The following is a 115,343-nucleotide window of genomic DNA, read 5'->3' on the forward strand; positions in this document are numbered from 1 at the left end:
GTTTTACCCGCTTTCGTCTCGGGAAACACTCCCTTTATCACTATTTTTCCGGAGCATTTTGTATAGCCCCTACTTTTGTGCTGCAAATTAACGGTACGTGTAAAAGTCTTTACAAAAAACAACGTCTAAATCCTGAGTCAAAGTTTCAAAGTCAAGAAGATGAAAAAAGTGAACGCATTAATCCTGGGGCTGATGGCCTTGCAGTTGCACGCTGTTGCGCAGGCGCCACAAGGAGGAAGGCCCGCAGGGGCCGGCCAGCAACGCCCGGGAGGAGCCAATATGCCACAGATCGGTCAGATATACGGTAAACTGGTAGACGGACAAACCAAAAAAGGCGTGGAATATGCCTCCGTGGCGCTGCTCCGGCAAAAAGATTCCAGCGTGGTAACCGGTATGCTGAGCAAGCCCAACGGTGACTTCAACCTGGAAAACCTGCCCTTCGGTCCCTTCCTGCTCCGTATCAATTTTATGGGTTATAATACCATTTATAAGAAAGTGAGCGTAACCCCGCAGGCCATGTCTCAAGACCTTGGCAACATCCGCATGGAACCCAACGCCAAAGCACTTGCGGAAGTGGAAGTAACCGGGCAGCGCAGCGCTTTCCAGATGAATATTGATAAAAAGGTGTTCAACGTAGACCGCAATCTTACCAGCGTGGGCGGTACGGCTACAGACGTGCTGAAAAGCGTTCCTTCCGTGAACGTGGACATAGACGGCAACGTACAGGTAAGGAACTCCTCTCCCACCATTTTTGTAGACGGCAAGCCCAGCACCCTGAGCCTTGACCAGATACCGGCAGATGCCATCGAGAGCGTGGAGCTGATCACCAACCCCTCCGCCAAATACGATGCGGAAGGCATGAGCGGCATCCTCAACATTGTGCTGAAAAAGAACAAAAAGGCCGGCTTTAACGGTATGGTGATGGGCGGCATTGGCACGGGAGACAAATACAACGCCGGCGGCAACATCAACGTACGCCAGGGCAAGGTGAACGTGTCCGCCAACTACAATTACAACTCCAACCGCAACTGGGGCAACGGCACTACAGACCGTACCAACTTTGCCGTACCCGGCGCTTCCGAGCTGAACTACATTAACCAGAACAGTGACAGCCGCAGCGGCGGCGTGTTCCAGTTTGGACGCATAGGGCTGGATTATTACCTGGACAACCGCAACACCATTTCACTCACACAGAACATAGTAGGCGGTACCTTCAAGAACAGGGAAACGCTGGGAAGCATTTACCTGGACGAGAACAAGGACATTACCCGGCGCAACACCCGGTACTCAGACAACAAGTTCGGCTTCAACAACTACACCACCACCCTGGGCTTCAAGCACCTGTTTGCGGAACCCAACAAGGAGCTGACGGCAGACGTGTCTATGAACAAAAGCAGCAACAACCGCAACGGCGGTTTCAGCACGCAGGGAGAAGACCTTTCCGGCAGCCCGGTAGGCGACCGTTTTGTACAGTCCAACTACAGCAAGGGCAATACAGACTTCTACACCTTCCAGGCAGATTATGTAGACCCCATCGGTAAAACCGGCAAGTTCGAGGCAGGTGTGAAAGGTACTTTCCGCAACTACAGCAGCATATACGATGTATTTGACGGCAATAACAACGGCAAGCAGCGGATAGACAGTCTTTCCAACGACTATAAATACAACGAACAGATCTATGCCGCGTACGTCAACTACTCCAACGCTATCAAGAACTTCGGGTACCAGGTGGGCCTGCGTGCGGAACAATACGTATACGCCGGGGAAATACCCAGCGAAGGCATGAAATTCAAGCCTACCAAGGCGGTACCCGGCCTGTTCCCCAGCCTGTACCTTTCCTACAAGCTGGAAAAGGAGCAAGAGCTGCAATTGAACTATTCCCGCAGGGTAAACCGCCCCAACTTCTTCCAGCTGATCCCCTACCGGGATTTCTCCGACCCGCTGAACCACCGGCAGGGTAATCCCAACCTGAAGCCGGAATACACCAACAGCCTGGAGTTTTCCTACATGAAAACCTGGAAGAACCACAACTTCCTCGGTTCATTGTACTACCGCAATACCAACAATCTCATCAGCACCATCAACGAGCCCATTCACGCCGGCACGGACACGCTGCTCACTACTTTTGTGAACGCCAACAAGAACTTCTCCTACGGAGCGGAGCTGACCATGAAGAACCAGATCATCAAGGGCTGGGACATCACTACCAACGTGAACCTTTACCAAACGGAGCTGCAGGTGCGCAACGCGAAAGAGAACTATACCAACCGCGGCTTCAGCTGGATGGCCAAGATCAATTCAGAAACCAAGCTGCCGGCCAACTTCACCTTCCAGGTAACGGCCAACTACCAGGCCCCGGCCATTACGCTGCCCGCGGGCAGTGGCGGCGGCCGTGGCGGAGGCGGTGGTTTTATGATGATACCCACGTCTGCCCAGGGCACCATCAGGGGCCTCAGCTCTGTAGACCTGGCGCTGCGGAAAGACTTCCTGAAAAGCAAGGCCCTTACCGCCACCCTGTCTCTCAGCGACGTGTTCAACACCCGCGAGTTCGGCATGGACCAGGAGTCTCCCTACTTCTTCCAAGACATGGTGCGCAAGCGGGAATCAAGAATATTACGCCTCAATCTTAGCTACCGTTTCGGTAAATTTGATGCCCAGCTCTTCAAACGCCGGAACAACCGCAGCGGTGGAGATAACATGCAGATGGATACAGGCGGAGGATTTTAATAGTTTTAGTTATCAGTTATATAGCGTAAAGGCCGACCGGATTACTCTGGTTGGCCTTTTCTGTTAAAATACCCACATGTGGGTATTCCGCTGCTTGCCGCGGATATGTACTTTTGCCCCGAAATGCAGGTCCCTGATACCGTCTGAGCAATGTTTGTTTTAATCATACTTTTTTTGAGGCCCTATTACCTTTTTTATCAACTAAAATATTATTTATGCGGATCAACCCCATGGCCGGCATTGTTATGCTGATGCTGATGCCTTTATTCGTGAACGCCCATCTTCCCCTTGCAGACACCACCGCCCCAGGCAACCCACAGAAACTGCCTGATTTCAAGAACGCCTACGGCATAGCGCAGGAACTCGCCAACGTGTACCGGCCGGGAGATACTACAGGTATTATCAACATCCTTGCTGGGCTTGCGTGGTATGCAGCCGTACAGAAACCGGAAGACCTGCCTGAAAAAATAAAAGCTTCCGAATACGGGGTGCTGGGCAGGAAAGTGGAGGCCCTGCTCAACAACATCGTCAACCCGGACATCATTTTCTCCTGGACGCAGGATGACTTCAACAGGCGTTACATAGGGGATGCTGCCCATAAATCTCCTTTGTTCGCGGCAATGCAGCAGTTCTGGAACGCGAAGAAAAGCACCGATTCCTGCAACGCGAAAATGAAAGATAAGAAACTGGAGAAAGACGCCACCGAATTGCACACCCAGGATATGAACGTCAAGCTGGCCACAAAAAAGACCTTCCTGGAATCTGCCAGGAAAGACCTGGCACTGATGACGGATTCCCTCCGGATCTCAAGCCATGCGCAAATCATCCATGACAACATCCAGGATAGTACTGCCTTCGCTCAATCCCTGGATTCCCTCACCCGTAAATCCGCTGCGGATACCAGGGCCTATAAAGATCTGGAAGAGGCCGCGGCAGGCTTTGCCCAGCAGCAAACAACAGCCATGGCGGCGGTAAGGAAGCTCCTGGAAGAACCACAATACAAGGCGCTCAAGGCAAAAGAGTTTGCGCCCAAATTTACAGGCATTAGCTTCTCCACAGAAGATGCAAAAAAACTGGATGCGAAACTGAGCACCATTAACATCGAGGCCATCAAATACGAACAATACATTGTCAACAGCGAGCAAAGCGGCCTGGCCCCGCTCTCTTTCAAAATGCCTTCGCAGGCAGACATGATAGAAGCGCTCGCCATTTACCTGGCCAAGAGAGTAAAGCAGGAAACGGTGCTCTGGTTTTTTGAGACACTTCGTAAAAGTGCCGAAGCCAACGAGCTGATCAGGGAAGGCTTCCCGGAAACGGTGAAACTGCTTGAAGGCGGCGCCATTTATGAAACGCCGAATATGGGCTCTGCCTGGCGGTATGCATTGTCTAAAGATTTTATTTCCTTTCCGCAGCACGCCTTTGAAAGCAAATGGCTGCAAAAATATGTTCCGGAAGGCGGGCAAACCATCCTGAACGACCTCCGCACCGGCGTTACCATTGCCCGGCTGCTGCAGCAGCAATACAGCTACTATGACATTGTCCGCTACCTGTACATGGAAATGTCTGCCCTCCCCGCCGGCCAGCCTTCCATGAGCAAACACATTATTGACCTACTATACGGCCTGCAGCATGAGCTGTTCCTGATAGACAGGAAAGACTCCACCTCCAGGGGCCTCACCTTCGAAGATTTTGACCGCATGAACGACAGCGCTTTTGTGATGATGCTGGAGCTGGTAGACCTCCGTTATGGAAAATGCGTGGCCGGCCTTACCGGCTGGAACAGTGCAGAACGGAACCTCACCGTAAGGGACGTGCAATTGCTCAAAACATGGATCGGTAAAATACAGTTTACCATCAGGCAGATACGGCAAGCCAGGGAAGAATTGAACAGGGCCATTGCAACACAGGGCAACACGGCAGACCCTGGCAATTTTACTTTTACGCACTACTCCGTATGGAAGTTTTTTGAAGAGCTGATGAAGAACGCATTGCCAGACAGCTCTATTACCGCTCCCGGCATATCGGTTTACCGTACATCTCTCCGGTACCTTGCACAGGCCCAGGAAGTATACGAGCTGTTGGAGAAAAAGAACTACAGCGGGGCCATTGGCAGCACATTTAACATACTGGATGCCCTGATGGAAGCCGCCACCAAAGGGCCTGCCAGCGCCAAACTATTATCGGCCGCGTTTGATGGTACAAAGAACGATGTTCCCAAAAGCCTTCGCAGCAGCTATGAAAAGTTTGCAGCAGATTATAATTCCCTGTTGTCCAAAAACGGGCTTTCCGGTTTGATTAACCTTGTCAAGACTGGAACAAAAGACACGGACACGCTGCATTTTCTTGAAAACGGTAAAGTGCTGGTAGACAAGATTGCACAGCTAGGCATAAAAGATACGCTCTTTGCCAGCAGAGACGCCCTCAAGGCATATATTTTTTCCGCCATGATGCGCTCCGGCCACCTTACAAAAAAAGCAGACAGCACCATCAGTGCCTTTTCTCAGAACCTCATGCGCCAATACCGGCAGGAATATTATGATGTAAGGCAGACAGCGCTGCGCATGGCCAGCTTTCTGAATGACGTATCGCTGGCCGGTGACAGCAAGCAGCTGGCCCGCGTCATAGAATCTTACGCCATGCCGCCCGGCTCTTACAAGCGGAAGAGGAACGTATGGTACTCGCTTGATCTCAATGCCTTTGTAGGGCCATACGCCGGGGCGGAGTTACCTGCCACTACCTTCAATCAAAAAGCCACCGGCGTCAAAGGCGGCGGCGTATGGGGCCTGAGCGCTCCCATTGGCATTTCCTGGAGCCGCACTATCGGTAAGAAGACGAACGAGGAAACCATTTCCAAAACCGGTCATCTAAAAAACAAACGTTCCGGCTGGTACGTTCCATCCAAACATACCTTCAGTTTCACGTTAAGTGTGATAGATATAGGCGCCGTAGTCAGCTACCGGTTTACCAATACGGAATCCGTACGGCCGCAGGAATTCAAGTGGGACCAGCTGGTGAGCCCGGGCATACACGCCGGGTGGGGCATTCCCGGCACGCCGCTGGTGATTAATACCGGGTTCATGTTCACGCCGCAGCTGAGAAGAGTGGAAGACATAACGGCGGAAACGCCTACGGAAAGACAGTTCAACACTTTCCGCTTTTACGGCGGCCTCTTCTTCGATATTCCCATGTTCAACCTGTGGGAAAAGAAAAGTATAACAAGGTGGTAAACTCACGCATATCAATGAAAAAGGGCTGGCCGTAAACAACCGGCCAGCCCTTTTTTAATATTCTTCATCCTCATCCCTTCTTCCCCGTCAGCATCGGCACAAAGGAAAAATCATCAAACACCTCCCGCTCAAACTCGTCTTCCCCTGTTTTGGTGATCCGCAACATTCGCTGCACGTCCTGCCCGCCCACGGGTATCACCATCTTTCCGCCAATTTTCAGCTGCTGCAGCAGTTTTTCCGGCACCTGGGGCGCGGCGGCCGTTACCAGTATCTTGTCAAACGGGGCAAAAGTGGGCAGGCCTTCATACCCGTCTCCGTAAAAGAAACGCAAAGTAGGGTACTTTGCCTTGAAGGGAAACTGTTTTACGAGATCAAACAGTTTTTTCTGCCTTTCAATAGTGTACACATTCGCCTTCAGCTCTCCCAGTACACATGCCTGGTAGGCGCTGCCGGTGCCAATTTCAAGGATTTTCTCAAAGGGTTTGACTTCCAACAACTGGGTCTGATATGCTACCGTATACGGCTGCGATATGGTCTGGCCTTCACCAATCGGAAATGCCCTGTCTTCATAAGCGATCCCTTCAAAGGCCGTGTCCAGGAAATAATGCCGGGGAATGTTGTTGATGGCTGCCAGTACATTTTCGTCTGTAATACCTTTCTGCCTGATGTTGTCTACCAATTGTTTGCGTAATCCTTTTTGCTTATAATTATCTTCGTACCGCCTCATGGGCGCAAAATTAACTATTACCAACGATTTTCAAAGTTGTTACATGGCATTTTACGACCTGTCCAAAGAAGCCCGCGCCGCGCTGGTGCAACAAATGGAAGCTGCTATCGGCAAAGCCCTGCAATCAGGCCGCCTGGCCCCTTTAACGGCGTATGCCGCCGATGAGGATACCTACATCCGCAAAAACGCTTACCAGGCCCTGGGCCGCCTTTATGCCACCCAGCCCCAGCGGGTGCTGGCGGCTATTGACCACTTGCTGAAAGAAACAGACCCTAAAGTGCGGCAGACGGCCGTAAACGCCGCCGGGGAAATAGGGCGCAGCAATTTTGAGGCGGTACGCGCCGTGATGGATAGCGGCTTGCTGGATGAGCACCACATGGTGCGCAATGCGGTGATAGGCTCCGTGAAGAAAATGGGCGAAAAGAACCCCCAACCCGTGCTGGCCTGGGCAAAGGGTTACCTGCAGCACCCTGACAAGGAGATACGCCGGGAAATATGCCATGGTATAGAACTCAGGGGAAGGACCCACCCGCAAGACATTCTGCCCCTGCTGGCAGCGCTCCAGCACGATAAAACGGCCCGCGTGCGCAATACCCTGGTACATGTGCTGGGGCAGATCTCCTACAAAAAAGGCTGCCTGGAAACCGTAGTGGCGGCCCTTAAAACCTGGGAAAACCAGGCCCTGGTGAAAGATGCGCTGGTAGAAATCATTGACGTGCACGAGCGGTACAAAGACTTTGCGGTAAAAACGCAGGCCGAAGCGGAGGAATATATAACAAAATCATTCTGAATGAATCCGGCATGATATTGGTTTTCTCCTTATTTTACACTCCCGATTATACATTAGTGCCCTGTAAACAGTATATTGACTATGGACGTAAATATTCTCAGCAAAGTAGAACAATGGCTGGATGGCGGCTTTGACGCAGAAACCGTTGCAGCCGTCCGGAAACTCCAGCAGGAAAACCCGGAAGAATTAACCGACGCATTTTACCGCAGCCTCGAATTTGGCACCGGCGGCCTCAGGGGCGTAATGGGCCCCGGCACCAACCGGATGAACAAATACACCGTAGGCATGGCCACACAGGGCTTTGCCAACTACCTGAAAAAATCCTTCACAGGGGAGATCAGGATGGCTATTGCGCATGACAGCCGCAACAACAGCCGCTTTTTTGCCGAAGTAACCGCCAACGTAATGGCCGCCAACGGCATCAAGGTGTTTTTGTTTGAAAGCCTGCGGCCCACGCCGGAGCTCTCTTTCGCCATCCGCCACCTGAAATGCCAGGCAGGCGTGGTAGTGACGGCCTCCCACAACCCCCGCGAGTACAATGGCTACAAAGCCTACTGGAACGACGGGGCGCAGCTGGTGCCTCCGCACGATAAGAACGTGATACAGGAAGTGGAAAAGATCTCCGGCATCGGTGAAGTGAAGTGGACGGGCTGGGAAGAGAACATCACCCTCATTGGCAAGGACATAGATGAGGCCTACCTGCAAATGCTCAAAGGCCTCAGCGTATACCCGGAAGTAGTGGCCGCCCAGCATGACCTCAAGATCGTATACACGCCCATTCACGGCACCGGCATTACCCTGGTACCGGAAATACTGAAACGCTTCGGCTTCACCAATGTACATATTGTGGAAGAACAGGCCCAGCCAGACGGCAATTTCCCCACCGTGGTATACCCGAACCCGGAAGAGTCCGAAGCCATGAGCATAGGCCTGAAAAAGGCCGCCGCCCTGGATGCGGACATCCTGCTGGGTACAGACCCCGACTCAGACCGTGTAGGCATTGCCGTGAAAGACCACACCGGCAAATGGATACTCCTCAACGGGAACCAGACGGCCGTGCTGCTCTTCAATTACATCATTGAAGCGCGCAAAAGCAAAGGCCTCACCCAGCCGAACGACTACATCTGCAAAACCGTAGTAACTTCAGACCTGATAGACGTGTTTGCGGCCAATAACAACATCCGCTGCTACAACACCCTCACCGGCTTCAAGTGGATAGCAGACCTCATACGCCGCAAGGAAGCAGAAGAGAACTTCATCTGCGGAGGCGAAGAGTCTTACGGTTACATGATCGGCGACAATGTGCGTGACAAGGACGCCATCGCTTCCGTGGCCATGATCTGTGAAATGGCCGCTTACGCCAAAAACCAGGGCAAGTCACTGTTTGAGCAGCTCATAGACATTTACCTGCAGTACGGTTTCTATAAAGAGTCCCTCATTTCCATCACCAAAAAGGGCATGAAAGGCGCGGAAGAAATTGCGGCCATGATGACGGCTTACCGCCAGCAGCCGCCTTCCACCATCAACGGCTCTCCCGTGGTGAAAATATTTGACTACCAGTTACAGCACGTTACCACGCTGGCTACCGGTGAAAAAATGCCGATAGACCTGCCCAAATCCAACGTGCTGCAGTTCCTGCTGGCAGACGGCAGCCGCATTTCAGCGCGCCCCTCCGGCACGGAGCCGAAGATCAAATTCTATTTCAGCGTGCATGAGCCGCTGGATAGCGTGGCCGATGTGGAAAGAGTGGAACAATTGCTGGATAATAAAGTCAGCAATATTATTCACGATATGAAACTTGGATGATCATACTTCGCGTAAAAAAATTGCACACAGGCGGGTTCACTTATACCTTATGCCTGTGTGCAATTTTATTTTGGGCAAATGCTGCACGGGCGCAAAACACTGCAAGAACCGGTTTCTTTGATGTGCCTGATACCGTTATGCCCGCCCGAGTATGGACGCTGGCCGTTGGCTCCGCAGCCGCCTACACCGGTTCCCTGCTGGTGCTGAACCGGTACTGGTACAGGGATTATCCCAAGCGGAGCCTGCATACCATCAATGATTTTGGCGAATGGCTGCAGATGGACAAGTTCGGCCATGTGTACAGCGCCTACCTTTTTTCCAAGTACAGCCGCGAAATATGGCGCTGGAGCGGCCTGCCACGCAAAAAGCAAATATGGACAGGCGGCCTCAGCGGCTTTGCTTTCCAGTCTGTGATAGAGTTTCTTGACGCGCATTCCGCGCAATGGGGCTGGTCATGGGGAGATATGGGCGCCAATGCCCTGGGCGCAGGCATCATGATCAGCCAGGAGCTGGCCTGGAACGAACAGCGCTTCCAGCTAAAATTCTCGTCTACCCCCATTCACTACAGAGACCCCGTTCTCCGCGCCCGCGCCATTGACCAGTTTGGCGCCCGCCTGGTGGAGCGCACGCTGAAAGATTACAACTCGCAAACTTACTGGCTCTCCATGAACCTTTCCAGCATTCTGCAGGAAAAGAACATGCCCCGCTGGCTCAATGTCGCCATAGGGTATGGCGTGGAAGGACTATACGCGGCGCGGGGAAATACCTGGAAAGACGGCGAGGGCGTGCAATACAACTACTCCCACATCCGCCGCACCCGCCGGGTGTTCCTCTCGCCCGATGTGGATTTCACAAAAATACCCACGCGGCACAAAGGGGTAAAGATCCTCTTCCAGGTGCTGAACGTGATCAAAGTACCCGCCCCTGCGCTGGAAGTGAATGGTGCAGGGCAGTTGAAGTTGCATGCATTGAAATTCTGACGGCGCTGTTACACCAGGTAAGCAGAGCGGATCTCCTCCCCGTCTACATCCACCATCACCATATCCTGCAGCGTGGTGGAAAGGCTATAGCCCACGAAGTCTACAGAAAGCGGGAATGATTTATGGCGGCGGTCTACCAGTACGGCCGTCTGTATCTTTTTAGGAAGGTATTGCAGGAAGGGTTTCAGCGCGTACAGCATGGTACGGCCGGAATTGGCCACGTCATCTATCAGTATGACCACCTTGCCGTTAAAGTCTGCCTGTTTTGAAATAGTCACTTCTTTAGGCGCCTGTTTATCCAGCCTGATTTCCAGCACTTCTATGTTGAAAGGGGCAATGCGCCGCAGGTGCGCGGCAATTTTGTTGGTGAGAATGGAGCCGCGGTCCCAGATGCCTACCAGTATTACGGCAGGTTCGTCATAGTTGTGCTCATATATTTCATACGCAATCCGTTCTATCTTCTTTTCTATTGCCTCTTGCGTCAGGATAACGTTCTTATTTTTCATATTGCGGTTTTGTGCAGCCAAAAATACATAAATTGCGATAACAACCGGTCAAATCAAGGATATGCAAATTGTCAGTCAGTTACTTTTCCTCATTGCCCTGGGCGTGGCAATATATATCTTTTCACGCAGGGCGCTGGGCATCAGGCGGAATATATTGCTGGGAAGGGACGTGCAGCTCAATGATCAGCCTGCGCTGCGCTGGAAGAACTTGCTGCTGCTGGCCTTCGGCCAGAAAAAGATGTTCCGCAACCCGCTGGTGGCCGTACTGCACTTTTTCGTATATGCGGGCTTCATCATCATCAACATTGAGATACTGGAAATCATTATCGACGGCATAGCCGGCACCCACCGTATTTTTGCGCCTTACATGGGCGCACTGTACGGCGTGCTGATAGGATGCTTCGAGATACTGGCCGTGCTGGTGGCCGGCGCCTGCCTCATTTTCCTCATACGCCGCAACCTGCTGAAGCTGAAACGCTTCATCAGCAAAGACCTTGACGGATGGCCGCGCTCAGACGCCAACTACATCCTGCTCACCGAAATTGTGCTCATGCTGCTGTTCCTCACCATGAACACGGCAGATCAGGTGCTGCAAAGCCGCGGCGCGGAACACTACTACGCTACCGGCCCTTTCTGGATCACCAGTCATTTCACCCCGCTCCTCTCCAGCCTGTCAGACAGCGCGCTGATGACGGTTGAGCGCAGCGCCTGGTGGCTGCACATTCTGGGTGTGCTGGCCTTCCTGAACTATCTTCCTTTTTCCAAACACCTGCACATTATACTGGCCTTCCCCAACGCGTATTATACAGACCTGCGGCCCAAAGGCAAAATGGAGAACATGCCCGCCATCCAGCAGGAAGTATTGTACGCCATGCAGCCGGAGCTGGCCGCCAATGCGCCCGCGTCTGATAAGGTGCCTAAATTCGGCGCCAAAGACGTGCAGGACCTTACCTGGAAAAACCTGCTGGATGCATATGCCTGTACGGAATGCGGCCGCTGCTCTGCCGCCTGCCCTGCTACGCAAACCGGCAAAGCCCTTTCTCCCCGGCTCATTATGATGAAAACGCGTGACAGGCTGGAGGAAGTGGGCAAACAAAAGAACGGGGAAGCAGACGGCAAAAGCCTGCTGCGCGATTATATAACGGAGGAAGAGCTGCGGGCCTGCACCAGCTGCGCCGCCTGCGTGGAAGAATGCCCGGTGAGCATCAATCCCCTGCACATTATTTTGCAGATGCGCCGCCACCTGGTCATGGAAGAATCCAGCGCGCCGGCGGAGTGGAACATGATGTTCTCCAACATTGAGAACAACATGGCCCCCTGGAAGTTCAGCCCTGACGACCGTGACGCCTGGATTCACTAAACCGAAAAAAGAATGGTATGCAGATAAAAACGATGGCCGAATATTTTGCCAACGGCGAAACGCCCGAAGTGCTCTTCTGGGTAGGATGCGCCGGCAGCTTTGATCAGCGTGCGCAGAAAATTACCCGCGCTTTTGCAGAGATACTGGAGCGGACAGGTACCCGGTTTGCCGTGCTGGGCAAGGAAGAAGCCTGCACCGGAGATCCCGCCCGCCGCGCCGGCAACGAGTTCCTGTTCCAGATGATGGCGTACAACAACATACAGGTGCTCAACAACTACGGCGTCAAAAAAATTGTGACCGCCTGCCCCCACTGCTTCAACACCCTTCGTAACGAATACCCTGAGCTGGGCGGCCACTATGAAGTCATCCATCATGCTACCTTTCTGCAGCAGCTGATAGACGAAGGCCGCATCAAAATAAAGGAAGGCGGCAGCTTTAAAGGCAAAAAGATCACCTACCACGACTCCTGCTACCTGGGCCGCGCCAACAACATCTATGAAGCGCCGCGCGCCGTACTGGAAACGCTCGATGCAGACCTGGTGGAAATGAAACGCTGCCGGAGCAAAGGCCTCTGCTGCGGCGCCGGCGGCGGGCAAATGTTCAAAGAAGAGGAAAAAGGAACCACCCGCGTGAACTTCGAAAGAGGCCGTGAAGCAGTAGCCACCGGCGCCTCCGTTATTGCCGCCAACTGCCCTTTCTGCATGACCATGCTTACAGACGGCGTGAAAGAAGCCGGCAAGGAAGAAACCGTGAAAGTGCTGGATATTGCCGAAATAATTGCCGCAGACATGCAGCCGTAACCATCTTATCCAGACCGGCCCTGTATTGACGGGCGGCAGTGCCCGTATCTGATAATTCCTGTAACTTTGCAGTATGAACACCGATATCACACATATATTACCCGCTGATTTTTCACCCTCCTCCAGGGTGTGGATATACCAGAGCAACCGCCCTTTCGGGGAAAGGGAAGCTGAAGAAATTGAAGAGCAATTGCACCAGTTCACCACGCAGTGGAACTCCCATGGCGTACCGGTAAAAGGCTGGGGCCGCCTGCTGTTTGACCAGGTGATAGTGCTGATGGCTGACGAAACCGAATCCGAGGTAAGCGGCTGCAGCACAGACAGTTCCGTACGCATCATCAAAAGCCTGGAACGGCAGTACAATGTAAACCTGTTTGACCGGCTGCTGCTGGGCTTCCTGGTGAAAGACAAACTGCAGTTGCTGCCGCTGGCGCAGGTAAGCTACGCGCTGGACAAGGGGTACATTTCCAAAGACACCCTGTACCTTAACAACACCGTACAAACCAAAAGCGAGCTGGAAAACCACTGGCTGATACCGCTGAAAGAAAGCTGGCTGATGCAGAAATTGGGACAGACGGCATAACATGATATTTAATTATAATAGAAAGCGGCAATGAGGCCGCTTTTTTTTCGCCTGTCCCCATTTGAATAATGCAGACAGTTTGTATATTTGTCCGCCCTCCGGGGATTTTTTTGCGGGAATAGCTCATTTGGTAGAGCATCAGCTTCCCAAGCTGAGGGTGGCCGGTTCGAGCCCGGTTTCCCGCTCAACAAACAAAGCCCTTCAGCCTGAACGCTGAAGGGCTTTTTCATGTTCTGTTGCTACAACTTGAAGAAGATCCCCTTCCTGTACAACCAGTAACACAAATACCACTCCAACACCAGCGTACACAATGCCGTCAGCACCTGCTGGTACCCCTGCGGCAGCCAGCCCGTAACGCCTTTCACAAATATGCCCACGGTACCGTTCAGCCACTGTATGCCCAGGGTTTCAAAGAAGATGTAAATAAAAATAGAGTTCATGCCCACTACCACCGCCACCCAGGTATACCGCCGGTGGTCTTTGATGTCTATCCACCGGTAGAGCGCGGCCAGTATCAGCACTACCCAGCCCAGCGATGCCAGTACAAAACCGCCGGTGCTGATCCTTTTGATGATGGGTGAAGTGCCCGCCCAGTCGAGGCCGTAGCCGAGGGCCAGCGCAGCCAGGCCTGCTATGGCCAGTACTTTTATTTTGGGATAGGGCCCCATCAGCAGCTTGCCTGCGCTCACGCCCAATATGGTATGCGCAGCCGTGGGCACGCAGTTAAAGGCGACCCACCCGTCCGGGTTGATCTTTCCCATCAGCAGCGTATCTACATAGGCGCCGAAGTTGCGGCCCTGAGTAAAAGGCTGGTCAAAACCGGGTAGCAGCACCAGCTGGTACAGTGCATCGTTCAGGATGATCATCAGCAGCGCGGCGGCTACCTGTGTCCGGAAAGAGCGGTGAATGAGGAAATAAGCCACCATTGTGGTGAATGAAAGCTGGGTGAGCACGTTCCATAGTTCCCATACCAGCTTTCCCTGGTACACGCAATGCAGCCCCGTGCCCAATAAAAACAATTTGAGACTGCGCAGCGCAATATGCCTGAAGTTGCTGCTTTCAGGCATACCTTTGCTGCGTTTGCGTTCCACGGCAATGTACATGGCGGCGCCGGCCATGAACATAAAGGCGGGCTGCACCAGGTCCCAGAACCGGAGGCCATGCCAGGGGTGATGGAAAAACTGGCTAACAAAGGCTTTCCAGCCCTGCCCCCACTCCAGCTCATATAAAGCTTCATACAAACGGCAGCTCTCGCCGGCCAGCAGCAGCATAATAATGCCGCGCATCACATCCAGCGAGAGTAACCTGCCTTCCTGCTTGGGTAGCATCATAACGGCTATTCGAACTTGATTTGCAGGGCCGGCTTGCCTGCTTCAGGCACGCGGCCCAGGGTGGCAGACCAGTCGTTCTTGGTGGCCATGATGCCCAGGCGGAACGCTTGCGTGGTGGCCAGGTTCTTGATCTTGGAGCGTACCAGCCGCATTTCGAACTTCATCAGCCCGCCGCTTTCTGCTATGGTGCCTACGGTATAAAATTCCGTGGCGCCGGAAGGTTCAAAGGAAAAGGCGTTTTGCGCGCCCTTGTGGTTGAAGGCGTCCAGCCAGTCTCCCAGTATGGTGCCTTCCAGCAGCACGTCATAACCCGCGTCTGCAATTTCCATCTGGTAGCCGGTGCCGGGGTTGTTGTCCGTGTCCAGGTAAATATCGTAGATGTCCCCGTTAGACTGTTTGCTGCTCACCTCTAGGTAGAGATAGATGTACTGTGCATCGTAATCTACCTTCAAGCGGCGGAAGTGTTTTTCTGCCGCGCCGGTCACGGATTCGTACTGCGTTACGTTATCCCAGTCCGCCAGCGAGTTGTCGTTCAGCTTTACGGGAGATGTTTTGGCGATGTAGATCACCGTGGCGCCTTCATACTCCCGCCCGTCTTGCGTTTTGGCATACAGTACCGGTACATACTTGCCTTTGCCGGGATAGGTGTGCACCGGGCTTTTTTCCGTAGATGATTCACCGTCACCAAAGTCCCAGCGGTAGGATGCGGCGCCAGTGGTCTCGTTGTTGAACGTAACGGTACGGTCTTCAATGCTCACCTGGTAAAAAATGTCAGGCGCCGGTGCGGCCTCCTCTTTCTTGCAGCCGGCGGCTATGCAGGCCAGCAGCAGGTATTGCAGAATATATTTGGATATTTTCATGTTGTACGGCTTGAAATGAAACGATCAGGGATTTTGCTCACAGAGTTTATTTGTCTGCACCTCATCTATCGGGATGAAATAGATCACGCGACTGGCATCCGGTTGTACCGTCATATTAGCATAACCGGCGGGCTGCGCGGCCAGGTTGATGTCTGACTCTTTCAGTCCCGGCAGGTGATAACCCCAATAGCGGCGGTTCAGCTCCCGCTTGTTGCGGTACACGTCAAAGTTGCGGTGCCCTTCAAAGGCCAGCTCTATTCTCCGTTCCTTCAGCACTACATCCAGCGCGGTTTTACCCGCGGGCACCTGGCGGTTGTACAGGGCGCCCTGCAAACCGCGGTTCTGGCGTACCATGTCTACATTGTCCAGTGCGCCGCCGGCATCACCCGCTTTCGCGAGGGCCTCCGCCTTATTAAGGTACATCTCCGCCAGGCGGAACATAATGGGTGAGCTCAACGTAGGACTACCGCCCTGGAAAGAGAACTTGGAGATATAATAGATCTCGATGCCGTTCTTCTTCTGCACTGTGCCGCCGCCATCCTTCAATGGTACAATATAAGACCAGCGCACATCTTCCATATGTGCCGCCATGGTATCTCTCAGGGACTGTGAAGCAAATTCTTCCCCCCAGCCGGAGTTACCGTCTGAATACAGCATGGAGGCAATGGAACCGGCCTTTCCGTAGTCATCTGCCGCTGTCAAAGCCACGCAGAAAATAGTTTCCTTGCCGGCCGTGGCGTTGGCAAACAGTTGCGGGAAAGAAGCAGCCGTTTCCAGCGTGAAGCGGCCGGAGCTGATCACCTTGTCTGCATAGTACACGGTGCTGTCATTCGTTTCTTTATACAAGTATGCTCTTGACAGCAGCGCCCACGCCGCTTCTTTGGACGCAAACTGCACGCCGCGCGGCTGGTTCATCAGCTCTGCGCCCTTGATAGCGTCTGCCACTACGGAAGCATACACTTCCCTTACAGTAGCCCGCGCTTTTTGAGACGGATCACTCACAGCGGTGCGTAATATAACGCCCGGCGCATCCGGGTTTTGCGTGTAGGGCCGCGCGTAGAAGCGCACCAGGTTGAAGTGGCAGAACGCCCGCAGGAAGTAACACTCCCCTATCAGCTGGCGCACATCTTCTGACGGGTTCTGTATCTTTTCCGCAGACTCTATCACCGTATTCACGTCATTGATGATCTTGTAGGAAATGTACCAGAAGTAGCGGCTGTTGGTCTGCGTGGCCGTATGATCAAGCGAAAAGCTGTAGTACAGCGGGTCTGTGGTGGTCTGGCCGCATACAATATCATCTCCCGCAAAATCACTCATCTGGAAGTACTGGCGCAGGTACATGTTATTACCGTCTGTAGTGCCGTTGAAAGACACATGGTCTTTGAACAGTGCATAAGCCCCGTTCAGCGCCTGCTTCAGGCCGTTCACCGTACCGGTGAGCGTGCCGGTGTTCAGCGCGTCGCTGGGGTTCACATCTTTCAGGCAGCCTGTTAAAGAAAGTGATACTGCCAATATGCTGAGGATAAGTTTCGTTCTCATGATCTTTCAGTTTTTTGCTAGAACCGGATGTTGATATTAAACAGGTACTGGCGGTTGTTCGGATACTTGAAGTCAGACAGGCCGGGCATCACAAAGCTTCCCGCCGTAATGGTGGTGGCGGGGTCCTGCCCCAGGAAGCGGGTGAAGGTATACACATTGTCTGCCGTCAGCGAGAGCGTTACCGCGTCAAGCCCGATGCGGCTGCTCCATTCCGTTGGCAGCGACCATGCCAGCGCAATGTTGCGGATGGCGAAGAAGCTGCCGTCTTTCAGGAAACGGGTAGATGTTTCCGTGGCATTGGCGGAGTTCTGCGGGCTGGGCTCCGTGGCCACATCTCCCGGCTTCGTCCAGGTGTTGTACCCCTTGGGCAGTACGATCTGGTTATAGTAAGGTTCCAGCCCGTCGTTCATCACAAAGCGCAAGGCATTGCTGAACACTTTGTTGCCGGAAAGGAAATAGGCGTTCACGCTGAGCGAGAAATTGCGGTACTTCCAGAAAGAGGTGATGCCGCCTTGCATCCTGGGCAGCGCGGAGCCTACTTCCTGGTAGGTAGCGCGGGCATATTCTGAAGTAGCCTCACGGGAAATCTCCTTCCCGTCCGCATCCCGGTTGATCACCTCCCATTGCGGCGCACCGGTTTCGGGGTTCACGCCCAGCCATTTGGGCATGTAGAACTCGTACAGGTTGCCGCCGTTGCGGTATATCTGGGATATGCTCCAGGTGGGCTGGGTACGGGTGATATCACTGGGCAGGTGTTGCAGCTTGTTGGAGTTGAAGTTGATGTTAAAGTCTGTGCTCCATTCAAAATTGCGGGTCTTAATGTTCACCGTGTTAAGCGTTACCTCCACGCCTTTGTTCACAATTTCACCGGCGTTTTCCCAGCGCTGTTCAAAGCCTACGGACAGTGGCTGTGATACCTGCAGCAGCAGGTTTTTGGTGACGTTGTTGTATACATCCAGCGTAAGGTTGACACGCTGCCACAGGCCCAGCTCAAGGCCGGCGTTCACCTGGTGCTTGCTTTCCCAGGTGAGGTTGGGGCTGGGCAATTGCGAAGGCGTAGCGGCAGAAGAGCCGTTGTACTGGCTGCTGAGGGAATAGAGGCCCAGGTAACGGGAGGAGCCGATGTCTTGCGTACCGGTAACACCGTAGCTGGCGCGGAGCTTCAGGTTGTTGACAACAGGATGGTTTTGCAGGAAAGGTTCATTGCTCAGGAGCCATGCTGCGGATACCGCCGGAAACGAGCCATAGCGGTTGCTGGCCGGGAAAGCGGTAGAACCGTCTATGCGATAGGAACCGGTGAGAAAATACCTGTCCCGGTATCCATAGCTGACCTGTGAAATAAATGACTGGATGATGGCCGCATCGTTAAACCCGCTCACCAGCTGGTTGCTGGCTACCACGTTCAGCACAGACAGGCCTTCCGGCAATCCCCTGCCGGAGGCGCCTACCACTTCCGTTTTACTGTTCTCAATGGCAATGCCCGCCAGGCCGTTAATGGAATGGTCTCCCTTGCGGAAGCTGAACTTCAGCAGGTCATTGGAAATAATGCCGTAGCCCAGCGTACCCAGCTCATTGAGAAAACCGGTGCCGTTGTACTGGCCGGCCACTACGGGAGCGTAGTAGTCCGTGCCTTTGTTATAGTTCACCGCTGCGCGGTTGGTGCTGGAAAAAGACAGCCAGTCCGTGATCTTCACCTCCAGGTTCAGGTCATAGTTGGCGCTGAAGCTCTTGTAGCTGTGGTTGGAGTTGCGGATGGTGTGCATGGGGTTGGTCTTGTCTCTTGACCACCAGCGGAAGGGCGAGTTGCCGTCTACATAGACCGGCTGGCCGGTACTGTCGTACGGGTTGTCCCAGGGCATGTTCAGGTAGGCGTAAAACACGTCTTCATAGTTGAAGCTCTTGCCGGTAGCGGCGCTGAGGTTCACGTTATTGGTAACGCTCACGTTTTTGGAAAAGTGATGCGTGGAGTTGCCGCGCAGGTTGAGGCGCTGGAAGCCTGTATTCCGGAACGTGCCTTTTTCATTATAGTAAGAAATACTGGTGTAGTATTCGTTTTTCTCATTGCGGCCGCTGGCGGAAATGAACACATTGTTCACCGGCGCGGGTTTGAACAGGGTGGTCAGCCAGTTGTAGTCCTGGCCCCGCAGGCTGCGGGGGCGTTCTGCATAAAATTTGAGCAGGTCTACCTTGTAGGAATTGTCTGCAGCGCCTGGAATGTAGTCGCGGTAAAATTCCTTATGCCGTTCATACAACTGCGCGCCGTTCATGAGGTCCATTTTGCCGAAGTCAGGCGTACGCAGGCCTGACGTTACTTTGGCCTCAAAGCGGGTTTTGCCGGCGCTCCCTTTTTTGGTGGTCACAATGATCACCCCGGCGTTGGCCTGCGAGCCATACATGGCCGTGGCGCCCGCATCTTTCAGAATGGAGATGCTCTCCACGTCATTAGGATCAAAGCTACCGCCTATGATACCATCCACCACATATAAGGGGCTTTGAGACGCATTGACGGAGCTGACGCCGCGCAGCCTGATCTCCGCCGCGCTGCCCGGCACGCCGGAGCTGTTCACCACCTGCAGGCCGGCTACCTTGCCTTGCAGCATGGAGCCTACATCGTTGGTGGTCACGTCTTTCAGCTTTTCTGAAGAAACGGTGCTCACCGCGCTGGTCAGCTCGCTTTTCTTTTTATTGCTATACCCTACCACCACTACTTCGCTCACGCTTTTGGTATCTTCCAGCAGGGTGATGTTCATGGCCCTGCCGCCGGCGGGAATGGCTGTTTCCTGCGTGGTGTAGCCTATGCTGCTGATCACCAGCACAGCGCCTGGCGGCACTTCCGTTAACCGGAACATGCCCTGCTCCGTGGTTTGCGTGCCCTTGCGCGTACCCCGCACCATCACCGTGGCGCCGGGCAGCGGCGTGCCATCTGCAGAAGCTACCCGGCCGGTAACCGTTACCAGGCTGTCTGCCACAGCGGCAGGCGCTGCAGCCGCTTCAGGCCGTTTCCTGATCACAAAACTGTTGCCTTCCAGCGCATAGGTAACCTGCTGGCCTTTGAGGCACAGCTCCAGCACCTCCTGCACAGGCGCGTCTTTTACCCGGATGGAAACAGGGCTTGCAGACTGCAGCACTCTTTCTGAATAGACAATGGAAACGCCGGTTTGTGTGATGATTTCCGTCAGCACCTTTTGCAAAGGCATCTTTTTTACGGACAATGTTACCTTCTGGGAGTAAGCCGTGGCGCTCACTTGCAAACAGGTAACCAGTACAAGGAATGTGGTCAGTTTCATAACCAGCATAATTTTGGTTGACAGCCCGCAGCGGGGGCGGGCAGCTACATTACAACTGAATTGCATACTTTTGTGGTGTTTGGTGATACCTTAAATGAACTATCAGCATAATTCTTTAAGCGTGCCAAATATCCGCCGGGAGTGTTGCCGCACTTCCGGTTTTTATTTGTGCACCCTTGGGCGGAAACGGGGCCAGACTGCAGTTCCGGGCCGCTTCCGGTAATTTTGGTTGTATATATGACTGCTGCGTCAGGGCAGCACAACTATCTTCTTTCCTTCTATCCTGAAATGATTGTAGCCGCTGGCTTCCAGCAGGTGGAGCACGTTAGACAGGTGCAGGTTGCGGGATATGCCCCCGCCGTACAGCTCGCTGCTGGGCGTTGCCTGGTAAACGATGTCTACATCGTACCAGCGTGCCACCTCGCGCAGAATAGCCGGCAGGGCCATGTTGTTGAACACAAAAAGCCCGTTCTTCCAAGCCATTACTTTTTTCACATCGGCCTGCTGTACGGTTACCCGGCGGCTTTGGCGGTCCAGCACCGCTTCCTGCTCAGGTTGCAGGAGGCGCACGTTCTCCCCCGCTTTTACCTTTACCGCGCCTTGCAGCAAGGTGGTGTTGATGGTGGCTTCATCTCCATAGGCCATTACGTCAAAGTGGGTGCCCAGCACCTGCACTTCCATGCCCTGCACCATCACTTTGAAAGGCTGCGCTGCATTTTGCGCCACTTCAAAGTATCCCTGGCCTTCCAGCTCCACGGTCCTTTCTTTGCCGGTGAAAGCGGTGGGGTAACGCAGAGATGAGGCGGAGTTGAGCCACACGCGGGTACCGTCAGGCAGCGTTACTTTGAACTGCCCGCCGCGGGGCGTGCTGAGCTTGTGGTATTGCAGGGCGGGTGTTGCCGCATCTTCGCCGTACAGCAACTGCCCGTTCTGCTGGGTGATGCGGGTATCCTGGCTGTTGATCACGCGGTGGCCGGCGCTGTCTAGCGTAAGGGTGGAGCCGTCTGCCAGCGTGAGGGTGGCCTTGTTGCCGCCCGGCGCCACATCTCCCGGCAGTTGCTGCGCTGTGGGCGGCGCCGGCGGCTGTGCGTCAGGGGGCAGCCACCAGCGGTAGGCCGCACCGGCCAGCAGCAGCACAATGGCGGCCGCGGCCGCCACCTTGCCAACGGTAAACAGGTTCCGGCGTTTGGCCGGCGGGCGTTGTACAATGCTATTGTAAACACTCTCGTAGTCTACCTCCGGCAACGGCGCAGATACCGGTATGTGCAGGCCGGCCTCTTCTACCAGCTGCTGCAGCGCTTCATCTTCAGACATCTCCGCAATGCGGGCAAACAACTCATCCAGCTCTTCCCTGGTGCAGGTTTTCTGCACATAGCGCTGCAACAGTGTTTTGATCCTTGACAAGTCTTGTGGCATAATTCAGGTTTTCGCTCCAACGTAAAGACGTTTGTGCAAAGCGGAAGGACCGCGGGGGAGGAAAATATTTTTTGGGGATTGATTTTCAAGGGGGTTAAGGCCGCACTTCCGACAGCAGCTGAAACAACACCGCCATCAGCACAGAGTGGCGGGCCAGGAAGAAACGGATATGTTTGAGTATTTCCACCAGCAGGTTTTTCACCCGGCTTTTTGACAGTCCCAGCTGCGCGGCAATTTCTTCATGGCTCAGTCCTTGTTGCCGGCTGAGCCGGTATACCTCCTGCTTCTGGGAAGACAGTTGGGCCAGCGCCTCGTTCACCAGCCGCTGGTACTCCTTGGCGTCCAGCAGTTCATCCGCCTCCTCCGGCTTGCCGGCCAGCGGGGCAGACATATTGCTCCATACCTGGTTGATCAGTTGCTGCTGCCGCGATACCTTCCGCAGATAGTCCACCGTTTTATTGCGGGCTATCATGAAGATGTAATTGCCTGCATGCTGAATATCGGGCAGTTGCTCCCGTCCGGTCCACAGGCGGAGAAAGGTTTCCTGCAATATATCTTCCGCATCCGTGGCGGAATGGGTCAGGTGATAGGCAAATCCGAAAACCTCCCGGCTATGGCGGGCATACAATTCCCGGAAGGCCTGTTCATCCCCTTCGCGCAGTTTTTTGATCAGCTCCTGCTCTGTCATTGCGCCAATTTTAGGCAATTTATGGCGCTAAAAAAAGCGGAATCTTTTAAAAGGCGGCGGGCGCAAACCTTCAGCGCTCATTTCTTCTTTTTTTTATACACCAGCCGCGCGCTTTGCAATTCCCTGCCCAGCTCGCGCAGCCCGTCCTCTATCTTCTTTTTCTGTTTGTCAGAGGCCTTGGCCAAGCCGGCTTTGTATTGGCGCATCAGGGATTCGTTCATGCCTACCCGCCTTGCAAAGGCGGTGATCTCCAGCATGCCGAAGTGGGCAAAAATGCTTTCAAGATCGTATTTGTAGACAAACTCCAGCTCGCCATTGTTGAGGCGGGGGTCATTGATTCCTTCTTCCTGATCCATTTCCAGGTAACCTTTGATGGCCTCCTGAAAATCTGTCTTTACCTTGGGAACGGTATTGGCATAACCTGTTATGCATGGAAAGTCATCTTCCGTATAGGCGCCAAAGCCGGTGGAAGAGGCTTCAATAATGACTGTGATCTTTCTCTTTTTCATAAATATCGTTTTAAGCTCCGGCCCTGGTTCTTTAATCCGGCCATTTTTATGATCTGCTGCAGGGTACCTGTCGGCACCTCTTTACTAACATGTTTACCTACGGCTACCCTGCCGCTTTTGTGAGGATGTACATAATAATGATGCTTGTTCGTCCGCTTTATATACCAACCGTCCCGCTCCAGCATCCGGTACAATTCTGAAAACTTCATTTTCCAGTGGTTAACAATTACAAACAATGGTTGCATACCCAAATATAACGTAAACGTTATAACCTCCAAAAAAATTTTATAACAAATATGTTATAATTCTACAAAACCGGGCCACACCCTACATTTCCCCTGTCATTCTGGCATTTTTTTGTATTTTTGCTTCCTTAAATTGTGACCGGACATGCTGGAAATTGCTGATAAAGTACATGATGAAAGCCGTCAGGGCGAGGCCATAGCCCCGCTGCAGGGAGATACCCGTACCTATTTAAAAAAGTTTTATATCGAAAGTTATGGTTGCCAGATGAATTTCAACGACAGTGAAATTGTGGCGTCCATTCTCAATAAAGAAGGTTTCGGGGCTACCCGCAATGCCGAAGAGGCTGACCTGGTATTGCTCAACACCTGCTCCATCCGTGAAAAGGCGGAGCAGACCGTGCGCAAGCGCCTTACGGAGTTCAAAAAGACCAAAAGAGACCGTCCCGGCTTCCTGGTGGGCGTACTGGGCTGCATGGCCGAGCGCCTGAAGGCCAAGTTCCTGGAAGAGGAAAAGCTGGTAGACCTGGTAGTGGGCCCGGATGCCTACCGCAGCCTGCCCGCCCTTATAGAAGAGGCAGAAACGGGCCAGAAGGCCATCAACGTGCTGCTCAGCCGCGAGGAGACTTATGGGGACATCAGCCCCGTTCGCCTCAACAGCAACGGCGTTACCGCTTTTGTGTCTATCATGCGCGGCTGCAACAACATGTGCGCCTTCTGCGTGGTGCCCTTCACCCGCGGCCGCGAAAGAAGCCGCGACCCGCGTTCCATCCTGGAAGAAGCTGCAGACCTCTTTGAAAGAGGCTACCGCGAAGTAACCCTGCTGGGCCAGAACGTAGACTCCTATTATTTTGTAGATGAGGCCGCCGGCGAAACCGTCACTTTTGCCATGCTGCTGGAGAAAGTGGCCGCCATCAGCCCCCTGCTGCGCGTACGCTTCAGCACATCGCACCCGAAAGACATTACAGACGAAGTACTGTTCGCCATAGCCCGCCATGAGAACATCTGCAACTATATCCACCTGCCGGTGCAAAGCGGCAGCAACCGCATCCTGCAGCTCATGAACCGCACCTACACCCGCGAGTGGTACATGAAAAAGGTAGACCGTATCAGGGAAATACTCCCCGGCTGCGGGCTTTCTACAGACGTCATCACAGGTTTCTGCACGGAAACGGAGGAAGACCATGCAGATACCCTGGCCATAATGGAGTACGCCCATTATGACCTCGCCTATATGTTCGCTTATTCAGAACGCCCCGGCACCCTGGCCGCCCGCCGCTACCAGGACGATGTACCGGAAGCCGTGAAGAAGCGGCGGCTGGCGGAAGTAGTGGCCCTGCACCGCCGCCATACCCTGGAAAGCATGCAGCAGGATGTGGGCAAAACATTTAAAGTATTGATTGAAGGCACTTCCAAACGTTCGGAAAACGACCTGTTTGGCCGCAACGACCAGAACAAGGTGGTGGTGTTCCCCCGCGGCAATTACCAGAAAGGGGAATACGTGATGGTGAAGGTGGAAGATTGTACCGCCGGCACCTTGCTGGGCAATGTGGTGGAAGGCCATTGATAAAACAAAGGAAGGAATTATGGACAATATTCAGAGCATCAAGAACCGCTTCGGCATTATCGGCAACTCGCAGGCATTGAACTATGCCCTGCAGGTGGCCGCGCAGGTGTCTAACACAGACCTGACGGTGCTGATTTCAGGTGAAAGCGGTGTGGGCAAGGAAGTATTCTCGCAGATCATTCATGCGCTCAGCGCCCGCAAACATAACCCCTTCATAGCCGTTAACTGCGGCGCCATCCCGGAGGGCACTATAGATTCCGAACTGTTCGGGCACGAAAAAGGTTCCTTTACCGGCGCGGTAGACAGCCGGAAAGGTTATTTCGAGACCGTGAACGGCGGCACCATTTTCCTGGACGAAATAGGCGAAATGCCCCTCGGCACACAAGCCCGCCTGCTGCGCGTGCTGGAAGCCGGGGAATACATCCGCGTAGGCTCTTCCAAGGTGCAGAAAACAGACGTGCGCGTAATTGCCGCCACCAACCGCGACCTGCTGGAGAGCACCCAGCAAGGCAAGTTCCGGGAAGACCTTTATTACCGGCTCAACACCGTGCCCATCCGCGTACCGGCGCTGCGTGACAGGAAAGAAGACATCCCCATGCTGTTCCGCAAGTTCTGCGTAGACTTTGCCGAACGGTACAAAACCACCTCCATCCAGCTGGACGAAGAGGCCCGTGAAATGCTGATCAATTACCCCTGGCCCGGCAACGTGCGCGAGCTGAAAAATATTGCAGAGCAAATTTCCGTACTGGCCACAGACAAGCTGGTAACTGCCACGGAACTGCGCCGCTTCCTGCCGGAGCAGCCGGTGGTAAACCGCCTGCCTGTACTGGCCCCCGCCCAGCACCAGGGCGGCAACGGAGATTTTGCCAGCGAAAGGGACATCCTGTACAAATTATTCTTTGACATGAAGAAGGACGTAACGGAACTGAAGAAGATGTTCTTCGACATTCTGCAGAACCCTTCCATGGCCAATACGCCTGCTTTCCAGGATGGCGGCATGATGCATAACTTCCAGCCCGCGGAAACGCCCGCGCAGCCGAACATCATTGCGCCCTCCCAGCCGTATATCATACAGGACAGCAGCAAAATAGACCATCATGAGGAAGTGGAAGAAACCCTCTCCATTGCCGACAAGGAAAAGGAACTGATCGAAAAGGCGCTGAAAAAGCACAAAGGCAAAAGGAAAGACGCCGCGCTCGATCTGGGGATTTCGGAACGGACTTTGTACAGAAAACTGAAGGAATACAATATCAATGAGTAAGCTCCCTATGTCAAAATACATTTTTCTGCTGGCCAGCGTAAGCCTTTGGCTGTTCTCGTCCGCCTGCTCCATCAAATATTCCGCCAGCGGCGCCAGTATAGACCCTGCTGCCAAAACCGTGCTGGTACGCTTTATTGAGAACCGGGCGCCGCAAAACAACCCGCAGCTCAGCCAACAGGTAACGGAAAAACTGCGCACCAAGATCCTGGCGCAAACCCGCCTTACCCAAACCAATGACCAGGGCGCTGACTACGAGTTCAAAGGCACCATTACCGGCTACTCCATTTCCAACGCCGCCGTTACGGATATAGACAAACCCGCTTCCGCCCGTTTGACCATTACCGTGAACATCACGTTCATCAAGCGTATTGGCGACAAGAAAGGGTTCACCAACCAGTCATTCTCCCGCTCTGCGGACTTTAACGCCAGCCAGACCATTAATGAAGCGGAACCGCGGCTGCTGGAAGAAATTGTGCCCAACCTGGTAGACGATATCTTTAACCGGGCCTTTGCCAACTGGTAGTAACGGGCTATTTGATTTATATATTATTTTCATATTTTAGCACCCATGACCGCTAACAGGATCATTCACCATATTTTTAACGAACCGGACCTCCGGCAGGTAGACCAGGCAAGCCTGGAGCAGCTGGTGGAAAAGTACCCGTATTTTGCGGCGGCACGGATGCTCCTGGCCAGGAAAGAATTTGCGGAAAACAAAGACCTGACGGCCTCCGCGCTGAAAAAAGCGCAATTGTACAGCAATACGCCCCAGCAGGTGCACCAGTTCGTGACCGCCCCGCTTCACGAAACGCCCGTTTCCCCTGTTGAAGTTGACAATGCGCCTGCGGAAGCAGCACTGTCCGCCGAAGACGAGGCTATCCTGGCTGAACTGGCGGCGGAAGACGCACGGAATGCGGCCGCGGCCCGGGCAACGGAGGTGGTGGAAGAAGAAGCAGCGGATGTTGCAACGGAGCAGGTGAAGGAAGAGCAGGTAGAAGAGCCTGTTGTAATAGAGGATGCTGAAGAAGTGGGGGTAAATAACGAAATAACAGAAGAAGAACAACAACAGGCGCCGGCGCCATCATATATACCAGACGCAGAAGACGAAGCCATAGCCGCCAAATATGACGAGTTCCTGTACGAGCAGGAAACACCGGCTGAAGCACCGGATGAAGTAGTGGCCGTTGATTATGAAGCCGAACAGGAAAAGGCCGAATTCGAGACCGCCCGCACACAGGCCGCACCAGACGAGATAGTAGCCGTTGACTATAAAGCCGAACAGGAAAAGGCCGAATTCGAGACCGCCCGTACACAGGCCGCACCAGACGAGATAGTAGCCATCGATTACGAGGCCGAACAGGAGAAAGCCGAATTTGAGGCCGCCCGCAACCTCACCGCGCCAGACGAGATCATAGCCATAGATTATAGCGCTATCCGCGAAGAAGAACATTATGAACCGGAACCGGAGGAAGAAGAGATCGTAGTGGAAACGGCCGCTTCCGCTGAAGGCGCGGGCCTCACCCTGCCCGCCGCCGCAGCACCCGTGGCCGATCAGCAGGAAGAGCCGGCAACAAATGAAGCGCCCGAAGCTGATCACCAGGAGGAGCCGCAAACTGAAGAGGCCCCCATCAGGATACACCCGATGGACACGCCCGCCGAAGAAACGGTGCTCACCTTCCAGCCGCTGTACACAGAAGATTATTTTGCTTATAAAAAGCTGAAAGACCCGAACTCTGCAGAAATGATGACCGACAAAGCCGCAGCAGAAATGAGAAGCTTTACCGACTGGCTCAGGGAACTGAAAGATTCCTTTGCCGGCAGGGCCACGAAAGACTGGTATCACCAGCAGTTGAACAGGCTGTATGAAGATGACGAGCCGGAAGTATCTGAAAGAGTGGAAAAAATGGCCATAGACTCCATTACGCTCAACGATGACATCGTGTCAGAAACCCTGGCCGAGATCTGGGTACGCCAGCACCAGCACGGGAAAGCCATTGCCGTATACCAAAAATTAAGTTTGCTTAATCCCGACAAAAACGCTTATTTTGCGCAAAAGATCAAAGATCTGCAATTACTAACAGACAACAATAAATAAAAATAACAACACACATGTTGATTTTCTTTGGAATATTGATCGTTTTAGCCTGCATTTTACTTGGCTTCTTCGTGCTGGTGCAAAATCCTAAAGGCGGCGGTCTTTCCGGTTCTTTCGGCGGTTTCGGTAACCAGGTAATGGGCGTTCGTCAAACCAATGACATCATGGAAAAAGGCACCTGGATACTCGCTGCTGTAATTGCAGTGCTCTGCCTCACCTCTGCCATGTTCATCGGCAAAGGCAGCGGCGGCAGCGTGCAGAAAGGTTCCAGCACCATTGAACAATCTGCCGGCCCGGCCGTTCCTGCTCCTGCCAACAGCACGCCTTTACCGGCTCCCCAGCAGCAGCAACAACAACCGGCCCAACAGCAGCCCGCTCCCGCGGCGCCTGCCAAACCGTAAATAATATTATTCATCATAATATTTATAAATACCTCGCCGTTAAAAGCGGGGTTTTTTATTGCAACAGCTCCGCATTTCTATGAAAAGAACCAAAGCCAAAAACACCAATTCCCCCTGGATACGCCGCATTGCCGTTGTAGCCGCCTGTTTGCTGGCGGGCGGCATGGTACTGGCCGCCTACCTGCTCATGGGCCCCAACACCAGATCTTTCGGGGATAAAAAATATTTCTACGTACCCACAGGCAGCAGCTACCAGGATGTATTGAAAGGGCTGCAGGAGCAAGACATTGTACGCTCTGTATCTACCTTCAACCTGGTGGCCCGCCGGCTGGACTACCCCACCCGCGTGAAAGCCGGGCGTTACGAGATCAAAAAAGGCATGGGCAACCTGGAAATAGTGAGAATATTGCGCTCCGGCCGCCAGTCTCCCGTAAAGCTGGTCATCAACAAACTCCGCCTGAAAGAAGATTTTATACGCCTGGTATCTACCAACCTGGAGGCAGACTCCGTGGCCATGAGGGCCATCCTGGAAGACCCGGTACACCTGCGCCAGTTCGGGCTTGACACCAATACCGTGATGTGCGCCATAGTGCCCAACACCTACGAGTTTTACTGGAACACCAGCGCCGGCAAGGTGTTTACCAAACTGGAAGACGCCTATGAAGCCTTCTGGAACGACGAGCGCCGGGCCAAAGCCTCCGCGCTGGGCCTGAAACCCACGGAAGTGACCACCCTGGCCTCCATTGTGGAAGAAGAAACCAACCGGCACGATGAGAAGCCTGCTATTGCCAGCGTATACCTCAACCGCCTGCGCAAGGGCATGAAGCTGGGCGCAGACCCCACCGTTAAATATGCCATGAAGAATTTTACCCTGCGCAGAATATGGGGCAGTTACCTGGAGTATGATTCTCCGTATAACACTTACCGTTATAGCGGCCTCCCGCCCGGCCCCATCTGCACACCCTCTTCCAAATCCATTGATGCGGTGCTGACGCCGGCAGATACCGAGTACCTCTATTTCTGCGCCAGGGCAGACGGCAGCGGCTATCATGCTTTTGCAGCTACCTACAAGGAACATCTTGAAAATGCGCGTGCCTATCAAAAGGCATTGAACGCAAGAGGGGTGAAATAATACATTCTTTGTATTTTTACAGCAGTCCAATAATCCCCTGATGGTTGATGTAGAAAAACTCGTTCTCGAATCAAAACCCGTACAATGGCTGGTGCATAAAAGTAAAAGCCTGGTGCTGCCGGGGTTTGAGGGGATTCCCCTGTACGATGTGATTGTGTTCTTCCTGAAGGAGACCGCGCGGGAAAGCCTCGTGGAGCGGGCCGCTGCTATATCTTTCAACTTCCTGCTGGCCATCCCTCCTTTTTTCATCTTCCTGTTCACGCTGGTGCCTTTTATTCCCCTGCAGAACATTGAGCCTACGTTGTATGACCTGGCAAAGGCCGTTACACCTAACGAGAACTCTTACCAGATTGTCAGGGAAATGATCCATGACTTCCTGTACACCCATCGTAACACCCTGCTGTCTTTCGCGTTTATACTCAGCTTCTATTATTCCTCCAACGGTGTAATGGGCATGCTGCGCTCGTTTGACAAGCTGCTGCCCGGCTTCAACCAGCGCCTCTGGTGGCAAACGCGGCTCACCGCGCTAAAGCTCACCATCATACTGGTTATACTCCTGCTGGCCACCGTAGCGCTCATCATCATGCAGGGCAATATTATGCGCTGGATATTTGAAGTGCTGGACCTCCGCGATTCCTTTTCTCAATTTGCACTGGTAGCCGCGCGCTGGGCATTGATAGTGCTGCTCTTTTTCGCCATCATTTCCGTGATCTACCGCTTTGGGCCCGCTACCAAAAAGAAATGGAAGTTCATTTCCGCCGGCGCTACTTTTGCTACTGTTTCCATGATCGTGGTAACGCTGGGCTTCTCTTTCTGGGTGACCAACTTTGCACAATACAACCAGATCTACGGCTCCATCGGCACTGTGCTTATTCTCATGCTGGTGGTATATTTCAACTCGTTCATATTGCTGATCGGCTTTGAGCTGAACACCAGCATCAGCACCATCCGCGAAATTGCGCGCGAGCGGGAAGCGGACGAAGAGCCTGAAATACAGGGACTTTCCTGACTTCATGTTAAAATCCTATCAGCTTAACGTTAAAGAAAATGGAAAACAGCCGTAACTGCTTTTTAATGCGTGTGAAATACCGTAATTTCATGTTCAACCTTTAAACTAACGCCCTATGAAAAAGCAATTTGTTTTACTACTTCTTGCTACCGTATGGCTCGCAGCATTCCGCTCTCCTGACGCGCTGGAAGTAGGCGCTAAAATGCCGAAGCCTGATGTAAAAATGAAAGACGTAACAGGCAAGGAAGTTTCTCTCAACGATGTTAAAAAAGCGAACGGCCTGCTGGTGATGTTCAGCTGCAACACCTGCCCTTACGTGCAGCGCAACCAGGACCGTACCCGCGAAATAGCGCAATACGCACTGAAACATAATATTGGTGTGATACTGGTCAATTCCAACGAAGCGGAACGCGCCGGCGGAGATTCTTTTGACGCCATGAAAGCCTACGCCAAAAAACAGAATTACCAGTGGTATTATGCGGTAGACAAGAATAACGAGCTGGCCGATGCTTTTGCGGCAGACCGTACGCCGGAGTGTTACCTGTTCAACAAGGAAGCAACGCTGGTGTATAAAGGCGCTATTGATGACAATCCCGGCAATGCCGCCGGTGTAAAAACCAAATACCTTCACAACGCCATGGATGCCATGCTGGCCGGCAGGGCGGTAGAAGTCACATCGTCCGCCTCCGTAGGCTGCGGCATTAAACGCAAGATGTAAAATTTATTGTCCAACGAGGAACACCGCGTTCCCGAATAACAGCTTGCCGTTTTCCCAGAAACTGCGGAAGAGCGGGTTGTCTGCCAGCAGCACAATGGAGCCGGCGCCCAGTTCCCTTACCCCGAACAGCAGCCCGTCTTTGAGCTTCCCTTTTGTTTGCGCGCCCACAAAACCGGTGAGATAATCATCTTTCTTCAGCACGCCCACGTTCCAGCCGCCGCTTTCGATGAACTCCAGCAACTGGTCGCTTTGTTTGAGGGTATAATAATAATCAGGGTAGCCGAAGGCCAGCGGGTGAGTTTTGTCCAGGTGTACTTTGTAGATGGCGCCGGGAATGATCTGTGTTACACTTTCCCTTTCCCGGTTGCCGTATGGTTTCAGGGCTTCGTAAGGGTCTTTCTTTTCATCTTCTTTTTTCTCCTTGTCTTTGTCCTCTCCGTCCTTCTTTATTTTAAAGCCCCATTCCGCCTGTGCCAGCTGGGTAACGGCCTCTTCCATGGCAATGAGCTTTCCGCCGTTGCTCACCCAGTCCCGGATGCGCTCCAGCACGGCTTTATCATTCAGCGCCGTGTAGTTGCCCGCGGGCAGTATGAGCACGTCTATATCTTTCCAGTTAACGCCGTACAGGCCGGAGGTATTCAGCACCGTTACCGGGTAGTCTATCTGCTGCTCAAAGAAATGCCATATTTCCCCCATGCTGAGGGAATACGCACCTTCCCCGGCCAGCACGGCCACTTTGGGTTTCTGTATCAGGCGCAACTTATCTGAACCGAAATCCGCCCCTTTCTCCACAAATCCGGTGGGCACTTTCACCAGGCTGATATCCATTTTCTGCGCCAGCGCGGGCAGCGCGTCCAGCGGGCCATTGCCGGCTTTGGTGATCACCAGCGTACCGGCCGGGTAGTTGATTTGGCCGATGGTGAAAGCTGTTTCCGTAAAACGCACCCTGATGTTGCGGTTGAGCAGCGCGGTCAGGAACTTCAGGTCTTTGAGGCTGTTCCACGGCGCCAGGTAGGCATATGTATTGCCGGCCGCGGGCGGGGCCGGTACGGGCTTTTCAAGACTGTCGTGCAAGGGTACGCCCAGCTTTTGTTTCAGCGCGTAAGCCGGCAGGCCGTAAGCGTAAGGCAGCGCCCAGGCGGTAATATCGTAGGTTACGGAATCCGTGAGGCGGGCCACGGGTTCAAACAGTACGCGTACCAGGTTGGAGCGGGGCTGGAAGGCGCTGATCACCAGGTCCTCCTTTTCTATGCTGAAAGATTCCGTTTTGCCTGTAAAGTAGTTGAAACCGCTGCTATTGGCATTGCCGCTGGCAAAACCCGCTACAATTTCATTTTTGCGCAGCAGCTCCGCCAGCGCCTGCAGTTTTTCGCGGTTACCGGCCGCTTTGACCACAAACGTTTTATAGTCGCCCACCGGCTGCTGGCGCGCCTGCCGGAAGTAGGCGGCAAATTCATTGACCAGCTTGCCGGCATTGGCGGCAGACACTTCAATGGTGGCAATGCCGGTGGTGAAGTGATGTTCAATCCGTTTCTTGAGGGTGAGCGTATCTCCCTGCCGGGTGAAGATGGCCAGGCCCGCGCGGCCGCTGCCCCCCTGCTCGTACGTCATACCGATGGCGCCGTTGTAGGTGGGGTACGTATCCCCGTAGCTGGGGTAAAAGAGGTCGAATTGCTCGCGGGTAAAGTACAGCCAGCCTTTTTCATCAAAGTAGGTGGCGTTGTGTTTGCCTATCTGCGTCTGGAAATCACGCTGCCAGGCCGTTACCGCGTCATGCAGCGGCTCGGCGGCGGGCGCAAAATAATACGGCGCGTCTACGCCCTGTTCATGAAAATCCACATGCACCTGCGGCATCCAGCGGTTGTACTGGATCACGCGCAGCCTGCTCTCCTGCTGGGTTTGCCATGCCCAATCCCGGTTCAGGTCAAAATAATAGTGATTGCTGCGCCCGCCCGGCCAGGGCTCGTAATGCTCCCGCGCATAAGGCGTAGCATCCGGCACTTTGCTGTGCACCGCGTTGTAGAAATTCACGTAACGCTCCCGCCCGTCAGGGTTCAGGCAGGGGTCTATGATCACCACGGCCTGCTGCAGCAGCTCCGTGCGTGCAGTGATGAGCGTGTAGAGGGTTTTCATGGCCGCTTCTGTAGATACGGCCTCATTGCCGTGCACGTTGTAGCTGAGCCAGATGATGGCCGGCTGCGCGCCGGCTTCCGTCTTGCCCGCCACCACGTCCAGGTTATGCTGGCGGATGGCCTCCAGCCGCTCCATGTTCTCCGGCGAGGCTACAATGGCCATCAGCAGCGGCCGGCCTTCGTAAGATTCCCCATAGGTTTCCAGCTTCACCGTTTTAACGGTGGCGGCTATGTGCCTGAAATATTCCACCACCTTGTAGTGCGGCGTAAAGCGCGTGCCCAGCTCATATTGCAGGAATTGGGAAGGCGCCGTCTGGGCGGCGGCCCGCGTACAGATCAACAGGAAAAACAGGCAAACCGGGAGCAAATACCTCATAACGTCGTGTATTCCTCTAAGATAAAGAAATGAAGGTTGCCCGCAAAAGCGCCCGCGTGATGAAATGCTGTTATTCCTTCCAATAAATCTTATTTTTAACCTCCAAACAAGTTGCCCATGCGTTTTCCGTTAATAGCCGTTCTGCTGCTGTACACCGGCGCTGCCCTGGCCCAGAGCAGCCCTTATGATTACCAGGTCACCAAATACATCACGCCAAAGCGGTACGCAGTAGTATCTGCCCACCCGCTGGCCAGCGAGGCTGGCGCGCTGGTGATGAAACAGGGCGGCAATGCGGTAGATGCGGCCATTGCCACACAGCTGGCCCTGGCCGTGGTATACCCAGAGGCCGGCAACCTTGGCGGCGGCGGCTTTTTGGTGGCGCGGTTGCGCAACGGGCAGTCACTTTCCATAGACTACCGGGAAATGGCGCCGCAGAAAGCCCACCGGGATATGTACCTGGACGCTAACGGCAACGCACAAACGCGCCTCAGCCTTGACGGCCACCTGGCCGCCGGCGTACCCGGCACCGTGGCCGGCCTGTTTGCCTCCCACAAGTACGCGAAGCTGCCCTTCGCCAAGCTGGTGGCGCCCGCCATCAAACTGGCCGAAGGCGGTTACGTGATCACAGAACGGGAGGCCGCCGGCCTTAACCGGCGCAAGGAAGATTTTGTACGCCTCAACACCATGCCCACCGCTTTTGTAAAAGACACGCCCTGGAAGGCCGGGGATACGCTGGTGCAGAAAGACCTGGCCCGCACCCTGCGCCTCATTGCGCAGAAAGGGGCAGCGGGTTTTTATGAAGGAGAAACGGCGGAGAAAATAGTAGCCGAAATGCGGCGCGGCGGCGGCATCATTTCCGCGGCAGATCTCAAGGGCTACCGTGCCAAATCACGCAAACCGCTGCAGTTCAAGTTCCGCGGCTATGATATACTCACCATGCCGCTGCCCAGCAGCGGCGGCGTGGGCATACAGCAAATGCTGGGCATGGTGGAAAGTTACCCGCTTGAAACATGGGGCTTCCACAGCGCGCAAAGCGTACAGGTGATGATAGAAGCGGAGCGCCGCGCGTATGCAGACCGCGCCAAATTCCTGGGAGACCCTGACTTTACCACTCCCCCGCTGGCCGCCATTACCACGCCCGCCTACCTTAAAAAACGCATGCAAACCTTCACGCCCGGCAAAGCCACGGTGAGTGATTCCGTAAAGGCCGGCCTTGTAGCGGAAAGCATGCAAACCACCCACCTCAGCGTGCTGGACGCGGAAGGCAACGCCGTATCAGTTACCACCACGCTTAACGGCGGCTACGGCAGCAAGGTAGTAGTAGGCGGCGCCGGCTTTTTGCTCAACAATGAAATGGACGATTTCTCCGTAAAGCCCGGCACGCCCAACATGTACGGCCTCATTGGCGCGGAGGCCAATGCCATTGCCCCGCGCAAACGCATGCTCAGCTCCATGACACCCTCTATTGTGCTCAAAAACAACCGCCCCGTGCTGATTGCCGGCACGCCCGGCGGCTCTACCATCATCACCTCCGTATTCCAGACCATTCTGAATGCCCTGGTGTTCAACCTGGATGCGCAAACCACCGTTAACGCGCCCAAGTTCCACCACCAGTGGCTGCCGGACGAAGTGAGAATAGAGCAGGATTTTCCGGACAGCACCCGCGCCGCGCTGGAGAAAATGGGTTATAAGTTCGTAAAAAGCGGCCCCTGGAGCCGCACAGAGGTGATCAAGATACACCCTGACGGTAGAATTGAGGCAGTAGGAGATAAACGGGGAGATGACAGTGCGGCGGGGGAATAACCGGCAAATGCATCCCCGGATGATTTTGTACATTCGCAACAGCACAAACCGCAAAATCTATGTACCTGGAGAGCTTTAAGCAACGGTTGCTCACTTACAAGGAGCTGGCGGAAAAAACCTTCGCGCAGCTGAATGACGAGCAGGTACACTGGCAACCCGCCGGTGAGCCCAACAATATTTACATCATCGTAAAACACATGAGCGGCAACATGCTGTCCCGCTTCACGGACTTTCTCACCACAGACGGAGAAAAACCCTGGCGCCAGCGGGATGCAGAGTTTGAGGACGACCCCGGCGCCACCAAAGCGCAGATGCTGGACATCTGGAACAAGGGATGGGATTGCCTGATGAACACCCTCAACACCCTGCAGGAAGCAGACCTCGGCAAAACCGTATACATCAGAACGGAACCGCACCTGGTGATAGACGCCCTGAACCGGCAGCTGGCCCACTACCCTTACCACGTAGGCCAGATCGTTTACCTGGGCAAAGTGATGAAAGCAGACAACTGGCAGAGCCTGTCCATTCCCAAAGGCGGCTCCCGGCAATTCAATGAGCAAAAAGCCTCCGGCAAATGAGATATTTTTTGACGATACCCGTATTGGCCCTGCTGCTGGCTGCCTGCGGCTCCAGCAAAACCAACGCCCTGCTGCAGCATAAAAAGTGGAAGGTGTACGATGTAACCGTTCCCGCCTCAGACCCTTACAATAATGTACAGGTAACACAGGCCAAAGACCTGAAAAGCGGGTATTACGCAGATGCTTACTACCAGTTCCTGGACAACGGGCTTTTTATTGCCACCATTGCCGGCCAGCCTGACAGCGGGCGTTACAAGCTGCTGAGCAACGGCCGCATTATTTCCATCACTTCCGCCAACGGCTCCCGCAGCGCAGAGCACCTGGTAGAAGTAACCGCCCTCACGGAAAACGAGTTTAACATGAAGGTGAAGTCAGGCGATTATCATTTTATTCTGCATACCCGCAAACAATAGCATGGTAAAGATCACAGACACCACGCCCGGCAGAACGGCCCAGGTAGACGGCAGGAACTGCCTCTATTTCTCCGGCTTCGCCTACCTGGGCATGCATGCCTCCCATACCTTCCGTGACCTGTTGGCCGTAGGCCAGGGCCGGTTTGGCAGCGTGTACCCTTCTTCCCGCATTTCCAACCTGCAGCTGCGGCTGTATGAAGAGCTGGAGCATGCGCTGGCCACGCAGCTGCACCAGCAGTCTGCCGCCTGCTTCTCTTCCGGCTACCTGGCCGCACAGGCCGCCATTACCTACGCCGCCACGCGCGGGCAGGTGCTCTTTGCCCCCGGCACGCACCCCGCCCTGCGGTACCCCGGCGCGGAAGTGCCCGCAGGAGACTGGGACAACTGGCTGGCCACCGTTACAGACATGGTGAACCTGGGAGCAGATGGCCAGTACGTGCTGGTAGCTGACGCCGTCAACCCGCTCACCGCCACCATCAACAATTTTTCACCGCTGGCCGGTCTGCAGAAAAAAGCCCTCGTACTGATAGACGATTCTCACGGCATTGGCCTGCTGGGCCCACAGGGAGAAGGCATTATACACCTCCTTCCGCCCAACCCCGCCGCGCATTACCTCATCACCGCCTCACTGGCAAAGGCCTACAGCCTGGAGGGCGGCCTGGTGGCAGGGCATGCCGCAGATGTGGCCGCCATCCGCCGCCTTCCCCTGTTCACCGCCAGCACGCCCATTATACCCGCCAACGCCTACACTTTTCTGCATGCCGGCAGCGCATTTGCCGCTGCCCGCAAAAAGCTGCGTGACAATATCACTGATTTCAAACGGCAAACCGCCGGCATATCCGCCATGCGCCACCCGCATGAGCTGCCCGTGTTCATCCTGGAAGACACGGCGGAAAGCGTATATACCTACCTGTTAGGCCGCGATACGTTTATTTCCTCTTTTGCCTATCCGGACCCGCTGGGCAAAAAGATCAACCGCGTTATCCTGTCCGCCCTGCACACCCGGCACGATGTGGAAGTGCTGGCCTCGCAGCTGGCGCAATTTTATGCAGTAACACCCTGATCCATTCAACACACTGCTTATGCTGAAAAAACTCGCTTTTACCCTGCTGCTGGCACTGGCCCTGCTGCCCGCCCGCTCACAAAACGCGTTGCTGTACAAGATCAGCAGCAACGGCCTGCAACAGCCCAGCTACCTGTACGGCACCATTCACCTCATTTGCCCGGAAGACCTCGTCATTTCCCCCGGCCTGAAAAGCGCCATGAATGCCGCGCGGGAGCTGTACCTGGAAATTGACATGGATGACCCTTCCATGATGGCCACCATGGGAGAAGCCCTGAAAACGCCCGAAGGGTATGACCTGGCGCAGCACTTCCAGCCCGGTGACTTTGACCGGCTGGCCGCTTTCATGAAAGACAGCATGCGGGCAGACATTGCCCCTTTCCGGAAAATGAAGCCGCTGGTAGTACAGATGATGATACTGCGGCGCGTGATCACCTGCCCGATGCCCGCCTCTTATGAGCAGCAGCTGGTACAAATGGCCACCGCGCAGAAAAAACCCGTGCAGGGGCTGGAAAAAGTGGAAGAGCAGGTAGCCATGTTCGACGCCATCCCGGACAGTACGGAGAGCCGCATGATCATGGAATACGTCAACAACTTCCAGCAGCAGCGCAATGCCTTCAACCGCCTGGTAGCCGCGTACAAGCGGCAAGACGTGGCGGCGCTGCACAATGAGCTGAAATCATCTCCCGAGCTGGCCGGTTTTGAAGACCTGCTGGTATATGACCGTAACCGCAACTGGGTACCCGTGATGGAAAAGGCCATGCGGCAGGGCACCGTGCTGGTAGCCTGCGGCGCCATGCACCTGGGCGGCAACCAGGGCCTGCTGGCGCTGCTGAAAGCGCGCGGGTACGCCGTAACGCCCGTGCCGTAACCCGTTGGTACCGCCAAACGCCCGGTTCATTATTCAAACACCCGTTTCATACCCGGAATGCGCTGGTTGGTGTAACGGATTTCCGCGCCCCTGCCCCTCGCAATAAGTTTGCAGTATCAAAACCGATACTATATGCAAACGCTTCGCACATCCCTTTTTACCGCTATACTCCTGGCCACCGCCGTTGCCGCGGGGGCACAGGAAAAAAAGGATACCGTTAAACAACTCAAGGCCGTAGACGTGACCGCCACCCGGCCCCCCATTACCATGCAGGGCGGCACGATGGTGATGAACGTAGGCCAGACCGCCACCGCCGCCGGCTCCAACGCCTGGGAAGTGCTGCAGAAGGCCCCCGGCGTGGTGGTAGATAATACCAATAACGTACAGCTCAACGGCAAGGCCGTCACCGTGTACATAGACGGGCGGCCCAGCCGCCTCACCGGGGACGATCTGAAAAACCTGCTGGCCTCCACCCCCGGCGGCAACATTGACAAAATTGAGCTGATGAGCAACCCCTCCACCAAATATGACGCGCAGGGCGCCACCATCATCAATATTAAAATGCTGAAGCCGAAAGACCTTGGTACCAACGGCACCCTTACCCTCAGCGGCGGCTTCGGGCGTTACCCGCGCACTACGGAAGGGTTCACCCTCAACCACCGCAGCAAGGGCGTAAGCCTCTACGGCGGGTATGACCATATGTACAGCAAGCAGTTCACCAGCACCGTCACAGACCGCCGCTTCCCCGGCGGGTACCTGCTCACGGACAATGACTATAACCGTGAAAACCGCCACAGCCATAACCTGAAGGCCGGCGCCGATTTCGACATCACCAAAAACACCTCCGCCGGCGTACTGGTAAAAGGCATGTTCTCCAGCCGCGGGCGCAACGGGGATAACCTCACCAGCCTGGCAGATTCCAACTTTGTACAACTGGCCAACGGCAACCTCTCCGTTGTAAACCCCAGCGTGAACGCCTGGTTCAAAACCGGCAACGCCAAAAAGAAGAACGAGCTCAGCATCAACGCGGATTACTTTTCTTACCATAAAGACTGGAACGACGCCTTTGCCGGCCAGTACTACAGCAAAGGCGGGCAGACCATCGGAGACGAAAGCCACCTGCGCAACGAGTCAGACTCCCGCATCAACCTCTACTCTTTCAGCGCAGACTACACCCAGGAGCTGCCATTCGCCAAACTGGAAGCCGGTATTAAAACCACTTTCACGGAAACGGACAATGAGCTGAACTGGGAGAACAGGAACAGCGGCAAATGGGAAAACGACCCCGGTAAAAGCAACCACTTCATTTATAAGGAGAATGTGAACGCCGCCTACCTGGGCCTCAGCAAAACCGTCAAAAAATACACGTTCAACGCCGTATTGCGGGCGGAGCATACCAACGCCAAAGGCAACAGCCTCACTATGGACCAGCGCTTCACCCGTGATTACGTACAGCTCTTCCCCAGCGCCAGCGTAAGTTATATGAAAGACATGCAGAACCAGTTCAGCCTCTCCTACCGCCGTAGCATCAACCGTTTCGGGTTCGAAATTGTCAATCCTTTCATTACTTACCGCAGCGCTTATTCCTACATGCAGGGCAACCCGGACATCAAACCCATGACCATGCAGTCTGTAGAAGCCCGCTGGAGCCACAAGTACCAGCTGTTCACCACGCTGGCCTTCACCCGCATCAAAGACAACCTGAGCGTGGTGGTGCGGCAAGACCCTGATACCAAGATACTGGTGCAGAGTTTCGAGAACCAGTCTAACATGAACGTAGGCTCCGCCACCGTGGTGTGGAGCAAGCCCGTAACGCCGAAGTTCCGCACCACGCTTACCGCCGTGGGCCTGTACCTCCACATCAACACCCTGCTGGATGGTGTGGAGTACAAAAAAGACAACCTCACCGCCATTCTCAACATGCAGAACAGCTACACCCTGCCCAAAGGTTTCACCGCGGAACTGAGCGGCGCCTTCCAGAGCCCCGTTGCCATGGGGTACGCCAGCCTGAGAAGCATGGGTTATGTAGACCTGGGGCTGAAAAAGACCATCATGAAAGGCAACGGCTCCCTCAAGCTGGGCGTGAATGACGTGTTCAACACCCGCCGGTTCCGCTTTGACGTACTGTACGGCAACGTGAACAACCAGAGCGAGCATAATATGGACACGCGGGTGGTGAACCTCACCTTCAACTACCGCTTCGGGAACAAGAACGTGAAACAGACCAAAGCCCGCAAAAATGCCATAGAAGCGGAAGCCGGCAGAACAAACACCACCACCATGTAAAAACACCGTTCCCCGGCGCATACCGGGGAACTTTCTTTATTTTCGCTATAACTGCAAAAACACAAGATGCTCAGAAAGATCCAGGATTTTATTGGCCGCGAGTGGAAGAAAATACTCATACTCATGATAGTGGCCGTTGCTTACCAGGTGTTTTCCTTTTCCTTTTTGTACAAGGTAGACCCTGACCTGGCCCGTGACTCCTACCAGAAGCTGGGCGGCTTTTTCAAGTATGCCGCCAAGGGCATCATTGAGTTCACCATTACCTATTACGTGCTGATCTGGCTGGCCTGGCTGCCCTTGCTGCAGAAGCGCAAGGTGAGCCGCTTCTTCCTGATCATTGTACTGGTGTTTGCAGTAAAAGCGGGGTATTCTCTCCTGTTCGAGTTCAAGAACGTGAACTTCAAGGTAGACCCCAGCCAGAAGGGCCTGTCAGAATTCATCCTGAACCATAAGATGGCTTTTTACCTGATCTCTATGGGCGTGGCCTACATGCTGACACTGCTGGTCTGCCTGGTGGTGGCCGTGATCATAGACTTCAACCACCGCAGCAAGCGCCAGAAAGAACTGGAAAAACAGAAGCTGGACGCAGAGCTGTCTGCTATCAAATACCAGATCAACCCGCATTTCCTCTTCAACTCCCTGAGCTTCATTTACAGCAAAACCGTTCCGCTGAGCGAGGAAGTTTCTAACGCCGTGCTGCTGCTGTCAGACATCATGCGGTACGCCCTTGGCAAGGAGGAAGACGCGGAAGGGAAAGTGGCGCTGGAAAAGGAGATCACCCATATGAAAAACGTGATCGAGATCAACCAGATGCGCTTCAACAACAAGCTGAGCATCCAGTACGCGGAGCAGCTGGACAATCCCAGGGCCCGCATCACCCCGCTGGTGCTGATCACGCTGGTAGAGAACGCGTTCAAGCACGGAGACCTGCTGGACCCCGCCAACCCGCTGGTGATCAGAACGGAGTCTGACGAGCGCCAGGTCCGTTTCTACATCCGCAACAAAAAGAAAGCCGGGCCCAGGGAACTGTCTACCAACATCGGCCTGAACAATGTAAAACAGCGGCTGCAGCTCATGTATGCAGACAAACACACTTTCAACATCACAGACAACGAACATTTCTATACCTCGGAACTCACTATAAATCTGTAAGCCATGATCAACTGCATTGTGATAGATGACGAACAACATGCCATTGACCTGCTGACGCACCACATCAGGCAAACACCTTTCCTCAACCTGCTGTACACCACTACAGACCCGCTGGAGGGCCTGCAACTGCTGCACCAGCACAAGGTAGACCTCATTTTCCTGGACGTGCAGATGCCCTCCATGACCGGTATAGACTTCATCAAGGCCATTAACGGCAAAAGCAAGGTGATACTGACCACCGCCTACAGCGAGTACGCCATGGAAGGGTTCGAGAACGAGGTGCTGGATTACCTGCTGAAGCCCATTTCGTTTGCCCGCTTCATCAAAGGCGCCCAGCGCGCCCTTTCCATGATACAGCCCACCGTGGCCACAGCGAAGGATGAAGACGATTTTATATTCGTTAAAACGGAGCAGAAAGGCAAGCTGATCAAGATCAATATCAAAGACATCCTGTTTATAGAAGGCCTCAAGAACTATGTGAAGATACACACCCGGCAGGGAGAAGGCATTATTGCCCTGCTGAACATGAAAGACCTGGAAGAGCGCCTGCCCGCCGCGGATTTTGCCCGTACGCACAAATCCTACCTGCTGGCAACAGGGTATATCAGGATGATAGAAGGAAATATGGTGCACCTGGAGCATACCGCCCACACCGTGCCCGTAGGAGATACTTACCGGGAGGGATTTATGAACCTGATGAAAGGGAAGATCATGACCAACAAGAAGTAAGGCGCACAAAGTGCGCCTTTTTTCAATAAAGAGTAACCTCCGGATCATTGATCAGCGATTCGTTGTACACTGTTCCGTGAGAAAGATAATAGCGAATGGTTTTGCCAGGTGAAAGGAAATAAAAATGATGATAAGCCCGTTACAAAAGGCGGGGGCGCCGGTGTGGCGCGTGAAACGCGGGCAAAACAGCCGGCAACCTGCAATATTTCAAACTTGTACAAATAATGATATTCAACAATATCACTCATATACAATTCTTATTGCTTCAAATACCATTTGAGCCGGTGAATATAAGACCAGGCGAAATTAACCATTATGACAAAACCGTGACAAAACAGACAAACTTGCCAACCTCCGGCCAAACCGCCCTTTCCTGCATGATCCCTAACGGTGCAGGTTACACTAAAACCCTGCGCCATCAGCGGCCCAGATTCAATTGGCAAACACTTTGCGAATCCCTATTTTTGCCAGATAAATCAGCGTTTCCCTGAAAAAAGTTCGCAAAATATTGACCATCGCCCTGCTGAGCGTGCTGGGACTGATACTGCTGGTCAGCATCCTCATCAACATTCCCGCCGTGCAGAACGTGCTGGTAGACCAGGTGACCAAGCGCCTGAGCCGCCAGCTGGCCACGCGGGTGGAGATCAGGCATGTGAACTTCAGGCTGTTCAACAGCATGCGCCTGGAAGGCACGCTGATAGAAGACCACAAGCATGATACCCTGCTGTATGCCGGCGCCCTGCAGGTGCGCATTACAGACTGGTTCTTCATACAGGAGAAACCCGTGCTCAAATTTGTAGGGCTGGAAGACGCGCAGGTAAACCTCATCCGCCCGAAATTCGACTCCCTCTGGAATTACCAGTTCATCATAGACGAGTTTGGCGGCTCCCCCTCCCCCCAGCCCAAAACAAAAAAGCAGACCGGCATTTCGCTCGACCTTAAAAAAGTAGACCTGAAACGCGTACGGTTCAACATTGTAGACGGCTGGATAGGGGAAGACATGCACGTGGCCGCCAACCGCATTTATCTGGACGCGGAGCGCCTTGACCTGCGGGCGCACGATGTGCTCATCAACGACCTCACGCTTGACAGGCCGGAGTTCATTGTACAAAGCTACGCCGCCACCCGCCCCAAAAGGCCCCAGGCCGCGCCGCTGCCTACGGTTACCCCACCCGCGCTGGATACGCTCACCCCCATTCCTCTCCGCTGGAATGAAGACAACTGGAAGCTGGTGGTCAAATCCCTCCGCATCCGCGAAGGCCTGCTGGGCGTAGACAACCTGCAGGATTCCATTCCCTCCACGGAAGGCCAGTTTGACCCGTCTCACATCCGCTTCGGCAACATCAACCTCTCCATTTCCAACAGCAGGCTGGTGAAAGACAGCATCTTTGCAGACCTCCGCCTCTCCACCCTGGAGCGCAGCGGGTTTGAGGTGAAAGACCTGCGGAGCAAATTCAAGATGTCTCCCCTAGAAATGGAGTTCAACGACCTTGACCTCATCACCAACAACAGCCACATCAGGGACTATTACACCATGCAATACGAAGACCTGAGCGACCTGAACGATTACGTGGACGCAGTGACCATGCGCGCCAATTTCCGCAATACCCGCCTCTCTTCAGATGATATTGCCTATTTTGCCCCGCCCCTCTCCACCTGGAAAACGGAGATATCCGTTAACGGCAAGGTATATGGCCCGGTAAGCAACCTGTCAGGAGACAGCCTTGACCTCAAAGGCGGCCACCACACCCGGCTCAAAGGCAGCCTGGACATGCGCGGCCTGCCGGATATTGACGAGACCTTCATAGATTTCTCCGCCCATGAGCTGATCACCAGCGGGCAGGATGTGCGCCAGTTCTTCCCCATGCTCAAAGACATTCCCAACGTGCGCACAGACCTCATTACCAGCCTGGCCTTCCAGGGCTCGTTCATCGGCTTCGTGAATGACTTTGTGGCCTACGGAAAGTTCCAGACCAACCTGGGCAACCTGGATTCGGACATCAACTTCAAGACCAGCAAAGACGTGCCCGTGTACTCCGGGCGCCTTACGGCAGACAATTTCCAGCTGGGCACCCTGCTGGACAACAATATTGTGAGCAACGCCACCTTCAAAGCCAATGTGAAAGGCGAAGGCTTCAACTTCCGGAACCTGAAGGCAACCATGCAGGCGGATGTGACCAGGATAGGCTTGTACGGCTACGAGTACCAGAACCTGAACGTGGAGGGAGATATGAACAAACGTTTCTTCAACGGTTCCCTGGCCGTGGCAGACCCCAACCTGGACATGGATTTTACCGGTACCATCGATTTCAACAGCCGGCTGCCCATCTTCAACTTCTATTCGGAAATACGCAACAGCGACCTGAAGGCCCTGCACCTCACGGAAGACTCCATCACCCTGCAGGCCAAGGCAGACCTCAATTTTGCCGGCAGCAACATAGATGACTTTGACGGTACCGCCCGCCTTTACGATGTGTCTTTGTTCAAGAATAAAAGTCGCGTGGAGTTTGACTCCCTCTCCATCATCACCTCCATGGAGAAAGACCAGAAAACCCTGCGCATCAAGGGTAATGAGGTGGATGGCTACGTACAGGGCTCTTACAGCTTCATGGAGCTGCCCAATGCGTTCAAGCTGTTCCTCAACAAATACTACCCCAGCTATTTCAAATCTCCCCCGGCTGCCAATGCCGGGCAGGATTTCACGTTCTCATTCAACTTCGGGGAGGTAGACAAGGTGCTGCGCGCCTTTACAAATGATATCAAAGGCCTGAACGGCACCCAGATATCAGGCGCGCTCAACACCCTCAGCGGCCAGGTGAACCTCAATGCCGCCGTGCCTTACGGCGCCTACAGCAGCTTTGGCGCGCGCAACCTGCTGCTGAAGGCGAACGGGGATTTCAACAAGATAAACGTCAGCACCAGCATAGAAGCCGTGTTGTACAACGACAGCACCATTTTCACCAATCCCCTGCTGCTGGCCAGCTCCGGGCGGGATACCTCTTTCCTCAAGCTGGACCTCAAGGCGGAAGACACCACCGACCTGGACGGTTTTTATGCCCGCCTCATTACCGTAGGAGACGGCGTGAAGATACATTTCCTCAACAGCAACTTTACCGTAAACGGCCGCCAGTGGAGCATGACGCCGGGCAATGAAGTATACTGGAGCGAGCACTTCCTCACCGTGCAGGACCTGCGCATTTCCCGGAACGACCAGAGCGTGACCATCCAGACCAACGAGTTCAATCCTGACGAGTCCCGCTTCATGATCACCCTCAAAGACCTTAACCTGGCAGACGTGATTCCCCGCGGTATTACAGACATCAGGGTGGAAGGCCTCGCCAACGGCAACATCAACGTAAACGATCCCTTCAACAATCTCACCGTAGACGCAGACATCAAGGCCAGCCAGCTCCGTATAGACAATGACTCCCTGGGCCTGCTGCAGCTGGCCGGAGATTACAGCCTGCGCCAGGGCCTCGTGAACTTCGACGTCAGGTCAGACAACGCGCTGGCCAACTTCCAGGCCAAAGGCAGCGTAGGCGTGAGTGACAGCAACCGTACCGTGAACGCCTCCGCAGACATGAACAACACCTCCATCAGCCTGCTTGACAAATACCTGGGCGAGTATGTGAGCAACCTCACCGGCGCCGCCACCGGCAAGCTGACCGTTACCGGCACCACAGACAAGCCCTCTTTCCGCGGCTCCGTGAAAGTGGAGAACATCGGCATGAAGGTGAACTACCTGGGCACGTACTACAAGATACCCTTGCTGCACGTGCATAATATGGACGATAACCTGATAGAGATGCACCCCTTCACCCTTATAGACAAGTTCAACAACACGGCGCGGGTGAACGGCTTTATCAGCCATCAGAACTTTTATGACATGAACTTCGAGTTTGACGTGCAGAGCCAGAAATTTCTCTTCCTCAACACCGGCGCGCAGGATAACGACCTGTATTACGGCGACGTGCTGGCCGCTGGCCGCGTATACTTCACCGGCAAGCTGAACGACCTGCAGCTGCGCGTGCTGGCCCGTCCGCTGCAGGGCACCCACTTCTACCTGCCCATTTCAGACAGCAAAGACATCGGCAAGCACGAGTTCATCAAGTTCAAACAATACGGGGTGATCAAGGAAGAGCCGAAGAAAAAAAGCGACGTGAAGCTGAACGTGAAGATGGACATTGTGGCCAACCCTGATGCGGAGATAGACGTGATACTGGACCCCACCACCAACGACGTGATCACCGCCAACGGCACCGGCAACCTCACCATCAACGTGAACCTCGACGGGGATTTCACCATGTTCGGCAACTACGTGATCAACGAAGGGAAATACAATTTTACATTTGAAAGAGTAGCCACCTGGAAGTTTGACATAGACAAAGGCAGCACCATTACCTGGAACGGAGACCCCGCGGAGGCCAAGGTGAACATCACCGCCAAATATTCCATGCCCAGGGTGAGCCTCTACAACCTCTCTACCGCCGCGCAGCTGGGCGGTACCGGCACCTCCTCAGACGCACTGAACCGCTCGGAACGGGTGGAGATACTGCTGTACCTCCGCAACTCCCTGATGCAGCCCAACATCACGTACGAGATCACGCTGCCGGACGTGGGCTCGCTTGCTTACGAGAGCGGCATTGCCTCCCGCCTGAAAGAGATCAACCAGGACCAGAACCAGGCCCTGTACCAGATCTCTTTCCTGCTGGCCACCGGCCAGTTCCAACCTCCGGACGGCGGCAGCGCCAACATTGGCGTTACCGGTAAAAACAGCGTGGGCCAGGCTTTGAGCGCACAAGCATCCGCCATTTTGAACAACTTCTCCAATACCTTCCTGAAAAACGCCGGCATCGGCTTCAACGTGAACTATACCGCCTACGCCCTGGGCGGCGGCTCTAGCAGTTCCTTTGACCGCAACCTGGTGAGCACCGGCATTACCAAAAACTTTTATAACAACCGCATCCGGGTATATGTAGGGGGAGACTATGACTGGGGCCGCGTATCCTCCACGGCCACCTCCCAGAATTTTGCAGGAGACTTCCGCGTAGAATACCTGCTTACGCCAGACGGCCGCGTGCGCATCAACGCCTTCAGCAAAACGGATTACGACGCTTACAACCTCAACAACCGCATCAGGAGCGGCGTGGGTATATCATATGTACGTGATTACAACCAGTTCAACGAGCTTTTCCGCGACCGCTTCCTTCGCAGGCGGCAGGACAGCTTGCGGCGCGCGGTGATGATGCGGCGGGATAGTACGAATACAAGCAGACCGGATAGTACGCATTAGATCGTTTTCATTCTCATAAAATGTGAAAACCGTGAAAAGCCCCTTTTCTCCTCAGCCTGCTGCTGATACTGAGCGGTGCTTCCACCACCGCCCAACGCGTGCACACCGGCGTTACTCTCATTACCGGCCTGGCCGGGCTACTACCGCCCCTCTTTATTCCGGATCACAAACATGTCAATCACCCCTTTTTTCTCCACCAGTTGCAACCCGTATTTTGCCAGTTCTATACGTAGTCCAGGTATATCCTGCACAGGCCCCGAAAACCGGATGTCAATTCTTCCCTTATACCCCGTTTCGTCAACTATCGGTAATTCAGCAGGCAGTACAGCATTCAACAGCGTGGTCAGATGAGCAAAAGTGACATTCAAAAGCGAAGGCAATGCTGCGTTGTGGTAGTGTATTTTCCGGGGGCCACCTTGTGTTTCATATATAGTAGCGCTATTACTGCGCTGCAGAGAAAGATATGTTATGTTCCTTTGTTCTACACTGCCGTATAACGGAGAATAGCGGTTGAGATCTTGTAACATATATTCATGCAACCGGGTAGTGTCTGCTATCGGTACAATGATATCGTATGAGTACAGGGCTTCCAGTGTGGAATCCTCTTGCACTTCCAATATCTGCCTTTTACGACTGTATCCACTAACCATGTGATGCATAATGGATTCATATAGCCGCAGCAGCGTGCGATTAGTGAAAGTAAGACGGTAAGCCGCATCCCCCGCCCTTTTTGAACGCTCCTTACCGGGAAGACCTACCTTTCCCCTGATGAGTATGGAATAACTAACCAATTGATCTGCCGGCATGTCTTTGCCACTAAACAAGGGAAGGTCATAGTCAAAATCTATCAGGTCTCTCTTTTCTTTCAAAACAATACTGCCTTCTTGAAGGAAACGGCTGATGCCGGCAGCATCAGTATTTGCACCTTCAGTAATCGCAACTACTGTCCGGTCCTTTCCTATCCATACATGCTGTGGCACCATTCTGTATGGAAATAACCGACCCCAAACGGTATCAGACGTTATCGACGGAAAACGAGGAAGGCGTTTACCCTGCATGTTTTTCCTTGCATACAGGGCTTGTATATCTTTGTGCGTATCAGTGGTAATCAGCACAATATTTATCTTTTTACCGAACTGCTGCTGCAACGATTCCATTTTAGGGAAAGCGGCTATGCAACTCGTACACCAGGTATTCCAGAAATCCAGTATAATCAGTTCAGCGTCTTTATTAACAGGTAATGCATTCCAGACCCGCTCCGGCACCTTCTCACCGATAGATAAGCCGGCCGGCGTTTGGGCGCAGGCATGCATTACGGGTAGCAAAAGGCTGCAGGCCGTCAGCCATTTGATCAAATGTTTCATATAATTTCTTTCAGACTTTAGCTTCAATTTGTCAGCGGGCATTTTGCGGCATCCCGGAAATACGGATTACATCTCTTGGAAAAGGCAGCGCATAACGCGGGTCGTTAGGAGGCAGTGTGATGATAGTACCATTGAGGTCTCTACGGAGCGAAATCTGGTGTTCGCGTTCCTTATTGAGGCGCTTGATATCCATCCACCTGAGATCTCTAAACAGCAATTCCTTTCTTCTTTCTGTCAGTATCATATCAACCGCCTCTTTACTGCTGCCGGCTTCAAGAGGATGCCATTCTTCCTGCTTCCAGCGTTTAACCATCAGCGTGTTCAGATCACTCATGGCAAGGTCTACCCTCCCTGATCTGGCATAGCACTCTGCCCTGGTGAGATACATTTCGTCTACGGCAATGCCTGTAAACATACCTCCGCCGGCGTAGTAACCACCGCGAAAACCATATGTGCCATCGGAATTCCTGGCAAAATACAGCTGCTTTCTCAGGTCATGTTCGTGATAGGAGGCATACAGCATCGTGTCTATTCTGCCATTGGTGTTATTGATCAGTGCCGGCATACCCATACGCACTTGGTACACTACTTCTTCATTAAATTGGGGCACCGGATATGGGCTGTTCCCGTTCAACTTGCTATAGTCCATCAAAGTATATTGAAGCTGCAAACTCGAATCCGCATACTTTGCGGCTTCTTCATAGCGGCGCATGGACAAGTACGTTCTGGCCAGCGCAGCATAAGCGGCCGCCTTTGCCGGGCGTAACACATGCTGTGGCAATGCCGGCAGCAAAGGGATTGATGATCGGAGATCTTCTATAATACGATTGTAACACGCCTGTACACTGGAGCGGACTGAGGTTTCGTTGAAGTTGCCGTTTAGCCGCAGCGGAATACCCGGATCCTTCAAAGCGGTTTGCTCATCATAGGCTACAGCGAAATTGACAAGAATCCTCCAATGGGTAAACGCCCTGAAGAACAAGGCTGTACCCTTCACATTGTCCCATGTCTGCCGGGTATTCTGGTCGTAGGCAATTTTTTCGATTTCCTCCAGCGCAATATTTGCGCGCATGATACCTTTGTAGGCTTGGTCCCAACCATTGGGGGTTGACTCGAATACCAGCTCCTCTCCCCATGTATACAGGTTCCGGTTCGCTTCGTTCAGGCCGCTCAGCAAGGTATAGGGACAGTAATAGTTATCTGCGCTACCCTCACCATATGCGCCGTACTGAAGGTTGAAAATATTGGAATTATCGTCCAGCAACGCTTGCAGATCGCTGATCTTTGACGGCACTACCAGTGCAATATCGGGTTTAGCATCCAGAAATTTTCGGCAGGACGTCATTATCGTTACATTCAAAAGGAAAAATGTAACTAAACGGATATAGCTGCTTTTAACTGACATAATACTCTTTTTAATGACTTAGAAATTTGCATTGACCCCAACGGAAAAATTCCTGCCGGCAGGCATAGCATACCAACCGATCACATCTGGGTCAAGCCCGCGTTTATTGGCCCTCCATAATACGCCCAGGTTGCTTGCATTCACAAATACTTTCAGGTCACTGAAAGGGCTTTCGTCCCGGGCACGCCACGTCCATGAAAGATTGACGAATTGCAACCTGGCTATTCCCCCTTTTTCCACCGTAGCTTCCGAAGCGGTATAGAACGACATAGCAGTGCTATTGACAGGATAGGTCATGGCCGGCACGTTTGTGCGACGCTCATCTTCTGGCTGCATCCACCGTTCTGAAAAATCTGCATGATTACGCCCTACGGAGAACAGCTGGTTATAATCCGTTGTCAATCGCCTGAAGGAGTAGTTCAGTTTATAACTGATAGCAAAAGATAATTCCAGGTTCTTCCAGCCTAACCGGTTCCGCAGGCTCCCGAACAGTTCTGGTACCGCAGAGCCGCTGTATGCAAACTCATCCGGCGTGTCCCTTAGGCCGGTTAATGCATTGTAATCAGTAGTTGGCTTTCCCTCGCTATCATACCCCTGCGGAGCTCCCTCGCTGTTCAATCCGGCCCAGCGGTAGCTGATTACCGGGAAGAGCTGCTTGCCCTCCTTCAGGTACATGGAGGTGCCATCGGAAACGCCATATGCGCTTGCGCTATAGCGTGTCACTTTGCTGGTATTATAGCTCAACAGTAAATCAGATTTCCAGTATGCCTGTCTTCCGGTGATATTACTGCTATGCAACTCAACGTCCAGGCCCCGGCCTTTCATATTTGCCACATTCCGTTTGATAGTAGCACCAACGCCGGCAGTGATGTCCATCAACCAGGGTCCAAACAGGTCTATCCCATTCTTGACATAAAACTCTATTGTGCCGGACAACCGCTTGTTAAATGCCTCGAAATCAATACCCGCATTCGCCATGAACACTTTCTCCCAGCTCAGGTCAGGGTTGCCGAACTGGGAAACGACTGCATAAGGGAAGTTGCTGACCTGTGCAGACCCGATGTGCCGCAAAGTAGTAACGGCAGACCGGCTGAGATCTACATTGCCGTTGTAACCAGCTGTAGCCCTCACTTTAAGCATAGACAGCCACCCGGCGGCATAGAAGGGTTCTGCAGAAACCAGCCAGCTAATGCCCATACTCCACAGCGGCACTCCTTTTTCATTGGAGTTAACCCCGAAAACATTCGATTGATCTTTCCTTACACTGGCAGAAAAGGTGTACCTGTTTCTCCAGGTGTAAGCCGCATTGCCGTACCATGAAAGAAAACGGAACAACTGCTCACCGAAAGCGGTATTATCGGCAATGAATATATTCGTGCCCAGCAGAAAATGTCTGTAAGGATTTACCAGGTCTACTTTAGCGGAGGTACCTAATTCTTCATCATAACCATATACCCTCCCACTGGCGGAGTGGGTAAGCACTTCGCGTACTTCAGCCCCGGCTACGGCATTCAGCTCATGGTCACCCTTCGAGATGCCGTAGTTCAGTTGCCCGCGGATATTGTGCGCTTGCACAACCTGCGTTGAACGGTCATAAACAGCACCCAAGGGCACAGGATATTTGACAGCACCCGTGTTGCGGTCCAGCTGCGTAAACTGGTTAATGTACATCCTTGTATCGTAACTGTTCATGCCCTGTACCCTCTTCACTTCCTGGTGCTGACGTTCATATTGATATTTCAGGTCTAGCTGAAGTTCGCGGAACAACCGGTATTGTAAGCCAGCCTGTGCCTGAACGTTCTGGATGTTAGTAGTGGCAGTCAGATATTGCTCATCCAGCAGGGGATAATAATGAAAATCCATTAGTCTGCCCCCACCCGCTGTATCTATATATTGTTCATTGTAATGTTTTACTACCGGCAGCGCGTTTCCCTGGTTGTCTGCAAGTCGTGTGTAAGGTTCCAGCCCGGAAGAATTGGTAAAGACAGCACCATATCCCTTCTTGCCGTTACGTGAAGTACTGTTGCTGTACGAAATACCGGTTGACGCGGTCAACCGGTCAGATAATTTGAAGGTATTGTTGGAACGGAGATTGAAGCGGTCATACACGGCGGAAAGCACATCTATGTTCCTGTCATGCCCGGCGGAAAGGAAATAGCCCGTCTTGGAGGTACCGCCCTGCATGTTGACGGCATACTGCTGGCTAATGCCGTTCCGATATACATACTTGTCAAAATCTCTACGCACATCGTAGGCGCGCAATTTGTTTATTTCATTATTTGCGTCATCTACGGATATCTGCCCCTTTTTTGCTTTTGACAGTAATTCCACCACCGGGGAAAGCACCGGATAATTCCGGGTATCTGCAATTTTTGAATCATAAAAGCCCTGTGCAAAAAGCATCTGTTCCACATCAATATAGTCAGAAGCAGTCATGGGCTGCGTATAGTAGATATCCGGCTTGCCCACTACTGTAAAATTCGTATTAAAGCCGACTCTTAACCGCTGGTTGTACTGCCCTTTTTTTGTGGCGATCACAATCACCCCATTACCAGCACGGGTGCCCCAGATGGAAGCTGCAGCAGCATCCTTCAGGAGCGTTACACTTTCGATCTCATTCGGGTTAATATTATTAATATCCCCTTCATAAGGGAAGTTGTCTACTATTATCAGCGGGCGCTTGTTGCCTTCGATAGTGGCAATTCCCCTGATTGTCAAAGCTGCCTGCGCCCTGTTGCTGGTATTGTTCATAGCGGCACGGTCAAACAGCAGGGCGTTGGTCATGCCATCCAGCCGTTCCAGGATGTTGGGGCCCAATTGCTCAGACAGATCTTTGTTGCTGATTGACGAAAATGAACCTGTAACCCTTTCTTTTGGGAGGATTTGATACCCTGTATTCACGGTTACTACAACGTCCTGCAATTTCATAATTGAAGGTTTAAGCAGAATCGTGAGTTCCGGTTTGTCAAGCACAGGCCTGTTAACAACAATCTCCGTTGTTTCATACCCAATGGAAGACACCACCAGCACATCTCCTTCTGCCACTTGAATTATAAAACGCCCGTCCCCATCACTCTTTGTTCCACCTCCTTGCTTTTTTACAATAATACTAGCTTCCGGCAGCGCCTTTCCTGCAGTATCCACAATACGCCCGCTCAAGGTATCATGCCCAGGTATATGGGACGCATACAGAAGCCGTCCTTCTTTTTCTACCGCCGGTGCTTTGCGAACAAAGAATATAGTTCTACCCTGAATGTCATATGAAACAGGTTTGCCCTTGACCAATACATCCAGGAAATCCGTCAAAGACATACGGCTCGCCGTAATCGAAAAAGTATGCTGCTGCCCGAAAGTGCTTTTATCGTACAGCGCTACATAACCGGTTTGTTCCTCCACAGACCTGAAAATCTGTCTTAGCGTCAGGCCTTTGCCAGACAGCGTAATGGTCTGAGCTGAACTGGATGCACGCACATGAAGAAGGGAAATGGTGAATAGAAGAGCGGTGATACGCATTACCTTCATGATTTTAGTGAAGCGCCCCCCCTGCTCCCATAGGCAAAAGGGTAGCCAAAAGCTTTTTTTTTGCATAAATTGCAAAAGGTTTGGTTGTAAATAAAATGGTTGTGAGCCGTTTATAGACCATCCAGACTTTGCCGGGAACGGGTCCAATCGTTCCCGGCTTTTTATTGATGGCTGTTTTTATACTAAAAAGACATAATCACCAGCTTTCTTCCTTCCTGCCGGTACCGGATACCAATATTTTCCAGGTACTTCAGCACCACACTTAACGGAACATCCCGGGACATTTTGCCGATCAGCTCCTTGTCAGGTACCTTGCCTTCAAACACCACTTCTATGTCATACCAGCGCTCCAGTTGCCGCATTACCTGCTCAAAGGTCAAACCACTGAAGTAAAAAAGTCCGTTCTTCCAGGCCAGCACGTTCTCCACATCAACGTTATCAACCACGCTGATCCGCGGTGCTGGAAGGTCTTCCGCAACCCGGGCTTGCTGACCGGGACTCAGCGTTACTGCATTCCTCCTGCCGGCTGTTTGCATTACTCTAACCCGGCCTTCCAGCAGTGTGGTATTAATACCGGACTCACCACCATACGCATTAACATTGAAGTGCGTCCCCAATACCTCTATCGTAGTGGTGGTATTAACAACTACCCTGAAAGGCCTACGTACGTCTCTTGCCACTTCGAAATATGCTTCACCTGTAATTCCTACCTCCCGTTGTTTGCCTGAAAATGCAGTAGGATACCGTATAGAGCTGGCGCTGTTGAGCCATACCGCTGAACCGTCGGGCAAGGTTACCCGGAATTGCCCGCCGCGGGGAGTGATAAGGGTATTGTATGAAATTTCAGATATGCCGCCTTGTACGTCGTACACCAACTGACCGCCTTGCTGGCATATGGTGGCCGGGCCCTGCTGTAGGACCTGCCGCCCGGTGCTATCAAGGGAAATCACCGATCCGTCCGCCAGAATCAGCCTCGCCTTGTTTCCCCCTGGCTGAAAGTCTTGTTCAACAGTAGCGGCAACACCCGGCGCCAGTGGCTGTGAATCGCGGCGAACCAGCCACCAGCTTCCCCCGGTTGTCAATAAGATCAGTATGGTCGCAGCCACCCACCAGGTACGGCGGATGGACCGGAAGCCTCGTTTCTCTTGTTGGTTGGTCGGGGTGGCAGCGTAGATCGCAGACAAGATAGAACTGCTCACTTGCTCATCCGGCCCTGCTTCTGTTACAGCCGCGGCAAACTGGTTTTCCAGCAACCCGGTTACAAAAGTTTCATGCTCCGGCATTGCAGCAAGCTGAAGGAACTCGTTACGCTCCGTTTCAGACACCACCTGGCGGATACATTTATCAAAAAGAAATGCAATGCGTGCCTGTGACATAAACAATCTTTATGCTATAGAAGCATTAACAGGCTGTTTTGGGGGGGAATCATTAAAAATATTCTCTAAAATTATCTAGAAAGAGGATAAAAATGAAGCCAAGATCGCTATGGGCGTGGAAATATGCCCGGATTTTCCGCATGGCTTCATCCAAATTGTACTTCACAGTTTCGGGAGACACCTGCAGTTGTTGCGCGGCCTGCTCTCTTCTCAACCCTTCCTGCCGTATAAGGATGAACGTTTCCCGTTGCCTACGTGGCAACCTGTCAATAGCCCGATTTAATAGAATTGCATATTCCTTATGGCTAACAAGTTCGTCTGTGCCCATGTGTGCCATGGCACTTTCAGGAAGTTCATCGTGCATCACCAGGCTTCTCTCCCTGGCAAGCTTTTTCAGGGCGCGATAGGCATCCCGCCGGGCAATAGTATAAAGATATGCTGGGAAATGGCTGATCTGCCTGAGGCGTTCTTTATGCAACCATACCTTCAGGAATACATCCTGCACTACTTCTTCCGCCAGCTGTATATCATTGGTGAGGCGCCATACCGTATTGTACAGGCGGCCTTTATAATGATCAAAAAGACTAGCAAATGCCTTCTTGTCACCTTCTGCCACGCGCAGCAGCATCTCATGTTCATTGTATGGTTGAGTGGCTGACAATAGTACTGATCCTCAGGAAAACGGGTGCAAATTATGGAAACAGCATCCTGCTAAGCTGATCCGGGGCTAATATAATACATTTCTCGTTTCTTTTTTACCTGTTCTGCCTTTATATGAACTGTCACCAGGGACTTGGCTGCTCCTTCCCGGTAATAATAAAATTCCTCAAATTACCATTCACCAGCATGCCCCACGCATTTGAGCAGCTATCATAACACTCAAATGCAGGCACCAGCCCAACATGCGTAAAACGGACTTCTGTTTTACCATCTTTAGCGGCCATCTCAAAAATAATGTCCGTGCCTTTCCATTCCTGTTTATCCTGCACAAAGTCCAGCTCAGCATCCGTTACATGCCAGACTATTTTTTCTCCCGGAATATGGGCTGTTATTTTTTGCCGGGAATAATGTACCCCGGTACGCGGTAGCTGAACTCGCTGCCTGCCTTGTCCGTCTCACCCTCAATTTCTCCAGACCACCAGCCGCGAACGTTGTTAATGGCGTTAAAAACCTCCTCCGGAGTTTTGTCTACTGAAAAAGATGTACTGAAACCTGCTATTTTCATGGCGATAGATTTTGCAACAAAATTAACGTCCGAATGCAACCTTGGCGGGGGGAGAAATGGACTTTATAACAGGCTGATCTGGACAAAATCGTAACTTTAAGAAGACACTCAAGACTACAAACATGCTTAACCCACGCATATCGCTCTATCTGATCTGCCTGCTTCCCCTGCTGGTGCTGCTAACAAGCAGCAACCAGGCAGACAACGCCACTTTCCTGAAAGCCTACGGCGGCACGCCCTACATGGGAACGGTGCAGGTAGACATCATCCGCCCCAACGGCACCTACGTCAAAACAGATTTCGGGGAGGCCAGCGCGCATTTTACCAGCGCTGATCATGGCAAGGTCAAGATGATCGTTTTTGGGGCTATCAGCAACAAAAAAGGGGATGCCGGATTTGCGGTTGACGGCGTCGCCTCCCGGAAGAGCTGGATATGCCAGTCGGACAGCGTACAGCTGAAGGTGGAAGAAAACGGTGTTATTACAGGAAGCGGGAAAGTTTACCCCCAGCAATTCAAATTCTCCGGAAAAATTGCGGATACCCGCCTGGAGCTGCTTACAGAAATAAAAACGCTGAAACCTTCTGACAATGGCCTGCCGGCGGGAACGAAGCTTACGTTCCGGTATGTGCTGCGGAGGGATATTGTTGCCAGTTCAAGTTCCTCCAGGCGCCGCTGCAAAAAGATTGAGTGGCGGCCGCAGTATGTCGGGAATTTTGATGGTACGGGGCAGACGGTGAGGGTGCCGGTTTGTGTGGATTGAGGGTTTAGTTTGAGACCACAAGTCTCATTAACCAGCCATTAACAAATAAAAGTCAATAATTGCCGTAAAATGAGGTTGTAATATGCAGCCACGATATGAAGAACGTTATCCCTGTATAACTGTGAAGGTGACTTATAAAAACCAACAATCCCGCACTGGGCGGGACTACTGTGAAAGTTTGCACTACGGAATAATCCTTATTGTGACTTGCTTCTTTGTAAAGATAACCATTTTACATTATGAAAAAAATCCTTGGTCTCGATGTCGGTACCAATTCCATTGGCTGGGCCGTCATCTCCCTAAACCAGTTTGGCCAGGCAGGCAACATCTTAGGCCTGGGCAGCCGCGTTATCCCTATGGATGGTGATGCCATGCAGAAATTTGAGTCTGGCGCTACGGTATCCAAAACAGCAGACCGCCGGATGGCCAGAATGGCCCGCCGGTTAAAGCAACGTTTTCGTCTCAGGAGAACCCGGTTAATAACCGCCTTGAAAACATTGGGATGGATGCCGGAAGACTTCCCCACACACTTTGAAGCAATTAAAGATTTTACCATGCGTCAGTATCTGCCATTTGACGCATCCATAATAGCAGAAGCGCAGGAAGCCTTTGGCAATAAAAACATCCCGGAAGATTGGATCGTTTATTACCTCCGTACAAAAGCGCTTAAACACCCCATCCCCCTCTCCGGCCTCGTCCGCATTATTTACATGATGAACCAGCGCAGAGGTTTCAGGAGTTCAAGAAAAGACGAAAAGGACGAAGAGCAGGATGAAATTAAATACCCTCTTTTTGAGAAATGGGTGCAAATACTGACCGTATCGCACATCACTGAAATTTCAGAAGAAAAGGGTATTAAAACCCTTAATGTAACTGCCGGAGATATCAACGGTCAAATAAAACGGCGGGCCATTCCTGACTGGGAGGGAAAGGAAATGGAGCTGGAAGTAACCAGGAAAACCACCAAGTCCGGTGAAATTACATATACATTTGCCATACCCGACCCCAATGATTGGGAGAAAAAGAAAGCAGCACTGGAAAAAAGCATTCTTGAATCCGGGCACCACCCTGGTGAGTACTTTTTTCATCGTCTTGCCGCTGACCCCAATTATCGTATCCGACAGAACATTATAGATAGATCGCTGTATGAACGGGAGTTTGAGGCCATCTGGAAAAAACAGGCCACATTCCATTCTGAGCTGAATGACACTTCCAAACTATCTGTAATCGCAAAGCTTCTATATAAAAATAATAACGCCAAACAGAAAGAACTGCTTGCCAATGATATATACTACCTGCTCTCAAGAGATATCATTTACTACCAGCGCCCGCTACGCTCCCAAAAACATAGTGTTGGCCACTGCAGCCTTGAAAAAAAAGCAAATGGCTATGGCATAAAAGTAGCGCCAAAGTCAAGCCCCGAATTTCAGGAGTTTCGTATCTGGCAAACAATACATAACCTGAAAGTGCTGGAATTAACCGTCGAAACAGAAGGCAAGCCGCTGTTAGACGTAGATACAACGGAACAGCACTTAACTGATGAAAAGAAGGGCTTGCTCTTTGCACTCTTTGACAGCCGCGAAAGCGTTTCTCATCATGCCATATTGAAAGAATTGGGTCTCAGCACCACCAGGTACCGGCTTAACTATCCATCAGACAGGGACTTCCAGGGCAATGAGACAAAAGCCGTTTTCCGGAAGGTCTTTAAAAAACACAACTATGAGGAGGGCAACTCGTTATTGGACAATGCAGATACCTTCTACCGCCTGTGGCATATCCTTTATTCATTAAACAGCCGAAAGGAAATCACCAGTGCCCTTTCCAATCCTAAACACGCATTGGGATTACCGGAACCAGTTATCGCCCACCTCTCGAAATTGCCTGACCTTCCCAAACAATATGCGGCCTTTTCCTCTAAGGCCATCCGGAAATTGCTGCCCCTGATGCGCTCCGGGCAATATTTTAACTGGGACAATATCCCATCTTCAATAAAAACCCGCATCGAACAAATAATAACGGGTGAATATGCCTTGGGAATCAGTGACGAAGCACGCGATAAGATAGCCAGCTTTAACTTGCATGAAATTTCTGACTTTAAAGGCCTTTCCGTTCCTAAAGCCTGTTATGTGGTTTATAACCGTCATTCGGAGCGTGAAAACAGTGGCAAGTACGAGACACCGGATGACATCAACGTTCCCCTGCTGATCCCTAACAACAGCTTGCGCAACCCGGTTGTTGAACAGATCATAAAAGAGTGCCTGAGCCTGGCAAAAGACGTTTGGGCGCAATACGGACAGCCATCTGAAATTCACATCGAGCTGGCCCGTGAACTGAAAAAGACGGCAGCAGAAAGGGAAAAAGCCGATAAAAAGAACCGTGAGAACGAAGCCGACAGGAAAAGGATCCTGGCCATATTACGGGAACTGCAGAACGCCAACCCTGATTCTCCCGCTGATGTTGAACGCATCAGGCTATGGGAAAACACCGGCAACGAAATAGCCCGCACTACCGCGGTCAGGTTTTCAAAAGAGCCTACAAGGAGCGAGATAGAACGCTATAAGCTTTGGGGAGAACAGAACCATATTTCTCCCTATACCGGAAAAGTAATTCCCCTTAGCAAACTTTTCACGGCTGAATACGAGATTGAGCACATCATACCCCGCTCCCGGTTCTTTGATGACTCGTTCCTCAACAAAACCATCTGTGAAACATGTGTGAATGACTATAAGGGGAACCGCACAGCCAGGCAATTGATCGAGACTGACGGGGGCCGTACCATCACCCACAAGGGGTCCACCTTTACATTGATGGATGCTACCTCATACTATGCACATTGTCAACAGACCTTCCAGGGCGGCAAATACAGGAACCTGATGAGGGAAGATATTCCCAGGGATTTTATCCAGCGCCAGATCAACGACACACGGTACATTACCCGGAAACTGGCAGAGTTGCTATACCCGGTTGCCAGGGAAAAAGAAGGAATTGTATTTACAATTGGCCAGATTACCAGTGAATTGAAAGACAAGTGGGGACTAAACCGGGTCTGGAAGGAAATATTATTGCCGCGGTTTGAAAGGCTGCAGCAGATTACCGGCGAGTCACTCATTCAATTTGACACAGCCCATAATAACATTCACTTCAACAAAGACTACAAGCGTGTTGATCACAGGCACCATGCTTTGGATGCGTTAATTATTGCCTGTACCACACGCCAGCACATACAATACCTCAATTCTCTGAACGCTACGGACGAAACAGGGAAATACAGGTACCTGGTCAAAACAAGGTACAGCGATTTTGTGTTGCCCTGGGAAAGCTTCACCAAAGAAGCCCGTGAAAAGTTGCAGCAGGTAATTGTTTCCCACAAAAACCGGAACCGCCTTTTAAGCAAGGCTGTGAACAAGTATACCAAATGGGTCCAAACACAGGAAGGAACGTGGAAAAAACAATTGGTCAAGCAAGAGAAGGGCGACCTCACGGCAATAAGAAAATCCATGTTCAAAGAGCCGCTCGGCAAAATTACTCTCAGGGAGTACAAAGACGTAACACTAAAACAGGCGCTTGATATCCAACTCAAGGCATTGCAAAGCTCCTCCCGGAACCTGGCTTCGCAGGTAGCGGACGCTTCGTTGCGTAAACAATTGAATGAATTACTAAAGAATTGCGCATATGACCTGAAAGAAACAGAAAAACACCTGAAGAAACATCCCCTGGTGGACAGTCAGGGTAGCACAATTTCCAAATTACAGGTTACTGTATTTAACAATTATGCTGCAAAACGGGTTGTACTGGATAACTCCTTTACTGCAGACAAAATCGGCAAAATCCCTTATGCAAAGAATTCCTGGCTCGCCAGCTTGCTGCTGCAACACCTGGAGGAATATCAGGGCGATCCGAATCTCGCCTTTAAAGGCGAAGCGCTTGATCTCCTCAACAGGAAAGCCGGCAAACCCATTCATAAAGTCACCATCTATGAAGAAATAGGCAAGAAAATAGATATGAACGGAAAGCTGCTGGAAGGAGATAAAGGGACTAACCTGTTTTTTGTAATATACGAGAATATTTCAACCGGCCAGAGGGTAATTACTGAAAAAAGCACTGTTCCACTGATGGAAGCAATTGAGCGGCTGGCCAACAAGTGGCCGATAGCAGAAACACTTGAGGGCCATCGCTCCATCATTCTGTCTCCCAACGACCTTGTGTATGTTCCTGAAGCAGGCGAAGACATAAACAACATCAACTGGGAAAATATAGGCCAGATACAACATCGGATATATAAAGTTGTCAGCTTTACCAAGCTTCAATGCTTTTTTGTACCACATCATATTGCCCGGCCGCTTGATGACAAAAACCAGGAGCTTGGGTCGAATAACAAATCTGAAAGGGCCTGGGACGGACAAATGATTAAAAGCATCTGTATTAAAGTACGTGTTGACAGATTGGGGAATATTATCGAAGCCAATGGAAGGGAAATAATCCGTCACAAACAGCCTAATCCATCACACCAACCGGAAATAACGCCAGAATAATGATCAAGCGTACCATCTATTTCGGGAATCCTGCCTATCTAAAAACACGGCAGGAGCAATTATTGGCAGAATTACCCGGTGACGAGGAAGTGAAACAAATTCCTATTGAGGACATAGGATTATTGGTGCTGGACAATCCTCAAATAACCATTACCCAAGCCCTCCTGGCCAAACTTCTGGAAAACAATGTAGCCCTGGTTACATGCGACCAGGCGCACCATCCGGCAGGCTTATTCTTTAATCTTGACGGCAACACCTTACAAAGCCAAAAATTCAAGGCACAGGTGGAAGCTTCTGTACCTCTTAAAAAACAGCTATGGCAGCAAACAGTCATGGCTAAGATTTCCAACCAAGCCATGCTCTTGCGTTCGCAGCGAGAGGACTATAAATACCTTGACACATTGGCCAAAAACGTCAAGAGTGGTGACGCAGAAAACGCCGAAGCCAAAGCCGCCAGCTACTATTGGAAAAAAGTGTTCCCGGATTTCCTGGAGTTTCGTCGCGACCGGGAGGGCAATCCTCCCAACAATCTCCTGAACTATGGATATGCTATTTTAAGGGCAATAGTGGCAAGGGGCCTGGTAGGTAGTGGCCTCCTCCCCACGCTCGGCATATTCCACCGCAATCAATACAATGCCTATTGCCTGGCGGATGATATTATGGAACCTTATCGCCCATTTGTCGACAAAGTAGTATGCGACATTATCCGGGCAAACGGTCGTTTCCTGGACTTGGGGTTAACCCTCAAAAAGCAACTTTTAAGCGTTCCAGCCATGGACGTGATAATAGACGGTCAAAAGAGCCCGCTTATGAATGCAGTGCAACGAACCACTTCATCCCTGGCCAAGTGTTTTGAAGGCAGTTCCCGGAAAATACTGTATCCTGAATTTACGTATTAATGTTTAACCGACTAAATGCCTATCGCGTTATGTGGGTACTTGTATTTTTCGACCTGCCCACAGAAACAAAAAAAGACCGGAAGATTTACGCCCAATTCAGAAAGAAAATCCTGGCAGACGGCTTCCAGATGTTTCAGTTCAGCATTTACCTGCGTCATTGCAGCAGCAAGGAAAATGCCGATGTGCACACAAAAAGGGTAAAAAAGATACTTCCCCCCAAGGGCCATGTTGGCATATTGACGATTACGGATAAACAATTTGGGATGATAGAAATATTCCACGGTAAAGAACCTGCTGTGGCAATGGCGCCTCCACAACAGCTGGAACTGTTCTAGTTGGAATAAAAAAACAGGGGAATGCCCTGTTTTTTTATTCCTGAAAATACATTTAAATCAGCCACAGGTCTTCACTTCAAGAGAATCTGTTGTGAAAGACCTAAGGTACTGAATAAATTGAAAGCAAGTCACAACGATAGTATTACAGGCGTTATATCGCCTGAAGTTGTGAAAGACCTAAGGTACTGAATAAATTGAAAGCAAGTCACAACTGAGAAATGAATAGGTCGTATCGAGACAGCGTTGTGAAAGACCTAAGGTACTGAATAAATTGAAAGCAAGTCACAACTGTTTTCATGGAATTGTACAGTTTTTAAGTGTTGTGAAAGACCTAAGGTACTGAATAAATTGAAAGCAAGTCACAACGTAATTCCTCTTGTTCCCAAAGCATATATTGTTGTGAAAGACCTAAGGTACTGAATAAATTGAAAGCAAGTCACAACCCATCCTCAGCAATGTTAACTACTTTATTGTTGTGAAAGACCTAAGGTACTGAATAAATTGAAAGCAAGTCACAACTTCCTGCTGTACAGCCGGTTCAGTTCCAGCGTTGTGAAAGACCTAAGGTACTGAATAAATTGAAAGCAAGTCACAACTGGTCTGCCTTGAACTGCTTCGCCCTCCGCGTTGTGAAAGACCTAAGGTACTGAATAAATTGAAAGCAAGTCACAACCCGGTTGCCTGCTCTACACTCCACGCATCAGTTGTGAAAGACCTAAGGTACTGAATAAATTGAAAGCAAGTCACAACTATTCTATGGGTGTATCCTGATACTGAGTAGTTGTGAAAGACCTAAGGTACTGAATAAATTGAAAGCAAGTCACAACCCTGGGTTTAGTAACAGGCGGCACAGGGCTGTTGTGAAAGACCTAAGGTACTGAATAAATTGAAAGCAAGTCACAACGGATTGAACAGCTTCATCTGTCATGGGATGGTTGTGAAAGACCTAAGGTACTGAATAAATTGAAAGCAAGTCACAACCCCATTTCCTCGGTAAGTGGCCGCTGGGCTGTTGTGAAAGACCTAAGGTACTGAATAAATTGAAAGCAAGTCACAACCATGAAATTTGTCTCTATAAATGAGTGATTGTTGTGAAAGACCTAAGGTACTGAATAAATTGAAAGCAAGTCACAACTTGGTCATAGTAGGCCATTTGGACCCGGATGTTGTGAAAGACCTAAGGTACTGAATAAATTGAAAGCAAGTCACAACATTGTACTGTGGGTGATCACAAAGCTGCTGGTTGTGAAAGACCTAAGGTACTGAATAAATTGAAAGCAAGTCACAACTATGCAGCCGGTTGTAGCAGTGCGGCAATGAGTTGTGAAAGACCTAAGGTACTGAATAAATTGAAAGCAAGTCACAACCAAGCGCCACTTGGGATATGCGCCATACGCGTTGTGAAAGACCTAAGGTACTGAATAAATTGAAAGCAAGTCACAACAATTTTTTTTATGGTAAAAAATTCTCTTAAGTTGTGAAAGACCTAAGGTACTGAATAAATTGAAAGCAAGTCACAACTGGAGCATGACCATGCGCCAGACCCGGGAGGTTGTGAAAGACCTAAGGTACTGAATAAATTGAAAGCAAGTCACAACCAACTGCTCATGGGCAGAGGGGGTGGTGTTGTTGTGAAAGACCTAAGGTACTGAATAAATTGAAAGCAAGTCACAACGGAATGGTACTTTGATAATTTTGTCCAGAGTTGTGAAAGACCTAAGGTACTGAATAAATTGAAAGCAAGTCACAACAAGAAAAGATTAGACCCTATTGACCCACAAGTTGTGAAAGACCTAAGGTACTGAATAAATTGAAAGCAAGTCACAACGGGCTGCTTTAAACTTGTCATTTCTTAATCGTTGTGAAAGACCTAAGGTACTGAATAAATTGAAAGCAAGTCACAACGTACAGACGTTCCAGGTTTTCCAGTTCATGTTGTGAAAGACCTAAGGTACTGAATAAATTGAAAGCAAGTCACAACTAACGTTGACATATTCTCCGGAACACTTGCGTTGTGAAAGACCTAAGGTACTGAATAAATTGAAAGCAAGTCACAACTCCAGCCATGTAGCCTTATCAAAATTGTGGGTTGTGAAAGACCTAAGGTACTGAATAAATTGAAAGCAAGTCACAACCCCGGTAGAATGTTGGTATGCCCCCTCCCTGTTGTGAAAGACCTAAGGTACTGAATAAATTGAAAGCAAGTCACAACCAATCTGCCTGCGGGGCCGAATTTGGTATAGTTGTGAAAGACCTAAGGTACTGAATAAATTGAAAGCAAGTCACAACTCCTGTTGAGCAGCTACCAATTTCTTCAGGGTTGTGAAAGACCTAAGGTACTGAATAAATTGAAAGCAAGTCACAACCTCTTTTAACACGTCTTCTACCCTCCGCTTGTTGTGAAAGACCTAAGGTACTGAATAAATTGAAAGCAAGTCACAACACAATTTTGAATGGGGAAGCATGGTGAATAGTTGTGAAAGACCTAAGGTACTGAATAAATTGAAAGCAAGTCACAACTGTCACTTCATATCTGTCTAAAAAGCCCATGTTGTGAAAGACCTAAGGTACTGAATAAATTGAAAGCAAGTCACAACTACCCTGTAGCTTCCAGGTCAGCCTGCACCGTTGTGAAAGACCTAAGGTACTGAATAAATTGAAAGCAAGTCACAACTGCCGGAATACTTCCAAGGGGCCTACTTCGGTTGTGAAAGACCTAAGGTACTGAATAAATTGAAAGCAAGTCACAACGCCGGAAATAGGCGGCAGTACAGAAGTGAGTTGTGAAAGGCCTAAGGTACTGAATAATTGAAAGCAAGTCACAACGGATTTTCGGCTAAATCCTGTCGCATCAGTTCCTCCACCCTGCGAGCCCAGGAACGGCCGTATCGGGTATGAAATTCATTGTATACGCCCGGTGGAATGGTAAGCGGGTATTGCTTTCTCTTCTCGAAACCCTTTTCCTCTGCTGACTTCCGGCCGGCGGTCGGCCTGGCGCCGCCTCTGTTGTCTTTTTTATTCATCATCTCCAATAATGTTGTTATCCTCCCATGCTAGGTAATCGCAATACCAGGCACGGCATTTTTCAATAATTTCCGGCAGTTGAAAATCTTCTGCCAGAGTAAGGTGTACAGCAAATGCATGCTATTCTATTTCGACCAAGCGACTGACATACTCGAATTTATGCAAGGGCGCCTCAAAAGAAGCTACCGCCGTTGTGGGAGACCTAAGGTACTGAATAAATTGAGCAACCTTCTCTCACAATCACCCGGCCTCTCCCCGACAGCTTTCTGCACAAGTTGATAAATATGATCGATCCGAAGGAACTTTATCCGCTTAACTCCGCACGCCGAAACGGTTTGCAGCGCCTTATCAGCAAAGAGGATTCCCTATTACAATCAATCTAGCTGCGTCCCCCCTAACTCCCCTTCCTAAACCCCAAGAAACGAAGCCAGCAAAGAATTCGGAATACGCTCCAAACCGCCGGAAACTCCTTATAAAACCAGTTATACTTTTCCGCACCTGTCAATCCCACGCCTTCAAGCCACCTTGCAGCCCGTTCCAACTGGTACTCTGGCAGTTTATACATGATCGATACGAGTACCGGATGATATTTGACAAGCCTTTCAATATGTGACAGATGTACCGCAATACAATCGGTCTCTTCCGCAGCTACAAACCGTTCCGCTATCGGGGCACCCACTCCCGGTGGATCAAAGGGTGCTATTACGCCATTCCCCTCCAAAAACCATATCGGCACATTCTTTCCATCCTGTTGAAGTTCTATACTTACCAACCCCATTGCAGCAAAAATGATATGGCTGCGGAACTCCGGATAGTCAAGAATGACTGCTCCCTTCTTAAAACGGATGACTTCACTATGCCCCCGCAACTTCGCCTGAAGCTCATTGGAGAACTCCAGCCCCAGGTCAGCGAAAAATTTAAACATTTCCTCAAACATTTTTTTGTACAGTTCTTCAGGAACATCTTCAGCAAAACCGTTATCTACTAAATGTTGCCATGATTTCATAATTGTTTTTTTTAAGGTTAGAATGATTAATTGGAGCGCATCGCTTGACATTAGCCCCTACTTCTTCCGAAAACCCCTCTTAATCCGGCTCAACGTAGCCTTATTAATCCCCAGGTAAGACGCCAGCGCTGCATCCGGCACGCGCCCCATAAACTTTGGGTACGCCTCAAACAACAGCTGGTACCGCTTCGCCGCAGGAAGGCCTACCCACTTCGTGCGCCGCATAGCTTGGCGGTAGTAGTATTCCGTCAGCCGCCGCCCTACCCTGTTAAAATCATCGTGCATGCCGTAGATAAACTGCAGCTCGTCCCAATGCAGGGCAATACAATCCGTATCTTCCAGGGCAATTAATTGTTCCTCACTGGGTTCCTGATCGTAGAAGCTGTCTACGCCAATAACAATATCATCTTCGCCCATAAACCAGCTCACCTGCTCTATTCCTTCAGTTACGCTGATAGCTTTGACGAGACCCGTGTGCGCAAAGAAGCAATAGTGGCACACTTCGTTATAGTCGAGTATAACAGCGCGTTTTTTGAACCGGACAACTTCGCAGCGCTTGCGGATGTTGTTCACCAGCTCATCACTCATACCGGGATGCAAATGATAGAACATTGAAAACATTTTGGCGAACATTTGTTCGGCCAGCTCATGAGGGATTTTTTCCGCCAGTCCTTCAGCGGCAAGGTGATTCCATGGTTTCATGATGGGATAGAGGGTTATGATTAACAAAACCTGCTTGTCTCAATAAACCGGAGTAGATTTTTTACCAAACAATTCCCATATCAAAAAGTTCATGCCCGCTCACAAACATCCTGGTGTACAAGGAAAATCAGACCTATATCCGGGTAGTTTGGAGGGAAGCCGGCCAATTTTTTGCAGGAGGGTCAAGACCTGGTTCTTACCTATATCACACCTATATTAGACCTATATTAGACCTATGTTAGACCTATATCACACCTATGTTAGACCTATGTTAGACCTATATCACACCTATATCAGAGGCTAAAAAAATCCACCACTTCCGCTTCCGTCAGCCCCGAAAACTCGCAAAACTCCGATACGGAAATATACTGTCCTGGCTTTTTATTGAAATGTTCACGCATCCTTTTCATGAAATCACGGGCGGAACGCGCGCTCTTCCCAAGAATTACCTGGATGTCCTTCGTGGTAACAATCCTTCTTTGCAATAGATTTTTATTCATAAACATTAAGATTTAACCGGCGAAAAGCGGCAAAAACAGGCAAAAACAGGCAAAATCGGCAACTCTGTTTTTTCCGCCGATGGAGCCCGCCTACCTTCGGGTTGTAATTACATCTACCACACTGATCACGTGGAAAAGCCCTACTGGCACGGCTATGTAAGTGCCTATTTTAAAAATTTCAAAAAACAATTTTATGTCTAAAAAGAAAACAAATAATCAAGACCCGCTGCTGCAACTGGTCGGCGCCACGCAAAACATGACCCTTTACAGGAAAAAGAATGGCGAATTCGGCTTCAGGAGAAAAGGCGGCATCTCTTCGGAAAGATTCTTCAACGATCCGGCCTTTGAAATGCTCCGGCTGAACACCGTGGATTTTGCCAAAGCGGGCAAGGCGGGCAAGCTTATCAAACAGGCTTTTGAGCCTATGACGCCGAAGCTGGCTAACAGCGATCTCTACACACGGCTGATGCGGCTCTGCAAAGCGGTGGTCAAATCTGACACTACGCATGAGCGGGGATACCGTAACCTGCTGGATGGTGACCTCACCCTGCTTGCCAAATTCGAGTTCATGACGCAGGGCGCTCTTGCAGACAAAATGCGGGTTCCGTTCACCCAGGCCATAGACCGGGCAGCAGGTACCGTCAGCATCAGTTTGCCGGAATTCATCCCTGCGGAAATGATCGCCTTCCCGGAAACGGCCACGCATTGCAGGTTGAAGCTGGGCGCTGCCGCACTGAATCTTGGTGAAGACAAGCACACGTTCTCCGCTGCCACGTCTGCAGACATACTGCAGGGCAAAGAACCGGTAGCAGCGGCCACGCTCACCGCGCAGATACCCGCCGGCACTACAGACCTTGTGCTGGCCGCGTTGGCCCTTGAGTACTTTAACCTGGAACACGGGGTCATGTACCCCGTCCGCGACAGCAACTTCACCCTCATGAGGTTGATAGCCGTGGATGTACCGGCATGATGTAACCATTTTTATCACTTTTAAATTTGATCAATTATGGAATTCATCAATCGGTTAACAGCACCTACCCCGCCCTTTTTCCAGAAAGTGCGGAACATTGGTCTCCTGCTCACCGCCATGGCTTCTGCGGTTTACGGATTGGAGATAACGCTCCCCGCTTTTGTCAGCGACATTGCCGCCGGCCTTGCTATTGCAGGCGCCGTAATGGCAAGCGTTGGCCAGGCGGCCGTCAAAAACGAGTAGTAAGGTACTGAGAGGAGAAACACCTGGCCCCTGCTTCGGCGGGGGCCTTTAGTTGGTTAAAGCCGTAAGTTTTTCATAGTCCCTTATTGAGCTGTTGGGGAAAGCCGGGTACCGCAAAACAATTGTGCTAAACTGATGGCAAATTTAGCAAACTGAGAGCCCCAGGCCAATATGTTGGTGTTGATATATGTCATTAATTTATACCCCTGATGACCGCCCCATCGGGCATGATATGCCCCAACCCAGGAAAATATTTTGTTAAAATTTCCCAAATCCCTTAAAACACAGCTTTTTAAAAATAAATTAGCATTGTAACCCTCTAGTAACTTGGAAAAATATTTTTCCCTCTTCCTACCCATGTTTCTCTTTTTGTGCAGCCTTCGTGGCTACGCACAAAACCACAACCGCATTACCGGCCAGGTACAAGACACCGCTAAAAAAGCCATTAAAAACGCCCATGTATTACTGACAGGAGACAACGATACCCTCACCACCGCCACCAATGAAGAAGGCCATTTTACCTTCACCAAAATAAAAGCCGCCTCATTCTCACTAAAGATCACCGCCGCCGGGCATCAGAGCTTTACCGGCCATTACGCCTTTAACGGGGAAAATTTGCTGCAGATAGGCCCCATTGCCCTGAAACCGGACGTGCACATGCTCAAGGAAGTGGTAGTAAAAGCCAAACCCAACCCCATACGGATAGCGCAGGATACCATTGAGTACAATGCCGCCGCCTACCAGGTGCTGGAAGGGGATAATGTGGCAGACCTGCTGAAGCAGCTGCCGGGCCTGGAGGTAGATGAGGGCTACAACGTGAAAACAATGGGCAAGGAAATGGTGAAGCTGCGCGTAAACGGCAAAGACTTCTTCACAAGCAATGTCAAGGATTTTATTGACAAGCTGCCCTCAGCCATTGTATCAAAGATACAGGTGATTGATGACTACGGCGACCTGGCTAACTTTACCGGCATCAAAACAGGCGAGCCCATTAAAATGCTGAACATTGTTACCAAGCCGGAAATGAACCACGGCGCCTTCGGCAATGCCAGCATCAGTGGTGGAACTAACGAGATGTTTGGCGGCGGCGGGCACGTCAACTTATGGAAAGATACCCGGCAAAGCAGCGCGGGGCTTAACTACAACACTGCAGACAACGGGGCGGGAACGGTACAGACAATGGGCGCCAACGTCTCTTACGCAGACGAGGTCAATGAAAACATGCGCTACCGCGTTCACTACAACCACGAGAATAACAGGAACGCCCATACCAGCGAGCAGACCATTGAAACCCTGAACCCGTTGGGCACTTTCTATAGCAAAACGGCCAGCAGCGGCAATGACCGGGACAACCGCCATGGCCTTGGTACCAACATCAATTATCACAGCAAAAAGTTCTTTCTGGATGGCGGCGTCAACGTGTCTTACAATAACAGCGAAAACAATAGCGCTTCGTTGAACAACCAGTGGGGCGTGATCAAACAGGATTTTGAGAATGTGAACCGGTCGGCTACCCGGTCACCTTCAATAAACGCCCGGCTGGGCTTTTCAAGGATCATGAAAGACAAGAAGAGCAACCTGTCCGGAGAATTCGGCGTTTCCAGCTCTTCCAGCCAGGCAGACCGCTACATCAATACCAACATGCGGTTCTATGATAAAACAACGGAGGTGCTGGAGAAAGATTCCGTGCTGAACAGGCACCTCATTACAGACAATACCAACCAGCGGTTCCACTTCAGGGTCAACTACAGCCTGGGCCTGAAAAGACCGAAAGATACCCTGGCCAGGCAAAGCCTGAACTTCACGTACGGCCTGTCTGCCGGCAAAAATTCCAGTACCGTACAAACGTACGTCATCAACCAGCAAGGCAGTAAACCCGTTTTTGTAGACTCCCTGAGCACGGATTATACCGCCCTGCTCATTAACCAGAGCGCCGGCCTGAGCTACGCCTATTCCAGCAAGCGGGCGCGCTACCATGTGGGGTTCAACGCCACTCCTTCCGCTATTACCAGCCATCACGTTCACCTGGGCCGGAAGATCAGGAACAACACCCTGAACTATGCGCCCACCATCCGGCTGAACCGGACCATTGGGGAAGGCGAGACCCTGTCATTTGATTATAGCGGCAGCAATCAAAACCCTACTATAGACCAGCTGCAACCCGTTCGAAACACCGAGAACCTGCAAAACATCGTGATCGGCAACCCTGACCTGAAGCCTTCTTTTTCCCACAACGTCAATTCCAGCTATAATTTTGCACGCCCCAAAACCGGCGTTTCGCTGCAGGCGGGTTTGAGTTTCAACACCACCCAAAACGAAATTGTGAACAACATGGTGCTGATACGGGACACGCTGAACAGTTACAAACAGGAAACACGGTTTGAGAACACTAACGGGAATTATGGCATGAGCGGCCATTATATGCTGAACATACCCATCCAGAAAAACAAGTACTCCATATCTTATTCCGGCAGCATCGGGGCTACCAACCGGGTGGTTTTTATTAATAATCACAAGCGGCACAGCAAGGGCGCCAATATATCCCAGCAATTGAGGGGAATGTTTACATCGAAAAAAATAACGGCGGATGCAAGGCTGGGTTACAACTATAACGGCAACAACAACGTGCTGAACCAGAACCCGATAGTTGATGTACTGGAACAGGCCAACGGCATGGTCTTTTTCCGCACGCATAACTATACGGCAGACCTCAACAGCACGCTCAGGGTGAAGCAGTTCCGGTTCGATACAAAGATCAATTACAGCCTCACCATGAACAACGGAGACGGGGTGACGGATAAATTCAACAACGTGCAGCGGCTTGTTCTGTCTTTCTCGGCCAGGGGCATTATAAAAAAGACCTGGCATGTAGGGGCAAACACTACCAAAACCTTCAATACCGGTTATGGGCTGGCCAACACCAACCCCTTTATTATCAATGCCAGTCTGAGCAAAAAATTCCTGAAAGACCAGCGGTTAAGCTTTAACCTCCAGGCCAACGACCTGTTGAACCAGCGGAATAACCTGGTGCGCTATATTTCCGGCAGCTCCATCGTAGACAGGCGCAGCAACCAGGCAACAAGGGTGTTAACCATTGGATTAAGTTATAATATCTCCCAATTTGGCGGTAAACACGTGTATGTTGAGCCGGATTAAGCCGGAATTTTTGTACTTTTCCGCCGCTAATATTGCAGCTCATGTCCCTATACCTCAAGGCAACCCCAGGCGTTGTGCTTACCTTTTTCATGCTTGCCATTGCGCTCCTGCTGAATATATCAGCACGTGCGCAGCTAAGAGCGGACTTCACCCCCACCAAAACCAGCGATTGCGAGAGCCTGATCACCAAATTCAACGACAATTCTACGGGCAACCCCGTTTCCTGGCAGTGGGACCTGGGTAACGGCGCCACCTCTACAGACAGAAGCCCCAGCGCTTCCTACCCGGCCCCCGGCACGTATACCGTAAAACTGACCGTGAAGAACGCCGCCGGCAATACCCACACGGCAGAAAAGACCGTTACCGTATGGGACAAGCCCAAACCTGATTTTACCGCCGGCCCGGCCCAGGGCTGTATACCTTTTAAAGTTGCTTTCACAGACAAGTCTAACCCGGTGAACGGCACCATCAGCGCCTATAGCTGGGATTTCGGGGATGGCACCACGGGTACCGGCAGCAGCCCCTCACATACCTATAACGATGTACTGTCTCCCACCGTCACCCTTACGGTCACCAACAGCAACGGCTGCACGGCGTCAAAGCAGATCAGCAACATTGTGGATGTATCGGCTGCCCTTACGGCCAATTTCAGCGTGTCTGACAAGTTCCTGTGTACCGCTCCCGGCGCGCTGACCATTACCAATGCTTCCACCGGCCCCGGCAACCTCACTTACGCCTGGGATTTTGGTGACGGCGGCACTTCCCCAGACGCCAACCCCGCCCCGCATACCTATACCACCAGGGGCATTTACAAGGTAAAGCTCACCATTACCAGTGATAAAGGCTGTACCGCTACCAAAACCTCTGAAGATATTAATGTGGCCAATTTCAAGACAGATTTTGTGCTGCCGGCCAGCGTGTGCGAAAACGGCTCCGCCAATTTCGCCCCGGCCAACAGTCCCCAGGCCAACGCCGTTACCTGGAGCGTTGACAAGGGGTACATCACTAATTACAATGCAACAGCCTATTACACACCTGCCGGCGCGGGGCCTGTAAAAGTGACCATGACGGCAGACTACGGCAAGTGCCGGGAAACCGTTACCAAAGACTACGAGGTGAAGCCTGCGCCACGGGCAAGTTTTGAGACCAGCCAGCAAGCCATCTGTGACGTTCCGGCCACGGTGCAATTCACAGATAAATCACAGGGCGCCACCAGCTGGAGCTGGAGCTTCGGCAACGGGCAAACGTCCAGCCAGCAGAACCCTTCGGTTACCTATAACAGCCTGGGGTATTTCAACATCAAGCTCACCGCCTCCAATGCATCCGGCTGCAGCAGTACGGCAGAACGTTATGTGAACGTGATAAAACCGGAGGTGCGGGCAACTGCCACGGTTGTGAGCGGTTGTGAAGGGCTGAACCCGACTTTTAACAGTTTTGTAAGTACCGGCGATGCCATTACCAGCTATGAATGGGATTTTGGGGACGGCAGTCCTAAATCAACAGACGCCACGCCATCTCACATCTACAACAAGGAAGGCACTTATACCGTAAGACTGACCTATACCACTACCAATGGTTGCAAAGGAACAGTGGGCTTATATTCTCCCATCCAGGTGTATAGAAAACCCAAGCCCGATTTCTCGTCACCACAAGCGCCCCAGGTTTGCGGCAACAACTGGGTGCAGTTCAACGGCACTACAGATGTGGGCGACTCCTGGACCTGGGACTTTGGCGATTACCGTTACGGCACCTCACAGCATGCGGCGCACAGCTACCGGGAACCCGGCACCTACACCGTAAAGCTCACCGTCTCCAACAACAGCTGCACCGAAACCGTTACCAAAACGGCCTACATCAAAGCAGTGAACCCTTTCCCGCGTTTTAACATGCAACCCATTAATTGTGAGCAACGCACGGAGATCAGTTTTGAAGAACGTTCGCTCGGCACCATCACCAGCTGGAAATGGAGCTGGGGAGACGGAAAGGAAAACACTTACACCACCAAAACCAGCCCCGTCAGCCACAAATACGACAGGACCGGCGCCTACAAGGTAAAGCTGACCGTTTCAGACGGGACCTGTACCAGCTCAGACTCGCTTGACATTACTGTGTACGCCCCGTCTCCGATTACCATTGCTACAGACAAAGCAACGCTCTGCGGCCACGAAACGCTCAAAGCCAGCGTAACGGCTATAGACAAGTCTATATATGACCTGTACTATTTCCGCTGGATGTCTTCAGATGGTACGCCCGCCAACTGGCAGTATTACGTGTATGACAACGCTACCTTCACCAACCTGCAACCCGGTAAAGACACCATCCGTTTTGTGGCATATAACCGGCAGGGATGTCCTGACAGCAGCAACAAGGTAGTGGTAGACGTACACGGGCCGGTAGCCAAATTTCTTGCTCCAAGCGTACAGGAATGCCGGGGTACGGAGCTTACGTTTACAGACCAGACAGACGTTTCAAAAGGGAAGCCCATCAAAACCTGGTCATGGGACTTTGGTGACGGCACGCCTGCAAAGGAATTTACCGCTCCGCCTTTCAACTATACTTACAACAAGGCCGGCTACTTCTATCCCAAACTGACAGTAACAGACCAGGACGGCTGCATCAGTACCGCTGCCGGCAGCTACCTGCAGGTGAACGGCCCCAACGCCGGCTTTACGCCCAGCGCCACGCTGATACGGCCCGGCGGCAGCGTATGGTTCTATAACAATACCACTGTAACCGGCGGCCAGGCTACGTACCGCTGGGATTTTGGAGACAATACTTCATCTGCACTCCACAGCCCCGGCAAAATCTATCCAGACAAAGGCGTGTACACGGTGAAGCTGCTGGTAAAGGACAACAATGGCTGTACAGACAGCGCCCAGAAACAGATCAAGGTATCCAGCGTTAGCGCGGCCTTTACCGTTACTACATCGTTCGTGAACAACAGCGGCTGCCCGCCGGTGATTGCCCGCTTTACCAACCGGTCTGTTAACCACACCAGCTCTTACTGGGATTTTGGTGACGGGAGTTTTTCCACCATCAGCAATCCTTCTCATACCTATACCTACGCCGGAAAATATAAAGTGAAGCTGAAGGTGGTGGGCGATGCAGATACGGAAGATGAATACGAAGAAGAAATAGAGGTGAAAGGCCCCTATGCCACCATCACTACATCCAGTAACGGCGGCTGCCTTACCAAAGAGATCGAGTTCAAGGTGGAGGCGCTGAACGCCGTGAACTTTGCCTGGGATTTTACAGACGGCATTGTAACGGAAACCACCGATGCCGTTATCAAACACACGTTTAAAACACCGGGTGTTTACAAACCGCGCCTCATCCTGTCAGACCAGGCGGGCTGCAAGGGCACGGCCTTTCTGCAAGACCCTATCGTGATAGATAAGCTGGACGTGCAACTGGCCACCGTACCGGAATTCATTTGTGATGAAGGATGGATCACCTTTGCGCCTAAATTCAACAGTTATTCCATTGACGAGCTGAAACAGGCGGCCGAATATAAATGGACATATAACCCCGGCATGCCCGCGGAAGATGCAGACACGGCCACTCCCCGCTTTTTCCTGGACAAGCCGCAAAGCTATGATTTCACGCTCACCACCACTACCGCTTACGGCTGTACGCAAACTGTGAGCAAAACCGTGCATGCGTACTCGGCCCCGGTGGTGGCTATCACCGCGCCCCTGCAAGCCTGCCAGGATGCGGAGGTAAGTTTCAGCGGAACGGTGAGCAAGGTGAACGATGTTACCTGGCGCTGGGATTTTGGCAATGGCCACACCGCGGACGCACAGCAGCCGGCCAACCAGGCATACAGCAACGCCGGGCCGGCTGAAGCCGTGCTCATTGTTACCAGCAAAGACGGCTGCGCTGACACGGCGCGTCACAACATCCGGATAATGCCTAAACCGGCCATCAATGCCGCAGCGGCGTCTGATGTAATATGCCTGGGCAACAGCACCACGCTGAGCGCAGGCGGCGGCGTCACCTATCAATGGTCTCCCGCCCTGGGCCTGAGCGATCCGCAGGCGCCAGACCCCGTGGCCGCGCCCGAAGCAAGCACAGCCTATACCGTAAAAGTGACGGATGCCAACGGCTGCAGCAATACGGATGATGTCAACATCCGCGTGGCGCAGCCCTTCTCCATACAGGCCACGCCAGATACCGCCATCTGCCTGGGGCACGTGCTGCCGTTACGGGTTTGGGGCGCAGATCATTATACATGGAAGGGAGAAGGCCTGGACGATGCTGACAGCCCCGCCCCACATGCCGCCATCAACACCCTGGGCAACCATACTTATGCAGTAACCGGTTATGACGCAGACGGCTGTTTTACACATAGTACTTCCCTGGTTGTAAGCGTACACCCTTCCCCCGTCATTGACGCCGGGCGAGACCGCACCACCATGGCAGGCGTGCCTGTAATACTGGGCGGCCCCGGCAGTCCGGATATTACCCGGTGGAGGTGGACGCCTGCCCAGTACCTGGATTGCGCCACCTGTCCTGCCCCAACGGCCCTGCCCAACCTGTCTACCCTTTACACGGTAGAAGTGGAGAACCGCTATGGCTGCAAGGCTGCGGATGAAGTGGCGGTAACGGTTGTGTGCGACAAGGGCGCCGTGTTCCTCCCTACCGCTTTCACTCCCAACCATGACGGGAAAAACGAGCGTTTCTACCCCAAAGGCCGCGGTATAAAAGAAGTGGCGTGGATGCGTATTTACGACCGCTGGGGCGCACTGGTATTTGAAAGGTCCCATTTCCAGATCAATACCGCCGCGGCAGGCTGGGACGGTAACTGGAAGGGCCGCGTAGCGCCGGTGGGCAGCTACGTGTACGCCATAGAAACAGTGTGCGAAAGCGGCGCTACCTTCCTGTTCAGGGGCACGGTGACGGTGATCTGGTAACTATGCCATGTTTGGACATTTTTGTAACTTGACATGGATCATCTGTTAAAACTGATTACCATGAAGAATAATTTCGACAGGGTCTTCAAAATGTCTTTCGCCGGCGTTTACCCGCATTACATTGAGAAAGCAGAGAAAAAAGGGCGGACAAAGGCAGAGGTAGACGAGATCATACACTGGCTGACAGGATATGATCAAAAAACATTGCAAAAGCACCTGGACGATAAAACGAATTTTGAGACCTTTTTCAGGCAGGCGAAAGTCAACCCGAATTCTTCCAAGATCACCGGCGTGATTTGCGGCTACCGCGTGGAGGAGATCGAAGACAAGCTCATCCAGCAAATACGTTATCTGGACAAGCTGATTGATGAGCTGGCAAAGGGCAAGGCCATGGAGAAGATCTTAAGAAAATAGACCCGGATGAAAACATTATTGCGCTTCCTTCCCTTCCTGCTGCTGCTGGCCGCGGGAACCACGTTACACGCCCGGCCTCCCCGCCCCAATATCCTCTTCGCCATCATGGACGATGCCACGTACCGGCACATGAGCGCCTACGGCTGCAGCTGGGTAAAAACGCCCAACTTTGACAGGGTGGCGCGCCAGGGGCTCTTATTTACCAGGGCGTATACGCCTAATGCCAAATGCGCCCCGTCCCGGTCTTGCATCATTACCGGCAGAAACCCCTGGCAACTGGAAGCCGCCGCCAACCACTGGTCTTACTTCCCGGCCAAATACAAAACGCTGGCCGAAGCACTGTCTGAAAATGGTTATGCCGTAGGGTACAGCGGGAAAGGTATTGCCCCGGTGGTGGCCAAAACGGCTGCCGGCGCTCCGCGGGAATTGCTGGTGAAAGCATATAACGGCGCCAAAACAACCCCGCCTACAGCCGGCATCAGCGTGATCGACTACGCTGCCAATTTTAATACCTTCCTTGACGGCGCCGGTAAACAACCCTTTTTCTTCTGGTATGGAGGCCTGGAACCGCACAGAGGGTATGAATACGGCTCCGGGATAACAAAGGGCAAAAAACAACTCAGCGACATCCCTACATCCGATTTGCTGGCCTCCTGGCCTGCATCAGATTCCGTAACAACGGATATGCTGGACTACGCTTTTGAAATAGAATACTTTGATGCGCAGCTGGGCAAAATGCTGGCCAGCCTTGAAAAGCGGGGAATGCTGGAGAACACCATGGTGATTGTTACATCAGACAACGGCATGGCTTTCCCCCGGGTGAAGGGGCAGGAATACGAATACTCCTCTCACCTTCCGCTGGCCGTGATGTGGCCAGGCGGCATCCCCCGCCCCGGCAGGGAGATCAACCACCTCATCAGCTTTATTGACTTTGCGCCCACCATCCTGGAGGTAGCCGGCATCCCGGCCGCCGGCACAGGTATGCAGCCGCTTACCGGCAGCAGCTTTGCCGGCTTGCTGCGCGCTGAGAATGACAGCCCCGCAGGCTACACGCCGCGTACCCACATCCTGATCGGGAAAGAGCGGCATGACGTGGGGCGGCCGCATGATGCGGGATACCCCATCAGGGGCATTGTAACAGATTCCCTGCTGTACCTCCATAATTTTGAGACCGCCCGATGGCCGGCCGGAAATCCTGAAACCGGCTACCTCAATTGCGACGGCGGCCCCACCAAAACAGTGGTTTTGCAAACCGTGTTCTCCACGGGAAGTGACGCCAGGTACTGGCAATGGTCTTTCGGGAAACGCCCGGCGGAAGAACTGTACAACATTGCCCGCGACCCGGAGTGCCTTCACAACCTGGCCGCCGACCCGCAACAGCACCAACCGCTGGCAGCCTTGAAAGAAACGCTTTTCTCCGGGTTGAAACAGCAGCATGACCCCAGGATGGAAGGCAATGGCGCCGTGTTTGACGCGTACCCTTATGCGGATAAAAGCGGCGTGGGGTTCTATGAAAGGTACATGAAAAAAGACCCGGCGCTGAAATGGAAATGGGTGAACGATTCGGACTTTCAGCGGTTGCCGGAGCACATAAAGAGATAAAAAGCGCTAGTATATCTTTTTACTTTTCCAGGCTACTACTTCTACGCCTTCGGAGTAATGCATTAAGTCTGGACTATTTGTCAGGCTTATGTCCCCGATCCTGTAGCCCAGATCCAATCGCTGCATGTCAACCTTTTTAATTCCCCATTCTCTGTGATGAATATCGTAACGATAAATTATACTGTTCTTTTCCAGATACAAGCAATATCGTTCTGTTAGCCAGTTATCTAACTCTTTCTTTTTAGTTGCCTGCTCTTTTACTTCGAATTCAGCATCCAGGTGGAAGTTCCTTTTGGCGTTGATTGATCTATATTTGTTACTCCCCCGTTGAATCTTTGACTTTTCATAAGGAAGTCCTGATAGAACCCTGGCAACAAATGCAGACAATTGTTTTTCAGCTTCAATGCTCAGAAAATAAACTCCCTTTTTATTATCGTTATTAATGTATGTCCTAACGTTAATTCCCGCAAATTCAGAAATGAATTTGATGGCCGGCAGACTTCTTGGCCTGATTTTCTGCATCGTAAATGCTACCAGAGAGACATAAACGTTCCCCTCAAAAGTATCAAGGTTCAATTCTCCGGGGACAAGCTTTCGTAATGCATCAAATGGAACCTTCCAATGTAAAAACAAGGCGTTGTTCCATTCCTGGTAGTACGTCCACTTCCCCACCGGAAAATCAAAAGGTCTGTGTTCAGTATCTGAAAGAATGCTGTCTATATCTTTCATTTTCGCAGCAATTCATATAATGATAGCTAAGACTCTATTTATTCATCACGATTTTTGTCTTTGCAATAAACCAAGGTACGGGCTCGCAGCCATTTTTTTCGTCGTTCAAATAGTCAAGAACTTGCTCGGATTTATCATCACTATCAAACAATCCGAAATCGTTCAATGTCAATTGGAACTTGTCCGAAAGTTCTTTGCCAATATCGTGGCAATGAAAAGTATGAAAACTTCCATCTGTCTCAATTCCAATGTAGTCGAACCCCAAAAACACTTCATTTTTGTCTTCCATGACAGAGTTTAAAAGTGTCACCCCAAGGCCGATTTTTTCCATATTCTCCGATTGTGGTTTAAACTCCTCCAGTATGCCCCTTCGTTCAGTTTCATCAAAATAAAGCGCCATTACCTTTATCTCATTTAGGTGAGTGAAGAACTTATTCCTGTATTCCAAGGCCGTCTGAAGGTCTGCAAACACATTTACCCACCCTAATTTTTTTTCTTTGTGCTTGCTGTCTACCCATGTTCTGATGGAATTTACCTGAATGTCAGAAAGTTGAAAATTCTCCTTGGCGTCCTGCACCTGTTTATCGTTATCAATAATCCAGCTATAAGCCCAGGTATCAACCAGATTGTCATTAATACACTCACTACAAGTATAAACAAGCCGATTTGCTCCAGACCCGCTTTTTTGAGTCTGTAGTTTTGTTAAGTAATAACCACCTAGGTAAAATTTCTTTTTATTATCCGGCATTGTTTTATAGTCCTTATTTCTTCTGCTGCGCCAAAAAGGTTATCAGCGAAGCCAGTTCCTCATAAGACAGCGAATTAGCCAGCCCCGCGGGCATCATGGAGTTCTTCATCTCCTTGCGGCTGATGATATCAGCCGTTTTCACCTCTGATACATTCCCGCCAATATCGCGCATCACCACCCTGGCAGCCGTTTCTTCCGTCACAAAACCCATATAGCTTTTATTACCCTTCGCGGTGATCATCACGGTGGCAAAACCCTGTGAAATGGAAGCGTTCGGTTTGAGGATGGATTCCGCTATCTGCTCCCGGTTCATGATGGAGCCTATCTGCCCCATAAAGGGGCCTTTCATTTTCTCGCCCTTGCTGATGCTGTGGCAGGCCACGCAACCCTGGCTGGCAAACAACAGCTTTCCTTTAGCCGGGTCTCCCTTCAGCTTATTGACAGCCAGCAGCACATCTTCAATAGACGACTTGCCTACCTGGCCTTTTTTATTCTTGATCTTCTCCAGGTCTACCGCAGGCTCTTTGGCAGCCACCGGCTCCGGTTGCTTCAACGGTGCAAAAGCGGCGATCTCCATCCGGAGGCGGGCATCCAGGTCACGGAAATATTGTTTTTTGGCGGGGCCTTGCTTCAGGGCCTCGGCTTTGAGGAACTTCTCGATGGCCGGAGAGCCTTCCCAGGTTACCGCTTTGTAGTATGGGCCATGAGAATCAGGCCGGGTACCCCACCACCAGGATGCATCATAAGCGGCTTCTTTCTTGTAGAGGCGGGCCAGTGTAGTCAGTATCTGGTTCTTTTGTTTTATCGTTTTAGCCTGCCGGTAAGCGGCCATTAACCCGTTCACCGCCTTCTGGTCATGCATATAACGCAGCGCCCATAAAGCGAGCGTTCCGTTTTCACCATTGATGGCCGCTACGGCGGCATCTACCGCATGGAGGCTTACGAGCGCCTGCACGGCCAGGTGAGGCAGTACAATAGCGGAATTAGGCGTAGCGTGCGGGCCTTCGGTGTCTTTAGCCGGCGCTGCAAAGGAAGCGGGCACTGCGGTTTTCAGCAAGGCAGCGGCGGCTTCCGGGCGGCCTAAACGCCCCAGCCCGATGATGGCCGCGGCCTGTATGCGCGGGGAAGCACTCTGCAGGCCTTCCAGGAAAGGCTGCTCAGGCACGTCTTTCACAATTCCCTTGCGGTCTGCCAGCGCGCGCAATGCATGTTCCTTCACGGCGGCGTCTTTTGTGAGCGCCGTCAGGGAAGGGATGCCTGCTGCGCCTGCAGCCTGTGCATAGGTGTAGATACCGGCTACGCGGGCATATAAAGGCAGCTGTGCGTCTGCAGCAATGGCCCATGCGGCGGAGGTGTCCGCCCGCGCCACCAGCTCCTGCGAAGCGTCCAGGCGGGCTACAGCGCTGGCGGATTGCAACAGTTGCGCCAGTTCTTCTATGGAAGCCCTGGCCACGTTGGGGTAAGCCTTGTACGTCCAGTTATTGGGCACGGCCCTGATCACATAGCCCTTTTTGGGGCTGCCGGAATAGCCTGCGCCATCCCAGGCGGAGAGGAAAAGCCGGCCGGAGCCGTCAACATCCAGGTCTGTGATCTGGGGAAGCTTCAGGAACTCTTCTTCCTGCTGCGTGAAGGTGGGGCCGTCTGGCGTTACACGGTGAAAATAGAGCATGCTCCGCCCCCAGTCTGCCATCATGGGAACATTATTATATTTTTCAGGCCAGGTGGGCTCTGCCATAAACAGGGCGCCCGTGCCGGAACCGCCGCCAACGTCTACGAGGGCGGGCAGTATTTCATCTGTGAAGTGTTTGAACAGTACGGGATAACCGTATTCGCCGGACTGGATATGGTGAGAGAACCGCACGTTCCATCCTCCGCCGTCATTGGTGTTTTCCCTGGTGAAGATATTCATGTACGGGTCTATGGCCACGTCATACACATTACGGGTGCCGTGCGTGAATACCTCCATTTCGGTGCCATCCGGGCGTACCCGTACAATACCGCCGCCCAGCATGGTCAGCTTTTTGCCGGAGCGGTCTGTAGCGTTGTGGAACCCGAAATCTCCCACGGCAATATAGATCCAGCCGTCAATGCCCATCCGGATACCATTGGTGGCGTGGTCTGTTCCCCGCTCCTGGATGTACCGGGTGTTGCTGAGGTTTTCAACAAGCGGCTGCGCAGGGCCGTCTGCCTTGCCGTCTCCGTCTTTATCTTCAAACAGCACCAGCGCCATGCCGGTAGCCTTGCCGGTTTCAGTGGAGAAGGTGGTATGCAGTACGTATACCTTGCTGCCTTGCACCAAAATGCCACGGGGATTGTCTACCACGGCAAACTCCGTATGCTCATCCATCTTGCCGTCATGATCCTTGTCTATAAGCCTCAGGATGCGGCCTTTGCCGGGGTCTTTACCCAGTGAGCCGATCATGTCCACGCCTACAAACACTTCGCCAGTGGGCGCTACCGCCAGGCAGGCGGGGCTGGGCGTTACATCAGGGCCGGAAAAGCGGGTGATGGTCAATTCCGGAGGTTCGTTGGACGTGCCGGAACTGCCTCCGAAGAAATGGCTTGCGCCAATGAATACCGTAAGGGAATAGATGAGCGGAAGCGTAAACTTAATCATGCACTGTTTTAATTTAAATGTGTACTTATCAAAAACAAAAAGAGCGGGTCAATATTAAAAAAAATAATTTTACCATGGAAGTATTTTGGGGCTATCAGGCCCCCTGGCGGAGGAGGGCTATCACCTTTTCTATCATCTCCGCCTGCTCCGCTGCATGGCCCGTTTCCGCCTCTATATTGATGTACCGCTTGTGCTTCCTGCCGTAATACACGCTCAGGGAGCCGTCATCCGCGGCCTTTTTAGCCTGGAGAACAACGTTGTAGCCGGCTGAGCGGAGCGCGCGGTAAAGCCTGCCGTCTGTGGTGAGGAAGAAGTTATCAGGGTCACGGTCATCACTTTTATGAACTTCGGCCGCATCCTTTTCAAATTCGCCGCCTTCCATGTAGCTGAGAACAGACAGGCCTCCATCTCCGTTATTATGAACGGCTATCAGCACCGCCGCATGCCGGGGCACCTTATTCAGTAAAAAATGGGCAAAACCATGAACGGCGTTGACGGCAGACTTTGTACTGTATTTGCCCTGCTCCGTGAGCGTGGCTTTAATGCCGGTTTTGGAGAACATCCGGTTGGGGTCGAACCGGAAGCTTTTCCCTCTCTGGGTGAAAACAATGTTCCGCTGGTGATTATTCTCAATGCTGATCAGCACACCGCCGGTTTTTCCCAGCACCGTGCCGGCGGCTTCCACGCCGGTGGTCTCATCATCGTGCAGGCTGATCATGACCACATCCTTGCTGCTGCCGTAAGCGGCTACTTTTACCATAACGGGCCTGGTACCCAACCTGTAGGAAAAAGTGCTTTCATGATTATCAGCAGCCAGCAGCATACCCAGCAAGGCCATCAACAGCAACATCTTTTGCATACGCTGTTTTACAGTTGATTCCTATAAATAGCGGCAAATGGCATTCCAGTTATTGCAGTGCGCCGGCAGCGGCTTCTGCGGCTACATTAACGGGCTTTCCGGTGAGCTTTATCACTTCCTGCAGTATCTCCTGGGAGGCATTGATCTCGTCTTTCTTGATGGAGATGCTTTCGATGTTAAACCCTACGGGCATGTTCTTTTTATCTGCATACTCCAGTATCTCTGACGCTACGTTCAGGCAGGTTTGAACAGAAGACTCCAGGATGTCTTTTGAATGTTTCAGGTCATTAAAAAGCCATTTGGGCACTTTGATGCCCAGCCACTCCATGAACTGCAGCGTTTTCAGAGAGCCGCAGGGAGCCAGCGTGAAGATGATGGGCGCGGGACGGTTTGTATTTTCAGAGCAATGATAGTAATAGTCAGACAGGAGGTTCTTGGTATCGCTCACGTTATATACGCACTGAGACACAAAAAAGCTGCAGCCTTGCTGCGCCTTGCGCAAAATGCGCAGGTGCTCGTCTCCCTTCTTCTCATGCCGCTCGGGTATGGCAATGCCGCCAATGAGCAGATCTGGAGACACCTGCTGCCGCAACGTGTATGCGTCGTTGAGGGAGAAGCCGGTTTTTTCCACCTGCTGGTGGGAAGAGGCGCCCACGAACACAGCATGCCCGATGTCATTATTATCTGTTAACCACTGGCCAAACTGCTGGCCGTTGAGGTTGGCAATGCTCTTGTAGATGATCTTTGGCACTGTGAGCCCGCCAAGGTACTGCCTGCTGTACTGCTCCGGCGGCACGGTGGGAATGAAAGCGAAGGTCCTTTCCTGCTCCGTCCTGGAAGATTCGTCCTGTATGTCATAAAGAATGAGCGCATCAATATTGCTCCTGGCAATGCGCTCAAACTGGCCTTTGGCTATTTCCGCTATCCTTTCGGGGGCAGTGGTTATTTTGGGCGGGGTCAGGCTGTAAAAGACCAGCCTCGAATTATTCAAATTGATTTTATTGGCCAGGTTAGGACTCATGACGGTATCGTTTTTCCATAAATTGAGCTGCAAGTTCTTCTAATTGGAACAAAAAAGCAAGCCTCCAGGGGATATGCCTGGAGGCTTGCGCCCAAAACGGGTTATAAGTTTTAGCGGTATTTGCCCACCACGGTCACTACAGACCTGGCTCCCAGCGCAATACCCTTTGCCGCATTGCCTTGTGTATGCCGCAGCTCATCTTTCTCTGAAGTAGTATAGACCGCTACCTCCGGGGAGGCCAGCTGCAGGCCGGAGAGGCTGATCTCTTCGTCTTTATTGGTCATATTGATCAGCACCGTCACAACCTCTTTGGTAGCCGGGTTCTTGTAGGCGGATACCATCAGGTTGGCGGCAGCGGTTTCCGGCGCGGTATTGTTCTGCAGAGCTGCGTCTACCCGTACCATGCCGGGGCGTACAAACCGGGAATAGTTGCCCAGGGCCCAGAGCATTTTGGAGGAGTGCACAGTTCCATCTTGCTGGGTAGCAGGCAGCTCTCCCATGGTGCCGTTTACGTCTGATACGTACACCAGGCCGTCTTTATAGTCTGAAGGGCTTACGGCCAGCCACCACTGCCAGGAGGTGGCGTTGCCGATCACAATGTCTGTATGGATGATGCGGGCTATATACAGCGCGGTATTCATACCCAGGTCACGCCCGCCGCCTTTGATGCCGTCTTCCTTGCCCAGTACGCAATACTCCGTTTGCCAGTAGTGCACCTGCGGGTTGATGGCGCTCATGCGGCTGGCCAGTTGCTGGCGGTGGCTGATAAGGGTAGGAACATCCGGCTGGGCAAAGTAGCTGTGGCTGGTCATGACCGGTTCCACTGAACGCAGCGCGCCAATGTAGCCTTTTCCGGAAGGGTTCCAAAAGTAGTTGAAGACATCACTTCTCTCCGGCGCCGTAGATACGGGGCCGTAGATGTAGTTGAGCGCGCCCGCTTCCCCGAAGGCGATCTTTGCGGAGAGGCTTTTGGCGGCCATTTGGGCATCCAGCGCCTTGATGAGAGTGAACGCTTCTTCATTGGTAGCGGGGGTACCCTCCTGCGTGGCTTTTCCGTTGTTGCCGGCCATCCAGTCCCACTGCGGTTCATTCAGCGGACTGATATACCCTACGGGAATCCCCGCGTCTGTATAATGTTTGGTCACATCCGCCAGGAAGCCGGCAAAGGCATCCATCTTGCCGGGCTGCAGGTTCAGCTTGCCTTTGTCCGCACCACCGGGAGCAAAGGCGTAGCCGTTCTTTGTCATATGCACAGGTGCGCTGATGGAGAAGAGCAGGAAGTTTTCCACGTTCCTGGCTTTGGCGGCGCGGGCAAACCACTGGTTGCCGGCCTGTTTAGACCAGTCGTAGCTGCCGTCCGGCAACTGGAAAGATTCTTCCCGGCGCCAGGGTGAGCTGATGTTGCTGCCTTCTCCCTGTTCAAAGCTGCCGGCGCCGATGTTGATGCGCCACATAGACAGACCAATGCCTTTAGGATTGCCCTGCGCGTCCATCTCCTTGCTGAAAAGCAGGTCAGCGATCTGGTTGCGTTTGTTCTCCGGCCAGTTTTTGCCGATGAACTTGATGCCCCAGCAGTCAGACGCGCCGAAGCTGTGCATCACCTGCTTTTCCGCGGCCAGGTTAATGGTGGCGGTGAGCGCGGTATTCTTTGCTGCGCAGGTATCCGTTCCGTTCACAAGGCAGGGATCTTTTGCCGGCACGCTGTTTTTGCCGCAGGCCAGGAGGGCCACCAGGCTAATGGTCGCAATATTCATCTGTATCATCTTTGGTTTTAAATTACGCTAATATCCGGCATTTTGCTCCAGCGCCGGGTTGCTGTTCATGGCGGCGGCAGGTATAGGCCACAGCTCATGCACCCCTTCCTTGAAATAGAAGCCCTTGTTCAACGGCTCCCGGTGGCCGGCGGTTTCTACAGGGTCTGTGTTTACCGTGGTGTTGTATTTCACAAAAGAACCTTCCGGCCCCAGGAGGCGGGCAATGAGCTTTTTACCGCCAACCGTGGCACGGCGGATATCGTCCCAACGGAAGGTGCCCTCCCCTGCCAGCTCCAGCCGGCGCTCCTGCCAGATGGCCTCTTTCAGCGCATCTCCCGTGAGGCCTGCCTTTGCATCCAGCTCTACACGTTCCCGCACTTTGTTGAGAGACAGCAGCGCCACATCAGGCTTGTTATTGAAAGCGGCCGCTTCCGCATGTATGAGCAGCAGCTCCGCGTACCGCATGATAATATGATTGTAGGGCCAGGGGTCTCCCACCCTTTTGGCCAGCGGGATGTAGAACTTCCTGTAGTAGCGGAAAGACGTATGCGCGGGCTTGCCGTTGATCAGATGTTTGGGGAAGATGCGGGCAGGCGTTTCATTGTCTACCTGCTCCCCGGCTTTCAGGATGGTAGCCGTTCTCCTGATGTCATCCCCTTCTGCTATGTAAGCGTTCTCCAGGTCGCTGGTGAGGCCAAACCAGCCCCAGCCGCCGTCTACAGAGGCGGCGCCGGTGAGCACACCGGGAATGGGGCCGCGGCTCAAAGGCGCAGCATTCACGTAGTTCACTTCAAACATGCTTTCCACACCGTTCACGTTCTCTGGTTCAAATATCCTGTTGAAGCGTGTTTCAAGGGAATATTTGTTGGAGGTGATCACTTGCTGCGCGGTAGTTTCCGCATTGGGATAATCTCCACTGAAAAGGTACGCCTTGGCCAGCAGCCCCAGGGCGGCGCCTTTTGTAGCGCGGCCTACATCCACACTGGTATACTGATCGCGCTCCGGTAATGCGGCGGCGGCTTCCTGCAGGTCTTGTATCACCTGTTTGTAAATATCTGCCACGGATGAACGGGGCTGGAACGTGGTAGCATCCGTGGGGTCAAAATTGTTGTTGATCACGTCTGCACCGAAGGCTTTTACCAGCTCAAAGTAAAAGTAGGCCCGCAGGAATTTCGCTTCGGCGGTATACTGGTCTTTCAGCGCCTGCGGCAAGGCGGTTACTTCCTGCATGCCCTTGATCATGTAGTTGCAGTTGCGGATGCCTTCATGCATGTTCTTGTAAAAGTTCTCGATGTAAGACACGAAGGGGTTTACACCGGTGAAGTCGCTCACGCCTACTTCAATGGGCCTGTCCTGGTAGTCATTGGCGGCCCAGCCGTTGTCTGTGGAAGATTCCATCTGCAGCCGGGGAAACCATACCTGGTTCCAGTCTCCCCCGTCTATATAAGCATAACAGGCGTTCATAGTGGCGCGCGCGTTCTCCTCATTATCCAGCGAGCCGGTTTGCGGGTTGATGCCTATCAGTTCTTTATCCAGGAACGATTTGCTGCAGGAGCCGGCGGCAAGCACCGTAAAGCCGGCCAGCAGTATCGCAAAATATCTTTTGATGGGTTGCATATGATTGTTCATTTATGCGCTTAAAAAATCAAAGTCCTACAGAAAGACCAAAGGTCACGGCCTTGCGCGTGGGCGCCTGAGACAGGTCAAAGCCTGGCGACAGCAAGCCGAAATCATTGTTGAATATTTCCGGGTTCAACCCCTTGTAAGAGGTGATGGTCCAGATATTCTGCAGGTTCACATAAGCCCGCAGCTTTTTCATCCTGATCTTTTCCGTCAGCCGGCTATTCAGCGTATAGCCCAGCTGGATATTGTTGAAGCGGAAGTAATTGCCTTTTTCTATGAACCAGGAGTTGGAAGATTTCAGGTTGTTATTGGCGTCTTGCGCATCGTTGATGAAGCGGGGATAGGCGTTGGTGCTGCCGTCTCCGTTCCATGCCTTGTTGATGGAACCTTTCAGCACATTGGAGACCAGGGAGCCCATTTCCAGCCACTTCTTGGCTACCCAGAACACTTCGTGCCCGAAACGGCCGAAGCCGCCAACCGCCAGGTCAAACCCTTTGTAACCCACGCGGATGTTCAGGCCCAGGTCAAGGTCAGGGTAAGCATTGCCGATCACCGTTTTGTCACTCTCATTGATCACCCCGTCTCCGTTGAGGTCAGCAAACCTGAAGTCTCCCGGCACGGCGTTGGGCTGTATCTTTTTGCCCTGTTTGTCTACATACGCATCCACTTCACCCGCGTTCTGGAACACACCTTCTACCTGGTAGCCGAAAAAGTTGCCCAGCTCGCCGCCGCCTTTGTCTACCTTGATGAGGTTGCCGCCCAGGTCTTCCCCCACGCGGTAAGGGCCTTGCGAGGTGGCCAGCAGCGGCACGTTGTTATTGGTGCCCAGCTCGTTCAGGTATACACGGTTGCGTGACATGTTCACACTAACATCGTACGTAAAATCTCCGTTAGCCAGTTTATCGCGGTAGCCTATGACGCCTTCCATCCCTTTCACTTCCATGGTGCCCAGGTTGTACCAGGCGCCGGAGCGGATGCCCAGGTCAGGGCGGCCGAAGTTGTCGAAATACAGCAGGTCTTTCGACTTGCGGTTGTAGCGTTCAAAGTTGACGTACAGCCTGTTTTGCAGCCAGTAGGATTCAAAGGCGATATTCACATCCTGCGTGGTTTCCCAGATGAGGTTGGGATTGCCCGGCCGGCTCAGCGCCAGTATGTTGCTCACAGAGCCGCCCATTACATAGTAGTTGTCTGCCCCGCCGTAGCTTACAATACGCCTGCTCAGCAGGTCAAGCCCCACGGACGGGTCGTTAAAGGAAGCGTTGCCCACCGTGCCGTAGCCGGCGCGTATTTTCAGGAATGACAACGGCTTGAAATTCTGCAGGAACTTTTCGCTGGAGGCAATCCACGAACCGGACACGGAGGGGAAGGTGCCCCACTTCTTGTTGGCAGGGAAGCGGGAAGAACCGTCTCTCCGCACCGCCAGCTCCACGAAATATTTATTGTTGAACTCGTAGTTCACACGGCCGAAGTAAGAAGCCCAGGTTTCATTGTACCGGATGCCTTCCCCCTGCACATAGTTGTTGGGGGAGGTGGGCAATATGGGCGTGCCCGCGTTGTTGGGGTTCCAGAGGCCCGGCTGGTCTACCGGAATGTATGCGCGCCCCACCGCATTGCTGGCCCCGCTTTCTTTGCGCGCTTCGTAGCCCACCAGCACGTTGAAGCGATGATCTGCCCCGATGCTGAAATAATAGTTGGCCGTATTGGTCAGCCGCCAGTCTACATTGTAACCTGAATAGGAATATGCACGGGAGGCGTAGAGGTAATTGTCTTTTGTTTGATTAGGATTGTTGGCCACGCTGTCATAATTCTGGTCACGAGAGCCGAAGAAGTTATTGTAGAACGGCGGACTGTAAGAACGGGCAAAACGGTTGCCCGTGTTGAGGCCCGCCTGCGTGCGCAGCGTCAGGTTCTTCACCGGCATGATGTCTACATGCACATCCCCTACCAGGCCCAGCGCGTAGTTGTTGTTATGCCGGCTGCGCTCCAGTACCGCTGCAGGGTTGGGATTGCGCTCAATAGACGATGCGGAGAACTGGCTGTACTCATTCTGCCCCGGCCGCGCATGATGTACCGGCAGAATAGGCTCCGTACGCATGGCCGTCATCATATCCCCGCCCAGGGCGGGCGCTGCAAACGTTCCACCGCCCAGGCCGGAGTTTTGCCATTCTTCAAAACGCGGGTAAATAGTGGTGCCGGCGGAGATGAACTTGCTGGGCTTGTAGTCCAGGTTCACGCGGGCCGTGGCACGTTGCGTATGGCCGTAATAGAACGGGCCTTCCGTACGGTAATAGCTGACGCTGGCATAGGTGGTCAGCTTTTCGCTGCCGCCGCTTACGCCCACGTTGGCGTTCACCACGTTGGTGGGCACTACCACTTCATCCCACCAGTCTGTATTGGTAGCCCATGAAGGCGTAGTGTAATTGGAGAAGCGTCGTTTCTGTATGTCCAGGTACTCCTGCGCGTCTGCCATGTTGGGTTTGGCGAAGAACTCCCGGCCGTAGTTCACATCAATATCCGTTTTTATAACGCCTGCCTTGCCTTTTTTGGTGGTGATCACGATTACGCCGCCGGAAGCGTCTGAGCCGTAAATGGCTGCGGCGGCGCCGTCTTTGAGGATGTCTATGTTCTCGATATCGTTCACGTTGATCATGTTCAGGTTGGCGCGGCCCAGGTTGATGCCGTCCATAATGATCAGCGGGTCAGAGCTGGTGTTGAGCGTGGTGAAGCCGCGGATGAGTATTTTCGGGAACCCGCCGCTGGTGTTGGTAACCTGCACTCCTGTTGCCTTGCCCTGCAGCAGGGTGCCCAGGTTGTAGCCCGTCTGGTTCTGTATTTCCTCCGCCTTTACGGAAGCGATAGAGGAAGAAACCGCCAGCTTTTTGCTTTTGCCGTAGCCCTTGTCTACCACCACTTCCACATCCTGCAGGCTGATGGCCTGACTGGCCAGTGTAACTGTCATGCTGGCCGCTGCGGGCACTTCCCTGGTTTCAAAGCCTACATAAGAAACGATCAGCACGGCGCCCTGCGGCACCTTGAGGGAAAAGCGCCCCTCCTGGTTGGTGCTGGTGGCCGCGCCGCCGTTCTTCTGCACCACAGTGGCGCCGGATAGCGGCGTGCCGTCAGCCATTTTAACAGTACCTGCCGCGGTGATGGTGTTTTGCGCCACCGCTTTGGCGGTACATATGAGCAGCGGAAGGAGACAGGTGAAAGCGGCCCGTAGCCATGAAGCTGTAACACGGGGCACTGATGCCGGCCATGCGCTGCAAATGCGGCAGGCAAAGAGCCGGTAGGTTTTTCTAATTCTGGTGGTGTTCATTGAACAAGTTTTTGTACAGTCCGTGGAAATAATTCTCGAAAAAAACGATACCCCAATTTCCCCCCGATTCTCTTTTTGGACAATGGACGTTCCAATTGAAAAAATGGACATATTTATGGCCCAACTACAAAACAGCCATGCGGATTGCGGTATGAAGACGGATTTATTATCTTGTAGACATGATGATAACCCGTATCAGCCTGGCGCTTGCCGCGCTCCTTGCCGGCGCCTCCTTACATGCCCAGACAGGCGCCGCCGGCTTGTCTAACGGCAAGGCCAACACGATAAAAACAACGGCTCAATGGGCCGCCCAGCGGCAGCAGGTACTGGCCCGCATGCAGCTGGCCATGGGCCCCCTGCCAGACCGCAGCCGCCCCGTGCCCCTGCAGGTAACCGTAACAGACAGCTTTCAGCAACGCAACCACATCCGTTACGAGATCACCTTCATGGCCGCCGACAACGAACCCTACCGGCTTTGTTATTTGTACCGCTGAAGAAAGGGAAACACGCCGCCATGCTGGCCCTGCACGGCACCAGTTCACTCGGCAAACGCGCCATTACCAGTGAAAATACCACCACTGCCAACCGGGCATATGCGGAAGAGCTGGCAGACAGGGGTTATGTTGTGATCGCACCTGACTACCCCAGCTTCGGGCACCTGAAAGATTATGACTTTGCGCATGACCGTTACGAATCAGGCACTATGAAGGCCATCTTCAACCATATCCGCTGCATTGACCTGCTGCAGGCAAGGGAAGACGTGGATACCGCTCGCATAGGCGTGATAGGCCATTCCCTGGGCGGCCATAACGCCATGTTCGCAGCCGCATTTGACGAACGCATCAAAGTGATAGTGGCCAGTTGCGGCTGGACGCTCTTCAGCTATTACAACATTGGTGAAGCCGCCTCCCAACGTTACGGCGGCCGCCTGGGCCCCTGGGCACAGACACGTTATATGCCCCTGCTGCGCGATAAATACGGTCTTGACCAGCAACGCATCCCCTTCGATTTTGATGAAATAATAGCCACCCTGGCGCCACGGCCTTTTTTCTCCAACTCCCCGGTGAACGACAGTAATTTTGACGTGAAAGGTGTAAAGGCAGGCATTGCGAATGCGACGCCGGTATATGGCCTCTTTAATGCTACGCAGCGTTTACAGGTCAGGTACCCCGATGCCGGGCACGATTTCCCCCCGGCCCAGCGGCTGGAGGCTTACCGGTTTATTGACGAGGCGCTGGGGCATACGCCGGAGAAACATGCCTTGCTGCGGTAGGGTGGCATGGCTTTCGCTTCTCTCTTCCCGTGGCTACGCTGTTCAACATAACACCCTCCTACCCGCGGGGCTTCCTTTACTTCCCCGGTTTTATTTCCGCCGAAGAAGAGGCCTTTCTGCTGAAAACCATACAGGGCCTTGAGCTGCATACCTTTACCTTCCAGGGCTACGCCGCCCGGCGGAAAACCGCCAGCTTCGGGTACGATTATTCTTTCGATAAAAAGGCCCTTACCATGGGGAAAGGCATCCCCTCCGCCTTTGATCATCTCATCCATAAAACGGCCGTACAGGCCAACCTTCCGCCCGCCGCGTTTGCGGAACTGCTGGTAACGGAATACCCGCCCGGCTCCGTGATCAACTGGCACCGGGACGCCCCCCCGTTTGACCTGGTGGCGGGCATCTCCCTCCAGGCCGACTGCACCTTCCGCTTCAGGCCTTACGAAAAAGAAAAACAACACCGGCGCGCCATTATTTCCCTTTCTGTGGAAAGACGTTCACTGTACATCATGCAAGGCCCTGCGCGGGAAGACTGGCAGCACAGCATTTCCCCCGTACAGAGCCGCCGGTATTCCATCACCTTACGCACCCTCAAAACATGAAGCATATGGCAAGGTATTTATCAATTCTCTGCGTTATGGCTGTTCTGCTGGCCGGGTGCTCCACCTCAAAGAGAGGCATCTTTGCCAAAAAGACCCCGCATGAGCAGTACGCCGCCCGTATTTTGGACGCGGGGCTGAAAGAAACGGCCCTGGGCAGCCTGTGGTTTGCCGCAGCTGAAAAGGCCCTGCTGAAGCCCCTTACCGTTTCGCTGCCTTACCAGGAAACAGGCTACTTTGCCGCAGACAGGCCGGATGCCGCAGGGTACATTTTTACCGCGCAGCAGGGAGAACAGCTGCATATAACCGTCAGTGTTAAACCGGCCGGCAACATACGCCTGTTTGCAGACCTGTGGCAGCCAGCCGCTGCCGGCGGCGCCCCTTCCCTGCTGGCCAGCGCGGATACCACCCATTTGCTGCAATATGAGGCAGAGCGGAACAGCAGCTTTGTGCTGCGCCTTCAGCCGGAACTGTTATCAGGCGTGGAATATACGATCAGCATCACTACCCGGCCATCTCTCGCCTTCCCGGTACCGGGGCAGGCAAACGGGCGGATAGGCAGCTTCTGGGGAGACGCGAGAGACAGGGGCGCACGCAGCCATGAAGGGGTTGACATTTTCGGCAAGTTCAGGATGCCGGTAGTAGCGGCGGCAGACGGTTTCGTTACAAGAACGGGAGAAAACAACCTGGGCGGGAAAGTAGTGTTCCTGCGGCCGGACAATAAAAACTACACCCTGTATTACGCGCACCTCGATTCGCAACTGGTCACCTCCGGGCAAAGGGTAGCCGCCGGTGATACAGTGGGGCTGATGGGCAATACCGGCAATGCCCGCAACACACCTACGCATCTTCATTTCGGAATATACACCGGCTCCGGCGCGGTAGATCCCCTGCCATTTATCAAAGCAGACCGGCAAAACGCCCCGGCCATCACCGCCTCCCTAAACCTGCTATCTGCTTATTGCAGAAACAGCGCGCAGGCTTCGCTGTACGACGCACCGTCCAATAGCGCCCGCGTTTCCAACAAACTGCCGGCCAACCAGGTAATGCGCATCCTGGCCGCGGCCGGGGGCTGGTATAAAGTATCATTGCCGGATAACCGGGAAGGATTTATTGAAAGCAGCCGTGTTACCACCAGGCCGTACAGGAAGCTGGTAACCGCCGCCGCCACGCCATTGCTGGACGCGCCCGACAGCACTGCGGCTGTAAAGAGTTCCATTGCCGCGGGAGAAACGCTGCAATTACTGGGCGGGCATAACGGGTATTACTTCACGGAGAATATGTCAGTTGCGGGTTGGGTGAAGATTTGACAGCTCAGTACAGCTGGTTTCGCAATATTCTTTTGATCATCTGAATAGTAGGGCGGCTGAGCTCACCTTTGTATTTCTGCAAAATGGCGCTTTCGCTCACGCCATCGTTCAGCTCGCTGATCACCCTGAGCCACTTGCCGAGGAATTCCGAGTTGGGCGTGCGGTACCTCATGAGCCGCCTTACGGTTTCAATGACGGCTTTGCTGACGGTGGCCTCATACAGCTCAAACACTTCATCGTTGCTGAGACCCAGCCTGATATCGTCCGCAATACGGGCATAGTCCTGCAGGTATTTTTCGTTGGCTTCCATCACCTGCAGCAAGGGGTTGCTGCTGAAGGTGACGGGAATATGTTTCTTACGCTGTTTCTGCAGGGATTGCAGGGCGTAGTTGCGGGCAATATTGTCACAGATCACCAGGTCGCTCCGGTTCAGGGCAAACCATTCGCCTTTCACCCGCTTGTGCTGGAAAACAATGTGCAGGCTTTCTTCCAGGTCAGTCATGTTCAGGGCGGCATACTGCCTGATCACGCGGAAAAGAATGGGCAGATGGGTATGATAAGCCGCCAGCCGCCGCTGCAGATCGCTTGTCTTACCTATCTTGTACAGGTTCTTTCCCGTGTTCAGGATGTATACACATTTGCCAACTTGTACTTGCTGCATGGGTTAATTTTCACAGTTGTTAAATGATAATGGCGCCATCAATTTACGACTATGATGGCGGTATACAAAGCGGAGGGGCGGATATTTTCTCCTCACTTCATAAACTTCCTCACTACCCTGTTCTTCCCGATCACAAACGCTGCATTAAAAAGGAACGGCATCCTGGCCATGGTTTTCAGCACCATCGTTTTCCTGCGCATGTCTGCGCCCGCCGCTTTATGCAATTCCTGCTCATACTGTTTCACAAAGGTTGCGCTGAAGTTGCCGGCTGCGAAACACCGCATTACCTGCGCTGCCGCCAGCTTGCCGCTCAGGATGGCATTGCCGATGCCGTCTCCGCTTACGGGATCGATAAGGGAGGCGGCGTCTCCGGCCAGCAGAAAATGGTCCCCGCTCATTACCACCCACCGGGAGCCCATGGGCAGGCCGCACCCCTGCAGCGCTCCTTCCGGTTGGGCATGCCGGAATTTTTCCCGGAGTATGGGAGACCGCTCAATAAAATCGTGGAAGACGGTTTTTACGTTGAGCTTCTCTTTCACCACGTTGTCAGACAAGATGGCCATACCGGCGTTTACAAGGCCGCCTTTGATGGGGAATGCCCAAAAGTATCCCGGCAGGTATTTACGGTCAAAATAGACTTCCGTGCAGGTATCTTCCATACCTGACACGCCGGTGTAGTAAGCCCTGACACCGGCCACATGGTGTTTTCTGTCTATCTGGCGGCCGGTCAGTTTTTTGGCGGAGATGCCGTTGATGCCGTCTGCGCCTACCAGCATGGTGCATTGATAACGTTGCCCGCTTTTGGTGCTCACGGTATACCCGCCCGGAGAGCCGGTGATATTTGTAACCCCGTCTCCTTCCAGCGTATGAATACCGGGCCTGTTGCGGATGCCGGCAAACAGGAAGTTGTCAAAACTTTCCCGCGTGGCGGTATAGGCCTCCAGGCTCCAGGAAAAATCAAGCCGCTTGTTGTTGTAGTAACATACCGTTTGGCGGGTGGGCAGCTTTTCAGTGAAAGCAGCAAGCCGGCCGGCAAACTGCGGGTCTATTTCGTGCAGGAACTTGATGGCCCTGCCGGGGATGGCGTCTCCGCAAACCTTGTCCCGCGGGAAAGTGTGCTTGTCTATAACGGCAATGCACAGCCCGGAGGCGGCGAGGGCCATGGCACAGGCGCAGCCGGAAGGGCCGGCGCCAACAATAATTACATCATAACGCGGGGTGCTTGCGGGGCCAGGTATAGGTTCCATCCATCTTGAATTAGGGGCACAACTTATATAAATTTCCTGAACTGTCAAATGGGAACGGGCAGCAAAAAGGCTTTGCATGTTGCATGCAAAGCCTTTAAATATCAATAGCGTATTCTTGCCTAGTCTTCCAACATCGTAATATCAACCGCCGGTTTGGGCAGGTCCATGGCCCTGATGCCGGCCTTGCAGGCATCTACCATTTCCTGCGTCATGTTGTAGCTATACTTTCCGTAGTCGTCGTAACTAAAATTGCCCACGTAGAAAAAGCCGTATTTGTCAAAAAAATCGGTGAGGTCAGTTTTGCTCACTTCACAGGCCGTTTTTACAAAATTGAGTTGAGACTCAGCAGGGTTGCGGCCCCGGTCGTCCCAACCTTCTTCCCGTGCGGACTGGCCAGCGGGCCTGGCCGCCGCGCCCTGTTGCCTGAAGGCCTCAAATAGGTCAGGATAAAAATCAGGATACCTGCCTGCGCCGGAAAAATAGAGGTGCAGCTGCCAGAAAGGGATCAGGCGGTTGAACACATCTTCATCCTGCAGGTAGCTGATCTTGCGGGCAATAATACTGTCCCGCGCTTTCTCGTAGTTTTGCTGTGCAGACACCCTGCTTTTGTTGCCGAAGGAAGTGGTGACATACAGGGAGAAAATGTTATTGCTTACTTCGCCCAGCCCTCCCCAGTTAAAATACGGCCGCACCTGGTGAACATGCCCCACTTCATGGCTGAAGCCCCAGCAGGGATCTCCCTTGATCACCCGCTCAGGGTCTGCCACCAGCGGCATGGCGTTGCCCGGTTGCGTACCCATGTAAGCCACACCGTCCCCGTCCCGGAACATGTAATAGTTATAGTTGACACGCGCCAGGATGTGGTTCTTCGGCACCTTATTGTATTTGATGAGGCCCAGGATGCGGTGCTGGCGGTACACCATGGAATCATAATTACTGATCAGCTCCACACCCCTGCCGTACGCGTATTTCTTACAGGCCTCCGCCGGGTAGGCCACCTGTATGTGCGCGCCTTTGGCATCTATCACCGGATATACGGCACTATCTATGAGCCGGTCCCAGTCTGCATTGGTATGTTTGGCAATATCGAAATAACCGTTTACGCGGCCGCCTACAAAATGCACTTTCACCGGTTTTTCTTTCTCCGGCGTGTCTGTATAATAATCAACATAGGCCAATCCATCGAAGCCCTTTACATAAATGATGTTGACACCATTTTTCAATCTGAATTGCTGTTTTACAATACTCCAGCCCGCGGGGTCTTCGGTGGGGTCAATACCTTCCGGGGCGCGGCGGTTCCAGTTGGGAATGAGCAGGTTCACCTTCTTCCCTTCGGGAATGTTTTCCGCCAGTATAACATGGCTCCCGGTGGGCAGGTAGATGCCGGTCATATTTTCATACCGGCTGTAGCCGTCACCGATCATCAATTCTTTTCCCAGCGTGGCAGGCGTGAGGCAAGCTTCATAGCTGGCCAGGCGGTAAGCAGTGCTGTACTGCCCGTTGAGCATGGCCAACGCGGCTTCCTTCAGCTGCGGCGTCTTGATCTTTTCAATGTCTTTTTTCTTGATGTTCTTCCTGAGGCCTGAGGCCAGGGGATCTTTGAACACGGCCAGGTCTTTTGCAGCATCGGCAATTTCCTGCGGGGATTGCGCGGTTGCCCTGCCCACCAGAGCAGTAAAAAACAGGGCCATCATAAATTTTGGCGTCATGGGTGCGGGTTGAGTTTACTTATCATACAATTTGTGGGAACAATATAATGAAAATCCAAAGATGACAAGCAGCTACCTGGCTGTAAAATGCGTTCTCCTGATGACTTCATCCAGCAGTCCCCCTTCCGGCAGTGTACCCCAGGTGATGCCTCTCCCTTCTGAAAGCCTCGCCTCACAAAACAGTTCCGCCATGGCCGGCGGCGCAATACGGAACAGCTCCACGGCCTGTATGGCCAATGCCATTTTTTCCACAATGGCGCGGGCGTTGTGTTCCAGCCCCTCAACGCGCGAAAGCAATTGCCGGAGCTGGTGCAGCTGCCTGTCAAGCCCGGTATGCAAGCCTTCCGCCTGTTCAAAATAATGGAAAAGCGCTTCCACGCTGCGCGGTTCCCGCTGCATGGCGCGCAGCACGTCCAGCGCCTGAATGTTGCCGGAGCCTTCCCATATGGCGTTCACCGGCACATCCCGGTAGAGCCGGGGCATGATGGATTCCTCCACGTACCCATTGCCGCCGATGCATTCCAGCGCCTCCCCCATGGCCAGCACTGCGCGCTTCGTATTCCAGAACTTGGCAACGGCGGTGGCTATACGGGTGAAGTGCAGCGCTTCTTCATCCGTGCGGGCATCGTCAAAACCCTTTGCCAGCCGGAAGGCCATTGCAATGGCGGCTTCAGATTCCAGGCAAAGGTCTGCCAGCACGTTTTGCATGAGCGGTTGTGATATAAGCGGTTTGCCGAAGGCGCTGCGGAAGGTGCAATGATGGATGGCTTCCGCTACTGCCCGTTGCAGCGTGGCGGCGGAGCCGATGGCACAATCCAGCCGCGTATGGCGCACCATTTCCATAATATTGGCAATGCCCCTGCCCTCTTCTCCTATGATGCGGCCCCAGGCGGCGTGGAACTCTACTTCCGCGGATGCATTGGAGCGGTTGCCCAGCTTGTTTTTCAGCCGCTGGAAATACAGCTTGTTCTTTTGCCCTTCCGGCGTGAACCTTGGCACCAGGAAGCAGCTCAGGCCTTTGGGAGCCTGCGCCAGTACCAGGAACGCGTCACTCATGGGCGCGCTGCAAAACCACTTTCTGCCCGTAATGGCGTAGGCCCCGCTGCCAAGGGGGCGCGCGGCGGTGATATTGGCCCGCACGTCACTGCCGCCTTGTGGCTCCGTCATGGCCATGCCGAAGGTGCAGCCTTTCTTTTCATAATAGGGAATATGGCGGGCATCATACTCATTGGAAAGCACGAGCGGCAGCCATTCTGCGGCTATGCCGGGCTCCAGCTGCAGGGAGGGTACCACCGCAAAGGTCATGGTGAGCGGGCAACTGCTGCCTTCGTCTATCTGCTGTTTGAGGTAAGACAGCACGCTGTGGGCCAGGTAGCTGCCCGTAGTCCAGGAAACGGCATGCACACCATGCTGCATGGCTGTTGCCATCATCTGGTGGTAGGCGGGGTGAAACTCCACCACGTCCAGCCGGTTACCGAAACGGTCATGCGTTTTCAGTACGGGCGTATGCTGGTTGGCCAGCGAGCCGGCTTCCTGCATGGCGGCGCTGCCCATGATGCTGCCGAAAGCTGCTGCCTGTTGGCTGAACTGCTCTCCACCATATGCAATTAGTGCCTGGCAGAGGGCTTCATTGGCGGTGAAAGAATTGTAATTCTCCAGAGGGGGCGGCTGATTGAGGGAGCAGGCAAAATCAAAATCTTCGGGAAGCATGACTGGCCGTTTTGGTGATAGTCAAATGTAGGCCATTTACCGCAAAGCCTCCTAACGCAAAACGGCTCCCGGTGAGGGGAGCCGTTTTGCATATGGTGCATGAGCTTTATTTTGCGTTGGAAGCGCCGTCTATCACATACTTTGCGCCTGAGATAAACTGGCTCTCGTCAGAGCCAAGGAACAACACCAGGCGGGCTATCTCAATTGGCTCTGCATAACGGCCCAGGGGAATACCGGCGGCCAGGGCCTTTTCCGTTTCGGCGGCATGACCGGGAGTATATCCTTCTTCAATGGACCGCATCATGCGGTTGTTGACGGGAGACGGGTGAATGGAGTTAACACGGATCTTGCGCGGTGCGGCTTCCAGCGCAGCCGTTCGCATAATGCCCACTGTAGCGTGCTTGCTGGTAACGTAGGCCACAAAATCTGCCGACCCGCCCAGCGCCGCGACAGATGAGGTGATGATCATGCTGGCCCCGTCTTTCATCTGGGGCAGCACATATTTGCAGCCCAGGAACACACCCTTCACATTCACCGCCATCACTTTGTCAAACACATCTTCCGGGAATTCTGTAATGGGTTTTACCACGCCTTCAATACCGGCGTTGTTAAAGAAAATATCGATCTTTCCGAACTGCTTTACCGTTTCTTCGGCATAACGTTTTACATCTTCAGCCCTGGTGACGTCTGCCGCCACATAGGCCGCATTGGGCCCCAGTTCTTCCGCCGCTTTCTTCAGGCTCGTTTCATCCAGGTCTACCAGCATTACCCTGGCGCCTTCATCTATAAAAAGTTTAGCTGTTGTTTGACCAATACTGCCAGCACCGCCCGTAATCAGGGCTACTTTATTTTCCAGCCTTTTCATAATACAAGTTTTTATGTGATTCAATGATCACAGGTACATGGATATAAACGGGATAACAAGCATGATCATGTTGAAGTATGCCAAAGGTAGCCCTTTGCCGATGTCTGAAACATGACAACTATCATCCAACAAGATGTTTAACGTTTTGTTTACTGTACGGGCAGGATTAACATATTACAGGTCTTTCAACCGCTCCCTGTTATTGTGCACCTTCATCACGGCGTTCACCACATCGTCCATATCCGCCTGCCCGGCCAGTAAGGAGCCGGAGCCGTGAAGCACTACCATCTCTTCACATACCCTGTCACAGTTGGGCAGCTGGCGCGTGGCCTCTTCCCAGGCTTTCAGGCGGGCGGCGGAATGCATCTTTTTGTAATCATCGAGGCGGAGAATGTGATCTACCCAGGCCTCGCGGTGAAGGCCGTTGGGGATGTACGGGCTCAGGGCAATACCTTCCGCGGCCAGCGCTTTGAGGAATTGCTGGCGCGAAGCATTGTTGAAATGTTCTTTTTTGTAAGACATGGCATAGTTGTAATAACTGCCGTTCTCCGTGCCGGGGTATCTTTTCTGCGGCGCCAGTCCCGCAAAGCCGCGAAGTTTTTCCGTGAGGTAGTCTGCATTGCGGTTACGGAGGCGGAAGCGTTCCTGAGCGGTGGGCAACTGTCCCAGCAGTACAGCCGCTTCAAACTCGTTCATGCGGTATTTGGGGCCAATGGTAACATGTTTGCCTTTCCTGTCTGTACCATGGTTGTGCACGGTGAAGCAGGCATCCATGAGCGCCGCATTACTGCCTATCACCGCGCCGCCTTCGCCGCAGGCAATCTGCTTGCTGGCCTGGAAACTAAAGCAGCCGAGGTGGCCTATGCTGCCCAGGGGACGGCCGCGGTGGGTGGCCAGTACGCCCTGGCAGGCGTCTTCAATCACTTTGAGCTTGTGTTTGGCGGCAATGGCCATGATGCTGTCCATATCAGCCGGCAGGCCCATCATGTGGACCGGCATAATGGCTTTGGTGGCGGGGGTTATTTTTCGCTCCACATCGGCGGGGTCCAGCTGGTAAGAATCCACGTCCAGGTCTGCCAGCACGGGCAGGGCCCTGCAGGTGAGAATGGCGGAGATGGTGCCGAAGTCTGTGTAAGGAGACGTGATCACCTCATCTCCCGGCCCAATGCCCAGGGCGGCTACGCTCACCGCCAGGGCCTGCGTGCCGGAGCCGGTGCCCACGCAGTATTTTGCGCCCAGCATGGCGGCAAACTGGCGTTCAAACGTAGCTACGTTACCGTTTTCGCGGGCCTGTATACGGCTCCATACGCCGCTCTGCGTGGTTTTGACCACTTCGTTCACCATGCGTTCATCTACATACGGCCACTTCGGCCATTTTTTGGCCGCCGCCCTTACGGGTTGACCGCCCAGCGCGGCCAGGGCGCCGGCTGGCTTAGAGCTGCTGGTTGCGGCCAGCAGCGGGGCGGGCAGCATGCCTGCAATAGATGCGGCGGTGAGCCTGCCCAGGAAGTGGCGGCGGTGGATGTGTTGAGCCATGGGAAATGTTTTTAGCCAGTGTATTTCGTTTTCAGAAAAAGCGTTTCCATGCAGTGACATGCAACTATATCAGCAACAACAATTTCCAGGAACCCTACAGCCCCAGGAACCTTTGCGCGTTCCGGCAACGGTACTGCTCCTTATCACCCTCCTCCGCGCGCAGCGAGTCTATCCGCAACAGACCGGTGTAATAGTCCAGCACCGGGAAGTGTGTGCCAAAGGCAAAACGCTCTTCTCCGAAGCGTTGGGCAAATTTGGCCAGGTGGCCAATATGCCGGCCGGAAGTATCGAAAAGCACATCTGTTTTTTTCAGCAATGCTTCTTCTTCCGCGGAAAGCGCTACGCCCGTGCTCAGGTTCAGCAACATGTACTTTGCGTCCGGCACGGCCTGCAGCAGGGGCAGATAATCTTTTATGGCCCATTCCGTGGCCAGGTCCATCCATGACCGCTGCCGCTCGTCTACCATGCGCATGGTGAGCGCAACAGGAATGTTGCTATCCCGCGCCATTTTCACCAGCTCCAGCAGTGCGGGCTCTGTAATCGAATAATCATGATAGTTAGGGAACACGCGGATGCCTTTCATGCCCAGCTTTTTCACGCATACCTCAAAATCATCTTTCCAGCCGCCGTAAATAGGATTAATGACGGCGAAGGGTATGAAGCGGTCTTTGTAAGCCTTTTTTGAATGAACCTCTTCGTACAGTTCTTCGTTGGCAGACTGTGTGTTCTTGTAAAAAATGCCGTTCAGGTTGGTAACAAGCGAAACGTCTGTACCGTACTCTTTCATCCTGGCCAGCAGGCCTTCGCAGGTATTGCCATGCAGCCGTTTGAACGGCCAGTGGCCCACCCAGGCGTTAACATCAATCAACATGGTAGCCTCCTTTTTTCAGGATGTTATTGTAGTTATCAAAAAATATCTTGCGTTTTTCGGCGTCTGTGAGGCGGGCGTCTATTAGCTTGCCTACAGACTGGTAATACATGTTGTCCGAGCCGAACAGCACGCGGTCAACACCCAGCTGCTGCACGGCAAATTCCACCATGTTGTTTTCGTTGTTGCTGCCGGAGGTATCTACATACACATTAGGACTGTGTTTAAGCGCCTTGCAGGCGTACTCCCAGTCAGGCCCGCCGCCGATGTGCGCAAACTGGAACATGGCTTCCGGGTAGCGGGCGGCAATGGATATAAAATCTTCCGGTCTTGATGCGTTCGGCTTCATGCGGCGGTCATACTTCATGCGGTAGCCCGCAATGCCCAGGGTGGTTTCCGCATGCATCAGCATGATCATTTTCAGGTCTATCAGTTTTTCCACGATGGGGTAAAACAGGGGGTCGCTGATCTTCACCTGGTAATACACCTTGACGCCTATCATGCCTTCACCGGTACAGCGTTTGATCTCTTCCAGCGATTCTTTCGGGTAAAGCGGGTTGAGCGTCAGCATGCCGGTGAGCTTGCCGGGGTACTGGCGCATGGCTTTCAGTATCACGTCATTGGCCGCCCTGAAGTCATCAGGCGTGGCAACGGGTTTGGTAACCGGCTTTGAAAGGAACATGCGCTGTATGCCCAGCCGCTCCATGAAGTCTACGTTCACCTCCGGCCCGTCTTTAGACAAGCCCAGGTGCACGTGCGCGTCCAGCTTGCGGTAGCTGAGCACCTGCTTCATACGGTCTGCGGGCGTTTTTTCCGCCACGGCTGGCGTATTTTCTGCCGCGGCGGCCAGGAGGCTGTTGCCGAGCAGCATGCCGGAGGCAGACGCCGCTACGTTGCGCATGAAGTTCCTCCGGTTAATGGTGTTTCGCATAATTGGTATTTACGGTTAAAACGGGAACAGTGCCGGCACCGCGTTGGCGCGGTGGGGTTGCTTCGGTCTGATGCTGCGCTGCAGCCACATTTGCGGGATTACCGGTTAAAAACGGTAACGTACCCGAAAGTAATAACAAAATATTATTTATGCAACAGGCCGGTGAGGAAACTATCCGGCGGGCATGGTTGCGGGCTCCGGAAGGCAACATATTATTTGTACAGCAGATGTACAGGAAACAAACCGGGCTTCGAGGTCGCACTCCGGGCAACTCACATTTTGTTAAACCGCAGATGCAGCACCCTCCCGTCGTTCACCTCAAAGCCTTCTATCTCCTTCTTTTCATTGCGCAGGATTACCAGGTGGCTCATCCACCAGAAATTGCTATGCAGGTGGTCTGGCCCGGCAAAGCGGAGCGGCATGTCAGTGTATTTGTTGCTGGTGAGCACCAGTTGGTTGTTCTTCACGGTGATGCCGTAGCTGTAGTCCAACTCCGGGCAATAGTAAGTGCCTTCATAAGCTTTCAGCTCCCGTTCCGAGGTGGGCGCGGTACTGTACTTCTGCAGCAGGGCGGTTTCCCCGGGCGCAAAAGTGACCAGCACCGTAGTATCTCCCGGTCTGGCGTTGAATGCGTATTGCTGTGCGGGATTGTCAAGAGAGCTGAAAGTGCCCCTGTCTCCTTTCAACAGCGCTGAGCGGCCAAATGCGTCTGCGTAAAGTTTGTTATTGGTGATGCGAAAGGCCATCCGCGTGCCTTCGTCAGAAATATAGCTGCCTTCAAACTGTTTCATGGCGGACGGGTTGCCCAGCACGGCCCCGCTGCTGTCTGGCCGGGCGGCGTTCTCTTTGGCGGCAGGCATTTTTTCCTGTACAAACAGCTGCATCACTTCTTCCGCCCTTGCGCCTGGGTTAAAATCTCCTACATTGGCCAGCACCACGCAGCCCAGCTTAAGATCGGGGTATACCAGCAGCGCCGTGCGGTAACCTGCATCCGCACCGTTGTGCGCAAAGCCGCGCCAGCCCTTGTACGTAAAGTTGCCGATGCCCAGCGCATAGTCTATCACTTTCCCGCTGTTCAGGCGGCCTTTTTCGGTAAGCTGCGCAATATCCTGCGCATCACCGGCTACCGGATCGTAGAAGTTCATGATCCATTTGGAAAGGTCTTCCACAGTAGTAAAAAGACTGGTGGCGCCGGTGTTGGAATAGCTCAGCACGCTGTTGGCAAACTGGTTGCCGTTCTTCCGCTGGTAGGAATAGGAACGGCCTTTTACGATCTCTGTATAGTCGTCATGAAAATGCGTGCTGTTCATTTTCAGCGGTTTGAAAATGGCGGAGTCTGTGAATTGCCGCAGTGTTTTTCCCGTTACGGATCTCACTATTTCCGCCAGCATGGTATAACCGCTGTTGCAGTAATTATAACGTTCTCCCGGTTTGGAATTGAGCGCCCGCTGGCGGCTCAATACCTTGATGATCTGCTCCTGCGTGATCACATCGTCCAGCCGCGTGCCGGCGGTAGCCAGCAGCTGCCACTGGTCGCGGATGCCGCTGGTATGATTGAGCAGGTGGCGGATGGTGATCTTCTCCCCCAGGTCAGGGAACCAGGGCAGGTACTGCCGTACATCATCGTCCAGGCGGAGCCTGCCCTGCCTGGCCAGCAACACGATGGCGTAGCCGGTGAACTGTTTGGATACGGAAGCCACATGAAAAATGGTAGCCGGCGAATTGGGCACGTTATATTCAAGGTTGGCCACGCCGTAACCTTTGCTGAAGATCAGCGAATCGTTCCTGATGATGCCTACGGCGCAACCGGGGCTATTCTCACTGTCCCAGCGCTGGAAAAGCTTGTCTATTTTTTGCTGCATGGAGTCAGGCAGGAACTGTGCCTGTGCATAGCCGGAGAAAAGGAATGCCAGCAGAAGGAGAAGGCAGGATCTCATGAGGGGTGAATTTTGATGCTGAGTGTAGTATTTCCCCGAATTTAATAATTATCCCCATGCCGCCGGGCGGGAAAAATTATTTCCAGCCAAAAACTTGTTTACTTAAACGTTTAAGCATATTTTTAATCCATGAAGAAAAAAACCTCGCTGAAAGATATTGCCCAGGAGGCCGGTGTGTCCACGGCGCTGGTTTCTTATGTATTGACCAACAAGGAAGAGAAAGCGAGGGTGGGCCAGGAAATGGCGAAAAAGATCCGGAAAATAGCCAGCAGGCTCAACTATCAGCCCAATCACATTGCCCGCAGCCTCAAAAGCGGCCGGTCAGACACCATCGGGCTGATAGTGGCAGACATTTCCAACCCTTTCTTCGGCAACATTGCCCGCACTATTGAAGACGAGGCCAAGCGGAACAACTACACCGTGATCTTCGGCAGCTCTGACGAGAACCTGGAGAAGTCAGGAGACCTCATCAACGTACTGCTGAACCGGCAGGTAGACGGGCTCATCCTCATCCCTACGGAAGGCTCCGAGCAGCAGATCAAACAATTGCAGAAGCAGCCGGTGCCTTTTGTACTGATAGACCGTTATTTTCCGCAGATACCCGTGAGCCAGATCGGCATCAATAATTACCAGGCTTCTTATAATGCCATTGCCCACCTCGTGAAAACGGGCCGGCAACGCATTGGCATGATAGCCTATAAAACCGCACTGTATCATATCAACGAGCGCAAACGCGGGTATACCGAAGCGCTGGCCCGCCACAGCCAGCAGCCCAGCCTGATGAAGCTGGCCCGCTATTCGCACATCCGCGAAGAAACACGCCAGGCCATTGACCAGTTGCTGCAGGGCCGCAAACCGGCAGACGCCGTGTTTTTTGCCACCAACAGCCTTGCCATAGAAGGCCTTAAATATATCAACGAACTGGGAGTACGGGTGCCGGAAGACCTGGCCGTTGTAAGCTTTGACGAAAGTGAGGCCTTTGACCTCTACTACTCCCCCATCACCTTCATCAGGCAGCCCATCCTGGAAATGGGGAACGCCGCCGTGCGCCTGCTGCTGGAACATATCAAAGACGGTGATAAACCGGCTGAGAATGTCTGCATAGATACAGAACTGGTGATCAGGCAATCCAGCAACCGCCCGAAAAAGAAATGACAGCTTGATGATTGCCTCGTAGAGAACGGCATGGTGCGGCAATTGCCGGCAAAAACACAACGGCTTGTCATTCCACATATGAAGATCCCGTGACGCGAACTGCTTAATCGATAAAGCAACATAATACCACAAATCATAAAAACGTATGAAAAAACTGTTCCTGATCTCTCTGGCGGCCTGTATCAGCTGCGCCGCCCTGGCCCAGAAAGGTTTCAACGGGCTGGAAATGAACATGGGCAACCTTCACCGCCTGTCCGATGCCAAAACCCGTTCCATCAGTCCTGAAAACTTCACCGGCGAGCCCGGCAAAGGCGGCATGGCCACCCTCGAACAGGGCAATGCCCGCAATGCCGCCCGCGAGCTGGGGCAGGGCTGGAAAGTAAATCCCTACATCCACATTGAGCCGGGCAAAACGTTCACGCTGGCCGAAATTGAAGGCCCCGGCGCCATCCAGCACATCTGGATGACCCCTACCGGCAACTGGCGTTATTCCATTCTCCGCTTTTACTGGGACGATGAAACCACTCCTTCCGTAGAAGTACCGGTAGGCGATTTCTTCGGCATGGGCTGGGGAGAATATGCGCAGATGAACTCACTGGCCGTTACCGTGAACCCCGGCAGCGCCTTCAACTGCTACTGGACCATGCCCTTCCGCAAAAAGTGCAAGATCACCATGGAGAATATCAACACAGAACGCATGACCTTGTACTACCAGGTAGACTATACATTGACAGAGGTACCGGAAGACGCCGGGTATTTCCATGCGCAGTTCCGCCGCAACAATCCCGTGAAAGGCTCCGAATTCACGATGGTAGACGGCATTAAAGGGAAGGGCCAGTACGTGGGCACTTACATGGCCTGGGGCGTAAACAACAACGGCTGGTGGGGTGAAGGCGAGATCAAGTTCTTTATGGACGGAGATAACAAGTTCCCCACCATTTGCGGCACCGGTACGGAAGACTACTTCTGCGGTTCCTACAATTTTGACAGGAAAGGCCAGTACCAGGAGTTCAGCACACCCTATACCGGCCTGCACCAGGTGATACGGCCGGACGGGCTGTACAAGTCACAGCAGCGCTTCGGCATGTACCGCTGGCATGTCATGGACCCCGTACGTTTTGAGAAAGAACTGAAAATTACGATACAGGACCTGGGCTGGCGCAGCGGCGGGCGTTACCTGCCGCAGCAGTCAGACATCAGCAGCGTAGTGTTCTGGTACCAGCGGGAGCCGCATGCACCTTTCCCCAAGCTGCCGGTTAAAGACCTGCTGGAAGTTAACTAACCTTCAATCTTTTTTATGGCGATGAACGAGACAGGATCACAACTCATAGGCAATACCCGCAGCGCGGAAGGGCAGCAAACCTTCCACGCCTTTGACCCGCAGCAGCAGCAAACCCTGCCGCAGCCTTTCCGGGAAGCCACCCACAATGAAATAGACCGCGCGGTGCAACTGGCCGCCGCCGCATTTACGCTATACAAAAAAGTGCCCGCAGCACAGCGGGCGGCCTTCCTGCAAGCCATTGCGGAAAACACCACCGTCCTGGGAGACGAGCTGGTGAACACCGCCTCCGCGGAAAGCGGCCTGCCGCTGGCCCGGCTGCAGGGAGAACGTGACCGTACCACCGGGCAGCTGCGTTTATTTGCCGGCCTGCTCACGGAAGGTTCCTGGGTAAACGCGCGTATAGACGCGGGCACGCCGGACGTTCGGCAGATGCAGATCCCATTGGGCGTGACCGGTATTTTCGGCGCCAGCAATTTTCCCCTCGCCTTTTCAGTAGCCGGGGGAGATACGGCCGCCGCACTGGCCGCCGGCTGCACCGTGGTATTCAAAGCCCATCCCGCACACCCGCATACCTCCCACCTGGTAGCCACGGCCATACTGGCGGCCGCCAACAGCACAGGCATGCCGGAAGGCGTGTTTTCCCTGCTGCACGGCGCTTCCATTGAAACAGGGCAGCAGCTGGCCAAACATCCGCAATTGTCTGCCATTGCCTTTACCGGCTCCTTCAGGGGCGGCAAGGCACTATATGACACGGCTACACGAAGACCGGTACCTATTCCCGTATTTGCGGAAATGGGCAGCGTGAACCCGGTGTTTTTCCTGCCCGGCATCTTGCAGGAAAAAGGGGAAGCGCTGGCCGCGCAGTTCCTCCAGTCGCTCACCATGGGCGTGGGGCAATTCTGTACCAATCCCGGTTTATTTATTACACCCGGCAGCGGCAGCACCTTTGTAGACACCCTGCAAAAAAGCATTGCCGCCATGCCCGCCGGCTGCATGTTAACACCCGGCATACTGGACGCTTACCAGAAAGGCATCAGCCAGCTGCAGCAGGCAGGCGCGCAGGTATTGGGCAAAGCGCCGGAAGCGGCCCACCAGGCCTCTCCTTACCTGCTGCAGATCAGCGCGCAGCAGGCGCTGGATAACCCGGCCCTTTGCCACGAAGTGTTCGGGCCCTCTTCCCTCCACATCCGCGCGGAAAATAAAGAAGACCTGTACCGGCTGGCGCGTGGGCTGGAAGGCCAGCTGACAGCTACCATACACGGCACGGAAGAAGACCTGCGGCAACATGCGGAGCTGGTAGACATACTGCGCGAAAAAGCCGGCAGGATACTCATCAACGGTTTTCCTACAGGCGTGGCCGTTAACCACGCCATGGTGCACGGCGGCCCCTGGCCCGCCACCACGCCCGCCGCGGGCACCTCTGTTGGCAGTGCGGCCATTTACCGCTTCTGCCGGCCGGTATGCTACCAGGACTTTCCTGCCTACCTGCTGCCGCCGGAGCTCCGGAACGAAAATCCGCTGGGCATATGGCGGCTGCTGAACGGCCGGTTTTCCAAAGATGCGCTGTAGCGCATGTACCATCCACCATCAAAAAACACTCAAACAATTTTATGGACCTGGGTTTAAAAGACAAGATCATTATTGTGACAGGAGGCGCCAAAGGCATTGGAGCAGCCATTTCAGCGGTGCTGGCGGCGGAAGGCGCCTTCCCCGTCATTATTGGCAGAAACGAAGCAGACAACCTGCAACACCTGGCCCATATTGAAAAAGCCGGCGGCAAAGGCTGGCAGGTAACAGCAGAGCTGACGGAACCGGAAGCCTGTAAAGAGGCCGTAGCCGCCGTTGCGGTAAAATTCGGGAGAATAGAGGGGCTGGTGAACAACGCCGGCATTAATGACGGCGTAGGGCTGGAAGGCGGCTCGTACGAAGCCTTCATGCAATCCCTCCACCGCAACCTCGTACATTACTACCTGGTAGCCCAGCACGCGCTGCCTTACCTGAAAAAAAGCAAAGGGCCTATTGTGAACATCAGCTCCAAAACGGCGGAAACCGGCCAGGGCAACACCTCCGCCTACGCCGCCGCCAACGGCGGGCGTAACGGCCTTACCCGGGAGTGGGCTGTAGAGCTGCTGCCCTTCAGCATCCGCGTGAACGCTATTGTAGTAGCGGAATCATGGACGCCGTTATACGAATCCTGGATCAATACGTTTGACAACAAGGAAGAAAAGCTGGCCGGCATCCTGGCCGGCATACCGCTGGAAAAACGCATGACCACCCCGGAAGAAATTGCGAACATGGCGGCGTTCCTGCTGTCTTCCCGCTCCAGCCATACCACCGGGCAGCTGATACATGTAGACGGCGGTTATGTACACCTGGACAGGGCCCTGTAATCATCCACTCAACATTCAAACACCATGCGCCAACAGATCATCAAAATACACCCGAAAGACAATGTATGGGTAGCCTTGCAGGACATTCCCGCCGGCACCACCGCAGCAGGCATTACCGCCCTGCGGGACGTGCCGGCCAAACACAAGCTCACCGGTGAGGCCATTGCCGAAGGCGGCCACGTGATCATGTACGGTGTGCTGGTTGGCATTGCCAACGAAAACCTGCCTGCCGGGGAACTGGTAACCACCAAAAACATCCGCCACGCCTCCGGCAGCTTTGCCGTAAAAGAAGAAAGGCATACACAATGGGACGTGCCCGATGTCAGCCGCTGGGCCAACCGCACGTTTATGGGCTATCACCGTACAGACGGCCGCGTGGGCACCGGCAACTACTGGGTGATCATTCCCATGGTATTTTGCGAGAACCGCAACGTGCAAACGCTGCATAAAGTGCTCGTAAAAGAACTGGGATATGCCAGGCACAACCCTTACGAAACCATGCTGCAGCAATTGCTCCGCAATACAGACAGCACCGGGCAGCCCACGGTAAAGAGCAGGGCTTTTCCCAATATAGACGGCATCAAGCTGCTCAGCCATACCCTGGGCTGCGGCGGCACCAAAGACGATGCGCGCACGCTCTGTGGATTGCTGGCCGGTTACATCACCCATCCCAACGTGGCCGGCGCCACCGTGCTGAGCCTGGGCTGCCAGAACGCGCAGCTGGACATGCTGAAAGAAGAGATCGAAAAACGGGCGCCGGGCTTTGACAGAACCGTGATCTGCCTGGAGCAGCAAAAGATAGGGTCAGAAAAGGCACTGATGGAACAGGCGCTGCAGCTCACCTTTGAAGGACTGGTTAAAGCCAACAAACAGCAACGCCAGCCTGCGCCCTTGAGCAAGCTGATCATAGGCATGGAATGCGGCGGGTCTGACGGGTTCTCCGGCATTTCCGCCAACCCTGCCGTGGGCCGTGTGTCAGATATGGTGGTGGCATTGGGCGGCTCCGTGATACTCTCTGAATTTCCTGAACTGTGCGGCGTGGAGCAGGAGCTGAGCGACCGTTGCATCAACACGGAACTGGCCGCGCGGTACACACAGCTCATGCGGGAATATGCCAGCAGGGCCGAAGCAGTAGGTTCCGGTTTTGACTCCAACCCTTCCGCCGGCAACATCCGTGACGGGTTGATCACAGACGCTATCAAATCTGCCGGCGCAGCCAAAAAAGGCGGCTCCTCCCCTGTTACCGATGTGATAGACTACCCCGGCCGCGTGCAGCACCCCGGCCTGGCGCTGCTTTGCACACCCGGCAGCGATGTAGAGTCTACCACGGCGGAAGTGGGCGCAGGCGCCAACGTGGTACTGTTCACCACCGGGCTGGGCACGCCCACGGGCAACCCGGTAACACCGGTGCTCAAGCTGAGCACCAACACCCGCCTGGCCAACAAAATGCAAGACATCATAGATCTTGACACCGGCACCATCATCAGCGGAGAAGAGTCTATTGACGAAGTGGCCGCCCGCATTATGGAACTGGTGATTGAAACGGCCAGCGGCAACTACACCGCCAAAGCGCAATTGCTGGAACAAGACGATTTTATACCATGGAAAAGAGGCGTATCCCTGTAAATTATCTTAATACCATAGTTATGAAAATGAAAATCATTGCGGGCTGCCTGCTGGCAGGCACCATTGGCTGTAATGAGGCGGCACAGAAAAAAGACGCCAAACCTTCCACCTTCGGGGAAGACGTGGCCTTTCTGCAAAAGCACCTGCAGAACGTGGTAGTGCTCAGCGGCGGAGACAGCGCGCGCGTAGTGGTAACGGGAGATTACCAGGCACGTGTAATGACCAGCACCGCCGGTGGTGACGCCGGCAAAAGCTTCGGCTGGATCAATTATGACCTGGTAGCCTCCGGCCAGCTCAACCCGCACATCAACGCCTTCGGCGGTGAAGAACGTTTCTGGCTGGGGCCTGAAGGCGGGCAGTATTCCCTTTTCTTCCCGCCCGGCAAACCTTTTGATTTCGACCACTGGCAAACGCCGGGGCTGATAGATACCGCGCATTACGTGATACAATCCTCCTCCCCCACCGCCGTTACCTATCAATATGCCGGCCGCCTCATCAACTATTCCGGCACTCCCTTCCAGCTCAACATCAACCGCACCATCCGCCTGCTTGACCAGCAGGCCGTAACCGCCAAACTGGGCTTTGCCCTGCCGGAAGGCCTCCGCTACGTGGCCTATGAAACGGAAAACGTGCTCACCAATGCGGGAGACAGCGCCTGGCAGGAACAAAGCGGCCTCATCAGCATCTGGCTGCTGGGCATGTTCAAACCCTCTGACCAGACCGCAGTAGTAGCCCCGTTCCGCCATTTGCCCGATGCCCGCGCGCATATCACTGACGATTACTTCGGCAAGATTGCGCCGGAACGCCTTTCCATCAAAGACAGCCTGCTGCTTTTCCGGGCAGACGGCAAGGCGCGCGGCAAGCTGGGGCTTTCCCCGCTGGTAGCCAAACCAGGCGCCGGCAGCATAGACCTGGAAAACAATACGCTCACGGTATTGCTGTACGATGTGGCGCCCGCGGGCCGCTACGTCAATTCCAAATGGGAGCTGCAGAAGGAACCGTTCAGGGGAGACGCCGTGAACTGTTATAACGACGGGCCGCTGGCAGACGGCTCGCAGATGGGGCCTTTCTACGAAGTAGAATCCTCTTCAGACGCGCGTGCGCTCCAGCCCGGCGAATCCATCAACTACCGGCAGGCCACCCTGCATTTTGAAGGCAGCAGGGATGCGCTGCAAGCACTGGCGCAGCTCTTATGGCAACTGCCGCTGCAAGACGTGCAACAATTCCTCCAAACCAAATAACGATACATGAACACCATTCTTCTTTATAAAACCGAAGGTGCGCTGCTGGTTCACCACCAGCATCAATACTACTCCTTCCTCACAGACTGGAACAGCTTTGTGAACAGGAAAAACCTCTATCAATGCGTCATGG

At 52.9% G+C, this 115,343-nt stretch carries 83 protein-coding genes, 1 tRNA gene and 2 CRISPR repeat arrays (1 of these 86 only partly in view); of the genes, 47 read left to right on the forward strand and 37 right to left on the reverse strand.

Annotated elements, in window-relative coordinates; genetic code table 11:
- The first annotated feature begins 159 nt into the window (after window positions 1-159).
- Window positions 160-2,727: a TonB-dependent receptor gene (locus ABDW36_RS15590; RefSeq protein WP_343702848.1), complete on the forward strand. Its 2,568-nt coding sequence runs from the start codon at window positions 160-162 to the stop codon at window positions 2,725-2,727.
- Window positions 2,728-2,942: 215 nt separating this feature from the next.
- Window positions 2,943-5,954 (forward strand): hypothetical protein, encoded by a 3,012-nt coding sequence (locus tag ABDW36_RS15595; protein WP_343702849.1) that lies wholly within the window; start codon window positions 2,943-2,945, stop codon window positions 5,952-5,954.
- A gap of 70 nt (window positions 5,955-6,024) precedes the next feature.
- Here ABDW36_RS15595 and ABDW36_RS15600 read toward each other — a convergent pair whose 3' ends face one another.
- A complete protein-coding gene (locus ABDW36_RS15600) occupies window positions 6,025-6,681 on the reverse strand; it encodes a protein-L-isoaspartate(D-aspartate) O-methyltransferase (protein WP_343702850.1) in 657 nt (218 codons plus the stop codon).
- A 43-nt stretch (window positions 6,682-6,724) separates the two neighbouring features.
- Here ABDW36_RS15600 and ABDW36_RS15605 point away from each other — a divergent pair, with 43 nt between their 5' ends.
- The 3 genes from ABDW36_RS15605 to ABDW36_RS15615 all read left to right on the forward strand — a co-directional run bounded on the left by ABDW36_RS15605 (window position 6,725) and on the right by ABDW36_RS15615 (window position 10,257).
- Window positions 6,725-7,471, forward strand: a complete 747-nt coding sequence (locus tag ABDW36_RS15605; RefSeq protein ID WP_343702851.1) for a HEAT repeat domain-containing protein — start codon at window positions 6,725-6,727, stop codon at window positions 7,469-7,471.
- Window positions 7,472-7,552: 81 nt separating this feature from the next.
- Window positions 7,553-9,277: a phospho-sugar mutase gene (locus ABDW36_RS15610; RefSeq protein WP_343702852.1), complete on the forward strand. Its 1,725-nt coding sequence runs from the start codon at window positions 7,553-7,555 to the stop codon at window positions 9,275-9,277.
- A 137-nt stretch (window positions 9,278-9,414) separates the two neighbouring features.
- Window positions 9,415-10,257, forward strand: coding sequence for a DUF2279 domain-containing protein (locus tag ABDW36_RS15615; RefSeq protein ID WP_343702853.1), 843 nt, complete (start codon window positions 9,415-9,417; stop codon window positions 10,255-10,257).
- Window positions 10,258-10,265: 8 nt separating this feature from the next.
- Here the strand turns inward: ABDW36_RS15615 and ABDW36_RS15620 are convergent, their stop codons facing one another.
- Complete coding sequence (locus ABDW36_RS15620) at window positions 10,266-10,763, reverse strand: phosphoribosyltransferase family protein (RefSeq protein WP_343702854.1); 498 nt, start codon at window positions 10,761-10,763, stop codon at window positions 10,266-10,268.
- Between the two features lie 61 nt (window positions 10,764-10,824).
- Between ABDW36_RS15620 and ABDW36_RS15625 the strand changes: the two genes are divergently transcribed.
- The 4 genes from ABDW36_RS15625 to ABDW36_RS15640 all read left to right on the forward strand — a co-directional run bounded on the left by ABDW36_RS15625 (window position 10,825) and on the right by ABDW36_RS15640 (window position 13,691).
- A complete protein-coding gene (locus tag ABDW36_RS15625; RefSeq protein ID WP_343702855.1) occupies window positions 10,825-12,123 on the forward strand; it encodes a (Fe-S)-binding protein in 1,299 nt (432 codons plus the stop codon).
- Between the two features lie 17 nt (window positions 12,124-12,140).
- Window positions 12,141-12,923: a (Fe-S)-binding protein gene (locus tag ABDW36_RS15630; RefSeq protein ID WP_343702856.1), complete on the forward strand. Its 783-nt coding sequence runs from the start codon at window positions 12,141-12,143 to the stop codon at window positions 12,921-12,923.
- Window positions 12,924-12,996: 73 nt separating this feature from the next.
- On the forward strand, window positions 12,997-13,506 hold the full coding sequence (locus ABDW36_RS15635; protein ID WP_343702857.1) for a hypothetical protein: 510 nt from the start codon (window positions 12,997-12,999) through the stop codon (window positions 13,504-13,506).
- Between the two features lie 112 nt (window positions 13,507-13,618).
- Window positions 13,619-13,691: transfer RNA gene (locus ABDW36_RS15640), tRNA-Gly, on the forward strand.
- A 54-nt stretch (window positions 13,692-13,745) separates the two neighbouring features.
- On the opposite strand, the gene ABDW36_RS15645 is transcribed toward ABDW36_RS15640, so the two are convergent.
- The 7 genes from ABDW36_RS15645 to ABDW36_RS15675 all read right to left on the reverse strand — a co-directional run bounded on the left by ABDW36_RS15645 (window position 13,746) and on the right by ABDW36_RS15675 (window position 23,136).
- On the reverse strand, window positions 13,746-14,837 hold the full coding sequence (locus tag ABDW36_RS15645) for a DUF5009 domain-containing protein (RefSeq protein WP_343702858.1): 1,092 nt from the start codon (window positions 14,835-14,837) through the stop codon (window positions 13,746-13,748).
- A gap of 5 nt (window positions 14,838-14,842) precedes the next feature.
- The gene (locus ABDW36_RS15650; RefSeq protein ID WP_343702859.1) at window positions 14,843-15,697 is read right to left on the reverse strand and encodes a PKD domain-containing protein; all 855 of its coding nucleotides are present in this window, start codon (window positions 15,695-15,697) and stop codon (window positions 14,843-14,845) included.
- A gap of 24 nt (window positions 15,698-15,721) precedes the next feature.
- Window positions 15,722-17,236 carry a RagB/SusD family nutrient uptake outer membrane protein gene (locus tag ABDW36_RS15655; protein WP_343702860.1) on the reverse strand — a complete coding sequence of 505 codons (1,515 nt, stop codon included), beginning with the start codon at window positions 17,234-17,236 and terminating at the stop codon, window positions 15,722-15,724.
- A gap of 17 nt (window positions 17,237-17,253) precedes the next feature.
- Window positions 17,254-20,523, reverse strand: coding sequence for a SusC/RagA family TonB-linked outer membrane protein (locus ABDW36_RS15660; protein WP_343702861.1), 3,270 nt, complete (start codon window positions 20,521-20,523; stop codon window positions 17,254-17,256).
- 249 nt (window positions 20,524-20,772) lie between these two features.
- On the reverse strand, window positions 20,773-21,939 hold the full coding sequence (locus tag ABDW36_RS15665; protein ID WP_343702862.1) for a FecR domain-containing protein: 1,167 nt from the start codon (window positions 21,937-21,939) through the stop codon (window positions 20,773-20,775).
- 94 nt (window positions 21,940-22,033) lie between these two features.
- Window positions 22,034-22,627, reverse strand: coding sequence for a sigma-70 family RNA polymerase sigma factor (locus ABDW36_RS15670; protein ID WP_343702863.1), 594 nt, complete (start codon window positions 22,625-22,627; stop codon window positions 22,034-22,036).
- 77 nt (window positions 22,628-22,704) lie between these two features.
- The gene (locus ABDW36_RS15675) at window positions 22,705-23,136 is read right to left on the reverse strand and encodes a hypothetical protein (RefSeq protein WP_343702864.1); all 432 of its coding nucleotides are present in this window, start codon (window positions 23,134-23,136) and stop codon (window positions 22,705-22,707) included.
- Between the two features lie 390 nt (window positions 23,137-23,526).
- Between ABDW36_RS15675 and miaB the strand changes: the two genes are divergently transcribed.
- From miaB to ABDW36_RS15715, 8 genes are all read left to right on the forward strand, one after another.
- A complete protein-coding gene (gene miaB, locus ABDW36_RS15680; protein ID WP_343702865.1) occupies window positions 23,527-24,945 on the forward strand; it encodes a tRNA (N6-isopentenyl adenosine(37)-C2)-methylthiotransferase MiaB in 1,419 nt (472 codons plus the stop codon).
- Window positions 24,946-24,964: 19 nt separating this feature from the next.
- Window positions 24,965-26,206, forward strand: coding sequence for a sigma-54 dependent transcriptional regulator (locus ABDW36_RS15685; RefSeq protein WP_343702866.1), 1,242 nt, complete (start codon window positions 24,965-24,967; stop codon window positions 26,204-26,206).
- Window positions 26,199-26,729 (forward strand): LPS assembly lipoprotein LptE, encoded by a 531-nt coding sequence (locus ABDW36_RS15690; RefSeq protein WP_119079891.1) that lies wholly within the window; start codon window positions 26,199-26,201, stop codon window positions 26,727-26,729. Before ABDW36_RS15685 ends, ABDW36_RS15690 begins: the two co-directional genes overlap by 8 nt.
- A gap of 45 nt (window positions 26,730-26,774) precedes the next feature.
- A complete protein-coding gene (locus ABDW36_RS15695; RefSeq protein ID WP_343702867.1) occupies window positions 26,775-28,301 on the forward strand; it encodes a hypothetical protein in 1,527 nt (508 codons plus the stop codon).
- A gap of 14 nt (window positions 28,302-28,315) precedes the next feature.
- Window positions 28,316-28,702 (forward strand): preprotein translocase subunit SecG, encoded by a 387-nt coding sequence (secG, locus tag ABDW36_RS15700; protein ID WP_343702868.1) that lies wholly within the window; start codon window positions 28,316-28,318, stop codon window positions 28,700-28,702.
- 79 nt (window positions 28,703-28,781) lie between these two features.
- On the forward strand, window positions 28,782-29,834 hold the full coding sequence (mltG, locus tag ABDW36_RS15705) for an endolytic transglycosylase MltG (protein WP_343702869.1): 1,053 nt from the start codon (window positions 28,782-28,784) through the stop codon (window positions 29,832-29,834).
- Window positions 29,835-29,874: 40 nt separating this feature from the next.
- Entirely contained in the window at window positions 29,875-30,843 is a 969-nt protein-coding gene (locus ABDW36_RS15710) for a YihY/virulence factor BrkB family protein (RefSeq protein ID WP_343702870.1), read from the forward strand.
- 115 nt (window positions 30,844-30,958) lie between these two features.
- Complete coding sequence (locus ABDW36_RS15715; protein WP_343702871.1) at window positions 30,959-31,561, forward strand: thioredoxin family protein; 603 nt, start codon at window positions 30,959-30,961, stop codon at window positions 31,559-31,561.
- A 3-nt stretch (window positions 31,562-31,564) separates the two neighbouring features.
- On the opposite strand, the gene ABDW36_RS15720 is transcribed toward ABDW36_RS15715, so the two are convergent.
- Window positions 31,565-34,069 carry a M14 metallopeptidase family protein gene (locus tag ABDW36_RS15720; RefSeq protein WP_343702872.1) on the reverse strand — a complete coding sequence of 835 codons (2,505 nt, stop codon included), beginning with the start codon at window positions 34,067-34,069 and terminating at the stop codon, window positions 31,565-31,567.
- A 117-nt stretch (window positions 34,070-34,186) separates the two neighbouring features.
- Here ABDW36_RS15720 and ggt point away from each other — a divergent pair, with 117 nt between their 5' ends.
- From ggt to ABDW36_RS15765, 9 genes are all read left to right on the forward strand, one after another.
- Window positions 34,187-35,872, forward strand: coding sequence for a gamma-glutamyltransferase (ggt, locus tag ABDW36_RS15725; RefSeq protein WP_343702873.1), 1,686 nt, complete (start codon window positions 34,187-34,189; stop codon window positions 35,870-35,872).
- Window positions 35,873-35,931: 59 nt separating this feature from the next.
- Window positions 35,932-36,450 carry a DUF1572 family protein gene (locus ABDW36_RS15730; RefSeq protein WP_343702874.1) on the forward strand — a complete coding sequence of 173 codons (519 nt, stop codon included), beginning with the start codon at window positions 35,932-35,934 and terminating at the stop codon, window positions 36,448-36,450.
- Window positions 36,447-36,863 carry a hypothetical protein gene (locus ABDW36_RS15735; RefSeq protein WP_343702875.1) on the forward strand — a complete coding sequence of 139 codons (417 nt, stop codon included), beginning with the start codon at window positions 36,447-36,449 and terminating at the stop codon, window positions 36,861-36,863. Before ABDW36_RS15730 ends, ABDW36_RS15735 begins: the two co-directional genes overlap by 4 nt.
- A 1-nt stretch (window position 36,864) precedes the next feature.
- Window positions 36,865-37,926: an aminotransferase class I/II-fold pyridoxal phosphate-dependent enzyme gene (locus ABDW36_RS15740; protein ID WP_343702876.1), complete on the forward strand. Its 1,062-nt coding sequence runs from the start codon at window positions 36,865-36,867 to the stop codon at window positions 37,924-37,926.
- A 19-nt stretch (window positions 37,927-37,945) separates the two neighbouring features.
- Window positions 37,946-38,797 carry a TraB/GumN family protein gene (locus tag ABDW36_RS15745; protein WP_343702877.1) on the forward strand — a complete coding sequence of 284 codons (852 nt, stop codon included), beginning with the start codon at window positions 37,946-37,948 and terminating at the stop codon, window positions 38,795-38,797.
- A gap of 132 nt (window positions 38,798-38,929) precedes the next feature.
- A complete protein-coding gene (locus ABDW36_RS15750; protein WP_343702878.1) occupies window positions 38,930-41,083 on the forward strand; it encodes an outer membrane beta-barrel family protein in 2,154 nt (717 codons plus the stop codon).
- Between the two features lie 66 nt (window positions 41,084-41,149).
- Window positions 41,150-42,235, forward strand: coding sequence for a histidine kinase (locus tag ABDW36_RS15755; protein ID WP_343702879.1), 1,086 nt, complete (start codon window positions 41,150-41,152; stop codon window positions 42,233-42,235).
- A gap of 3 nt (window positions 42,236-42,238) precedes the next feature.
- Complete coding sequence (locus ABDW36_RS15760) at window positions 42,239-42,964, forward strand: LytTR family DNA-binding domain-containing protein (protein ID WP_343702880.1); 726 nt, start codon at window positions 42,239-42,241, stop codon at window positions 42,962-42,964.
- A 508-nt stretch (window positions 42,965-43,472) separates the two neighbouring features.
- Complete coding sequence (locus tag ABDW36_RS15765; RefSeq protein ID WP_343702881.1) at window positions 43,473-48,257, forward strand: translocation/assembly module TamB domain-containing protein; 4,785 nt, start codon at window positions 43,473-43,475, stop codon at window positions 48,255-48,257.
- A 140-nt stretch (window positions 48,258-48,397) separates the two neighbouring features.
- Here ABDW36_RS15765 and ABDW36_RS15770 read toward each other — a convergent pair whose 3' ends face one another.
- From ABDW36_RS15770 to ABDW36_RS15795, 6 genes are all read right to left on the reverse strand, one after another.
- Window positions 48,398-49,621, reverse strand: coding sequence for a thioredoxin domain-containing protein (locus tag ABDW36_RS15770; protein ID WP_343702882.1), 1,224 nt, complete (start codon window positions 49,619-49,621; stop codon window positions 48,398-48,400).
- Window positions 49,622-49,652: 31 nt separating this feature from the next.
- Window positions 49,653-51,026, reverse strand: a complete 1,374-nt coding sequence (locus tag ABDW36_RS15775) for a RagB/SusD family nutrient uptake outer membrane protein (RefSeq protein ID WP_343702883.1) — start codon at window positions 51,024-51,026, stop codon at window positions 49,653-49,655.
- A gap of 18 nt (window positions 51,027-51,044) precedes the next feature.
- Window positions 51,045-54,695: a SusC/RagA family TonB-linked outer membrane protein gene (locus tag ABDW36_RS15780; protein ID WP_343702884.1), complete on the reverse strand. Its 3,651-nt coding sequence runs from the start codon at window positions 54,693-54,695 to the stop codon at window positions 51,045-51,047.
- A gap of 35 nt (window positions 54,696-54,730) precedes the next feature.
- Window positions 54,731-55,924, reverse strand: a complete 1,194-nt coding sequence (locus tag ABDW36_RS15785) for a FecR domain-containing protein (RefSeq protein ID WP_343702885.1) — start codon at window positions 55,922-55,924, stop codon at window positions 54,731-54,733.
- A 52-nt stretch (window positions 55,925-55,976) separates the two neighbouring features.
- Window positions 55,977-56,552 carry a sigma-70 family RNA polymerase sigma factor gene (locus ABDW36_RS15790; protein WP_343702886.1) on the reverse strand — a complete coding sequence of 192 codons (576 nt, stop codon included), beginning with the start codon at window positions 56,550-56,552 and terminating at the stop codon, window positions 55,977-55,979.
- A 420-nt stretch (window positions 56,553-56,972) separates the two neighbouring features.
- Window positions 56,973-57,149, reverse strand: coding sequence for a hypothetical protein (locus ABDW36_RS15795; protein ID WP_343702887.1), 177 nt, complete (start codon window positions 57,147-57,149; stop codon window positions 56,973-56,975).
- A 122-nt stretch (window positions 57,150-57,271) separates the two neighbouring features.
- Between ABDW36_RS15795 and ABDW36_RS15800 the strand changes: the two genes are divergently transcribed.
- The 4 genes from ABDW36_RS15800 to cas2 all read left to right on the forward strand — a co-directional run bounded on the left by ABDW36_RS15800 (window position 57,272) and on the right by cas2 (window position 63,676).
- Window positions 57,272-57,910 carry a hypothetical protein gene (locus ABDW36_RS15800; RefSeq protein WP_343702888.1) on the forward strand — a complete coding sequence of 213 codons (639 nt, stop codon included), beginning with the start codon at window positions 57,272-57,274 and terminating at the stop codon, window positions 57,908-57,910.
- Window positions 57,911-58,149: 239 nt separating this feature from the next.
- The gene (gene cas9, locus ABDW36_RS15805) at window positions 58,150-62,442 is read left to right on the forward strand and encodes a type II CRISPR RNA-guided endonuclease Cas9 (RefSeq protein ID WP_343702889.1); all 4,293 of its coding nucleotides are present in this window, start codon (window positions 58,150-58,152) and stop codon (window positions 62,440-62,442) included.
- Entirely contained in the window at window positions 62,442-63,341 is a 900-nt protein-coding gene (gene cas1 / locus ABDW36_RS15810; protein ID WP_343702890.1) for a type II CRISPR-associated endonuclease Cas1, read from the forward strand. Before cas9 ends, cas1 begins: the two co-directional genes overlap by 1 nt.
- 29 nt (window positions 63,342-63,370) lie before the next feature.
- Window positions 63,371-63,676 carry a CRISPR-associated endonuclease Cas2 gene (gene cas2 / locus ABDW36_RS15815; RefSeq protein WP_343702891.1) on the forward strand — a complete coding sequence of 102 codons (306 nt, stop codon included), beginning with the start codon at window positions 63,371-63,373 and terminating at the stop codon, window positions 63,674-63,676.
- An 88-nt stretch (window positions 63,677-63,764) separates the two neighbouring features.
- Window positions 63,765-65,427: direct repeats of the CRISPR family, unit length 47 nt; unit sequence GTTGTGAAAGACCTAAGGTACTGAATAAATTGAAAGCAAGTCACAAC.
- A 107-nt stretch (window positions 65,428-65,534) separates the two neighbouring features.
- A CRISPR array of direct repeats spans window positions 65,535-66,427; the repeat unit is 47 nt; unit sequence GTTGTGAAAGACCTAAGGTACTGAATAAATTGAAAGCAAGTCACAAC.
- A 667-nt stretch (window positions 66,428-67,094) separates the two neighbouring features.
- Here the strand turns inward: cas2 and ABDW36_RS15820 are convergent.
- The 3 genes from ABDW36_RS15820 to ABDW36_RS15830 all read right to left on the reverse strand — a co-directional run bounded on the left by ABDW36_RS15820 (window position 67,095) and on the right by ABDW36_RS15830 (window position 68,908).
- Window positions 67,095-67,706 carry a hypothetical protein gene (locus ABDW36_RS15820; protein WP_343702892.1) on the reverse strand — a complete coding sequence of 204 codons (612 nt, stop codon included), beginning with the start codon at window positions 67,704-67,706 and terminating at the stop codon, window positions 67,095-67,097.
- 57 nt (window positions 67,707-67,763) lie between these two features.
- Window positions 67,764-68,408, reverse strand: coding sequence for a Crp/Fnr family transcriptional regulator (locus tag ABDW36_RS15825; RefSeq protein WP_343702893.1), 645 nt, complete (start codon window positions 68,406-68,408; stop codon window positions 67,764-67,766).
- 293 nt (window positions 68,409-68,701) lie between these two features.
- Complete coding sequence (locus tag ABDW36_RS15830) at window positions 68,702-68,908, reverse strand: hypothetical protein (protein WP_343702894.1); 207 nt, start codon at window positions 68,906-68,908, stop codon at window positions 68,702-68,704.
- Between the two features lie 193 nt (window positions 68,909-69,101).
- Between ABDW36_RS15830 and ABDW36_RS15835 the strand changes: the two genes are divergently transcribed.
- The gene (locus ABDW36_RS15835; RefSeq protein ID WP_343702895.1) at window positions 69,102-69,878 is read left to right on the forward strand and encodes a hypothetical protein; all 777 of its coding nucleotides are present in this window, start codon (window positions 69,102-69,104) and stop codon (window positions 69,876-69,878) included.
- A gap of 36 nt (window positions 69,879-69,914) precedes the next feature.
- Window positions 69,915-70,121: a hypothetical protein gene (locus tag ABDW36_RS15840; protein ID WP_343702896.1), complete on the forward strand. Its 207-nt coding sequence runs from the start codon at window positions 69,915-69,917 to the stop codon at window positions 70,119-70,121.
- An 83-nt stretch (window positions 70,122-70,204) separates the two neighbouring features.
- Here ABDW36_RS15840 and ABDW36_RS15845 read toward each other — a convergent pair whose 3' ends face one another.
- Window positions 70,205-70,480 (reverse strand): hypothetical protein, encoded by a 276-nt coding sequence (locus tag ABDW36_RS15845; protein ID WP_343702897.1) that lies wholly within the window; start codon window positions 70,478-70,480, stop codon window positions 70,205-70,207.
- On the opposite strand from ABDW36_RS15845, the gene ABDW36_RS15850 reads away from it, so the two are divergent.
- The 4 genes from ABDW36_RS15850 to ABDW36_RS15865 are packed head-to-tail and all read left to right on the forward strand — an operon-like array spanning window position 70,479 to window position 80,206.
- Window positions 70,479-73,277, forward strand: a complete 2,799-nt coding sequence (locus ABDW36_RS15850; RefSeq protein WP_343702898.1) for a TonB-dependent receptor — start codon at window positions 70,479-70,481, stop codon at window positions 73,275-73,277. The genes ABDW36_RS15845 and ABDW36_RS15850 overlap by 2 nt on opposite strands.
- 41 nt (window positions 73,278-73,318) lie before the next feature.
- Window positions 73,319-78,190, forward strand: a complete 4,872-nt coding sequence (locus tag ABDW36_RS15855) for a PKD domain-containing protein (protein ID WP_343702899.1) — start codon at window positions 73,319-73,321, stop codon at window positions 78,188-78,190.
- A gap of 60 nt (window positions 78,191-78,250) precedes the next feature.
- A complete protein-coding gene (locus ABDW36_RS15860) occupies window positions 78,251-78,604 on the forward strand; it encodes a DUF2200 domain-containing protein (RefSeq protein ID WP_343702900.1) in 354 nt (117 codons plus the stop codon).
- 6 nt (window positions 78,605-78,610) lie between these two features.
- Window positions 78,611-80,206 (forward strand): sulfatase, encoded by a 1,596-nt coding sequence (locus ABDW36_RS15865; protein ID WP_343702901.1) that lies wholly within the window; start codon window positions 78,611-78,613, stop codon window positions 80,204-80,206.
- Between the two features lie 6 nt (window positions 80,207-80,212).
- Here ABDW36_RS15865 and ABDW36_RS15870 read toward each other — a convergent pair whose 3' ends face one another.
- The 8 genes from ABDW36_RS15870 to ABDW36_RS15905 all read right to left on the reverse strand — a co-directional run bounded on the left by ABDW36_RS15870 (window position 80,213) and on the right by ABDW36_RS15905 (window position 92,873).
- On the reverse strand, window positions 80,213-80,935 hold the full coding sequence (locus ABDW36_RS15870) for a DUF2071 domain-containing protein (RefSeq protein ID WP_343702902.1): 723 nt from the start codon (window positions 80,933-80,935) through the stop codon (window positions 80,213-80,215).
- A 34-nt stretch (window positions 80,936-80,969) separates the two neighbouring features.
- Window positions 80,970-81,683, reverse strand: a complete 714-nt coding sequence (locus tag ABDW36_RS15875) for a hypothetical protein (protein WP_343702903.1) — start codon at window positions 81,681-81,683, stop codon at window positions 80,970-80,972.
- A gap of 13 nt (window positions 81,684-81,696) precedes the next feature.
- Window positions 81,697-84,300, reverse strand: coding sequence for a hypothetical protein (locus ABDW36_RS15880; protein ID WP_343702904.1), 2,604 nt, complete (start codon window positions 84,298-84,300; stop codon window positions 81,697-81,699).
- A gap of 94 nt (window positions 84,301-84,394) precedes the next feature.
- Window positions 84,395-85,159, reverse strand: a complete 765-nt coding sequence (locus ABDW36_RS15885) for a hypothetical protein (protein ID WP_343702905.1) — start codon at window positions 85,157-85,159, stop codon at window positions 84,395-84,397.
- Window positions 85,160-85,208: 49 nt separating this feature from the next.
- Window positions 85,209-86,180: a 5,10-methylenetetrahydrofolate reductase gene (locus ABDW36_RS15890; protein ID WP_343702906.1), complete on the reverse strand. Its 972-nt coding sequence runs from the start codon at window positions 86,178-86,180 to the stop codon at window positions 85,209-85,211.
- Between the two features lie 110 nt (window positions 86,181-86,290).
- Window positions 86,291-87,934 (reverse strand): glycoside hydrolase, encoded by a 1,644-nt coding sequence (locus ABDW36_RS15895; protein WP_343702907.1) that lies wholly within the window; start codon window positions 87,932-87,934, stop codon window positions 86,291-86,293.
- Window positions 87,935-87,961: 27 nt separating this feature from the next.
- The gene (locus ABDW36_RS15900) at window positions 87,962-89,551 is read right to left on the reverse strand and encodes a RagB/SusD family nutrient uptake outer membrane protein (RefSeq protein WP_343702908.1); all 1,590 of its coding nucleotides are present in this window, start codon (window positions 89,549-89,551) and stop codon (window positions 87,962-87,964) included.
- A gap of 28 nt (window positions 89,552-89,579) precedes the next feature.
- Entirely contained in the window at window positions 89,580-92,873 is a 3,294-nt protein-coding gene (locus ABDW36_RS15905) for a SusC/RagA family TonB-linked outer membrane protein (protein ID WP_343702909.1), read from the reverse strand.
- A gap of 179 nt (window positions 92,874-93,052) precedes the next feature.
- Between ABDW36_RS15905 and ABDW36_RS15910 the strand changes: the two genes are divergently transcribed.
- The 4 genes from ABDW36_RS15910 to ABDW36_RS15925 are packed head-to-tail and all read left to right on the forward strand — an operon-like array spanning window position 93,053 to window position 96,052.
- Window positions 93,053-93,367, forward strand: coding sequence for a hypothetical protein (locus tag ABDW36_RS15910; RefSeq protein WP_343702910.1), 315 nt, complete (start codon window positions 93,053-93,055; stop codon window positions 93,365-93,367).
- A complete protein-coding gene (locus tag ABDW36_RS15915; RefSeq protein ID WP_343702911.1) occupies window positions 93,349-94,146 on the forward strand; it encodes an alpha/beta fold hydrolase in 798 nt (265 codons plus the stop codon). Before ABDW36_RS15910 ends, ABDW36_RS15915 begins: the two co-directional genes overlap by 19 nt.
- Before the next feature lie 29 nt (window positions 94,147-94,175).
- The gene (locus ABDW36_RS15920; RefSeq protein WP_343702912.1) at window positions 94,176-94,745 is read left to right on the forward strand and encodes an alpha-ketoglutarate-dependent dioxygenase AlkB; all 570 of its coding nucleotides are present in this window, start codon (window positions 94,176-94,178) and stop codon (window positions 94,743-94,745) included.
- A gap of 35 nt (window positions 94,746-94,780) precedes the next feature.
- Window positions 94,781-96,052, forward strand: a complete 1,272-nt coding sequence (locus tag ABDW36_RS15925) for a M23 family metallopeptidase (protein WP_343702913.1) — start codon at window positions 94,781-94,783, stop codon at window positions 96,050-96,052.
- Between the two features lie 4 nt (window positions 96,053-96,056).
- Here the strand turns inward: ABDW36_RS15925 and ABDW36_RS15930 are convergent, their stop codons facing one another.
- The 9 genes from ABDW36_RS15930 to ABDW36_RS15970 form a co-directional block, all read right to left on the reverse strand.
- The gene (locus tag ABDW36_RS15930; RefSeq protein ID WP_343702914.1) at window positions 96,057-96,713 is read right to left on the reverse strand and encodes a GIY-YIG nuclease family protein; all 657 of its coding nucleotides are present in this window, start codon (window positions 96,711-96,713) and stop codon (window positions 96,057-96,059) included.
- A gap of 92 nt (window positions 96,714-96,805) precedes the next feature.
- On the reverse strand, window positions 96,806-97,960 hold the full coding sequence (locus ABDW36_RS15935; protein WP_343702915.1) for a geranylgeranyl reductase family protein: 1,155 nt from the start codon (window positions 97,958-97,960) through the stop codon (window positions 96,806-96,808).
- Between the two features lie 119 nt (window positions 97,961-98,079).
- Complete coding sequence (locus tag ABDW36_RS15940) at window positions 98,080-99,669, reverse strand: M60 family metallopeptidase (protein WP_343702916.1); 1,590 nt, start codon at window positions 99,667-99,669, stop codon at window positions 98,080-98,082.
- 72 nt (window positions 99,670-99,741) lie between these two features.
- A complete protein-coding gene (locus tag ABDW36_RS15945) occupies window positions 99,742-101,379 on the reverse strand; it encodes an acyl-CoA dehydrogenase family protein (protein WP_343702917.1) in 1,638 nt (545 codons plus the stop codon).
- A 106-nt stretch (window positions 101,380-101,485) separates the two neighbouring features.
- Window positions 101,486-102,244, reverse strand: coding sequence for an SDR family oxidoreductase (locus ABDW36_RS15950; RefSeq protein ID WP_343702918.1), 759 nt, complete (start codon window positions 102,242-102,244; stop codon window positions 101,486-101,488).
- A gap of 174 nt (window positions 102,245-102,418) precedes the next feature.
- The gene (locus ABDW36_RS15955) at window positions 102,419-103,780 is read right to left on the reverse strand and encodes a DegT/DnrJ/EryC1/StrS family aminotransferase (RefSeq protein ID WP_343702919.1); all 1,362 of its coding nucleotides are present in this window, start codon (window positions 103,778-103,780) and stop codon (window positions 102,419-102,421) included.
- A 94-nt stretch (window positions 103,781-103,874) separates the two neighbouring features.
- Window positions 103,875-104,651 carry an amidohydrolase family protein gene (locus ABDW36_RS15960; protein WP_343702920.1) on the reverse strand — a complete coding sequence of 259 codons (777 nt, stop codon included), beginning with the start codon at window positions 104,649-104,651 and terminating at the stop codon, window positions 103,875-103,877.
- The gene (locus tag ABDW36_RS15965; protein ID WP_343702921.1) at window positions 104,641-105,579 is read right to left on the reverse strand and encodes an amidohydrolase family protein; all 939 of its coding nucleotides are present in this window, start codon (window positions 105,577-105,579) and stop codon (window positions 104,641-104,643) included. The genes ABDW36_RS15960 and ABDW36_RS15965 overlap by 11 nt, the downstream gene beginning before the upstream one ends.
- Before the next feature lie 272 nt (window positions 105,580-105,851).
- Entirely contained in the window at window positions 105,852-107,516 is a 1,665-nt protein-coding gene (locus ABDW36_RS15970; RefSeq protein ID WP_343702922.1) for a serine hydrolase, read from the reverse strand.
- Window positions 107,517-107,645: 129 nt separating this feature from the next.
- Between ABDW36_RS15970 and ABDW36_RS15975 the strand changes: the two genes are divergently transcribed.
- The 7 genes from ABDW36_RS15975 to ABDW36_RS16005 form a co-directional block, all read left to right on the forward strand.
- Window positions 107,646-108,671, forward strand: a complete 1,026-nt coding sequence (locus ABDW36_RS15975) for a substrate-binding domain-containing protein (RefSeq protein ID WP_343702923.1) — start codon at window positions 107,646-107,648, stop codon at window positions 108,669-108,671.
- A 145-nt stretch (window positions 108,672-108,816) separates the two neighbouring features.
- On the forward strand, window positions 108,817-109,953 hold the full coding sequence (locus tag ABDW36_RS15980) for a glycoside hydrolase family 172 protein (RefSeq protein WP_343702924.1): 1,137 nt from the start codon (window positions 108,817-108,819) through the stop codon (window positions 109,951-109,953).
- Between the two features lie 21 nt (window positions 109,954-109,974).
- Window positions 109,975-111,522 (forward strand): aldehyde dehydrogenase (NADP(+)), encoded by a 1,548-nt coding sequence (locus tag ABDW36_RS15985; RefSeq protein ID WP_343702925.1) that lies wholly within the window; start codon window positions 109,975-109,977, stop codon window positions 111,520-111,522.
- A 41-nt stretch (window positions 111,523-111,563) separates the two neighbouring features.
- Window positions 111,564-112,343 carry an SDR family oxidoreductase gene (locus ABDW36_RS15990; protein ID WP_343702926.1) on the forward strand — a complete coding sequence of 260 codons (780 nt, stop codon included), beginning with the start codon at window positions 111,564-111,566 and terminating at the stop codon, window positions 112,341-112,343.
- A gap of 24 nt (window positions 112,344-112,367) precedes the next feature.
- Window positions 112,368-113,969, forward strand: coding sequence for an altronate dehydratase family protein (locus ABDW36_RS15995; protein WP_343702927.1), 1,602 nt, complete (start codon window positions 112,368-112,370; stop codon window positions 113,967-113,969).
- Window positions 113,970-113,989: 20 nt separating this feature from the next.
- Window positions 113,990-115,210 carry a DUF6786 family protein gene (locus tag ABDW36_RS16000; RefSeq protein ID WP_343702928.1) on the forward strand — a complete coding sequence of 407 codons (1,221 nt, stop codon included), beginning with the start codon at window positions 113,990-113,992 and terminating at the stop codon, window positions 115,208-115,210.
- 6 nt (window positions 115,211-115,216) lie between these two features.
- Window positions 115,217-115,343 carry the 5' portion of a fumarylacetoacetate hydrolase family protein gene (locus ABDW36_RS16005; RefSeq protein WP_343702929.1) on the forward strand. It continues 731 nt past the right edge of the window, so the window shows 127 of its 858 coding nt (coding positions 1-127); the start codon lies at window positions 115,217-115,219; its stop codon lies beyond the right edge, outside the window.

Origin of the sequence: Chitinophaga sp., from assembly GCF_039596455.1 — a bacterium.
Taxonomy (GTDB): Bacteria; Bacteroidota; Bacteroidia; order Chitinophagales; family Chitinophagaceae; genus Chitinophaga.

Bases quoted from the DNA above. Each gene is read 5' to 3' on its own strand.
- ABDW36_RS15855 (WP_343702899.1), top strand. From the start codon at position 73,319: ATGTCCCTATACCTCAAGGCAACCCCAGGCGTTGTGCTTACCTTTTTC.
- ABDW36_RS15630 (WP_343702856.1), top strand. From the start codon at position 12,141: ATGCAGATAAAAACGATGGCCGAATATTTTGCCAACGGCGAAACGCCC.
- ABDW36_RS15960 (WP_343702920.1), bottom strand. From the start codon at position 104,651: ATGTTGATTGATGTTAACGCCTGGGTGGGCCACTGGCCGTTCAAACGG.
- ABDW36_RS15940 (WP_343702916.1), bottom strand. From the start codon at position 99,669: ATGACGCCAAAATTTATGATGGCCCTGTTTTTTACTGCTCTGGTGGGC.
- ABDW36_RS15750 (WP_343702878.1), top strand. From the start codon at position 38,930: ATGCAAACGCTTCGCACATCCCTTTTTACCGCTATACTCCTGGCCACC.
- ABDW36_RS15980 (WP_343702924.1), top strand. From the start codon at position 108,817: ATGAAAAAACTGTTCCTGATCTCTCTGGCGGCCTGTATCAGCTGCGCC.
- ABDW36_RS15615 (WP_343702853.1), top strand. From the start codon at position 9,415: ATGCCCGCCCGAGTATGGACGCTGGCCGTTGGCTCCGCAGCCGCCTAC.
- ABDW36_RS15870 (WP_343702902.1), bottom strand. From the start codon at position 80,935: ATGAAAGATATAGACAGCATTCTTTCAGATACTGAACACAGACCTTTT.
- ABDW36_RS15655 (WP_343702860.1), bottom strand. From the start codon at position 17,236: ATGAGAACGAAACTTATCCTCAGCATATTGGCAGTATCACTTTCTTTA.
- ABDW36_RS15925 (WP_343702913.1), top strand. From the start codon at position 94,781: ATGGCTGTTCTGCTGGCCGGGTGCTCCACCTCAAAGAGAGGCATCTTT.
- ABDW36_RS15825 (WP_343702893.1), bottom strand. From the start codon at position 68,408: ATGAAACCATGGAATCACCTTGCCGCTGAAGGACTGGCGGAAAAAATC.
- cas1 (WP_343702890.1), top strand. From the start codon at position 62,442: ATGATCAAGCGTACCATCTATTTCGGGAATCCTGCCTATCTAAAAACA.
- ABDW36_RS15590 (WP_343702848.1), top strand. From the start codon at position 160: ATGAAAAAAGTGAACGCATTAATCCTGGGGCTGATGGCCTTGCAGTTG.
- ABDW36_RS15595 (WP_343702849.1), top strand. From the start codon at position 2,943: ATGCGGATCAACCCCATGGCCGGCATTGTTATGCTGATGCTGATGCCT.
- ABDW36_RS15865 (WP_343702901.1), top strand. From the start codon at position 78,611: ATGAAAACATTATTGCGCTTCCTTCCCTTCCTGCTGCTGCTGGCCGCG.
- ABDW36_RS15685 (WP_343702866.1), top strand. From the start codon at position 24,965: ATGGACAATATTCAGAGCATCAAGAACCGCTTCGGCATTATCGGCAAC.
- ABDW36_RS15790 (WP_343702886.1), bottom strand. From the start codon at position 56,552: ATGCTGCTGCGCGTGGCAGAAGGTGACAAGAAGGCATTTGCTAGTCTT.
- ABDW36_RS15770 (WP_343702882.1), bottom strand. From the start codon at position 49,621: ATGAAACATTTGATCAAATGGCTGACGGCCTGCAGCCTTTTGCTACCC.
- ABDW36_RS15675 (WP_343702864.1), bottom strand. From the start codon at position 23,136: ATGAAAAAGAGAAAGATCACAGTCATTATTGAAGCCTCTTCCACCGGC.
- ABDW36_RS15605 (WP_343702851.1), top strand. From the start codon at position 6,725: ATGGCATTTTACGACCTGTCCAAAGAAGCCCGCGCCGCGCTGGTGCAA.
- ABDW36_RS15635 (WP_343702857.1), top strand. From the start codon at position 12,997: ATGAACACCGATATCACACATATATTACCCGCTGATTTTTCACCCTCC.
- ABDW36_RS15990 (WP_343702926.1), top strand. From the start codon at position 111,564: ATGGACCTGGGTTTAAAAGACAAGATCATTATTGTGACAGGAGGCGCC.
- ABDW36_RS15900 (WP_343702908.1), bottom strand. From the start codon at position 89,551: ATGCAACCCATCAAAAGATATTTTGCGATACTGCTGGCCGGCTTTACG.
- ABDW36_RS15875 (WP_343702903.1), bottom strand. From the start codon at position 81,683: ATGCCGGATAATAAAAAGAAATTTTACCTAGGTGGTTATTACTTAACA.
- ABDW36_RS15995 (WP_343702927.1), top strand. From the start codon at position 112,368: ATGCGCCAACAGATCATCAAAATACACCCGAAAGACAATGTATGGGTA.
- ABDW36_RS15745 (WP_343702877.1), top strand. From the start codon at position 37,946: ATGCTGAAAAAACTCGCTTTTACCCTGCTGCTGGCACTGGCCCTGCTG.
- ABDW36_RS15840 (WP_343702896.1), top strand. From the start codon at position 69,915: ATGGAATTCATCAATCGGTTAACAGCACCTACCCCGCCCTTTTTCCAG.
- ABDW36_RS15755 (WP_343702879.1), top strand. From the start codon at position 41,150: ATGCTCAGAAAGATCCAGGATTTTATTGGCCGCGAGTGGAAGAAAATA.
- ABDW36_RS15760 (WP_343702880.1), top strand. From the start codon at position 42,239: ATGATCAACTGCATTGTGATAGATGACGAACAACATGCCATTGACCTG.
- secG (WP_343702868.1), top strand. From the start codon at position 28,316: ATGTTGATTTTCTTTGGAATATTGATCGTTTTAGCCTGCATTTTACTT.
- ABDW36_RS15820 (WP_343702892.1), bottom strand. From the start codon at position 67,706: ATGAAATCATGGCAACATTTAGTAGATAACGGTTTTGCTGAAGATGTT.
- ABDW36_RS15930 (WP_343702914.1), bottom strand. From the start codon at position 96,713: ATGCAGCAAGTACAAGTTGGCAAATGTGTATACATCCTGAACACGGGA.
- ABDW36_RS15775 (WP_343702883.1), bottom strand. From the start codon at position 51,026: ATGTCAGTTAAAAGCAGCTATATCCGTTTAGTTACATTTTTCCTTTTG.
- ABDW36_RS15935 (WP_343702915.1), bottom strand. From the start codon at position 97,960: ATGGAACCTATACCTGGCCCCGCAAGCACCCCGCGTTATGATGTAATT.
- ABDW36_RS15830 (WP_343702894.1), bottom strand. From the start codon at position 68,908: ATGAATAAAAATCTATTGCAAAGAAGGATTGTTACCACGAAGGACATC.
- ABDW36_RS15985 (WP_343702925.1), top strand. From the start codon at position 109,975: ATGAACGAGACAGGATCACAACTCATAGGCAATACCCGCAGCGCGGAA.
- miaB (WP_343702865.1), top strand. From the start codon at position 23,527: ATGCTGGAAATTGCTGATAAAGTACATGATGAAAGCCGTCAGGGCGAG.
- ggt (WP_343702873.1), top strand. From the start codon at position 34,187: ATGCGTTTTCCGTTAATAGCCGTTCTGCTGCTGTACACCGGCGCTGCC.
- ABDW36_RS15945 (WP_343702917.1), bottom strand. From the start codon at position 101,379: ATGCTTCCCGAAGATTTTGATTTTGCCTGCTCCCTCAATCAGCCGCCC.
- ABDW36_RS15890 (WP_343702906.1), bottom strand. From the start codon at position 86,180: ATGAGTCCTAACCTGGCCAATAAAATCAATTTGAATAATTCGAGGCTG.
- cas9 (WP_343702889.1), top strand. From the start codon at position 58,150: ATGAAAAAAATCCTTGGTCTCGATGTCGGTACCAATTCCATTGGCTGG.
- ABDW36_RS15670 (WP_343702863.1), bottom strand. From the start codon at position 22,627: ATGACAGAGCAGGAGCTGATCAAAAAACTGCGCGAAGGGGATGAACAG.
- ABDW36_RS15785 (WP_343702885.1), bottom strand. From the start codon at position 55,924: ATGTCACAGGCACGCATTGCATTTCTTTTTGATAAATGTATCCGCCAG.
- ABDW36_RS15620 (WP_343702854.1), bottom strand. From the start codon at position 10,763: ATGAAAAATAAGAACGTTATCCTGACGCAAGAGGCAATAGAAAAGAAG.
- ABDW36_RS15690 (WP_119079891.1), top strand. From the start codon at position 26,199: ATGAGTAAGCTCCCTATGTCAAAATACATTTTTCTGCTGGCCAGCGTA.
- ABDW36_RS15845 (WP_343702897.1), bottom strand. From the start codon at position 70,480: ATGGGTAGGAAGAGGGAAAAATATTTTTCCAAGTTACTAGAGGGTTAC.
- mltG (WP_343702869.1), top strand. From the start codon at position 28,782: ATGAAAAGAACCAAAGCCAAAAACACCAATTCCCCCTGGATACGCCGC.
- ABDW36_RS16000 (WP_343702928.1), top strand. From the start codon at position 113,990: ATGAAAATGAAAATCATTGCGGGCTGCCTGCTGGCAGGCACCATTGGC.
- ABDW36_RS15720 (WP_343702872.1), bottom strand. From the start codon at position 34,069: ATGAGGTATTTGCTCCCGGTTTGCCTGTTTTTCCTGTTGATCTGTACG.
- ABDW36_RS15835 (WP_343702895.1), top strand. From the start codon at position 69,102: ATGTCTAAAAAGAAAACAAATAATCAAGACCCGCTGCTGCAACTGGTC.
- ABDW36_RS15600 (WP_343702850.1), bottom strand. From the start codon at position 6,681: ATGAGGCGGTACGAAGATAATTATAAGCAAAAAGGATTACGCAAACAA.
- ABDW36_RS15955 (WP_343702919.1), bottom strand. From the start codon at position 103,780: ATGGCTCAACACATCCACCGCCGCCACTTCCTGGGCAGGCTCACCGCC.
- ABDW36_RS15710 (WP_343702870.1), top strand. From the start codon at position 29,875: ATGGTTGATGTAGAAAAACTCGTTCTCGAATCAAAACCCGTACAATGG.
- ABDW36_RS15965 (WP_343702921.1), bottom strand. From the start codon at position 105,579: ATGCGAAACACCATTAACCGGAGGAACTTCATGCGCAACGTAGCGGCG.
- ABDW36_RS15795 (WP_343702887.1), bottom strand. From the start codon at position 57,149: ATGAAAATAGCAGGTTTCAGTACATCTTTTTCAGTAGACAAAACTCCG.
- ABDW36_RS15905 (WP_343702909.1), bottom strand. From the start codon at position 92,873: ATGAACACCACCAGAATTAGAAAAACCTACCGGCTCTTTGCCTGCCGC.
- ABDW36_RS15910 (WP_343702910.1), top strand. From the start codon at position 93,053: ATGATGATAACCCGTATCAGCCTGGCGCTTGCCGCGCTCCTTGCCGGC.
- ABDW36_RS15695 (WP_343702867.1), top strand. From the start codon at position 26,775: ATGACCGCTAACAGGATCATTCACCATATTTTTAACGAACCGGACCTC.
- ABDW36_RS15715 (WP_343702871.1), top strand. From the start codon at position 30,959: ATGAAAAAGCAATTTGTTTTACTACTTCTTGCTACCGTATGGCTCGCA.
- ABDW36_RS15975 (WP_343702923.1), top strand. From the start codon at position 107,646: ATGAAGAAAAAAACCTCGCTGAAAGATATTGCCCAGGAGGCCGGTGTG.
- ABDW36_RS15650 (WP_343702859.1), bottom strand. From the start codon at position 15,697: ATGAAAATATCCAAATATATTCTGCAATACCTGCTGCTGGCCTGCATA.
- ABDW36_RS15625 (WP_343702855.1), top strand. From the start codon at position 10,825: ATGCAAATTGTCAGTCAGTTACTTTTCCTCATTGCCCTGGGCGTGGCA.
- ABDW36_RS15735 (WP_343702875.1), top strand. From the start codon at position 36,447: ATGAGATATTTTTTGACGATACCCGTATTGGCCCTGCTGCTGGCTGCC.
- ABDW36_RS15740 (WP_343702876.1), top strand. From the start codon at position 36,865: ATGGTAAAGATCACAGACACCACGCCCGGCAGAACGGCCCAGGTAGAC.
- ABDW36_RS15730 (WP_343702874.1), top strand. From the start codon at position 35,932: ATGTACCTGGAGAGCTTTAAGCAACGGTTGCTCACTTACAAGGAGCTG.
- ABDW36_RS15610 (WP_343702852.1), top strand. From the start codon at position 7,553: ATGGACGTAAATATTCTCAGCAAAGTAGAACAATGGCTGGATGGCGGC.
- ABDW36_RS15800 (WP_343702888.1), top strand. From the start codon at position 57,272: ATGCTTAACCCACGCATATCGCTCTATCTGATCTGCCTGCTTCCCCTG.
- ABDW36_RS15885 (WP_343702905.1), bottom strand. From the start codon at position 85,159: ATGCAAAAGATGTTGCTGTTGATGGCCTTGCTGGGTATGCTGCTGGCT.
- ABDW36_RS15860 (WP_343702900.1), top strand. From the start codon at position 78,251: ATGAAGAATAATTTCGACAGGGTCTTCAAAATGTCTTTCGCCGGCGTT.
- ABDW36_RS15660 (WP_343702861.1), bottom strand. From the start codon at position 20,523: ATGAAACTGACCACATTCCTTGTACTGGTTACCTGTTTGCAAGTGAGC.
- ABDW36_RS15880 (WP_343702904.1), bottom strand. From the start codon at position 84,300: ATGATTAAGTTTACGCTTCCGCTCATCTATTCCCTTACGGTATTCATT.
- ABDW36_RS15895 (WP_343702907.1), bottom strand. From the start codon at position 87,934: ATGAATATTGCGACCATTAGCCTGGTGGCCCTCCTGGCCTGCGGCAAA.
- cas2 (WP_343702891.1), top strand. From the start codon at position 63,371: ATGTGGGTACTTGTATTTTTCGACCTGCCCACAGAAACAAAAAAAGAC.
- ABDW36_RS15665 (WP_343702862.1), bottom strand. From the start codon at position 21,939: ATGCCACAAGACTTGTCAAGGATCAAAACACTGTTGCAGCGCTATGTG.
- ABDW36_RS15850 (WP_343702898.1), top strand. From the start codon at position 70,479: ATGTTTCTCTTTTTGTGCAGCCTTCGTGGCTACGCACAAAACCACAAC.
- ABDW36_RS15645 (WP_343702858.1), bottom strand. From the start codon at position 14,837: ATGATGCTACCCAAGCAGGAAGGCAGGTTACTCTCGCTGGATGTGATG.
- ABDW36_RS15950 (WP_343702918.1), bottom strand. From the start codon at position 102,244: ATGAAAAGGCTGGAAAATAAAGTAGCCCTGATTACGGGCGGTGCTGGC.
- ABDW36_RS15970 (WP_343702922.1), bottom strand. From the start codon at position 107,516: ATGAGATCCTGCCTTCTCCTTCTGCTGGCATTCCTTTTCTCCGGCTAT.